We start from the raw sequence: 115,343 nt of genomic DNA on the forward strand, positions 1-115,343 counted from the left end.
TCGCTCTTTTTCAACATCTACAGAAGCTTGAGCGGTTTCGGTTTCGACGCGTTTGCTGATGACAGCTTCTCCCGTCCGCTGACGAGTTTTTCCGGCAATCAGTCTTTCTTCGTAGAGTTTCAGGTTGGGATGGCTCTCTTCCTTGATATCGTATAGGTCTGGGTCTCTATCATAAGAGTACGTATTGCGGTCGTAACCCGCATAGCCCGCTTCTAAATCCAAAATAGGTGCAGTATTTGCAGTGGAGGGGGCGCTTTCTGCACCCGCATACCCTACGCCGTAGGATGCCGGAGCGTCGTACGTACTGTCTCTCGAAGAACGATAAACGCCTCGTACCTCTTCTTCGCGCTCGTAATCGACTATCGTATCCTCAGTAAATTCTGGAAGGTTCTCTACCTGACTCCTAGTGAGGCTATCTGCATAAACGCGGCTGTCATTGTAATCAATGCGAGCGCGACCGATGGGTAGCAAGACCTTCTTGCCCAAGATCCAAAGTCCTGTATTGATAACCAAATATCTGAACTTACCCGAATCGTCTACGAGAATATCGTCCACCGAACCTATCTTTTCATTACCCGAGTAAAGATCTAATCCCTTAATATCCCGATCGTCGAGATGGCTTCGATAGTCAGGGTCGTACTCTTTAATCTTATATAAAGTCATATCGATTTCCTTGGTTTCCCTACATACAGCTGACTCCTTTAAGCGTATGTAATCTCTTAGCTTGGTTCCTCTCTAGATAGGCTGATTTAAGTGCTTTCAGAGGGAGGAGGTGTTTGAGTTGAATGGTGTCGCGACTCGATAACCTTAGGAGCCAGAGACTTAAAGCGACGGACACTAGTCCGAAAACACATTTAGAAGCATACAATCGCCCGAGATAATACTCTCTAGGTTTACAGACATTTTGATTTACGTAAAAATATACAAACCCTGACTTTAAATAAATCTTGAAAGAAACTATAGTATTTACTTCAGTCCTTTTGCGATTTATTTGGTGTCAATACCCAATAGGAAGGAACTCCTTATATTCCTTCGGACACTTCCAAAGTTTGCGATGAGCTATGTAATGTTGTTTTACCTTGGCAACGCGTGTTTTGGGCTGTATCGCAAAATAAGGAACTTTTTAATATGACATACTCTGATAGACCAGTAAGCCGTGGGACGGAACCATACGCCGTTAATCCTGTGATTGAATATCATGATCGCGTGCGTTGGGGACCCATCGTAGCAGGGCTAGTAGTCGCGCTCAGCACCCAACTAATATTGAGCGCTTTGGGAGCAGCAGTTGGCCTCACGAATATTTCAGATTCAGGTGCGCCACGTTCGAACGCAGATGAGGTAGGTACGGCAGTAGGTATTTGGGCAATTATTAGTCTATTCATTTCGCTGTTTGTTGGTGGATGGACCACCACTCGCGCGTGCGGTCCGATCAATCGTAAGACTGCTTTATTAAATGGAGCAATTCTTTGGGCATCAACATTGACGATTAGTGCTTGGCTGCTTTCTAGCGGTGTATCTGGAGCGTTTGGTATTGTCGCTTCTAATGCAGGAGAAGTCATCAACCAAGCTCAGCAAAGTGGTGTTAATCCTCCGGCAAATGCGCCAAATGTAGCGCCGACAGCGCAGCAAGCAAGGGATATTGCAGGTAATGCAGCTAAGGTTGGTTGGTCGTTTGCCCTAGGATCTCTTTTAGGTCTAGCCGCTTCCTTGATCGGTGCGTCTGCAGGCGCTCGCAATCCCCACTCAGAGAGAAATCGCGAAGAAAGAAGCCGCGACCTGATTCACGAGTAAAACCGCTTAATTCTAGATTTCTTCTTTCCACGTTCTATTAATCCCATACCCTGCCTTGCTTGACCTACTCTAAGCAAGGCTTTTTGACGGGACAAAAAGGAAAAAAGCTAGGGCTGGATTTTAGCACTAGCTTTCTTTCTAAGGTTATTTAATCTCTTGTTTTAAGGCTATTTCCACCATAGAAACTACCAGCTGTTGTGTAGGGGTGCAAGGCCTTGCACCCCTACTACTCGGTATTCTCTTTTCTAGAAATTGCTTAACTACCTAATTGCCATTACCGATTGAATTCGAGTTTACTCCCATGTCAGCGACAAGGTCTCTTAAGGCTGTAATTTGCTCGGAATACTCTAATGATTGAAGCTGAGTCAAACATTGAGAAGCCTGAGGTTCGAGGTTGTAGTTCTCTGGCATTGGAATAATTTCAGACCGATCCATTCCTTGAGCGAGTAAATACCAGAACAGAAGTTTTGTAGTATCGCTCAAGGCACCATATTCTCGGCTTATGGTATTGTCTGTTCGCTCTACAAGATCGCGCTGAACTTGTAGTTGCTCTTCGTGACTCATGCCCAAGACTTGTTGAAACAAGCCTTCAGCAACTGCAGGAGATGCCGTGCTAGCTCCAGGTGCAGCAGGAGTAATGGATTTACCCACTTCTTTATAAATGAACCAAAGCAGTGCGAGTTTTTGATCGGTCGAGATAGAATTAAAGCTTGAAATGAGCTGGGGATTTAGATTGGAAGTAACGGACATAGAAGAATTACAAACTCATCCTCCTCAAGCTACCGATTATTGCGTTTTGATAACATTGACTTTAGAGAGAGATTGATGGATGACAAAAGACAGATCGAAACTAAGACAGAAAGTGGTTAAATAGTAACAATCTTTTGAATGCGCGCTAATCGCTCACTTTGAAATGGATAATACTTTGGAGAGACGATCTCAAGCTCATATAAGGGGCATTAACGAACCAGTTATCGATCGATACTTCACAGAGTTAAATAAAGGCGATTTCATTTCTGTTTCTGAAATGTTTTCGCCAGAAGGTTTGCTTTATCCACCCTTTGAAAAGGAGATCTGCGGTAGAGATTTAATTGCTAGTTATTTGCAATCCGAAGCAAAAGGAATAAAGGTGCTTCCTGAATTCGGTATGCTGAAAGATAGCGGAGATGGCTTTAATACCTATCAAGTAATGGGCATTGTTAAGACGAGTTTTTTTTGCAGTCAATGTCTATTGGCTCATCCAACTCAATCTTCAAAAGGAAATTATGTCGGTTGAGGTAAAGCTTTTAGCAGAATTGCAAGATCTGCTATCCTTCAAGCGCGGGTGACCGTTTATGATGCGCGTTGAAAGAGATCGAGACGGTACTTTGCCTTCCTTTTAGCTTGGAGATGTTGAAGGCGGTCTGGGATTAATTCTAAGAACGAATCATGTACCTCGTCTCCTGTAAGCGGATAATCAGGCGATCGCGGTAACCAATGAACTAAAAGCAGGTGTCCGTTTGGTTCTAAAAGTTCCAGTATTTGCTGTTGTGTGGTTTGAAGGTCTTGAGGGCACGAGTAATATCCGACTTCAGAAACCAAAATGAGATCGAACTTTTCCTGAGGGTGCTCTTGGGGAAAGTTTAAGATTTGAAAGCGAACTTGGGGAAGCTGTTGGCAGCGCTCAATAGCTTGTTGCTGCGCTAGTGGGGAGACATCTATAGATAAAACCGAGTCGCAGAATTGCGCGAGCTTCTCAGTGAGTACGCCGATAGAGCCGCCAATTTCAAATGCAGAGCGATACCGAGGCTGAGGCAATGCTGCAATTGTCGCAGCATATTTGTTTGCTTCGTATTCGCTGGTTGCAAACTTCCACGGATCTGGATCGGTTTGGTAGAGCGCTTCGAAGTATTCGGGAGGCAAAGACTGAGAATTATTCATGTATTGACGGACTCCCTTCTAGGTAGACTTCCCAAGGACGAGCGAAGTTGCTTAACATTTGAGGCGTCAGGCAAAAGCCAGCCGGATCGTCATCGATAAAAGACGTGGTTTGGGAACGGTAAGTGGCGATCGCCCGTTGTTTCAACTCAACGACCTCGGCAATGTCTAAGCGCCAAATCTTGTTTGGAGTTGAACGATAGGTTCCTCGCTGTTGTGGGTCCCAGTCCCATATCGGATATTCGAGCGTCCTAGGAAATAGTGTGGTTTGCGCTAGCGCGGCCTGAAGAAGCTGCCAAGTCGCGCGGTGATCGGGATGGGGGTCGCAGCGCCATGGCGCAAAAATAAGCGTTGGGGTGACTTTGGCAAGATAATCGCCACATCTAGTAGCGGCAGCCTCGAAGGTCGGCTAGTAACGTCGCCGCAAGGTGAATTACCCGACGTTCACCTGAGTACAGGTAGAACGCGGGCTTCCCAGCTCAACCGCAACAGCCTCGACAGTAGTGGATTTGCGTCCATACCGCTTTGGTCTTACATCGCGTCCTTGGGCAGTAGCGCTGATTCCCAACGCCAAGATCCGTAAGCCTTCATTTCTGATATTGATGGCTGCATTCACATCTCGGTCATGACGCTCATGACAATAAGGGCATTCAAACGACCGAACAGACAAATCCATCTTTGGAACTGGCAGCAACGTCAAATGACACAAGTGTGACGATGGGAAAAATCGCCCAATCTCTAGGTAGATTTTTCCGTCAAATTCAGCCTTGTATTTGAGCATGGTACAAAATGTCGCCCAACCTGCATCGCTGATTGCTTTAGCAAGATTGTGATTTTGGACCATATTTTTGACTGCCAGGTTTTCTACAACAATAACTTGGTTCTCGTTCACTGTCTTACGGGACAGCTTGTGTAGAAAATCAGCGCGCACTCTCGCAATTTTAGAATGCACTTTTGCCACTGCAAGTTTTGCTTTGCGCCGCTTGTTCGTGGTTTTATCCTTTTTACGGGATAGTTTGCGCTGTTTACGTTTTAAGTTGCGCTCATGTTTTTGCAGATGCCTGGGATTCTGATATTTTGAGCCGTCTGATGTGACAGCAAAATCAATTAACCCCAAATCAATCCCAATCGCCTTCCCTTCACTACTGGGTTCTGGCTTTTCAATGCCATCCTCAACCAATAGAGAAGCGTAATAGCGACCATCTGGCATTCTGGATATCGTCACCGTTCTCAGCTTCCCGGAAACATCGCGATGCACCTTAGCCTTTACAGTCCCTAGATTTCCAGGAAACTTAATTTCAGTTTGGCTGAGCACTTTGACATTTGCGGGATATTGCAGGGATTGACGATCAAACTTACTTTTGAAGGTTGGGTATTGGGCTCGACCATCAAAGAAGTTGATGAATGCCTGAGACAAATTCAAAACGGATTGCTGAAGACATTGAGAATAACAAGTTTTCAACCAATCATGCTCAGCCTTCCACAACGGAATTTGTTTCTTCATGTCAAAGGCAGAAACCCCTTTCCCCGTCTCTTTATAGGTCAAGGATATGACTGCAAGAGACTGGTTCCAGACCCAACGAACACACCCAAAGGCTTGAGCCAAATGAGCTTGCTGTGCATCTGTGGGATAAAGCCTGATCTTCACTGCTTTCAACATATTCACATATTATCACACTCATTAAATTGCGATAATATAAAAATAAGTGATTTTGCGAGACATTATTTGTTCGTCTCGGCACTGTTACCTTCTCTCGCCTCCGGCATTGCTCAGGCAACGTACCTCGACTCACGCGTCTCTCATCCCGTCGCTCGCCTGGATACAGGTAGAGCGCGGGGCTTCCCGCCTACAAGCTAAATGGGGGCAACCTGCGTATCTCCATCAGTAAATGTCGAGCAATTGCAACAGAATCATCGCTACAGTTGTTAGCTAATAAAATAACTTCATAACAGTTAGAGTCTAAAGCTTTCCCTTGAAAGTCGACTTGAAAAGCTAATGCGCTCAAGCACTTGTTCAGCAACTCTGCTTCATCCCTGATGGGAATTACAATGCATATTTGACACTACGGTGACGGACGAGACCGAACTAAAGGTTCGAATTCTTTATCTTGCAATAAGCAAACGTTAGTGGCTATGCTGCTCGCGCACCTAGAACTCATATAATTTAATATATTTAACTTTAGAAGAACTGATTTAAAGCGTTTCCTTCTACAACTAGCATATCGATTCATTAAGAATCGTAAATCCGCCTTTTGATATATTACTCATTGAGGAAAATTTAGTTTAATAAGTTTAACCTAAGGTTGTATTCTGTTGAGATTAATCCGATTAAAGCAATGCTAGTGCATTGCATGACATTAGGATTAGGACTGAAGTTGTTTTAAGGTGCAATCTATCGCCTTTAAAGGTATGACTTTAACTGTAAAAATTTTAATGAAAAGAATTTCAATTTTTGCAGAATTGAGTTTTAGTGGTAATGGGAAGGTTCGGCAATGATCGTCAATCCCTTGCCGGACGGCTGGCAAATTATCTACCATCGCGCTCATGCCATGTTAGCAGCACAAATTGCCGGGCAGTGGCGACGTAAAGATGCTCCTCCAAGGCTCTACGAAACAATTGCTGCCATTTCCCATCACGACGATTTAGAAAAAGAGTGGGAGGAAAACAACCTTACATCAGCTGGAGCGCCGAGAGACTTCACGATGGATGCAGAAACACCCTACGAGTTACTGCAAAAACATTTAGAAGGCGCGCTCTATCGGGGACGTTGGGTTGCTTTATTAAACTCCATGCATTTATGCCGATTGAACCAAAGTGCAAAAGGAAAATCGGCGGAAGCGGACGCATTCTTAAAACAGCAGTTAGAAAATCAAAAGCAATGCCGTAAAGAACTGAAGATAAGCAAGGCCGATGTCGATAAAGCCTATGCCTTTATGCAATGGTGCGATCGCCTATCACTCATCCTGTGCCAACAGCAGCTCCCCGATGACGAACGCGCGTTGGAAATCAGTAAGGGGCACGATGATAAACGCTATGACGTGGTTCGGTTTGCTAACGATTTAATAACCGTCACGCCTTGGTGTTTTGAAGACGATCGCTTTACGGTCAATGTAGAGGCATCGATCTTAAATGAAGTGAAATTTGCCGATAACGCGAGCCTTACTGAATCTCTCAAAAAGGCTCCGCGTACTATCCTAGAGTGGACTTTTGTAAAAGATGAAAAGCTGTCTATGAAAGAAAATTCCTTGGGGTAAACGCATTAAGTTTCAGGAAAACAATGAGTCAAGAACTTCCTCGCTCGCTCGCTCGAATTTTTGAAATGTCTCAGGTGCCTGAAGTTCTTTTCTCGGAACTGATGCCTGCCTTAGGGCGTTTCTTGGACTGCGATCGCTGCTTTTTGTACTTGCGAAATCCTGAAACTGCCGTTGGCCGAGTAGAATTTTGCTGGGTGCGCGATGCTACTATCCCTGAAATCTACGACAAGGAATGGAAGAAGGAGTCAAAGTTTCTAGCGAGCCAAGATCCTATGTTTGCTGCCGCTTTGAGCGCTAAGCCTTCTATTTTTGTCGAAGATATTAGAACAACTAGTCCCGAGATTTTAAACCGAGAGTTCGAAGAGAAAAATTTCGGCCATCGCGCGCTCATCCACGCTCATTTATGCCAGCAAGGTCAATTGTGGGGGGTTTTGCAACTTTGCAGTTTTAAGAACCCCAAAACTTGGACTGAGGTAGATCGACAAGCTATCAAACGAGTTGTTTTAGCGATTACGCCTATTGCTGTTGGCTATGTTACGTCGGTAATGTAGCGAAATTAAGCTGTTTCTGACTAAAATTAACTAAAAAGGCCCATAGGCTTTAATACAACCTACAGGCTCTATATTGGGAGCATCCCGCTTTCGCAAACGCTGCCACGATTTCAATCGCTAAATTTCAATATGGGACGATCTCCTCTATCCTTCTTTCTTAATAACTTGTTCTTGAGCTTTTTCTTCCTCATTCTGCGCCTTAATTAATTCCTTAGGATGTTCTACTAGTTCGGCAGCTTGCTCGTAGGCTTCTTCGCGAGTTTCAGCAGGTTTGGTCAGCTCGAAAGGCTGGACGACTTCTTCAGAATTCCTATCAATTCCAGGCTCGGCGTATCCGTTCAAAGGCATCAGCAAGCTGGTAGCACAGATTAACCCTAGCAAACTAAGCGTCCAAACGCACTTTATGACAAGGTTTCTTATAGAGTTCAAAATTATCACGGTATATTATCTCCACGTATGTATGACGAAATTTCAGCTTTAAAGCTTCGAAATTGAAACTGAAAGTGTTTTTAGTTGCTGACCTTTAAAGCCACGTTATCAGTTATCGCTTTGTCAATCTTCTTCCCAAAGATGGATTCAACTCGCAGGTTGAGAACGGGGACTTAATACCAGTTCTGCGTTACTACAAGTCCTCTACTTGCAAGCATTTTCTCGAAATCAGCAGTGGTAACAGCAGCTTCAACAGGCCACACCCCTGGCTTCTGGATCTGCTGCGACAACATAAATTGGCCGATGCTACCCGTGCCCAAGCCCGTAGCTATTGCCGCGCTGTCGTGAACGAATGTGGAATAATAGCGAGCTGGCATACCGTTTTTTTGCCCCAGAACGTCCACGCGAATAGCAACACCCGTACCGCTAAATCGATCTGTCACGCTTGTCATTCGATGGCTGATATGGGCTAGAGCTTCTATAAAGCTAGGATGTTGCATTAACTTTTGGGGAAATAAGTGCGCTGTCATCCAGGTAAGGTGATTGTAAAAATCTGGCAACGTACCAAATTTAGTCGTAACCGTCTTTACAGGAAAGTTTTTCGCTAAGGTAAAAGACTCTGGCATATCAAACCAGTAAACACTCGCCTTTCCAAAAGGGTCTGGAAAATTCACCGTTTCCCGGTCCGTATAAGGGCTAATTTTTTGCCAACGGCCGTCTACCCAAGCATCAAAAGCGTGTTGGATATTGAGGAATGTAGTGCGCATTACCGTCACGCCCGCACCTCCCGACCCGGCGACCACGTATTTAATTTGGATCTCCTCAGGTGCCTCTAATTGCTCGATACCTTGACGTACCATGCTATTTGAAATACCAGGAAAGACTCCCGTGTTGATAATGGCCGTAACCCCGGCAGCTTCAGCAGACGAAGCATTCTCTAGCGCCGCTTGCGTAAAAACGCGATCGTCGCTGACGTCAACGTAATTCACTCCTTCCGCAATGCAGGTTTTCAGTGCCGCAGTCGTTCGCTGGCGGAACGGCCCCGCACAATGGACGACTAAGTCAACCGGGGAGATCGCCGCAGACAAACTGGACTCGTCTGCTAAATCTAGGGGCAGATACTGGAGTCGATCGCTGAATTGTTCTAGTAAAGGAGAAGTGGCAGTAGCCGTCGAACGTCCTGTAACAACAACTTGGGCTTGCGTATGCGTGAGGAGATCTAGGGCGACGCTAGTCCCAATTCTGCCACGACCTCCTAGAATTAAAACCTTGCTTTGCATGACAGTTTTTCTTGTAGGGCAATCTTAATGACAAACCTAAATGGTTCCCAAAACAGATTGAACGGTGGATTGAATGGAGTCTTTTGCATCTTTTATAGCTTGCACCATAGAGTTCTGGTTTTGCAAAAATGCACGGGCGCAGTTACGACCTGGCATGCCTGAAATCGAACCACCGGGATGGGTACCCGCCCCGCTTAAAAATAGACCTTCAACGGGCGTTTTGTAGTTGGCCAGCTCGGGCAGAGGGCGGAAAAATATCATTTGCTCTAAGCTCATATCAATGTGATAGTAATTTCCCTTGAGGACGCCCAGCCGCTCCCCTAATTCAGCAGGGCTCTCCACCCGACGCGCTATGATGGCGTTTTTTAAGTTGGGCGCGTAATCGGCTAGCTTGTCGATGACGCGATCGGCTACTTTATTCTTTAATTCGTCGGTCCATCCCGTTCCATGCAGCCCGGTACCTTCTGCATTCTCAACTTGGTAAGGTGCAAAAAACTCGATCCAGAGCGTGTGTTTGCCCTCAGGAGCCATTGTAGGATCGAGCATTGTGGGCATAACGACATACATTGACGGATCGGAATCTGGAATTTTCCCGATGCTCGGATCGCTGTGAGCTGTTTCTACTTGCTTGACTGAATCTGCAATTAAAACCGAGCCAATCAAATATTCATCTTGGTGCTCGTGATGCTCGAAGCGTAAAGGTTCCGATAACGCGCAGTCGATTTTGAGGATTGTTTCGTTGTTGTTGGCAATTCGACGCTCGAGACGCTCGCGAAGTGCAGAATCTGCGTTATCTACATCGCCACTATCTACTAGGTGTAGAAACAAACGTTGGGCGTCAATATTGGAAATCACTCCGCATTTAGCTCGGTACTCGGATCCGCCCTTAACGCGAACCCCTACAGCTCGACCATCATCGATTAAGACCTTTTCGACTGCTCGGTCGGTCAATACTTCGCCTCCTAAGCTGGAGATTAAGTTGAGCAGAGCCGATACTAAAGCACCAGTTCCTCCGACTGGTCTAGCCATGCCGGGGTGGTGACGCATTGCCATCATAATTGCACCAATCGCTAGTGTTTTTTGACTGGGCGGCGCGCCTAGCTCGGAGGCAAGTCTGGCAAGTGGAGCTTTTAAGAATTCCGAGTCGAACCACTCGTTAACGTTATCTTCCGCACTACTTAAAAGCGTGCGAAATAAATCCAATGTTTTGTTGGGTGGTCCTAAAACTGAAAGTAAATCCTTCAGCTTTTGAAGATCGTAATTACCCGCAATATCAATAATAGATTTAGGAGGTGCATTAAAAATGGGAATGATGCCTTGCAGGAGGCGCTGCCAAAAATCTACAAACTCTTTGTACCGCTTGGCATCGCGACTGCTGTAGCGACTAATTTCAGCGCAAGTCGCTTCTACGGACTTGCGTCCTAGAAAATATTTTCCGTCGGGATGGGGGCAAAACACGACCGGATCGCAAAAAAGATACTTTAACCCATGTTTTTCGAGTTCTAACTCTTCAACAACAGGTCCTAAATGAATAAACTCATGATCGATCGCGCAAAGATTAAACTTGAATCCGGGGGCCTCCTCAGGCATTACTTCTTCCGTCGTGGCGCCTCCACCAGGGACAGATCTTTTTTCCAAAACCAAGACGCTATAACCTGCTTTCAATAAGTAGGAGGCGCAAACAAGCCCATTGTGACCTGCTCCAATAATAATCACATCGTATTCTTGCATCTAATTTTTTATCCTACCGAGTATAAATCCGAAAAGATTGCCTAGAGCAGTCAATACCAAACTTTGTTTTTTGGGGGGATGACTTTCGGTCTTTTGCGCGCACGATATTGGTCTTTCAGTCTTTATGACAACGTCACAGTCAAATCTTTGTGACGCTACTTAAAACTATATTCTTCGAAAAATGTGAAAATAATAGAGCACAGATTATTTGGAGATAGGTAAAATACCTATCTCCAAATAAACAACGAGATTTGAGGATGCTATTTTGCTCGTTTGAGTTGCCCAAAAGCGAAATCTCAAGACGTTGTAAGATCGGTTAACCTAGCCTCTAGTACTTTTAACTAGTTAGAGTAAGTAGACCAATGAAAAAGGTCGCGAATTACGCTATATCCTTTCAAGTCCCACAAAAGATAAGCCAGAAAACCTATCATTGCAAATCTTCCATTCCATAGTTCTGCTTGGGGGGTAAATCCAAATAGAAACGTATTACGGTTCTTGCCGTTATAAGCGTTGGCGTCTGCTGCGTTGGTAGTAGTGGTATTGGACTGCATGGTAACCTCTCTTAAGTAAAAGTTATGATGGCTAGCGTGAATTCGAGCATTTTCATCGTATCGATCTCGTCAAGTCGCGGAATCTATCTTTGGTTGTAAATTAACATTAAGATACTGTTGCTTGATTTGGAAGTTGGCCTGGTTTTAGCCTTGTAGCTAGAAGATAGACATGTTAGATCGCTCATTGGAAAGATGGGCTCTGCTCTCCGAAAAGTTAGCCTTTGAGAAGGATCGTTCAGCTTAGAAACGAACGTACATAAGGAGAACACAAATGTCTATTTCATTAGATGACTCAAAGCGTACGGCGATCGCGTGTCAGCTTGCAGGCATTAAAGAAGTGCAAAATCTGCTGATTGCAAACGAAGAGAAGCTGATCTCAGCCTGTAGTGACTCGGAAGTCTGCGATCGCTTTAATAAAATGTTAGAAGACGACCGCAAGAACTTGGGAGTGCTAGATACCGTAATCGTCCAATATGGCGTGCAAGGTGAGCCAAAAGAGACGATTACTCAAATGGTAGAAGAAGTTCGAGACCTGATGGAAGGTTCTGAGCTATCTCTGTATGAAAAGGTTTCTCAGCACGAGTTGTTAAAACACCAGCAGGTAATGTCTGGTTTGCTCGTTCATAAAGCAGCTCAGGTCGTAGGAGCAGACGTTGAAGCTGCTATTACGCCCCTCAATACCGTAAACTTTGAAAATCGCGCCCATCAAGAGCAGCTCAAGGGCATATTAGAAATTTTGGGCGTTCGCGAGCTAACAGGTCAAGAGGCAAAACAAGGATTGTGGGCGCGCGTTCAAGACGCTGTGGCTGCAATTTCGGGCGTTGCAGGTAGTGCTGTTACGCAAGCCAGCGACAAGTCTGACATGAACATCGAAGATATCATCCGAATGGATCACAGTAAAGTTAACACGCTGTTCATGCAAATTGACAATACTAACGATCCTCAAAAGATTCAGGAGTACTTCGGTCAGATTTATAAAGATTTGTCCGTCCATGCAGAAGCTGAAGAGCAGGTCGTGTATCCAGGCGTTCGTCCTTTCTACGGCGAAACCCAAGAGCTATACGACGAGCAAGCTGAAATGAAGGTCATGTTAGAGGAGTTGAAGTCTGCAGATCTTTCCTCTGGCGATACTGTCAACTCATTTAAGGCTCGAATCGAGCAGCTTAAGAGTGCAGTCATGGATCACGTCCGTCAGGAAGAAAGTACTATGTTTGCTGCCATTCGCAACAACTGTAGCGACGAGCAACGGGAGCAAATGGCTACGCAGTTTAAACAAGCAAAAAGCCAGCTTCAAGAGCAACTAATGGCACATGCGAGGTAGGAATTAAATCTCATAAGACGAATTTTATGAGATAAATCAAGCGATCTCAATTTGCTCATAGGTTTCCTAGCAGAGCTTGGAAGCCTATGAACTTTTGGGCTCTAAAGCTTTTGATATTCAGCTTTAAAAACTGAAAGCAGATTAGACAATTATTCCTGCCAGCGAAGTACGCAAGGCGATCTCCGATAGGTCGTTAGCCGCTTGATGTCATCAGCGCGTGCCGCTCGTTCTCAGGCTGCAAGCACTATGACCGCGCGATCGCCGCGAGAGCAATGGAATTGTTCGATCAGCCATTTCTAGCTATCCAATTACTCGACCCGCGCTTGAGTAGAAGTCTGAGCGGGTCTACAAAGAGCGTTGCAGTTTCCAGGATATCTACCCGGCGCTTGCGAGGATTGGTGCTATTTAGCCGTGAAGTTCCGTGTCGATAGATCTGGAACCGATAGATATCACCCTGTAGTGTTACCCCGGCTTGCGTCTGGGCCTGCTGCAGTTCCACATCCGCCGCCAAAGCTTTTCGGAAAGAAACTACGCTCCAAGCCCCCTTTTGAGGAATGGTATTTAAGCCCAAGGCTCGATAAACCCGCGCCATCGCCAAAACCCTAGCTTTATAAAGCTGCACGTCTACCTGCCCCGTCAGCGAAATCGAAAACTTGTTTTGCAGCGCGCTTTCGACATAATCTGCGTGGTCGAAGTCCGGGTATTCAACCACTGTACGGTTGCTTGCAGTGATGACCTGCGGCCCTGCAATACCGTCCCAAGGCAGCGTTCCAGCCTGACCGATCTCCTCCTCTGTCATCGGACTGACCGTAGGCCAGATCGCATTGGGTTCGAAGGTTCGGGCGGCATCGGGGGCCACAGCAGGCCAAAAGGTACTCAGGGCGGCGCAGAGTTTGGCATCCTCTGGAAAGGGACTTCCCAATCCGTAGGCGGCTAAATGCGGTGTTGGAGGCTGAGCGCGTGTTTGGCTGAGGCTGACATCCCACCCCGGTGCGAAGACGCCCGCTGCCGCATCGGGAAGATAGGCGTGGCGCTGGGTTGTAGGCGTATCGAGCTGCGTAAGCTGCACCGGGCCGACTTGAGGTAAAGAAACGATCGCTGTTACGGTCTTGTCCTCGGGTCGGAAATTTGCCCCGGCCAATTGTAGATTTGGCGCAATTCGCTCGTCGGATAGGGTTAACGGCGGTATCCGCCAGAGGTTCTCGCGCAGCGCTGTAGGGACTTCTGTCTCCGTCCATTCCAAAAGCTCTCGCTGATCGCAATTCGGGAAAAAATCTGGAGCCGTTACTAAAGAGTAAGCGGGTACCCGACGGTTCAGATCGGTGGCGAGTTGGGTACATTCCGCGTCAATCCAGCCATCTCCCGTGAAGTCAAGGTAGTGACGGGCGCGATAATTTCCCTGCACGACGGCTGCTTCCACGTCTCGTCGGTCGTTTAGATTTTCTTCCGTGCCGTTTTGCCGCACGATATGGCGCGCGTGGACGTACTCCGGCGCTTGGCGAAAATCGCCTTCAGCTTCAATGAGGAGGCTAGAAGAGAGGGTAGAGCTGTTGGGCGCGACTCGATAGGTGAGAGGCTTCCCTTGATAGGTGGCAGCTTCAATTAATTTAGGGTGCACTGTCGGAACCAATAAACCCGTCCCCAAAGCCGCGTCCGCAGCCCAGTCTGCAATGCCGTCGCGAAAGATAAAGGGAGACTGACTGATATCCGGTTCGCGCCAGCCGCCATCAATGCCCTTTCTGCCAAATTCCAGGTGAATGCGCCGCAGTTTCTCGTTGAGGTGTTGGGCTTTCAGCGTGACTTGCAAATCCAAGCCGCGAATGCATTCATTGCCGTCGAACAACTTATGGAGCGGCACCCAAAAATCTAAAGTCCGGTCGTTCTTCTCAGCCGTATTCTGGAATCGCATCGGGCCAAAGGAATTGGGGTCGCCCTTGCGCTGTACTGCAACGTAGGCCGCGTATCGTGCGGGCAATACTCTCAAGCCGTGGACATCGCCTTCTACAAACGGTAGAAACCCTCTGTGTTTGGGCAAATATGCGGCTGGGGCCGTTCCCACTCGGGAAACGCCGGTCCGGGAGAAGCAATAGTCCGCGTGCTTGAAGTGGACGGTTTCGGCGGCGGGTCGATATTCGCAGGCAAACACGACAATGGCCAGGTTAGTACCCTGCGATCGCGCTCTCAATTCCAGCAGCGAGGGCGGATTGACCCCAAATACATAGTTTTCGACAGCTTCCAATTCGGCTAAGGTGGGGAACGCCTTCAGATCGGCACCGTTGGCTCCCTTGACGACGTTGGGAGAGGCAAGGCCGTGAAACAGCAGGCTGCGGGCGGGTTGACCCGGCGTAATGCCGCGATCGCCTTCTCGGGCAAAGTCCTCAAATCCCGGCAGGCTGCGATCGATGCCGATCAGGGGCCGACCCAGTTCGGCCTTCAGATCCGCTGCCGTAATATCCAGGCCGTGGCGGGCAAACAGCGCTTGCCATCCCTGGGGTGCAAGACGACCCAGCACCGTTCTGACGCGATCGATTAAAGCCATCGCAATGAGGTTCCTTTTCAAGCTGAATTGACGTTGGCCGAGCCTGTGCCTAGGGATTGAATCCGCCCTAGGCACAGGAGCGAATCAAAGATTCTTGAAAAAGCTGATGCAGGGCGAAAAGAAATACTCGCCGCCCTTCATCGTGACAAACCCGTGGAAATCGATCGGCTTTTTGGAATTCGCGTCGCCCCATACTGCAGGCTGTTGTTGAGGCGTTGAAGACCCTGCCCCCTGCCCGATGACCGGATCGAGCCCCGCATCGCCCTTTACAAAGCCAGGGTTGTTGGCCCAACTGGCTTGGGTAAATTCGAACTGATTTTCGAAGTTGCTTTGGTAGGCCATAAATAAGAGACCCACGCCGCCCACGGGCTTATCCTTCAGTTCGATAATTTTGCCTTCCGCATCGAGTTCGGCATTGCGCGTGCCGTAGGTGATCCCGCGTCGCGCCATAATGTGCGATCGCTCCTCTTCCAAGGGCACTCCGAATTCCCGGACGCTATCGCCGCGCGGGTTTGTTTTACGAATATGACCGTGAAACGGACATTTGCCGCCTGCCGTATCCTGACTGAAATCGAAGTTGTTTTTAACTGGGTTAACTAATCCATCCGTATTCTTTAGAACGACAGGCGTTCCGTCTTCAAAGCGGCCCACGAGCATTGCTCCAGCAAGTTCTGGGTCTTGCCCCGTCTCTGCTAGCTTGAGCTCTTCGGCAATTGCTTCTTCTCTTTCCTTGAAGCCTTTGACATTTTGCTCCAATTTGCGAAAGACAAAATAGCTGCCAAAACTCAAGTCCTTGGAAGCCCCGCCAGGGCAAGGTACCAGCACCTGCTTCAGCGGAAAGGTCGGATCCCAAATGTCGATGCCATCTTTTTGGGTTTTCTCAATCTCGATATCTTCTTGGAGCAGCAAGGGCTGACTTCTGCCATCTACGTAGCCGAAATGCTCGATGCCATCGCCGTTTTTGTTGCGCATGGCGAGACCGTACTCGGTTCCGATGATTTTGACAGAAGCGGGTTTTTGCTGCTGGATTCTACGATGCACCTGCCGAACTTGAGCTTCATCGGAACCGCCAATTAGGATCATCCCATGAATGGGTTCTTGGAAAGCCGGATCCCACTCTTCGGGATCGGGGTCGCTCAAAATATCTTTACGCTGCTTGAGACCGCTCCGAAAGGCCGGATCTGCGGGAATGCTATCCTCGGCAATCCCGAGCGCGCCATACCCGCTTGCCGACAAGACGACGGTGATAAAAACGCCCGCATCTTTTTTACTGATTCGATATTCTTTTGCTTCTTGGAGCTGCTGGCGAGCCGATTTAATACTTTGAGCCAAAACTTTGAGAAAGCCTCTGCCCTCTTGAGGTTTTTGGGGGTCCAAGACAAAGAAAAGATTTTGCGTGTGATTCCGTCCGTGACCCTTAAGAATGTTGCCTTGCAAATCGTCTAACATGGCAAGTTCATCTGCATTCGCGCGTTCCCACGCAAGGGGTGCATCAAGGTTGATTGGCATATTTTCTCTCCCTAGGATATTATCTAGCGATCGCCGTTAGGCTGCGATCTTGCCTGTTTGTTATATAGAGGCTCAAACGAAAGTTGTTGGCTGTAATGCAGCACCACTCAATGAATTAAAGGTTGGGGAACATCAAGAGGGCTTAAAATCTATGAAGCCCTTATGGTTTAGAGCTGAAGGGGGAATCCGCAACGTATGAAGGCTTTTTGGTTTGTATTCTCCGATTCCAAATAAACCCTAATTGAAACAATACTGTATTGATTCAGACTGTGTAAATACAGAGAATCGGTAGCTTATTATTCTGTAATCAACCGCAAAATTTCTGAAGAAATGTAGTTGTTTTGGCACTGATTTGAAGGCAGCGTGCTCTGGGCAAACCTGTGTCGGGCTAGCGCCGGACGCTGGGACTCTGTGGATCGAGCGTTAACTCGTTTTAGGCGCAACCTTTGTCAAAATAGAAGAGGACCTATAGAACTGAGCCTGTGAGTGTTGTAATTCGATTTTTACCCGATGAGGTTGAGGTTGAGGCTGAGGTGGGCGAGTCTTTTTTGGCCGTGGCGGCAAGGGCTGGCATCGACATCCCCACTGGGTGCCTGATGGGATCCTGTCATGCCTGCGAGGTGGAAATTGAAGAGGTAGGCGATGTCTGTACCTGCATCACAGCTATTCCGCCGGGGTTTGGCACCCTGACGGTGAATTTGTTCTCTGACCCCACTTGGTAGTAGATGCGGTCTAAACAGCGCTTCAATGCTGGAATCATGTCATGGCACTTTTCCACCAACTTTGTAGTGGGTGGTCTTTGTCTGGGATGTATCGCCCTTTGATCCGAATAGCGTCCAATACGCTCCGTAGTTCTGATGCTTTGAGACTGGATTGCTCTGACCAATATTTGACCGCTTCCAAGGTTGAGATGATTTTTGACTGAGGGACTTCTTGCCGAAAGAATGCAATTGCCTTTTTATCGTCAGTGGCGATCGCCCAGCCTCGGTGAACGGCGATCGCCTTACAAGGTCTAAGCTTGGGCTAGAGGGGCGATCGCAGCCAAAGCAGAAACCTAAGGAAAGGCGATCGCCCCAAATCTTCGATATTCTACTTCTTCTTTTTCTGAGGAGTAGATTTCTGGGCAGTAGACTTTTCAACCTCAACCTCTCCAAACCCCGATAATTCAATCGGCGGATAGTCTGGGAACTCAACAATCAGGCGTAACTCCCCACCCATAGAACTCACATAATCCCTCAACGTCGAGATTAATAGATCCGCTCGCTTCTCAATCCGAGACACATTTTCCTGACGAATATCCAACAATTCAGCAACCTTCTCCTGAGTGAGCAGTCTCGCCTTCCGTAGCGATTGCAAAGACATTTCTTCCGCAATCAGCTGCTGTGCCTTAGCTTCAATCTTTTCGCGGCGTTCGATCGGCAAACTGGCTAATTTTTCTCTAAGTGTCGTCGCCACTATTTTTACGCTTCCTTAAACGAGTTAAATGAGACTCAAAACGTCGATCTGCCTTCTCAATCAATTGCTTATAAAAACGCTTTTGACTCCCCCCAGACTTATCGCCAGCTACCAATAAAATTGCACATCTTTCTGGGTCAAAGGCAAAAGCAACCCGCCATACCCCATCCCCCGCCGTAAAGAACCCGCTCAAACTTTCGTGTATTGCGTGTTATAAGTGTTAGGCGATCGGGCAAGGCGTTCTTAGACTTTCTTAATGCTTGCTATCAAAATATCTCGACCGAGTGGAAATGCCTACTCAGCAGCGTGGGATAAATCTGGGATCAACCCAGGAATCGGCAGCAGCTCGATCTGCCGGGTCTGAAGATTGAGAGATTTCACAAATGCTTTGACCATGGGCACCAAAATTTTCTGACCTGGTGCGTTCTGCGGCTCAATCTCTAGCAGATCGTTGCCTGCATTGGCAATCCCGACAACGGTACCGATGGTTTCTTGAGTATTGCCATCGATGACCGTCATGCCGACCAAATCCATGACGTGGAATTCACCCGCTTTTAGGGGAGGGCGATCGCCCACGGGCACCATCAGCTTGGCCCCGCGCAGTAGCTCTGCTTGGTCGATACTCGAAAATTCTGCAAAACGCAGGACATAGAGTCCTTTCCCGTCCAAAAAGCGTCCGGTCTGGAGAGTGACAGACTCTAGCTCTTTTGCTCCAGCCCGGAGCATCCATCGCTCCCCTGGCTTGACGAACCGTTCTGGAAAATCCGAATCGGGATACACGCGCACTTCCCCATGGAGCCCCTGGGGGGAAACAATGCGGCCAATTTCAATCCACTCGCTGAGATCCGTAGGCATAGGTAAAACGCTGATTAGCGAGTAATGGCGGGTTCTAAATGGGCTGAGTATACGCGCTGCACCACTTCTGCCAAGCGCTTCATGCCTTGGACAATTTCTTCGTCCGTGGCGGTGAGGCTGAGGCGCAAGCACTGGTGTTTGTGGGGCCAATCTTCGCGCAGTCCGGGGAAGAAAGTGCTGCCAGGGACTGCGATGACACCCGCTACTTTAAGGTGCTGGTATAATTCCCAGTCGGTTACGGGCAGGTCGCGGAACCAGACCCAGCCAAAGATGGCCCCTTCCCCGCGATGGAGAAACCAGGGCAAATCGGGGGGCATAAATTCGCTCAAGGCTGCTTCGAGAATGGCGAATTTTTTCTGATAGAACGGTCGGATGATACTTTCCGAAATCTGGGCTAGGGCACCAGAGCGAATGGCTTGGGCGGCGATCGCCTGGCCGTAGCGCCCGGAATGAATGCAGATATTGGTCTGGAAAGCCTCTAAAACCTGAATAATCCGCTCATCGCCAATGGCAATCCCGATCCGCTCGCCTGGCAAGCCTGCCTTCGACAAACTCATGCAGTGAACTACGTTGCCGCCAATGTAGGGCTTCAGCTCGGTGAAGTTGAGGCTAGGAAAGGGAGGGCCGTAGGCCGAGTCAATAAATACGGGTACGTCGAAAGGTTGGGCTAGGGCTGCAATTTTTTCGACTTCTAGATCCGTCAACACGTTTCCCGTAGGATTGCAGGGGCGCGAGAAGATAATGCATCCAGTCGTCTTATCAATCCGAAGCTGGCTGAAGTCGGGGCGATACTTAAAGCGATGGCCCGCCTCGTCAATATCCAGCGTCGGCTTATAGGCCACCAACGCCTGAGAGTCTAGGCTCACACCGCCGTAGCCCGTGTAGTCTGGGCTGAGCGGCAAAACGATGCGCTTGAGGTTCCCTTCGGCATTGACCCCGCCAAAGGCATTGGCTGCCAGAAAATAAAGCGACTGGCTCCCTGGCGTAATCAGCACCTGTTTGGAGATTAGCGCCAGTCCGTAGCGCTGATTGAAATCCTCAATAATGGCGTCTACAAGGGGGGCGTAACCTTGGCTAGCTCCATAACGGCAGACCACCTCGCCGTACTCGGGGCTGCCGAGCAATTCCATCGTGCTGTTGCGCCACAACTGCTCGACTTCGGGCAAAATGACGGGATTCCCGGCGCTGAGGTTAATGAAGGTTTTGCCCTGACTTTCTCGGAGCGTCTCGATAATATCTTTCATGATGGCTCGAACGCCAGTCAGTGCCGACATTTGAGTTCCGATGCGCGTTAGAGCAGGCTCCATTGCTTTTAATCTCTTTCGGTAAGGCAAGTTTCCCTATCCTATTAAACTCTCCGATCGTTTGGCAAACGACTAGAGTTGAGGCATCCAGCCTCAGAGCGGCTGCGGTAGAACCGAGCGTCTAATTTTCAGCGGAATAAGTATTCTGGGGTGGAGTGGTGAATACTAAAGCTGAAGTATTGATATAGGCATCTATGGCATCCCTGAAATCATTGGCCGTTCGGGGAACGGTGTGGACCCTGATTGGCTACGGCTCCAGTCAGGGCCTTCGGTTTGCCAGTAATTTGATCCTGACGCGCCTCCTGTTGCCTGACCTGTTCGGCCTCATGGCGCTGCTCAATACCTTCATTATGGGGCTGCACTTCTTTTCAGATTTGGGCGTTCGTCCCAGCATCATTCAAAACCCGCGCGGAGACGACCCAGCATTTCTCAATACGGCCTGGACGCTTCAAATTATTCGGGGGGTGGGGTTATGGGTCTGCTGTTTGGCTATAACTTGGCCCTTAGCAGCAATTTACCGCAATCCAGATTTTCTATGGCTCATTCCTGTTACCGGGCTGACCACCATTTTTGATGGGCTGATATCGACCTCGCTGTCTTCGCTCAGCCGCAGCTTGAACGTGGGCAAAATCACCCGATTTGAGTTCATTATTCAGCTAGTCTCTACCCTCATCATGCTGGTATGGGCTTACCTCAGCCCTACCATTTGGGCTTTGGTCGGCAGCACGTTAGTCTCAACCGTGCTTAAGATGCTTTGGAGTCACCGCTTGGGGTATATCAATCGACTGGCCTGGGACAAAGACGCACTCGAGGATCTGATCAATTTCGGACGATGGGTTTTTCTGTCCACTGCCATGACGTTTCTCGCAGGTCAAGCCGATCGCCTCATTTTGGGACGCTTGTTCCCGCTGGAACTGCTGGGCATTTACACGATTGCGTTTACGCTCTCAGACTTACCCCTATCTGTGATTCAGGCCGTTGGCAGTAACGTCATTCTGCCCGTTATTTCGCAGCAAAACCATTTACCCAGATCGGAACTGCGTCGCAAAATTCTAGAGAAACGCAATCTCTTATTGGTGGGAACGGCTGTCGGCCTGACCGGGCTGATTTGCTTCGGCGATTTTCTCATTCTGGGTCTATACCCTCCTACCTTCGAGCGAGCGGCTTGGATGCTGCCCATTCTGGCCTTGGGCAACTGGCCTCGGATCCTTCCCATGACGACAGCTCCGGCGCTCATCGCCGTGGGAACGCCCCTCTACGGGGCCGTGGGAAATTGTCTGAAATTTGCTTACATGTTAGTGGCACTGCCTTTAGGGTTTGCGGTGCTGGGACCCCTGGGTGCCGTAATTGCGATCGCCCTCAATGATGTCCCTTTTTACCTTGCCGTCAGTTACGGTCTCTGGAAAGAAGGGTTTTCTGGCCTGATGCAGGACTTGAAGACGACCTGCCTTCTCATCGTTTGCGTGGCCATTACGCTGGCAATTCGGTATTGGGTGGGTTTGGGGCTACCGCTCGATCGCCTTTGGTCGTGAACGCTGAAGCGGGCTTGTGGGTGAGTTTGTCGTACTCTAGTTGCCCGCAATCGAGCGAGATCGTGCGATCGGCTAGATGAGTGCCTTGTCAGTGCAGTCGTGCAGCGTCGTTCACTGTTTCACGATAATTTGACTCGCATTTATCGTCCCGGCCTTACTGCGAATCATAATGCCGTGTAGCCCTTCTCCCAGCGATACCCGGACGTCTGGCGTTTTCCCAGCGCTAGGGATCCAGCCCGACTTGGGCAGACTCACCACGCCGACCAGGGTTCCATCGACCCAAATCTCGACTTTACTATTCGCGTCAGCAGCGTTGCCTTTGAGTTCGATCTTAAAATCGCCCGCTCGATCGACCCGAACCGTATAGCTCAACCACTGTCCGGGCTGGAGCCGATCGGGACGATAATTCAGGCTCTTTGGCGGCGCGTCGTACTGGGCTGCCTCTAAAACAGTTGGAAGCGCGACTCCGTAGGTGACTTTCGCTCGCGGTCGAGTGTTGAGCGCATCCATCGCTTGGAACTTCAGGTTTTTCTGGGGATTGGTGATATCCCAAATATCGGGCACAAAGCCCCAAGGTGACTCTCCGGTAAGGGTGAAGTAGGCGAGCAGATCGCCGCCGTTGGCACTCCAAACATCGTGGGCTTGCACCATAGCCGATTTAATGCGCGGGTCGTTGCGATAGGTCGGGCGGTTTTGGTCTGTAATACTGCCGCCTTCCAGGCTGGGTCCACCCTCATAGGCAATGCGCTTGAGTCCAAAGGCCGCTGCATAGTTGGCATCCTGCCGGAGTGCCTTCACCCATTCCGCTTGGTTGCTGAGGTCGGCAAAAACGGCATCGGGCGAAGATGGGGTTTTGGGATTGTAGTAGGCGCTGCCGCCCAACCCGTAGAAATAGTATTTGGGAGGCTTTGGTGCAGAGACTAGGGCGGGATTGTTGGAGTAGTTCTGCAAAAAATAAATGGCTTGGAACAGAGGACCGTCGGTAAAGCCAAGCTGGGCCATCAGCAAAGGTCGCACGCGGGTCATCATGGCGGCATCGCCAAAGATCTGACGGAAGATCGAAGAAATTTCAGCACCGCGTTTGGCGACGCGCCGCCAAGCCCAATACCCGCTGTTTTTCTCGCCATCAAAGTTCAAGGGCGAGCCAGCTGCTACCTCGGTTTTGGCTAGGGCTAGATTGTGATTGGCTTGCTGAAACGCGGGCGCAAAGTTCCATAGCTCGTTGGAATATTCCACGTACAGCTTTAGCTTCGGGTTAAGTTGCGCTTTGACCAGTGCCGCAAGCTGACGCACGTAGTCATCGTCCGCCTGGGCCGGAACGGTCAGCCAGCAATCGGCGCTCAGTTCGTTACAGAGTGCGATGGCGTACTCGTAAGCACCTCCACGCCCCTGCCAGCCATAACCCGCTTTAGATTGATGCATCGAATACCAGCTCGGCGTCAGCCGCTCCGACCAGCGTTTTTGACCGTTGCTGTTGGTAGCCAGAAAGTCCATAAACCGCAAGACCTGAAACCGCTTCAGACTTTCTTTGTAATGCGTTGTAAAGAGGGTGGACGGCGGATAGGTTTCGGTTCCCCCTTCAGTGATGGGACGCATTAATTTAACGTTGGTAATGCCAGAGCCGCTGGGACTGGTAGCGGTGCGTTTGGTGTTATTAAACTCTAGAAAAAGTCCCGCGCCATCGGTGGCGGGATAGATGAGATCGGCAGTGGTGGTATTGGTGCTCGGACTGTAGACCTGATTTTGAATCGTTCCCGAACAGCAGCCTACTTTGGCATCGGCCCGTCCCGTAAAGGAGAGGCGATATCGACCGTTCATTCGCGCAATGCCGTGCCAAACGGTAAGCTGTGCGTCTCTTAAGGGCCAGCCGTTAGCATCCACGGGTGCGAGGGTTTCGGTATTGGGGATGCGCCATTCTCGACTTTGCTTGATGGCGTCCGCAAACATGCGGGTGCCGCTGTAGTCCGTCGGCGAATCGACGTTGATGCCTAGGAGGTTGGCTTGGGGGGCCGCTGGTTTAGACGGCGATCGCTTCACAGGGGCGGCGGCGATGGGAGTGGGCGCTACGCTCAGGTCCGAAGCAAGGGGCGTCTGGGCGGTAGAATTTCCCGGACTGGTACAGGCAACCAGCGCAAACGTAAGCCCACAGAATATCGTGGCCGGAAAGCAAGGGTTCATAGCGTCAACAAATGCGTTAGGTTGTCTCAATACAAAGATACCGAATGCAATTGCTTAAATGGCCAGCCCTACTTCTAAAGATGTAGCATCTCAATCCGATGCGCCCGCCTCGATTGTTTGTTGTACGGTCTCCAGAGAAGATCGGACTGAGTGGTATTCAAACCATTTTTCAGAATACCGGGTCGATTGGTACCTGACCCAATACCCAAACTTAGGCATTCTTCAAAAGCTGGTCAAACGTCCCGACTTGGGCAAGATTTATGGAAGTTTCAAAGCAGTCCGGTTAGCAAAGCAACTGAATGCCAAGCTTTTGATCAGCCAAGAAGCCGAGCTAACGTTTTGGTGCGCCTTCTTTAGCAAAATTCTGGGAAACCCCACAGAGCACGTTGCGGTCGCCTTTAACTATCCGTTTCTGCCAAACGCGTTGAGGCGGATTGCAATGACCGCTTGCTTCGATGCAGTCAGTCATTTTGTCGTATCTTCCACAGTAGAGAAGCAGCTTTATCGCGAGTATTTCAAGATTCCCCCCGCGCGAATAGAAGTTCAGCTATGGAAAATGGGAGAGATTTATTACGAACCCCAAGCCGCCCTAGAAACAGAAGACTATATTTGTGCCATCGGTCGGTTTGGGCGAGACTACAAACTTTTAATAGCGGCGATGCACCAGTTGCCTCACTTGAGGCTAGTTTTAGTCGTTGGCGCTAATAGCTTGAATGGCCTTGAGATTCCACCTAACGTGAAGGTGATGACCGATATTTCCCCAGGACACGCAGCCAATATCTTGAAGTTTTCTCGTTTTATGGTGCTCCCTCTCATTAATGCAAAAGTTCCGACCGGGCACATTACTTTAGTGACTGCGATGAAGCTGGCAAAGGGATCTATCGTCACAAACTCTAGCGGTATTCAAGACTATATTCAGAACGGACGTACCGCGCTAACCTATGAGGCTGGCAACCTAGACTCCCTAACGCAGTCCATAGCGCATCTCTGGCAGCATCCCGAGCAATGTCGAACGCTAGGAGCCAATGCAGCGGCGTTTGCGGCAAAACACTGCTCGGAACCCCTGGTCGTGCAACATCTCAGCCGCTTGCTCGCCGAGCGGGGACTTTTGAATCGACGCTAATGAGTCTCGAGCGAGTAAAGTGGGCGGAGATTGGTTAGGACTCTAAGACTTGAGGACTATAGATATCAGGCTTAGGAATGTTAAAAACCCAATGCCGTCTAGCATTGTGGTCAGCAAGGGGCCGCTAATGAGCGCGGGGTCTAAGTTAATCCGCTTAAAGCCCATGGGCAGCAGGGTGCCGAGGCTCGCAGCGACAATGACGTTGAGCGCCATGACAACCCCTGCAACTAAACCCACCCAGCGCTCGCCTGCCGTCGCCCAAATCATGGACAGCAGGGTAACGGTCAGCCCTAGGGCCAAGGCCGTTCCAATCCCTGCCAGCAGCTCTTTGCGCAAAACCAAGAGCGTCTCTTTGGGGGTCACTTCGCCTACGCCCAATCCCCGTACGGTCACGGAGAGGGCCTGAATGGCGACGGTGCCGCTGGCGTTGGACATGATGGGCATAATAACGGCAAGGACGGGGACCACGGCAATCAGGTATTGAAACGGGGCGATCGCGCTGGCCGCTCCAATATAGAGCGCCAAATTCCCCAACAGCCACGGCAGTCGTTTTTGCAGGGTCGTGAGCGGTGCGGACAACGCTTCTTCATCCCCGCTAATCCCCGCCAATTTTTGGATGTCTTCGGTCGCCTCTTCTTCGATGACATCGACGATGTCGTCGATGGTCACGATACCCACCAGCCGATCCTCTCGATCGACCACGGGAAGCGCCAAAAGGTCGTAGCGCTTCATGAGCTGGGCGACTTCTTCTTGGGGCGTATCGGTATGGACGTTAAGGACGCGATCGCTCGCGATATCTTTGACCAAGACATCCTGAATCGAAAACAAGAGCTGTCGCAGGGACACCACCTGCTTGAGGCGGCGGGAGTCGTCGGTGACGTAGGCGTAGTAGACCGTTTCTTTATCTTGGTCGGTCAGCCGAATTTTCTGGATGGCCTCGCTCACCTTCAGGCCCTGACGGATTTGCACGTATTCCGTCGTCATCAGACGGCCTGCCGTGCCTTCTGCGTAACCCAGAATCGTAGAAGTGGCTTGGCGTTCGTTGGGGCTGAGTTCTCTGAGGAGTCGTTTGACCACCCGCGCTGGCAGCTCGTCGAACAGCTCGGCCCGATCGTCGGGACTCATGGACTCGATCACCTGTTGGATTTGGGCGTCGTGGAGGGATCCGATCAGCTCCGCTTGCACCTCCGGCGGGAGATATTCGAAGACTTCCGTGGCCTGATTTTTGTTGAGCAGGCGAAAGGCGATCGCCCGTCGGTCCGAGCTGAGTTCCCCGATGTAGTCGCCTACGTCGATTGGTGGAAGCTCGTTGAGCTCGGATTTGAGTTGGTTTAAATCTGTGATGTCTTGAAGCGATTGAACTAAATCTAAATTGAGCATCGCAACATCTCGGCGGGGGAGGAGAGGGTAAAATTAGCCGATCGAATCCGAGGACAGCGGCGTATTCTAGTATGCCCTTCCTTGGCTCGCGGTGCGGGTATGAGCGACTCTCAACCGTATTTTACAAAAATTCTCTAAAATTCTTCCACCATCCATTCCGCAGCGCGCGCGCCTAACTCGATGGGAATGCTCACCGCTTTCCCCAAGCGAGGCCGCTCTCGCGTCGACCGAATCGCTTCCATAACCTGCTGAAAAGCTCCCCAACCCTGAAGATAGGTTACAACTGCCTCGAGGTGCTCTTGGTATTCTTGGGGCGTCATCGGGAAAGAAGCCTGCTCCAAATACCGCCACATCACTTGGACAAAAATCTTGCCGCGAGTGCGACGGAATTGAACGTCGTAGGACTTGCCCCACTTTGCAATCAGTGCGTTTTGAAGCTGCGCGCCAGTCATAAATTGCTGCCAAACACCAAAATAGCCAACTTCAGGATACGCGATCCCTCAGAAGGGATGCATCTCTCAGAAGGGATGCAGGCGTCGAGAGAAGCTTAAGGTTGTTTACATTTCGTATGCAAATGCAGGGCAACTAGTGGGATAATACGTCAAGAAATGTAATGATGCCCGGCATGCATAGGTTCGCTTCCGTTGTTCGAGCTTTCACGATTCGCGCCAGCGAGTCGTGAAAGCCTCAGATCGAACGAGCAGTGCGAAGTCAGCTAAGGGCGGTTTAGGGTTGTCCATTCATAAAAAAATCACTAGAAGCGACGTATACCATGGCTCAAGTCTCTGGAACCCCTGACGTGCCCGATATGGGGCGTCGTCAATTTATGAACTTTTTGACCTTTGGCGCAATTACGGGTACGGCCCTGGGCGGTCTGTATCCAGTTGTGAAATTTTTTATTCCGCCTTCCAGCGGGGGAGCCGGGGGCGGACTCATTGCCAAGGATGCCTTGGGAAATGACATTGTGGTCAGCGAGTACCTCAAGAGTCACGCTGCGGGCGATCGCTCTTTGGCCCAAGGCTTCAAGGGAGACCCCACCTACGTGGTCGTTCAGGACGACAGTACCATTGCCAACTACGGCATCAGTGCCGTTTGCACGCACTTGGGCTGCGTGGTTCCTTGGAATGCCGGACAAAACAAATTTATTTGCCCCTGCCACGGATCGCAATACGACGAGACGGGTAAAGTCGTGCGGGGTCCAGCGCCCCTCTCCTTGGCCTTGGCTCACGCTGGTGTGAGCGAAGACGACAAACTGGTGTTTACGCCTTGGGTCGAAACCGACTTCCGCACCGATAAAGCGCCTTGGTGGAGCTAGTCCGATCGCTCGCCTTTATGCCCTAATTCTTTCACTGTCTCGCATTGCACCCTCGAACTACAATGAAGCGAACTTTATTTTCAAGATTTACATTGCTGTCTGGCATCGCCAAGAAATCAGCTCAACTGTTGGCCGTGCTGGGCCTTCTCTTGGTTGGAACCTTAGCGCTGCCCTCCGTCGCCCAAGCCTATCCGGTTTTTGCCCAGCAGGCGTACGAAAATCCGCGGGAAGCAACGGGTCGCATTGTCTGCGCGAACTGTCACCTCGCTCAAAAACCTACGGAAATTGAGGTCCCTCAGTCCGTACTGCCCAACACGGTGTTTGAAGCCGTCGTCAAAATTCCCTACGATCCTGACGTAAAGCAGGTGCTCGGTAACGGTGACAAGGGAGATCTAAATGTAGGTGCGTTGCTAGATTTGCCCGCAGGCTTCACGCTGGCCCCTCCCGAGCGGCTTTCTGAGGAGTTAAAAGAGAAAACCAGCGGCGTTTATTTCCAACCCTATAGTGCCGAACGGAACAATATCTTAGTCGTGGGTCCCCTGCCTGGTGCAGATCACCAAGAAATCGTCTTCCCCATTCTGTCTCCCGACCCAGCCACCGATAAGAACATCCACTTTGGCAAGTCTTTGATTCACGTTGGCGGTAATCGCGGTCGCGGTCAGGTGTACCCGACGGGCGACAAATCCAACAACAACGTCTTTACCGCTTCTGTTTCAGGCGTCATCACCGACATTGCCGATGGCGATGCCGGTGCTCGCACGGTCACGATCGCCGCTGCTGACGGCAAAAAGGTTACGGAGTCTGTTCCGGCAGGGCCTAGCTTGATCGTTACCAAAGGCCAGCAAATTAAGGAAGGGGAAGCCCTTACGGACAACCCCAACGTAGGCGGATTCGGGCAGCACGACATTGAAATCGTGCTCCAAAACCCAACGCGGGTGAAGTGGCTGATGGCATTCTTTGCCGCAATTATGCTGTCCCAGATCATGCTGGTTCTCAAGAAAAAGCAGGTCGAGAAGGTTCAAGCTGCAGAAATGAATTTCTAGGGTCATTTGCACTAGAGTCCTTCTAATCGTTCTAATACTTGGAGCCTCGCCCCAGCTGGGGCGAGGCTCCTTTTTTCTGGGCTTTGACGCATCGTCGGTGCATCTATCAATGAAAAATTATAGGTTTCTTCTATGGGTAGATTCCTGTACGATCCAGAGCGTTTCCCCTTTTGATGCGCGAAAGTTATGAGTGGGTGGTGTCAGGACAAACGCGGCGGACGGTCGTGCCAAGTTTTAGGGCTAGCGGCGATCGCCGCTGGATGGTCGGGCAGCGCTGCTGTCGCGCAGGTCCCCCCCAATCCCGTTCCGGCAATCCCGCCTGTCCCTCTCCCCTCCGAACTGCTGCCCCCGCCAGAGGATTTTCTCCGGCTGCCCCCATCGCCTGCAACACCGCCGTCTATCGACGGGACCCCTGCTGAGAAAACGATTACGGTTCGGCGGTTTGAGATCCTGGGCAGCACTTTATTCTCCCAAGAGCAGCTCCGAGCTGCAACGGCACCCTTCCTCAACCGCCCGTTGGCGTTTGCCGATTTACTCAAGGCGCGCGCTGCGGTCACTCAGCTTTATTTAGATCGGGGGTATTTGACCTCGGGAGCCTATTTGCCAGCCGACCGCGAGGTGGTCGGGGGCACGGTCACCATCCAAATTGTGGAAGGCTCCATTGAAGAAATTCGCGTAACGGGGACAAAATCCCTTCGCCCCAGGTATATTCGCGATCGCCTCCGGTCCGCAACCCGGACGCCCCTCAACGTCAATCGCCTCACCGCAGCGCTGCAGCTCCTCAAACAAGAGCCGCTAATCGAGCGAATTTCTGCCGAGCTATTGCCGGGCACCCAGCCAGGGACAAACTTACTGGCGCTCAGTATCGTCCCCGCCCCCAGTCGGAGCGTTCGCATCGGACTCAACAACTATCGCTCGGCCATCAGCGGCGAGCTGGCCCGACAGGTTCGCTTTACCCAGACCAACCTGACAGGCTTTGGCGATCGCTTTAGTGCCAGCTATACCAATACCGATGGCAGCCATGAATTTGGATTGAGCTATACCCTGCCCGTCAACGCCAAGGACGGCACTGTCAGCGTGAGCTACGGACAGTCCAACAGCAGCGTCATTCAGCAACCCTTCAAAATCGCCGATATCGACAGCGTCTCTCGCAACTTGACCGTCGCCTACCGCCAGCCGATCGTCCACACGCCGAAGCACCAACTGGCAGTCGGCCTGTCCCTGTCCCGTCAAGAAAGCGAACTCACATTTCTCGACGGTCTGCCGCTGTCTCTGCCAGAGTCCGGCTCCGATGCCCGAGGTCGCATTCGCATCACAGAGCTCGATCTTTTTCAGGAATGGATCCAACGCCACAGCCGATCCTTACTCGTGCTGCGCTCGGACTTCGGGATTGGGCTAGACCTAGGCGCAACCCAAAATCTATCCGCCCCCGACGGGCGTTTTTTCCGATGGCAAGGACAAGCGCAATGGCTCTACGCCCTGCGACCGGATACCATCCTCACCTTGCGTTCGGCCATTCAGCTTGCGGATCGGGCCTTACCCAACCCGTCTCTGCTGGGGTTAGGCGGCAATCGGGCTTTGCGGGGTTACCCGGAGGGGTTTTATTTATTCGATCGAGCAGTTGTGAGCACCGCAGAACTTTCCATCCCCATCTTTCGGAGCGAAGGACGCACCCACGCGCTATACGTCAATCCCTTCATCGATATTGGCTATGGCTGGAATGACCGTAAAGCCTCGTCCACCGAAGGACGATTGCTCGTTTCGCCTGGTCTGGGGCTGCGTTACGAATGGAGGGACAGGGTTGGACTCCAGGTGAACTGGGGCATCCCTTTGGTGGGAATCTCCAGGGATGACATCGACCCAGGCCTAGGCGATAGCCGAATCCTGTTCGCCTTGGACTTGAAGTTGTTCTAGCCGATCGTACGCTAGACCTAAAGTCGAGAATCTAGCGTTAAGATTAAAACTCCCCAGGCAAGATTCGAACTTGCGACCAATCGGTTAACAGCCGACCGCTCTACCACTGAGCTACTGAGGATTGCAGCAAGTACAATATTAACGAGAACGGTGGGGATTTGGCAAGCGCATTTTGAAGTTTGCCGATTCTCAGCGGGTCCGATCTAGAAAATTACAGGGCCAGCGGCGTAAAAATAGACTCTTAATTGTCGTTATCGCTCCGAGATTTCAAAGCTAAAGCTTATAATCTTGTAAAGGTATTTTTTAGAGATCGATTTAAGTTTTTATCGCCAAACGCTTTAGTTCGTCCTCGTTTGTCTTAAGACAGCATTATTCTCTTCTCGTTGAGTATATAAATGAAGCCTCGGATACTGGTTATTGACGACGATCCGGCGATCGCAGAGTTGGTTGCCATCAATTTAGAAATGGCTGGGTACGACGTCACCCAAGTCACGGACGGCATGAAGGGACAGGCACTGGCCGTTCAGATGGTGCCCGATCTGATCATGCTGGATCTGATGTTACCGAAGGTGGACGGGTTTACGATTTGCCAGCGGCTGCGCCGGGACGAGCGAACTGCGAACGTTTTGGTATTAATGCTGACGGCATTGGGCCAAACCCAGGACAAAGTTGAAGGCTTCAATGCGGGAGCGGACGACTACCTGACTAAACCCTTCGAACTCGAAGAAATGCTGGCGCGGGTGCGGGCGCTGTTGCGCCGCACGGATCGGATCCCCCAAGCCGCAAAGCACACTGAAATTTTGAGCTATGGCCCGCTGACGCTTGTGCCAGAGCGGTTTGAGATTCTTTGGGACCAGAAGGTCATCAAACTGACGCGATTGGAGTTCGAACTATTGCATTGTTTGTTGCAGCGTCACGGCCAAACGGTATCTCCCAGCGAAATTTTGCAGGAGGTTTGGGGCTACGACCCCAACGACGATATTGAGACCATTCGAGTCCACGTTCGCCATTTGCGCACGAAGCTAGAACCGGACCCGCGCCATCCAAAGTATATAAAAACAGTCTATGGGGCAGGCTACTGCTTGGAGCTACCCCAGGACCAGCCGGAAGACAATGCCCTAGAGTCTCTTAACGCCAGCAACGATATTTAGCCCAATGCGGCCCCGAAACAAAGGCGAGTTGAGGTATTCAACGCCTTGCGCCCTTACAAGGTGGGTTGGATGATAATCAAGGATTGCTGTCTTGCCCCATGCATTCGCCCTCAAAGCATCGTCCCTCTGCACGTTCCTATGCGGCGCTATCTATCATGGCCGCCCTGCTGACCATTGCCCTTAAGTTTGGGGCCTACCTATACACGGGTTCCGTAGGGCTACTGTCCGATGCCATTGAGTCCATTGTTAACTTAGTGGCAGCGGGAGCTGCGTTTTGGGCCTTGTCCTACGCCGCAAAGCCGCCCGACGCAGAGCATACCTTCGGCCATTCCAAGGCAGAATATTTTTCAAGTGCCCTTGAAGGAATTTTGATTTTAGTCGCCGCCGTAAGCATCGCGATCGCCGCCGTGGATCGCATCCTCCATCCGCAACCGATCGCGCAGGTGGGTGTCGGTCTAGGGCTGGCGTTGATTGCGACGTTTTTAAATGGTGCTGTAGCCTCGATTTTGCTGCAGGCTGGTCGTCGGCTGCGCTCCATTACGCTGCGGGCGGATGCCCATCACTTGCTGACGGATGTATGGACGTCCGTGGGCGTGGTGGTGGGGATTGGGTTGGTCAGCATCACTCACTGGACTATCCTCGATCCCATCGTAGCCCTGCTGGTGGCGGCCAATATTGTCTGGACGGGACTCAGGCTTTTGAGAGAGACCGGATCCGGTTTGCTGGATTCCGCTATTTCAAATGAGGACCAACAGGCGATCGCCCTCATCCTGAGCGAGCACCAAGCTCAGGGGGTGCGGTTCCACGCGCTGCGCACTCGCGTCGCGGGTTCTCGCTGTTTTGTCTCGTTTCACGTGCTGGTACCAGGGGCCTGGACCGTTCAGCGGGGGCACGATCTGTGCGAAGCTATCGAACAAGCGATCGCCTTAGCCTTACCGGGAACGGACGTGACCACCCACCTCGAACCCATTGAAGATCCAATCTCCTGGGACGATGAAATGCACAGCAGTTAGACAAATTTATCTTCTGATTTGTCTTCTGATTTATCTTCGGCGTCGATCGGTGCTCAATTCTGCTTCCCATGACTTAGGATGACCGATAATAGTCAACGATCGTTTATTTATTACACAGGGGAACCATGGGGCGTGCCAAAAAGGTTGTATTGGCCTATTCGGGAGGGGTTGATACCTCTGTTTGTATTCCTTACCTCAAGCAGGAGTGGGGGGTTGAGTCGGTAATTACCCTCGCCGCCGATCTAGGGCAGGGCGACGAACTGGGACCCATCCAAAAAAAAGCGCTGGATGCTGGTGCTGAGGAATCGCTGGTGGCGGATGCAACGCAAAGTTTTATTGAAGATTATGCGTTCCCAGCTATCCAGGCCAACGCGCTCTACGAAAATCGCTACCCGCTTTCGACGGCGCTGGCTCGTCCCCTAATTGCCAAGCTATTGGTAGAGGCCGCCGAACGCTACGACGCGGATGCGGTCGCCCACGGCTGTACGGGTAAGGGGAACGACCAGGTGCGCTTCGACGTGTCCATTACCGCACTGAACCCCAGCCTTAAGGTGCTCGCTCCCGCCCGCGAGTGGGGCATGAGCCGGGAAGAAACGATCGCCTACGGAGAGCGCTACGGCATCCCGTCTCCCGTCAAAAAATCATCCCCCTACAGCATCGATACCAATTTGTTGGGCCGCAGTATCGAAGCCGGACCGCTGGAAGACCCTTGGAACGAGCCATTGGAGGAAGTGTATGCCTTGACGGCGGCGATCGCCAAGACCCCCAACGAGCCAGAATACGTAGAGATTGGCTTTGAGAAAGGGTTGCCCACCGCCCTAAACGGGAAGACCCTTGCGCCTGTCGAGCTCGTGCGCCAGCTCAATCAAACGGCAGGTCGCCACGGTGTCGGTCGCATCGATATGATTGAAAATCGACTGGTGGGTATTAAATCTCGCGAAATCTACGAAGCCCCCGCACTGATCGCGCTGATCGCGGCCCATCGCGACTTAGAAAGCCTGACGCTCACCGCCGATGTCAGCCATTACAAGCGCGGCATCGAAGAAAGCTACAGCCAGCTCGTCTACAACGGCCTTTGGTACAGCCCTCTCAAGCAGGCGCTCGATGCCTTTATCGGACAAACCCAACAGCGGGTTACGGGCGTCGTCCGCATGAAATTCTTTAAGGGAATCGCCGCCCCTGTAGGACGAAAGTCTGAATTCTCCCTATACGCGTCCGACCTTGCCACCTACGGCAGCGAGGATGCCTTTGACCACAAAGCCGCAGAAGGGTTCATTTACGTGTGGGGACTGCCAACCAGGGTTTGGTCTCAAAAGTTGCGGGAATAGGGTTGCGGTTCGGATTCATTGTGTTTTGTAACGGCTGTGGGGCCTCGCAGCCGTTACAAAAATAAACCTGCCATAATTCCAGTCAGACCAAATTAGGGGAATTTGAGGGTACCTCGTACGATCTATGGTCAAACCCCGGAATCGATCGCTGTTTGAATGGACGGGCTTTAATACTTGGAGCCGGAGGCTGCTATCCGCCGCTTTATTGGGCGGGCAGGTTCTGGTGCATCTCCTTCGGGGCAAAATTCATCGACGTAATACCCTAGAGCAAATGGCGATCGTCGGACCTGAGTCGATGCTGGTGGCGTTGCTGACGGCCACCTTTGTCGGGATGGTATTTACGATTCAGGTCGCGCGGGAATTTCTTAATTTTGGCTTGGGCAATACGGTTGGAGGCGTTTTAGCCTTAGCCCTGACCCGCGAACTCGGTCCCGTTTTGACTGCCGTCATCTTGACGGGACGGGTTTGTTCGGCCTTTGCGGCGGAAATTGGCACCATGCGGGTGACCGAACAAATCGACGCGCTGCAAATGCTCAGTACCGATCCGGTCGATTATTTGGTCGTCCCCAGGCTGATTGCCTGCTGCGTCATGCTGCCCGTCCTGACCATTTGTTGCCTTATCGCTGGAATTGCAGGGGGGATGGGGATTGCCGCTACGATGTATGGCATTCCAGCCGGAGCATTTTTGGACTCGGTGCAGTCTTTTGTTGCGCTTTGGGATATTTGGAGCGCGATGTTGAAGGCGATGGTATTTGGAGCCATTATTGCGGTGATTGGTTCTAGCTGGGGGCTAACGACGACAGGCGGCGCAAAGGGTGTGGGGCAGTCTACAACGGCAGCAGTGGTCACGACGCTACTGTTTATTTTTATCAGTAACTTTGTGATGTCGTGGCTGATGTTTCAGGGTATGGGCGGCTCGGCACTCCAAAGTCTTTAGATTTGTTGTAACGGTGCTGGGCTAGAGAACCACGCGCTGCGAGCCAGCACGGGTCGGGCGATCGCAAAGGTTGAAGACCTGAAGTTCTAGTTTGGCAAGACTTTCAGAATGGCCTACCAAGATGTACCTGGGGAAATGTCTGAAAAATTCAGTACTTTAGTGCGTACAGCTAGAGCTTGATGGAATGGATATAGAATACAGGCAACGAGTTCTGTATAGGACCACCTGTGTTCGATCTAACGCGAGCGCGAACCCATTCTTCCCCATCTTGCTGTCAGGTTCTCGAAGACCTCTATCGAGATCGCAACGCCATGGGCTTTAAAAAAGGTCAATTTATCCCGATGGAGAGAGAGACGATTCTCGTCGTGTATCGCGGGTTAGTAAAATTGAACATGCTCTATTCCAGCGGAGATGAAAGCATTCTGGGACTGCTGCACCCATCCATGCCCTTTGGCTTGCCACTCTCTCAACTCACCTCTTACGAGGCAGTCGCGCTCACGGATGTGTTAGTGATGCGAGTAGACCAAGTGCAGATCGATCGAACGCCCCGATTGGCGCAAAGTTTGTACCCAGAAATGACTCGCCGACTCCAGCAAACGGAAGCGCTACTGGCCATTACTGGAGAGCGTCGCATTGAGAATCGCCTGCGGGCGCTGCTTCAGTTTCTGTGCCAAGAAATGGGACAGGAGACGCCTCAAGGGATGCGTCTAAACGTACGCTTAACCCACCAGCAAATCTCGGAGATGATCGGTACGACGAGGGTTTCAGTGACCCGGATGTTAAAAGATTTTCAAAAAGCCGGATGGTTGAATGTCGATTCAAAACGGCATCTATTAATTAACGGCTCTTGGGACGATCGCCTATCGGCGGCTTAGCGGCAGGGGATTTAAGGCGATCGTTACAGTGCCTTGGAAGTTTTCCCTCCAGTTTATTTTCGAACGGGATTTATAAATTGAAGAGGTTCTCGGCAAGCAGAGACGTTTGTAGGGCATTCTTTGTAGGGCATTCAAGGATCGAGCGCCCGCATATCGACGATTGTTTGCGATTCAGGTCGGATAGCCACTTCGCTCATACACGTACAGAATAGTCTGTGAATAGCCCTGTCAGCCTGTCTCGTAACGCGAAAATTCGGACTGCGCGTTGAGGCAATTTCAAAATATAAAGAAATATTTTGCTGACTTGTGAATTTCCCTTAAAGATGTATGTACGATCTTCTGCACCCAAAAAGAAACAGAATCGCTCGTCATTCTTGAAAATGTAAAAAAGCTTAAACAAAGTTTATAGATCGAAGAAACTTTTAACGAAATAGCCGTTAAAAACCCAAAAGATCCGGGAAATCTATGAGGACAGAATCAGAGTTTCGGGGGAATTATGCAGAGAAACAATCTAGGCAGTCTGGAACAACAAGTGCATGAACAGAGCTTCGATCTGTACGAGAAGGCCGAGCACGATCGCATTTTTGCAATGACTACTCTTAAGATTTGTCGGTCTTTGGATGTAGAAGAAATTCTAGAAACAACCGTTAGCGAAGTCCGCCAGTTGCTTGCTGTAGAGCGAGTCGCGATCTATCAATTCGAGCCTGACGATCGCGGCTCGGTCGTGATAGAGTCTGCGGCTGAAGCAATTCCATCAATGTTAGGTCAAACCATTTACGATCCGTGTCTCAGCCAACATTACTTAGATGCCTTCAGCAACGATCGATTTCAAAGTACAGAAGATATCTATGCCAGCGAACTCAGTCCCTGTCATGTCGATTTTCTCGCTCGTTTTGGTATCCGAGCAAATCTGGTATTTCCGATTATGCAAACACCAGGTCTGACCTTTGAAAAAGGAGTATCTGTAAAATCGTCAAAAATCTGGGGGCTGCTTTCGATTCAACAATGTTCCGCGCCAAGACAATGGAAGCCATCGGAAGTTGATTTTCTCCAAAAACTCGCGATCTACGTGGAACTCGCAATTCACCAAGCCGAACTATTAGATGCTGCCAAAAGTGCGTGGCTAGCTCGGCAGCAGGCAGAATCGGAAGTTCTTCGCATCAATGCAGAATTTGAAGGTTGTATGAGCCATCGGGCGGCCCAATTGGAGCGCATTAATCAAAATCTCAGGCAAGAAATCTTAGAACATAAATCTATCGAACGAAAGCTTTTTGCGGAAAAAGAGCTGGCTCAAATTACGCTAGAGGCAATTGGCGATGCCGTGATCACGACGGATGCTAAAGGAGATATTCAGTATTTTAACGCGGTAGCAGAGCAACTCACGGGCTGGAAGACCCATGAAGTCAAAGGTTTGCCTCTGACAGACGTTTTTAATATTGTCAACGAAATTACGCGTCGAACGGTAGAAAACCCGCTCCACCAAGTATTAAGGTCCGGTCAAATTGCGAATTTGGCCCAAAACACGATTTTGATTGCAAGGGATGGAACCGAGTATCCGATCGAAGACTCGGCAGCTCCCATTAGAGCCAGTAATGGTGAAATTATAGGTGTAGTTCTTGTTTTTCACGATGTGACTCAATCCCGCTACTTGGCTCGGCAATTATCGTGGCAAGCAAACCACGACGATTTGACGGGATTGTTTAATCGCAGAACGTTCGAGCGCCAACTGACCGATGCAATTGTGGGGGCGCGGTCTCAGAAACAAAATCACGTTCTATGTTTTCTAGATCTGGACCAGTTCAAGGCCGTCAACGATACTTGCGGTCATGCTGCTGGGGATGAATTATTGTGTCAGGTCACGAGGCTTTTCCAAGAAAGAGTGAGACTGACGGATACGCTTGCGCGTTTGGGCGGCGACGAATTTGGGCTTTTGCTCCATCAATGCTCCCTTGCCCAAGCCGAACAGGTTGCTGAATCCCTGAGGCAGCGCATCCAAGAGTTTGAATTCATCTGGCAGGGAAAGGTTTTTACCATTGGTGTCAGCATTGGCTTGGCAGAAATTAATGCCGACAGTCAAAACTTAAATACGGTGTTGAGTGCCGCAGATGCTGCTTGTTATGCTGCAAAGGAGAGGGGCCGAAACTGCATCTACGTCTATCACAGCAACGACCTCAAGCTCGTCCAACATCGCAATGAAATCCAGTGGATCTCAAAAATCGATCGGGCTTTGAGAGAAGATAGATTTCAGTTGTATTTTCAAAAGATCGCACCAGTGATGAAGGGTACCGAAACCGATCGTTATGAGATACTGCTGCGATTGGTGGACGAATTTGGCGAGTTGGTCCTCCCGATGGCATTTATCCCTGCGGCGGAGCGCTACCATCTCATCCCGGCGATCGATCGGTGGGTCATTCGTAGTTTCTTTTCTCAATATGGCAAATACCGCCAAGAATTTATCGATCGCGGTTGTGCGGAGCGCAATGGACTGTATACTATCAATCTTTCTGGCGGTAGCGTGAACAGCGGAGAGTTTCTAGAATTTTTGGAAGATCAGTTTGCGGAGTACAATATCCCACCTCAGAATATCTGTTTTGAGATTACGGAAACCACTGCAATCGCCAATCTCGACCAAGCTGCCCTCCTCATTCATTCCTTGAAAAAGCTAGGGTGTCGGTTTGCCCTGGATGATTTTGGGAGCGGCATGAGTTCTCTGGCGTATCTCAAAAAACTTCCAGTGGATTACTTGAAAATCGATGGTGGTTTTATTAAAGATATCGATAACGATCGCATCGATTATGCAATGGTGGATAGTTTCAACCGCTTGAGCCATCTGATGGGCATTCAGACGATCGCGGAATGCGTCGAGCGCGAATCCGTTCTCAAGCAATTGCGCGAGATCGGGGTCGATTACGCGCAAGGGTTCTGCATTGATAAACCCAGTCCGCTCGCGTTTGCTTGAAGTTAGCGCTCTCCGTGGAAGGGGCTACGGTGTACACGCAAGTCTCAAATACCCTGCGCTAGCCCCCCCGACCCCCCCAATTCTGGGGGGAGAAATCCGAAAACTAGGGTTAGTTCCTCCCAAATTGGGGGGCTAGGGGGGCGAATGTAGGGTTCATAGGTTTTATGCAAGATGTGTGTACGCGGTCGCCTGGAAGGGGGGAGTTTACGGAAGCCAGTAGGGTTGCGTGCCGGACAAGGATAATGCCGAGGGTTGCGCTATGGCTTGAGATGCTTTAGGTCGCGATCGCGAATCTAAGGGCAAAATCCATAGGGTGCTTTTGGCGATCGCTTGTCCGGTTGCATCTTTCAAAAGGGAAGTGGTCGGCTGCTCTGAGACCTCTACCGCATCGAATAAAAGCTGAGAACCATCGGGCGCGAGGCTCATGTGACCGCTAGCCTGGCCGGGAAGCCGTACCAAGTCCTCGCGCGCTCGGGTGTTGAGTTCGATGGCGCTGAGGTGCAACGTTGGGCGCAGATCTCGGCCCCTGGCGAGTTGGGTGTAAAGACAAAAGACTTTTTGATGGGTGGGATCGAACTGCGCCTTTAGAATGTAGCCATTGGTTTGGAGCAATTCTTTCTGAACGCCTCGATCGGTCACGAGAAATAAAGACCGCGTGCCGTTGGGATTGAATTTCATCATGGCGGCTGAGGATGCATCTCGCGAAAAGCCGATGGTCGTGCCGAGTTGGGGCAGATACTCAATGCGATTGAGGTCGGCTTCTGGGGCAATGGGCACGATGGCGATGCCTTTGTTTTGGGCGATCGCCACCGCCGATCCATCGGGCACGACCAGAAATTCTCCGGCAGCGGCAGTCTCGAGCGATCGCAGGGTTCCGTTTGGCGCTAGCGTCCACAGGCTCACAGGCTCTCGCTTACTGCGTCCGTAGCGCTGTAAGACAATGGCGCTGCCGTTGGCGGAGAGATCGAATTTCAAAATTTGGGCGTCCGCATTATCCAGCAATAGCTTGGTTTGTCCGGCGGTCTCTGCACCCAGGCCCGTTGAAACTGCGTACAGTTTTTGCTCGAAGGCTCCTGCGGGCGCCGCGCCGCGCTCCACTGCCCCCACGAGAATGCGATCGCCTTCTGGGTAAGGCTTAAAGGTTGTCACGACCCAGTTTTTTGGGGTCAGAACGGTCGTTTGTTGCTGGGTGAGGTTGCGCAACACGAGACGACCATCCTCTGCACCGCCCACGCCGAGGTAGACAAACGCGCGATCGCGGCTGCGAAATTGGCTCGCAAAGGGCTGCATCGCGCGCTGCGAAGTTTTTTGACCCACCGCACCGTCCGTTGCACCCCGTACCGCCAGCCGAAAGGTCTGACCGTAGGGAATGGGCTGATGGAGCGTGTACGCAAACCGCCGTCCAGAGGCGCTAAATTTGCCCGGTAGCGGCGGCACAATGCTTAAGTTTGCCGCGACGCTATCCCAGTTCATCGGGCGGTTGAACGTCAGGATAAACGCGATGTCTTCTGCCCCAACGGAACGATCTTGCCAGCTAAAGGCACGCACCTTGGGATAGGTCGCATCGCCCGCGTACAGGAGCAGCGCCAGGGGAATTCCCAATAACAAAATAATAGAGGTGGCTGCTCTGTCTAACCGCTGCGAAAACTGCTTTACCACCGCGCCGATCGTCCCTAAAGGTGTTGGGTGCTTTTCTGCTTGTAAGGCAGGGAAGATCCTATAATACCCCCAGCTTATTCGCGGATGAAAACCCTGTGAAACCCGCTCAATCTTGGCGAATATCGAGTGTTTTAGGGGCGATCGCCCTAGCTGCTTTCACCTGTCTGGTGTTGCAGTGGAGCCAACCCATACTGGCGCAAAGCAACAAGCTGCCGCGCCAGCGCGTGGAATGGGCATATCCCACCAATTATGGCGAGCGCGTCAGTCAAGATGCCTACGGAACCCCGCTCCATAACCCCCTCATCGTCGTCATTCACGAAACCGTCGGTTCGGCAGAGAGTGCTGTCAACACCTTTAAAGTGCCCAACTACAGCGGAGAAGGAAATCAGGTCAGCTATCACGCCCTGATTGCTTTGGACGGTACCGTTATTCATACAGTGCCCTTTAAGTATCGCGCCTTTGGGGCAGGCAACTCAGTCTTTACGGGCGGGAGTGGGCCAGAAACCGTGCAAACCAATGCCAAGGTTCCAGCCTCCGTCAATAACTTTGCCTATCACTTTTCCCTAGAGACCCCCGCAGATGGCCGTAACAATGCAGACAGACACAGTGGATATACGGTCGCGCAATATCAGTCTTTAGCCTGGCTCGTGCGCTATACCAAAGTGCCTGAAGCCAGAATTACCTACCACAAAACCGTCGATCGCACGGGTACCCGGAGAGACCCAAGAAGCTTCAACCGCGAGCGTTTTCTTCAATCTCTTCGCGCCCAGCAGGCCGCCCGGCAACCCAGTATCGACAAGTTAGCCTACTCGGATAAGGTGCAGTTTGGCAGTCATCCCCCTACCTGACCTTAATAAAGTCTTCAGGATTTATGCATACAAAAATCGGTATTTTTGCGGTGTTGCTGCAGAGACGTCTCCCTGAAGATAGAGAGAGGTCCAGAAATTCAGCATTTGAACAGGAGCTCGACGGTGGGGAATCATCTTCTTTCAGAAATACTCGAAACGGTATCTCACAATCTTTGTGTTGGTGCGACGCTACTGGAATGTTTGGAAACCGAAGCTCAGCATCTCCAGCCCGATGTGCGCAACAAACTGGCTTTAATTCATGTGGGCTTGGCGCTGGCGTTGGATGCACTTCAAAGCACCGAACTCCAAGCCTGCCTGGACTGCGAAAGCTAGGCTGGCTGCGCGGTCGTCGGTATTTCAAAACTTTTGCGGCAGGGATGCAGCGCTTTAAAGGCTTTCTGGGTTCTCTTTTGGATTTGTTCAGACTCGATATCCTAAAATCATCCCAGCCAGCAAAATAAAGCCAATCCAGACATTTTCGCGAAAGAGTTTGCCATACATTGGGGTTGGAAGTCGATCGGAGCGCTGCAATATCAATACCTCTCGGCCCCATAGCAGCGCGCCGACTCCAAGTGCTGTCCAGTAGCCCCAACGCAACTGCAAGACAAAACCGAGCGCTGTCATGAGCGCTACGGTTGCTGTCAAGAAAACGGCGATCGCCTTCTCGACATACCTGCCAAAAAATAAAGCGCTGGAATTAATGCCCAATCGTCGGTCATCGGGTCGGTCGGGCATTGCATAAATAGTGTCGAACCCTAGGGTCCAGCACACCGTTGCGCCCCACAGGAGCCAAGTTCCTCGGGTCAAGTTTCCCGTGACGGCACTCCAGCTAATCAACACGGCAAAACCCCAAGCGAGGGACAAGACCAACTGCGGAACTGGAAACACGCGCTTGGCACCGGGATACAGCACGATCGCGGGCACTGCCGCCACGCAGAGCCAAAAACTGAGGGGATTGAGATAGAGCGACAGGCCAAAGGCGCAGATAAATCCGACGATCGCCACCATAGCGCCCACTCGTAGCGTCAAGGTCCGCGCGGCGAGGGGACGCGATTTCGTGCGCTCGACCTTAGGGTCGATGTTACGGTCCCAGAGATCGTTGACGACGCAGCCCGCCGCACTAGTGGCGATAGTTCCTGCAATAATGACCAATACCAAAATCGCAGGCGGCTTGCCAGAGCTGGCGAGGACCACCGCCCATAAAGCCGGAATCATCAAAATCAGACGGCCTTCGGGCTTATCCCAGCGCAGAAGGCGCGCGATTTCGATCCAGATATTGCCAGAGGGTTTGTAATCGGGCTGGGTTGGTGTCATCTTTAGGGACAGTACATTCCCCTCTCATCATGCCAAAGGATTGCCGGTATGTGGATTGATGTGGAGGCCATTATCGATGGCTACCGTCAGGGCTATTTTCTGATGGCGGAAGACGATCGGTCGGATTTGACTTGGTATACCAGTCAAGAGCGCACGCTAATCCCACTGGACGAGCGCTTCCACGTCCCGCGATCGCTGCGACGGGCGCTGAATCAAACTCGCTTCGACGTGGCAATTAACCGAGACTTTGAGGGCGTGGTGGAGGGTTGTGCGAATCGCGCGACAACCTGGATTTCTGAAGAATTGATGCAAATTTATGCGGCCTTGCACCGTGCCGGCTGGGCGCACAGTTTTGAAACCTGGTCCGAAGGTCAGCTTGCGGGCGGCATTTTGGGAATTAGCATTGGCGGGATGTTTATCGGCGAGTCGATGTTTTACGCGCTACCGGAGGGGTCTAAGGTCGCGATGGTGAAGCTGGTGGAGCACCTGCGATCGCGCGGCTACCTGATGTTCGACGCTCAACTGATGAATCCCCATCTGGCTCGGTTTGGAGCCTATACCCTCGGGGGCAGAGCCTATCAAAAGCTATTAATTCAGGCCCTACGGCAGTCCTGTCTTTTTGTTTGAGGCGGGGTTTGAGGTGAGGTGTGAGGTGGGGTCAGTTCCAATTTTTCCCTAACCTTTGCCACCTGTCGGGGCGCGCCGATCGATTCAAACAGAGCGATCGCCTGTTTGAGCGCCGCACTGCCTTCAGGATTGGCTGCGGCTTGATAGGCAATCCCGAGCTGGTAGTAGACTTCGGCTAAGTCGCATTTAGCGCCCAGGTTTTCTAAAAGTTGGATGGCTTGGTGGAGAGTGGCGATCGCTGTGGGTAGATCTCCGGCTTGACGCTGCACGATCGCAAGGCCCGTCAGGCTTTTGCCCTGAATTTGGGTGTAGTGACTGGATTCGGAAAAAGACAGCGCCTTCTCAAACAAGGTCTGCGCGATTTCAAACTGTCCCAAGTTCGCGTAAGTTTGGCCCAGAAGCTGGATGAAATAGGCCGCACTGCCGCGATTTTCCAGAGGACGTTCGAAAAAGAGAGTGCGATAAATGGCATCGGCCTTTTGGTGAGCCGCCTGGGATTGACCTAACAGAGAGTGAGCGAGCGCCAAACAGACCGATGCTTTTTCCGCCCAGCGATCGTACTGAGTGCCGCGAACTTGGACGATGACCTGCTCGAAACAGGTCGCAGCGCGTTCTAGCTCCCGCAGATCCAGGCAGTACAGCCCGATACTGAGGCGGGAATCGATGCCCAGCATCGTGTAGTAATACCGCGCTTTTTGGTGTTCTGGCGTTTCGGGGTAGCGATCGAGGGCCGTGGCGGAAAGCTGAAGGGCCGCCTCTTGAGCGCGGATCGCATCCCATAACCGTCCCGAGATCCAGTAGACATCCCCGAGAATATTGTGGAGTTCGCTGAGGGTGTAGTCGTCCTGACATTGCGCGAGGACGGTGGGAATGGCGTCGAGCAGCGGTTGCAGCAATCCCATGCGGTAGAGCGTGCTGCCGAGGGGGAGGTGCTGATTCCATTGATTGAGGCGGCTTTTGAGGATGACCCGTCCCGCTTTGGCGTAGTCCTGAATGGCTAGGTAGTGGTAGTAGGCTTCTAGGGCATAGAGGGCATCTTGCGTCGTTTGAATGGAAACGACCCGATCTTGCCAGAAGGCTGCTGCTCGAGTATGAGCTGTCACCCAGTCCGGGGAAGGCTTGAGACGGGCGATCGCCGCTTCCCGTAGGGCCGGATGCAGGCTGTAGGAGCCTTTGCGAGACTCGATCGAGGATCGGTTTTGGAGGATGACGAGGGCCGTTCGGCGTTCCGGCTCGGGAATGTCCCACAACAGGGCCAATACGCCGCCTAGGGGCACGGTCGGAACGTCCTGGTATCGGTAACAGCCTAGCCGACAGAAGAGCTGATAGGCAGCGGGCGCGTGCTGCTGCAAGCGGGACAGTTGGCTGTCGATGAGATTTTTAAGATCCGTGGGGGCCAGCAGGGCATCTTGGCTTTGCTGCCAGTAGCTTGCCATATCGCCATCGTACTCGAATTGAATGGCTCCGGCTAAAATCCCCATGGCTTTGGCATTGCCGCCGTAGGCACGGTGCATGGCCTGGAGGGTAGTTTCGCACACGGGCATTTGCGAGGCAAAAAACTGCTGCCAAGGGCCGAGGGCTAGCCCCGGCAAGCGATAGTGGTGGACGGTAACGGATGGTTCGCAGAGGCGATCGCGGCTGGTCAGGAGGGTGACGCTTTGACCTTGGGGGCTGGCCAGCACGCTCAGCAGATCGACGTAATGACGGTGGTGGGGCAAAAATTGACCCTGCGCGTCTAGGGCGGGCTCTAGATTATCAATTAAAATCCCAACGCGGCGCTGGCGGAGGTGGCGTTTGAGCCGTTCTAGGGCAATCCCGAATCCTAATCCCGTTTCGTCTTGAAAGTCCTGCTTCAACCATTCTTCGACAACCCGTTCGACGGGGGCGATGTTTTGGGATTCTTTGGCCATCAGCAACTCTAAGACCATCTCAAAACCCTTGGCTTGGAGGTAGTGCTGGGCCAGGGTCGTTTTGCCGAGCCCCCCTTCCCCTTGGATTGCGATGACCTTGGCTTTTTGGGCCACGAGGGCGTCGAGATGGGCGATCGCCGCCGCCCGTCCCACAAACGCCGAAGTTTCCGCCAGCATTTCAACTGCAAGGGCGTTGGGGTGGGCTGGCCAGTGGCGCAGAAGCGCGATGCGAAGGTTTTTCTTGGTGATGCGATCGCCCAGGATCTCCGAGAGCAGTTTCCACAGGTCCGATCCAACATCCTTGGCGTGGCCTTCGGTACAGCCATACCGATCTGCAATTTCTGGATAGGTGCGCCCTTGCCAAACTTGCTCTATGAGGGTGCGCTGGAGTTCGGAAAGGCGATCGCCCGTCTGGTTCAAAATCAGACAGTCTAGCCACGCTAGCGCTTCTAAATCGATCGCGTTATCAGAGGCAGGCATGATTTCGCAGACATTTTTCTCAGTCTACCCTCTGCCGTTCAGGGGATACACAAAATTTGGTAATGCCGTAGCTTAGAGCGTAAGCGCTGCAGGACATCCGGCTCTTCGCGATCCATCCATGTCAGCAAAAGTGGTTCGAGCTGGGAACCTTCTAGAGGTTGTAATGCTTCTTTACTGGGGAACCCTAAAAAGTCAGCACTTGCAAAATACAGTTTATTTTAAGATAAGGCTTCGTTATGAATAATCCTTTAAAACCTAAATCAGACTCGCTTTCTTCTGCTGCCACCATCGATCCAGAAACCTTAAAGCTTTGGCTTTGCGAGTTGACGCATCTATCTCCGCAGCAAATCGACCGAGTGTTAGACCAGAGAGAACCGCAGCAGGCGTCCCTCTTGTCGCCGCAAACCGAGTCCGCTCGAGGGACTTGAGGTATTGCGTTCCGGGTATGATGATTTAGGCGACTGCGGCGCACTTGAGGCAACGTTTGATATGCGATAGTGGAACAGCAGGGCATCGGCTCTGCGCGCGCAAACGACTGTTTCTCAAGGCTGTATGGGTAATACATTTGGGCATTTGTTTCGGCTGACAACCTTTGGGGAATCCCATGGCGGCGGCGTTGGGGTTGTGATTGACGGGTGCCCGCCATTGCTGGAGCTATCCGAGGCGGACATTCAGTTCGAACTCGACCGTCGGCGTCCGGGGCAGAGCCGCGTGACCACGCCGCGGGATGAGTCCGATACCTGCGAGATTCTCTCGGGGGTGTTTCAAGGCAAAACCCTCGGGACGCCCATTGCCATCTTGGTCCGCAATAAAAATACCCGGCCTCAAGACTATGACGAGATGGCGACGGTCTATCGTCCTTCCCATGCCGATGCGACCTACGATGCCAAGTACGGCATCCGCAATTGGCAGGGCGGCGGTCGTTCTTCGGCGCGGGAGACCATTGGCCGGGTTGCGGCAGGGGCGATCGCCAAAAAGATCCTTCAGCAGGTCGCTGGCGTCGAGGCGATCGGCTACGTGCGCCGGATTAAAGACTTAGAAGCCCCCATCGACCCAAATACCGTTACGCTGGAGCAGGTGGAAAGCAATATCGTGCGCTGCCCCCATCCGGTGTATGCCGAAAAAATGATCGCGCTCATCGATGAAACCCGCCGCAATGCAGACTCCATTGGCGGCGTAGTGGAATGCGTGGCCCGTAACGTACCGATGGGATTGGGATCCCCGGTTTTTGACAAGCTCGAAGCCGACCTTGCTAAAGGCGTCATGTCTCTCCCTGCCAGTAAAGGCTTTGAAATTGGATCGGGCTTTGCCGGGACGCACCTGACGGGCAAAGAACACAACGATGAGTTTTATACCGACGAGGCCGGACGCATTCGCACGGTCACTAATCGTTCTGGGGGGATCCAGGGGGGGATTTCCAATGGCGAAAATATTATTTTGAGGGTGGCCTTCAAACCGACTGCCACCATCGGTAAAGCCCAGAATACGGTCAACCAGGCCGGAGAAGAAACGGTCTTGGCCGCAAAGGGCCGTCACGATCCCTGCGTGTTGCCCCGCGCCGTGCCGATGGTGGAAGCCATGGTGGCCCTAGTCCTGTGCGATCACTTGTTGCGCCATCAGGCCCAGTGCAAGCTCCTCTAGTTCGCTGGCGCGGCAGGACGGCTCAATCGTCGTCTTCGACAACTTGAGACATCACTTCGACAGCCGTTACGTCGATCGTTCCGGGCTGGGAAAATCGCTCGAAACCTCTATCCCCAGGCATCAGGGCTTCGCCACAACTGGGACAAGTCATTTGAGACCGCTTCAGCGCGGTGAGGTTCTCCTGGCATACGGGACAGGCGCCTTGGACTAAATTGCGGGTCAACCACCACTGCAGCCCCACAAACGCCACGATCGGCACGAGGGTAAAAAAGGCGATTAGAAACAAGAACGATTTAACGAGCCAGCCCAGCCCAACAAAGCCTAGCAACCAAATGATGGCAATCGTCGCGAGCCATGGCTTTAGCGCTTGCCAGCGCACTGGAAAGACTTGAGATGAACTTTGATTCATGGAGCGCTCCTAAACTTGCGCGCGCTGCGCGCCTCTTCTAATCGCAGACCTGATTCAGTATAGCGAGTCCTGGGTTGGGATCGCCTGCTCTGCAGCCTGCGATCGCCCCATCCCGCGCTAGCAGCATAAAGCAAAATTGCAATGGCGATCGGCGCGATCGCCCGAACCCGATCGAACTTTATCTGGTCCGACCTCGTAAAAAGCGGAAGCATCTCGATAGAATTGGCAAAGGTTCGCTTTGTGGGAAAACGCCGTGACCATGACCCCCTTCTCTCTGTCCGAAACATCCGAGACCGCTCAAACCGTTCAATTCCCAGACGCCTTCGGTCGGTTTGGTATCTTTGGCGGCAAGTACGTCCCCGAAACGCTGATGCCCGCCCTCAGCGAACTCGAAGCAGCCTACTATCAATACCGCAAAGACCCAGACTTCCAATCCGAACTCGATCGGCTTCTGCGCGACTACGTGGGTCGCCCCAGCCCGCTCTACTTTGCCGAGCGCCTCACCCAACATTACGCGCGTCCCGACGGCTCCGGCCCGCAAATTTATCTCAAACGCGAAGACCTCAACCATACCGGTGCCCACAAAATTAACAACGCCTTAGCCCAGGCCCTCCTGGCGAAACGCATGGGCAAACAGCGCGTCATTGCCGAAACCGGAGCGGGGCAACACGGCGTGGCCACCGCTACGGTCTGCGCCCGCTTTGGCCTCCAGTGCGTCGTTTATATGGGCGTTCAAGACATGGCGCGCCAATCCCTCAACGTGTTTCGAATGCGGCTGATGGGTGCGGAAGTCCGTCCGGTGGAAGCGGGGACGGGTACCCTCAAAGACGCTACCTCCGAAGCCATCCGCGACTGGGTTACGAATGTCGAAACCACCCACTACATTTTGGGTTCCGTGGCAGGCCCGCATCCCTACCCCATGATGGTTCGCGACTTCCACGCCATTATTGGCGAAGAAACGCGGCGGCAGTGTCAGGAAAAATGGAGTGGCTTGCCGGATATTCTGATCGCCTGCGTGGGCGGCGGCTCTAACGCCATGGGCCTATTTCACGATTTTGTTAAAGAACCTTCCGTGCGGCTGATCGGCATTGAAGCCGCAGGGGAGGGCGTCCAAACGGGACGCCATGCGGCTACGCTCACCCACGGTCAAGTCGGCGTCCTGCACGGCGCGATGAGCTATCTGCTCCAAGATGACGACGGCCAAGTCCAAGAAGCCCATTCCATCAGCGCGGGGTTAGATTATCCCGGTGTAGGGCCAGAACACAGCTACTTCAAAGATTCAGGCCGCGCCGAGTACTACAGCGTGACGGATGCCGAGGCGATCGCCGCCCTACAGCGCCTCTCTCAACTGGAGGGGATCGTTCCTGCCCTGGAAACCAGCCACGCGATCGCCTATTTTGAAACCCTTTGCCCCCAACTCGAAGGTAGCCCCCGCATCGTGCTGAACTGCTCCGGTCGGGGCGACAAAGACGTACAAACCGTCGCGGCCTATCTAGAACAGCATCCCTCTTCATAGTCCTTTGGAGCGCTGAACAACGCTGAAGAGGGGTGTTGCAACAGTTTTGTTTAGTTGTTATCCTACGGAGGAAGTAAATTGCCTCTCAGCTTCAGGCAAGCTTTCGAATCATCGCCATCGGCCTCGCAAGGGTTGGATGATTTGGGTTAAAGGGGGGTTCAAGACCAATTGAGATATTGAACCTGAAACCATGCGTTGTTTTGCGAAAAGTTTGGCATTTGCTCTAGCGCTTTTAGTCGGGATTGAGGTAGGCAATACCTACAGCATCCAGTTGGCCGATAACCTGCCCGATCGAGAGATGTTCGACAGTTACTTTGGCGTTCTGAGTCCCTTGGCGATGAAGTTCTATCTCTATCAGTACAAGCACGTCAAAATTGACTCTATTTCCTAGGGGTGTAAGGCCTTACACCCCAATAACACGGTATCCGCTTTTCTGGCGATCGCCTTATTCCTCTTCTTCGAAATCGCTGTTGCTTTCTTCGTAGGGCACGGTATAGCCCTCGGACCACTCCGCTCCCTCGCTTTGGATGTCTTCGTCAGAGGCTTCCGAGCCGCCGCCCACCACCGCTAAGTCGATTTGCTGGCGGTAGTAGTCCACGCTCTTGATTTCTACCTCCACGCGATCGCCGAGACGATACTGCTGGCGATTTTTGCGCCCGATGAGCGTCTGCTGGCGCGCGCGATATTCGTACCAGTCGTCTTTGAGGGAGCTGACGTGGACTAACCCTTCCACCAACAGCGTTTCTAAGCGTACGAAGAACCCGTAGGACTGAATCCCCGTAATGACGCCCTGGTAAATTTCGCCCGTGCGTTGCTGCATCTGCTTGGTTTTTTTGAGTCCTAAGAAGTCTTGCTCTGCTTGGCGGATGAGCTGCATTTGTTCGTTGAGGGGCGATACTACCTCCGCTAGGGCGCTTTCAATCTCGCGCTGTTGCTCTGGAGGCAATACGTTCCAGCTAATTTGGCCGTGACAGGCACTGTGGCGCAAATTGACCTGTTCTTTAGAACGGGCGCTCTTGCGATCGCGACCGTGGGTCAATGCCGTACTCAAAATCCGCAGGTTCAGCAGGTCGGCGTAGCGATTGAGGGGCGAGGTAAACTGTCCGTAGTCGCGGACGTAGGCCAGCCCAAAGTGAGGTCCGGATTGGAGGCTGTAGTCCACTGGCTCTAGGGTTTCGGCCAGCAGCTCGAATAAAATAGGAGCTGTGTCGAGGGGCAATATTTTTTCGGCAAACTTTTGAAAATCCTGAGGGAGAACGGTATTTTCTTGGGTCAGAGTCATGGCCAAGCCGGAATTTTCCAGCAACTTCAGAAAATCCTGAAGCTTTTGAGCGTCCGGGGAGGCTTGCACCTGAAACAACGCCGGAACGCCTAACGCCTGAAGGTGAGTGGTGAGTAAATAGTTCGCTAAAATTAACGCTTCTGCAACCGTCTGTCGCCCTGTGGCAGGCAGCGCGTCGGCAATGACGCCAAAGCGACCGTCATCGCCAAACATGCGGGGGTGAACTTCTGGCATCATGACTAACTCGAAGTCGCCGCGCTCGTGACGTCGAGCGCGCAGTTGTTGGGCAACCTCCTGAAATCGATCGACCCAGTCGTAGAGGTCTGTGAGGTCTGCAATATTAGAATTTGGGGTGGGGTCGTGGTGTCGCTGGGCGATCGCCTGAAGCTGTTCGTAGCTAATTTGGCGATCGACCTGCACTACGCTAGGCTGCACTTCAAACGCCATCACATCGCCCGTCGGACTGAGGGTAATGAGGACGGATAAGGCCAGACGCTCTTGCTCGGTCACTAAAGCACCCACTCGTTCTGCAACAGCGGCTGGAAAAATGGGAACCAGGGTATCGGCCAGCCCAATGGTGGTCCCCCGTCGCTTGGCCTCTTGGTCTAGGGGGGAGTCTGTGCTGACAAAGGACTGGATGTCGGCGATGTGAACGCCCAACCGCCAAGTCCCGTCTTTGTTGGTTTCTAAAGACAGAGCATGGTCGAGACTGGCCAGACCGATGCTGGCATCGCCCACGGCCACTGTAAACAGCTTCTGAAAAGCTGCTCGACTTTTTTGATCGGCCTTGCGGAGCTTGACGGGTAAGGCTTGGGCTGCCTGCTCGACCGACTCGCTAAAACGGCGCGGCAGGTCGTATTTGCAAAAGACCAGTTCCGTATCGGCGGCGGATTGAGCATCGCTGCCCAATACTTGGTTAATGCGGCCCAAGGGCAACTGCGCGCCTAAGGGATAGCGCAACACCTCGACGTGGACCAAATGATCTGCGGCTTCCTCTAGGGAAGGGCTGGAATCTTGCTGGAGTAGCTCGATTTCAAACAGCAACCGATCGTCTAGGGGCACGGCACGGTAGCTCCCTGCATCAGTGCGCCGCACGTGGGCGATCACCGAGGGATTGGATCGCTCTAAAATCAGCCGCACTTCCCCTTCCGGGCTGCGCCGTCGCCGTCCTTCCTTCGTCACCTTCACGAGGACGCGATCGCCATTCCAAGCGGAATGCAACTGGCTCTCGCGAATATAGATATCCTCTGTTTCCTCTCCTTCCTGGATGGCAAAGCAAAATCCCTTGCTCGAGCAGCGCAGCTTCCCCTCGACCACCCCCTCTTCAGCCACGCGCCGATACTTCCCGCGCTCCTTTGCCAAAATCCCGATTTTCTCTAAAGCATTTAGTGCAATTTCTAGCTGCTGAAGACCTTCCGGGCGATCGCACTCTAGCTTTTTCTCCAAGGCCTTAGGCGCAACTAACTTGTCTTCTGCAAAGCTCGACAGTAGGGCACTAATTGAAAATTCCATGTATCGTTAGATCCTTAAAAATGTCTTGCAGGGGCAATAGGCCATCTTTTTCCCAAGCAGCGTTATGGGAGATCGAACCCTATAGCGGGTATGAAGCCTATCTCTGACTGGATTTCCCATGCGAAAAGATGGGAAGAAACGAAAAGTCTGTCGGAGATAGCCGCTGAGTCGAGCATTGTCGCAGCACTCTGAATCTAAAACTGTTAGCCGTGAGCGACGGGTACGGCAAAAGTCGTTCCAATTGACGGGCCAGTTACCAGAACAGGGGCCGTCAGCGAAATAATGGGCGCAAGAGCGACATTGACTTGGCAAATCCCGTCGTACAAGGGGCTTTGCGGCGTTACGGCCTCTCTTTTGACCCTAGAATCCAGAGTGCGAGGCGCTTCACAACCCTCGCGACCCAATACCCCTATAGTTCCCTACAGCGGCTCAACTGTCAAATATTTGAGGTTGAAAAGGACGCTCTACCGCTTTCCCGTCACGATGTAAGAGGTCCGTCTGCCAATATTGGTGGAATGATCGGCCATGCGCTCTAGGGCGCGAATGGCTAGGGTTAGCAATAACATCGGCTCGACCGAACCTCGGACGTTGGTTTCCTGGGCCAGGGTTTCGTAAACCTTCGCGTAGCAGGCATCTACTTCATCGTCTTTCAGTTTCAGCCGTTCGCCAGATTCTGCATCTAGCTCGGTGAGGGCGCTGAGGCTCATAGAAAGCATCGTCCGACAGATGTTAGACATGTTTTCGATTTCGCCGATGTAGGGCAGCGGGGGATAGGGCAGTAACTTGAGGGCCACTTCCCCTAATTCTTCAGCGTAGTCGCCGATGCGCTCTAGGTCTCGGACCAACTGCATAATAGCGCCAATGAGCCGGAGGTCGTTGGCCACTGGAGACTGAAGTGCCAAGAGTTTGAGTCCGTTGGTTTCGATCTGGTGATAGTAAAAATCGACTTGGCGATCGTGCTGCTTGAGCGCGTCGACAGCAGACAAGTCTCGATGAAACAGTGCCTGATGGGACAGCCAGCAGGAATGTTCGACTAAGGCACCCATGCGCAATACGTCGTCTTGAATTTCTTGAAGCTGTCGCTCGAATTGAACGCGAATCGATTTTGTCACTGTTTGATTCATGAAGATTTAAAGGTTTATAAGTATAATTTCGTTTGAAAAAGAAAATTAAAAAAAGGTCGATTTATTGGTGATTTTATTGCATTGAAGTAGGAAAGAAAGAGTTGGGCAGGCTCTGCGATAGGTTTCGGAATACAGTTTAAGTAAGGTTTAATGCGAGGTTATGCATGTACGGCGGCGGTTAAATCGACCCATTTAAACTGTAGGCTATGTCAAAAACTTTGGCGGAGTAGTGCGCGATAATACTAAAGTCTTCATCCATTTAGGATAGCAATTCCTTCGCTTGTCTAATTCCTTCCCTTGCCTGAGCCGATGTCCAATTATATGGGTTAATAGCAGGTGAGCTTTTTGTAGAATCGCTTTATCGACACGCCATGCCATCACCGATCGCGACAGACCTTGTTAATATGGCTCCGGATCCTCTTTCTCTAGTGATTTTAGGCGGAGGAGTATGGGGTTCGACCCTCGCATCTTTGGGGCGCGCGAAAGGTCATCGAGTTCGGGTCTGGTCCCGCCGGGGAGAGCTTGCTCTGGAGGATGCGATCGCCCCGCATCAAGGGTCTGTCCCTGCGATCGTTATCGCGATCGCCATGCAGGGAGTGCAGGACCTGGCGACTCGCCTCCAGGCGCTGCCGCTGTCTCCCGCAACCATCTTGGTCAGCGCGACCAAAGGGTTAGATCCTCAAACGTGGCAAACCCCTTCCCAAATCTGGCATGCCGCGTTTCCACACAATCCAATGGTCGTGCTGTCTGGGCCAAACCTTTCCAAGGAAATCGATCGCGGGTTGCCCACCGCGACGGTCGCGGCCAGCGAAGATGGATCTGCCGCTACTGCGGTGCAAAATCTGTTTGCCTCGGAAAACTTTCGGGTATATACCAACACGGATCGGCTGGGAACAGAACTGGGCGGGACGCTCAAGAACGTAGTGGCGATCGCCGTGGGGGTTTGCGACGGGCTCCAACTGGGGCAAAATGCGCGAGCGGCGTTAATTACGCGAGCGTTGCCGGAAATCGTTCAGGTGGGGACGCTCCTGGGCGGGCGAGTGGAGACGTTTTACGGGTTATCGGGGCTGGGGGATTTACTGGCCACCTGCACCAGCCCCCTGAGTCGCAACTATCAGGTAGGCTACCAGTTGGCTCAGGGCAAAGCCCTCGACGAGATTTTAGCCCACCTCCAAGGCACTGCCGAGGGGGTCAATACGGCCCACGTGCTGATCCAACTGGCCGAGCAGCGACAAATTTCGGTGCCCATCGCGCAGCAGGTGCATCGCTTGCTCAACGGACAAATTACGCCCCAAGAAGCCGTCGAAGCGCTGATGGAGCGTCGCCTCAAGTCGGAAGTGCCCCGCGCCTGATGCCCGTGCCTTTTGCCGCTAGGTTGAGATTGCGGAAAAGTTGCGATCGCGAAGTCTCCAATCCGCTTCTGTCAACTTTGCTGACGGTTTGCTGACGCTGTCAAGCTCGACCCCTATACTAAAAAGGTGAAGCAAGAAAGCTTCCCTGGCAGATCGAACAGCCAAATACCAACTCAAGTTCAAAGAGGATACGTGCTGTTGATAATTCCATCTGTCTCGTTCTCGAAGAGTAGCGTTCGGCAACCTGGCAATCTTACCCTTACTGCACCCATGGGAGTCTCTTTCAGGTAGCTCTAAGGTGACCTGAAATCTCCAATTAGTTGAGAAAGATTAAGGGGTGAAGGTTTAGCCGATCTGGCCGAGCGCTATTCTAATTGAATCCTTTTAGCCGATTTAGGCAAAAGCTCTGGGAGAGGCCGCGACCTTTCTCGGAGCTTTGAATTTTAAAAACTCGTCCCCGATCGCGCAGCACCTGACGTTTTCGCAGCCATTTTTGCCCATAATGAGTTCGGTAAGCGTTTGACGGGAGGGAAAGAATGGCAAGAACACCGAGCGAATTTGCGGTACACGTTCTCATGGAAGGGGGCCACCGCGAAGAGGTTCGCTTTGCGACGATTCAGGAGTTTCAGCATTGGTACAGCAACGAACTGGTGCCGAGAACGGACTCTAAGGAGTTTATCAATCTACCGATGAAGACCGTGCAAGGCGAATACATGGTGATTCGTCCTTCTAGCATTTTGGCCCTGCGAGTGGAACCCGTCTTTACGTCCAGCGTCGAACACTATTAAGATGAGTTCGGTCTGGGCTGCCGAGCGCGGCAGTAGGGCCGATGAGTTGTGTTTGGCGTGTGAGGCGCGTAATGGCGAAGCGGATTTCTAGAATTGCACTGACGGCAGCATTATGGGGACAGGCTGCGGTTGCGATGCCCTTGCTGGCAGCGCCAGTCCCTCTCCGCCCGCTCAGTTCCGCGCAGATGCCGTTTCAGCTGGGGCCGGACACACAGCTTTGGCAGCATCCATCTGGGGGGAAGGGCGATCGCCAAAATCTCCTCAAGGCGGTGGATCGCAGCCTGCGCTATATCGATACTGGTGCAGCTCGGGCGGCCTATCGAAACTATGCCGTGCCCGGCATTACGCAGGATCGAGTTCGCAGAAGTTTGCTCCGATTCCGGCAGTTGTTGCAAACTTCCGCCTCAGCCAAGGCCCTCTCTGAAGCGGTCCAACGAGAGTTTGCAATTTATCAATCCATCGGCAAAGATGGCAACGGTACCGTCGATTTTACGGGCTATTACGAGGCCACCTACCGGGCCAGTACCGTTCCGACCGCAGAATATCGCTACCCCATCTATCGACAGCCCCAAGATTTTGCCAGTTGGCCCCAGCCCCATCCCACCCGGCTCCAACTGGAGGGAGCTGACGGACTTCAAGGGCATCGCGGGCGACTGCGAGGACAGGAACTGGCTTGGCTGCGCGATCGCCTGGAGGCTTATCTCGTCCAAGTTCAAGGTTCGGCAAGGCTGACCTTAACCAATGGCAAAATAATGACCGTCGGTGTTGCTAGCAAGACGAACTACCCCTACGTCAGCATTGGCAAAGAACTCGTCAAGGCGGGAAAAGTGAAACAGGAAGACTTGTCCTTGCCCTTTCTCCGCCAATATTTTCAGACCCATCCCAACGAGCTGGACGCGTACATTCCGCGCAACAATCGGTTTATTTTCTTTTCCCAAACCTATGGCGCACCTGCAATGGGGAGCTTAGGCGTCCCCGTAACTCCCGAGCGCTCCATTGCCACCGATAAAGCCCTGATGCCGCCAGGCGCGTTAGCCGTTCTTCAAACTCGCCTGCCGTACTACAACGGACAGAAAACCCTCGAATTTCGCGACGCAACCCACTTTGCCTTAGATCAGGACACCGGGGGCGCAATCAAAACTCCGGGGCGAGTCGATATATTTATGGGGACGGGTGCCAAAGCCAAAGAAAAAGCAGGCGTAGTTAATACACCCGGTCAACTCTATTACTTACTGCTGAAACGCTGAGGAAACGCTCACATCCGCAGGCCAGCTGGAGAGCGTTGAGGGAAATAACCGTAAGCCCTAGGTTCTTCCTCTATCTCTAAAGCTTGAAATTGCTCGTACAGTGCTTGAGCTGCCACATTTTCTTCGTCGCAGGGGTCTTCATCGATAATCTCTTGGCGAATCCACCCCTGAATGTTAGTTTGGAGCAGCTGTATCCATGTAGATGTCTGGTTTTGGTGCGGCTTAAAGGGTTGGTTTGAAAGCATGGCTAGTCACTAAAGGGAAGAGGGGAACAGCAGGCCACCGTGACAGCTTAGAGTAAGCAACGTAAAACCTGTGACGGAAACAGAAATGGAGGTGTATGCATCTTGGATATCTAAAGTTCAATCGGTACCCATCAATTCATCCCCATCGAATACATTGAAGAATGTATTGATAGATGTGTTTAGAAATACATGCTTTAGATACTTATATAGTGCCTGCTTTTCTCTTGCCTGTTCCCTGAATTTCACGAAGATGAACATTGCTTTATATATCTTCATGAAGAGTAAGTCAACGTTACCCCTTTAAAAGGGATTGTGTGCTCGATCTAGAGCAACCGATCGCCTGTTCGGGTATCGAAGGCGATCGCTTGTTCTAAATCGGGTCTGATGGCGAGACGCTCGCCGGGAGCGGGGGAAAGGTTGCCCTGGGTGACTAGATTGAGCGTCTGACTGGGTTCTGAGGTTAAAAAAGCTCGGATGAGGGTTTCTCGGCCCAAGGGTTCGACGACTTCAACGGTTACGGAAAGGGTTCCTTCGCTTAGGTCTGGCTCGACTTGTATAAATTCGGGACGGATGCCGATATCGACAGTTTGATTTTGAGTGCTGTTGAGAGCGGTTTGAAGGCGAGGGGGGCAAGGAATGCTGCGATCTTTTAAGTGAAACATGCCGTTTTGATAGGTGGCATGCAATAGATTCATGGCTGGATTGCCCAAGAAGGTGGCGACCATCCGGTTGGCGGGCGTTTGATAAATTTGCTGGGGGGTGCCAATTTGCTGAATCCGACCTTGCGACAGCACGACGATGCGGTCGGCAAGGGTCATGGCTTCGGTTTGGTCGTGGGTGACGTAGAGGGTGGTGATGCCGACTTGCTGGTGCAGGCGCTTGAGTTCGACGCGGGTATCGTCTCGCAGTTGGGCATCTAGGTTGGATAGGGGTTCGTCTAACAGAAACACCTGCGGCTGTCGGGCGATCGCCCGGCCTAGGGCCACCCGCTGCTGTTGCCCGCCGGAGAGTTGTTTGGGTTTGCGCGCGAGCAAATGGGAGAGTTCCAGCGCTTCGGCGACAGTGGCTACTCGCTGTTGAACTTTGGCGGCTTCGACGCGGCGCATTTTGAGGCCGAAGGCCAAGTTTTCGGCGACGGTCATGTGGGGGTAGAGGGCATAGTTCTGGAAAACCATGGCCACATCGCGATCGCGGGCGGGGCGATCGTTGACGTTTTGGTCGGCGATGTAGATTTCGCCGGAGGTGGGAAAGTCAAGTCCTGCGACCATGCGTAAAATGGTGGATTTACCGCAGCCCGACGGCCCAACCAGCACCCAAAATTCGCCATCGGGTACTTCAAAGCTGATATTTTCAACGGCGGCAACTGCGCTGAATCGACGGGCGATTTGGTGGAGGCGGACTTTTGCCATTGAATTTTGTCCGAGAAACGAATCCTGTCAAAACTTTACCGCAGTGGACTCAGCTTTTTTGTCCCCGCAGGTAATCGATAAACTGGCGAGCGGTACGCCCAGACCGCACGTTATGGCGAACGGTCCACTGGAGGGCTTGGTGGGTCAAGGTTTCGTCTGGCAAATCGATTCGAGCTCGTTGGGCGAGATGGCGCACGATTTTGAGGTAGGTGTTTTGGTCGGCGGGTTCGAAGGTGAGGGTGAGGCCAAAGCGATCGCTCAGGGAAAGCTTTTCCTGTACGGTGTCCCAGGCGTGAACTTCGTCGGCGCTGCTGGGTCGCGGGCGATCGTCAAAAAATTCGCGAATCAGGTGGCGGCGGTTGGAGGTGGCGTAGACGGCGACGTTGGCGGGGCGGGCTGTGAGATTGCCTTCTAAGACGACTTTGAGGGCTTTATAGCTGTTTTCTTCGTCTTCAAAGGACAGGTCGTCAATAAAGATAATAAATTTCAGGACGGAGGAGCGGATTTGCTCGATGACGTCTGGCAAGTGCATCATATCGGCTTTATTGAGCTCGATCAGTCGCAAGCCGCGATCGCCGTACTCGGTCATGAGCGCTTTGATGAGGGCGGATTTGCCGGAGCCGCGACTGCCGTAGAGCAGGACGTTGAGGGCCGTGTGGCCTGCCAAGAGCGCTTCGGTATTTTGCTTGAGGGCGGTTTGCTGCCAGTCGTAGCCAACGAGGTCGGTTAACTGAATCTGTTCTGGGTTGCCGATGCCTTCTAGTGTGCCGTTGCGCCACCGCAGGGCTTTAGCGGTGGCAAAGCGTCCGATGCCGTATTGTTGGTAGTGTTTGGCGAGGGCGGGTAGGGTTTCAGCCCATGTTAGGGTCGCAAAGAAGGGCGATCGCTCTAAGTCTTTGGGTTCTAGAGTTTGTACCATCGGCAGTTCGGGCATTGCCAAGGTAGAGAGGGCGGCTTGAATGAGGCTAGGACCTGCGATCGCCCAGCGCTGGAGCAGATTGAGGTCGTGACTGGCAGCCTGAGTTAGCCCCGGCGGCAATTCTGCTAGGGGTCGAAGCTGTGCTTGTCGTGCAAACGGATTGTCGGCACTCAGGATTTTGGCTTCGATCCAATCCAGCCAACCGGAGGCGGTTTTAGAAACGGCATAAAACCAACGGCTATAGGCCTGTAGAATTGCTGCTTTGCTAGTTTCTGGCTGTGCCAATAGAGCTAGAAGGTTGAGGTAAGTCTGGCTGAGGTCGTCGTCTATGAGGTCTCGATACACTAAAAGCGCAGCAGCTTGAGTGGAGAGTTGCTGGAGTTTGATCGCTGCTGCTTCAGTGTTGGACAAACCGCTCACCTTGATGTTAGAAAACTTTTCCTTTTCTTAGGATAAGTGCTTCTCGTTGCTTGACGTAGCGTCCCAAAAATTGCTGAATGTGCTAGGGGGTGTTACGGTTATTGCGCTTAGCCTTTGTAGGGCGATCGCGGGTACAATCGTAGAGGTGGGTGACGGCGAGTTTCAGTCCCTGTAAGGGGTTTAGCTTTTTTGAGACATCCTTCGCCTTCGGCGCAATCCTCTCCGTCAGCTCAGCCCCAACCCTGACCTACCGAGTCCAGACGATAGCTCTGTCCAAAGCCCAAGCGATCGCCACAAGCGCGATGCAGTTGCTGGGCAAAACGCTTGGGCTTTGGACAGAGCAACGGCCAGATGCCGCCCTGAAGGTAGGTTAATCAGCTCATATTGCGAATAATTTGATTGTTCGTTTGCGAAGTTTTGAACATAATGTTGGACAACATATCCATCTGCAAGTTTCGCTGGTTCATCTTATTCTGCAAGCTCAACATGTCGAGCGTATTACCGCCAACCACGCAATCAAGCTGATCGTCGCTAAGCTCATCAGAAATAGATTCAAGGTCTTGATGCTGTAGTACTTTCTCTGAACGAGAGGTTGAATTTTGGTCTTGTCGAAACATGATGTAAGCCTCAATTTAAGATGGGGTGAAACCAACAAAACAATTATGATTCTCTGCCCCAAATCTCTCTGTGATCTCACGCACTTCTAATCGGTAATTCTTTATATTTTATTTTGATGAGCAATGACCAGTTGTAGCGTGACCCAACAAAGACTCTACATGTCTCAGGGTTTTTGCTAGGGGAATGGTTATTTGTTGAGTACGTTGGTCACAAAATTTCAACCTCTATAAGGGTTTTAGCCTTTTTGAGACGGCCTCCTCCCCTACCTCTGTTTCCGCAGCCTTTCGGTTTCAATCCCTGTAAGGTTTTATCCTTTTTGAGACTGTAGCGAACTTCAGCGGTCAAAAGCATCCTTGCCAAAAATCCACCTCCACAGTCGCGCGCGACACCAAGAAAATAGGATTTCCCCGCACTTGCGCTTCCCTTAAAAATAACGCGCGATCGCCACCCAAGCATTCAAAACCTCCGCCACCGTCCAAGCCTGAGCAATACAACCGCGCGGCATCATCGGCGCATCTCCATCAAAAATCTCGCTGAGGCTACCCACTCCGCAGGCGACGAGATGATTCGCCATCGGTTCTAGCAACTCAAGCGCCTGCGTCGGATTCCTATAGACGCGCAAGTGAGCCTGCACAAATGGACCCAACAACCACCCCCAGACCGTCCCCTGATGGTAAGCACCATCGCGCTGAAGGGGGTTGCCGCCGTAGTGCCCCTGGTATTGGGGGCTATCGGGAGACAGCGATCGCAGTCCGTGACTCGTCAGCAATTTCCGCCCGCACGCCTCCACGATCGCGCGCTGCTGTTCTGCGGTCAACAGCGGGGAAGAAGTAGCCTTCGGTAAGATGACCGCAAAGAGTTGGTTGGGGCGGAGCGAATCATCATCGCCCTCAGGCCCGTCTAGCACGTCGCAGCAATAGCCGAGCGCCGGGTTCCAGAACCGACTGAAATGGGTTTGGGTCCGGTTGGCGATCGCCTCATAGTCCCCGTAGGGTTGGCCCACTCGACGCGCAAAAGTTGCCATTACGCGCAGAGCATTGTACCAGAGGACATTCACTTCAACAGGCTTGCCAATTCGCGGCGTAACCACCCAATCGCCGACCTTGGCATCCATCCAGGTCAACTGCACGCCTGATTCGCCCGCATAGAGCAGACCGTCATTGGCATCGAGATGGATATTGTAGCGAGTACCGCGTCGATGCCAGTCAATAATGTCGGCCAAAATTGGAAACAGCTCGCGCAGCAAGTCATCATCTTCCGTCGCGGCGTAATAGGCGCGGATCGCCTCAAAATACCAAAGCGTCGCATCGACCGTATTGTATTCAGGAATCTCCCCCGTATCGGGGAAGCGATTGGGCAACATTCCCCGATCGACATACCGGGCAAACGTTCGCAGAATAGAACGAGCAATTTCCGGTCGCCCGGTGGCCAGCGTCAAACCGGGCAGGGCGATCGCCGTATCCCGCCCCCAGTCTCCAAACCAGTGATAGCCAGCAACGATCGTTTTACCCTCAGGGTCGTCGGCAACCGTCCGATCGACGATAAAACAATCCGCTGCCAGAACCAAGCGATCGATCCAATCGGGCGCAGTGCCGTCCGCGGGCGGACGATTTGCGTTCCAAAGCCCGAGCAACAGTCGTTCGCGATCGTGTTTGGCTTCGAGCGCCCCTGTTCCGTTGAGGCTGGCGTTGGCGTCAGTACTGGCCACCAAAGTCAGCGATTCTCCTGGCGTCAGAATCGTATCAAAAGTGGCGGCATGGAAATGGTCCTCGCGATCGGTCAACCCCCGATACCGCTCTACTGCTAAATCGAATCCTCTGTACCAATCGCGGGCAGGCGAGATCCGCTCGGCATTGCTGAGGAGATAGAACGGGACTGCGCCTGGAAAGGCAGTCATGCAAAGACCTTCCTCAATCGGCTCGACGCTCATCTGCCAAGCGTCTGCGCGAGTGTCTCCATGATAGTCGCGGTAGTTGACCAATGCTTTGAGGGAGAGCGTTAGGGGCTGCGTGGCGCGCAGGAGCGCGTACTGGACGTAGGTAGTATTGCTTCCCTGTCGCATCCATACCCGTTTTTCTAAGAGGGCATCGGCACAGGCGAACCGCCAGACGGGCACCGTTCCTTCCAGGTAAAAGCGCTCCATCTGTCGATATCCCTGCGGTTCGACGAGCCCACTGGCCCAGCGATTGGCAGACAGGGGGTAGCGTCGCTCGTCGTACAGTGCGGTTTCGTCCAGCTTGGCCAGCAGCAAGGTACGGCCTAAAGGCGGATTGAGCGCTGCTACTAGCAAGCCGTGGTAGCGACGGGTCAGTAAACCAGAAATTGTGCCCGAAGCGTAACCGCCAATTCCGTTGGTCACCAACCATTCTCTGGCTTCAGCGCTGCTGAGTTCTCCGCAAATGTCTCGCCCAAATTCAATAGCCATAGCGCGTTACCTGTATGAGCGATCGCTGAGGCTCGTCCGCAAGGTCCAACGTAATGCAAACGAACGTTAAAACTTTGCATGGTCGTCCGATCTGACGGTCAATATGCCGATTTTTAGCAGTAGACCGTAATATCCTCTCCACAGCGATCGACGAGATAAGATAAAGACTTAAATCGAAGCCCGACGATCTGCTCGTAGAGTGGATTCAGTTTGCACAATGGCGGGATATGGAGAACTGTATGCCCCAATATTTTAATATCTCGCGCAAAGGGACAGTAGGCAGGAATGATTTTGCATAAAAATCTAGCGATATTAGGATTTTGAATTTCAATCGATTCTAGTCGCTGGCGAATTGAATCGAGTAAACTCGCGTTCGTTTGACCTCGATCTAAGCGTTGCATGACCACACCCTCCCTGACGATTGACCTAATTTAAGAATGTTCTAAACTTTAAATATTGAGTGCTTTTATAAACGTATTTCTGTATGTTTTTACTGTAGTGAAAACAACCTACAAAAGAATGAGTATTGTCTGAGTGAAGGGATAGCTTTTGCTTAAAAAAGACCCGAGCCAGAATCGGTCGACCGAAAAGACCGGACATTGTTGCCCTCAAAGGGTGAATGCTAGCTCGATGGCCCTGAAATAAGCGGCAAAAAAAATCTGCAAGGCTCGATTCACGCTCATCGCAGCCTTGCAGAATAGTTGTATGGCTTTTGTAAGGTCGTTCGAAGTCAGGCAAGAGTCTTGAAACGGTTCCTCCAAATAGCCGTCGAAGGTCACCCCAGCCGAGCTCGATCGGGCTGGGATGGGGTCTATAGTTTGGGCGTTGCAGCAGATGGAACGATCCCTAACGAAGCCGATGGCTTTGCTCCAATGGTTTTGGCTTTCGTTGCTGCCGTCTGGAGCTTGGGCACATCCGCGACCGAGTGATTCACAATCGTAAACAGGGGATTGGACAGAATGCCCGACAGAGAAGTCGTAATCAGCGCAAAAATAATGCCCACTTGCAATGGCCGCATTCCAAAAGGTTGCCAGTTGATGACCGGATAGTTCTCGATCGATTCCGACATTTCGTTGGATTCCTTCACGACCATCATCTTGACAACGCGGATGTAGTAGTAAATGGACACCACGCTCGTCACTAGACCTAACAAAACCAGACCGTAGGCTCCCGCCTGCCAACCAGCCCAGAAAATGTAAAGTTTGCCAAAGAATCCAGCAAGAGGCGGGATGCCCCCCAAGGACAGCAGGCAAATGCTTAAAGCCAGGGTCAGCAACGGATCTTTTTGGTAGAGACCCGCATATTCGCTAATGCGATCGGTCCCCGTTCGCAGTGCAAATAGAATGACGCAGGCAAAGGCCCCCAGGTTCATAAACAGATAAATCAACAGGTAAAATACCATGCTGGAATAACCCGCTTCCGTGCCGACCACCATCCCAATCATGATGAACCCGGCTTGGCCGATGGAAGAATAGGCCAACATCCGTTTCATGCTGGTTTGGGCGATCGCCACTACGTTCCCCAGCACCATGCTGAGAATGGCTAAGGCCGTAAAGATAAAGCGCCACTCCTCTACCACCGCTGGAAAGGCATCCGTCAACAGCCGAATCGCAAGGGCAAAGCCTGCTGCTTTAGAGCCGACGGATAAAAAGGCTACGACAGGAGTGGGGGATCCTTCATAGACATCTGGCGTCCATTGGTGAAAGGGCACTGCCGCAATCTTGAAGCTGACACCGGCAATGACAAACACGAGGGAAATGAGCAGTCCCAAGGAATTTTCGGTCCCGTTTCCCAGGGCTACCGCGATCCCCGACAAGTGGGTTTGACCGCCGGATAGCCCGTAGAGTAGGGAGAGCCCGTACAAAAAGATGGCCGAGCTAGAAGCTCCAATCAGCAGGTATTTTAGCGCCGCCTCGTTAGAGCGCGGGTCTCGCTTCATGTAGCCCGTCATCAGGTAAGAAGCAATACTGAGCGTCTCTAGAGATACAAAAATCATGACCAGCTCTTCCGCACCGGAGAGGAACATGCCCCCCACCGTTGCCGCTAGCAGGATACTCATGAACTCGCCGAGGTCGCTGCCCGCTTGGTCTACATAGCGGATCGACATTAAAATCGTAACGGCAGCCGACAGTGCAATGATGCCGCGAAAGACAATGCTGAGATTGTCGGCATTGAAGCTTCCTAAAAAGGCGATGGTATCGGGCCGATCCCACTGCATGTAGAGCAGACCCACCGCAGTGAGGAGTCCGGCGATCGCCACGTAGGGGGTCCATTTTGCCGAAGCGCGCCCTAAAATTAAATCGCCGATCAGAACGACCAGCAGCGTAATTGTAACGACGCTCTCAGGCAGAATTGCGAAAGCATTGAGCTGACTTCCGAGGTTGGCAAAGTCCATAAGGGTGCCGTAAATAACGTTCTAAGCTTTACATCGTACCCAAGCAGATCTCGATCTGCTTGGGTACGATGGATTACATCAGAGAATTTTAACCCGCATTGCTGCTCGAGCACGATAGCAGGATTCAATATAGATTATAGAAGCGCTATGATTTCTGCACGAGACGCTTGACGGCAGCGCCAATCCCAATTCTCAGATCTCTTTAATTCATTCTTGAATTCGCCTAAATCAGACTAAAGAGCGGCATATCCATCCATTTAGGGACGATCTTTACCAGGAAATTGCTCATATTAGTCGATCGAAGCTATTTAAGACCGTCTGCTCCTGTTTTTTACTCTTCTTAGTCGATCCTGTCCTATGTCCACGCTGGTTATTGTTGAGTCGCCGACCAAAGCCCGAACCATTCGAAACTTTTTACCCTCGGGGTATCAGGTCGAAGCTTCGATGGGTCACGTTCGAGACCTACCGAGGGATGCGAGCGAAATCCCAGCCGCTGTGAAGGCTGAAAAATGGTCTTCCTTGGGGGTCAATGTCAATGCTGACTTTGAGCCGCTCTACGTCGTACCCAAGGACAAAAAGAAAATTGTCAAGGAACTCAAAGAGGCCCTGGCCAATGCCGACGAGCTCCTCCTGGCAACTGACGAAGACCGAGAAGGGGAGAGTATTAGCTGGCATTTAATTCAGATTTTGCAGCCCAAGGTGCCCATCAAGCGGATGGTGTTCCACGAAATTACGGACGAGGCGATTAAAGCTTCGCTCCAGCAGTGTCGAGAGGTGGATCAGCGTCTGGTTCGCGCCCAGGAAACCCGTCGGATTTTAGATCGGCTAGTGGGCTACACGCTGTCGCCGCTGCTGTGGAAAAAAATAGCGCCCAGCCTCTCCGCAGGCCGAGTGCAGTCTGTGGCGGTAAGGGTGCTGGTGCAGCGGGAGCGGGAGCGCAGAGCTTTCCGTCAAGGCAGCTACTGGGATCTCAAAGCGAGCCTAGAAAAGGATAAAACCCCTTTTACGGCAAAGCTCGTCACCCTCAAAGGTCAGCGCCTCGCGACGGGCAGCGACTTTGACGAAAATACAGGCCAAATCATTGCTGGCCGCCAAGTTGTTTTGCTGAACGAAGCCGAAGCCAGAGCGCTTCAGCAGCGTCTCGATCGCAAAGAGTGGCAGGTCAGCGGTCTGGAGGAACGCCCGGTCACGCGCAAGCCCGCGCCGCCCTTTACCACTTCTACGCTTCAGCAAGAAGCGAACCGGAAGCTCCGCCTGTCTGCCCGCGAAACGATGCGGATCGCGCAAAGCCTCTACGAGCAGGGCTATATCACCTACATGCGGACGGACTCCGTGCATTTGTCAGAACAGGCGATCGCCGCTGCCCGCGCTTCTGTCGAAACCCTCTACGGCCAGTCCTACCTCAGCCCCGAACCCCGCCAATACACGACCAAATCCAAAGGCGCCCAAGAAGCCCACGAGGCCATTCGTCCGGCAGGTAGTCCTTTCCGCACGCCGAAGGAAACTGGGCTAAAGGCTCAGGAAATGGCCCTCTACGAAATGATTTGGAAGCGTACGGTCGCGACCCAAATGGCGGAAGCGCGCCAAACCCTGATTACAGTTCAGCTTGCGGTTGAAGACGCGGGCTTTAGAGCCAGCGGCAAGCGCATTGACTTTCCCGGCTTCTTCCGGGCCTACGTGGAAGGCTCCGACGATCCCGACGCTGCCTTAGACGACCAAGAAGTGATTTTGCCGAACCTCCGCCAGGGCGATCGCCCTACTTGCAATGCTTTGGAGGCGATCGGTCACGAAACCCAGCCTCCCGCCCGGTATACTGATGCATCCCTCGTTAAAACGTTAGAAAGCGAAGGAATTGGCCGACCCAGCACCTACGCCTCGGTCATTGGCACCATTATCGACCGAGGCTACGTTCAGCGGCAGGGCAACACGACCCTCGTGCCCACCTTCACTGCTTTTGCCGTCACTGCCCTGTTGGAGAAATACTTTCCCGATCTCGTGGATATCGGTTTTACCGCGCGGATGGAGCAGACCTTAGACGATATTTCCACTGGGGAAGCGGAGTGGCTCCCCTACCTCAAATCTTTTTACTTGGGCGAAGCAGGTTTGGAACATCAGGTCAAAGATCGCGAAACCGCCATCGATGCCCTGGAAGCCCGCACCATCGATCTGTCTAACCTAGGTGCGAAGGTTCGAATTGGCCGTTTTGGACCCTACGTCGAAGCCGAACGGGAGGGCGCTGCCGTGACGGCTTCGCTCCCCAAGGACATGACCCCCGCCGATCTGAACCCGGATCAAGTGGAGCTGATCCTCAAGCAAAAAATTGAAGGTCCCGACAAATTGGGCTTCCATCCCGAGACGGGGGAACCCATTTATTTGCTATTGGGCACCTACGGTCCCTACGTCCAACTGGGGGACGCGCCCCAACCGGGCCAGAAAAACCCCAAACGGACCTCTCTTCCCAAGGGTGTCACGATGGAAACTGTAACCCTGGAAATGGCGCTCCAGCTTTTAGCCTTGCCGCGCAATTTGGGCACTCATCCCGAGACCGAGCGACCTGTAAAGGTAGGATTGGGGCGGTTTGGCCCTTATGTGGTCCACGACCAAGGTAAAGACGGTCAAGATTTTCGCTCTCTAAAGGCAGAAGACAGCCTATTTACGATTTCCCTGGAGCGGGCTTTGGAGTTGTTAGCGATCCCCAAAACGGGGCGCGGGCGACGCGCTTCTGCCAAACAGGCGCTGCGGGAGTTGGGCAAGCATCCTGAGGACGGGGAGCCGATCAATATTTACGATGGTCCTTACGGGCCATATATTAAGTACGGCAAAACCAATGCCAGCTTGCCGGAGGATACGACGGTGGAAAATATCTCCTTGGAGGAAGCGCTCAAGCTGGTGACAGAAAAGGCCGGAACCAAGAAGGGCGGGAAGAAGGCGGCGATCGCCAAAACTTCCGCTAAAGCGGCCACCACCAAGGCCAAAGGTGCGAAAAAGACCGCTCGCGCAACAACTAAGAAAAAAGCGGAGGCCGGTTCTGCCTAAGGTTAAAGGCCAAATCCCAGACGCTGAGGTTTTTGGGGCAGCGGCGGTCGTCAGCGATCGCAAACACAGTACCGCGGTGATCTTTGATACAGACGGTCGAAAAAATCCAAACTATATTGAAAAAATGCAATATACAGAAATAAATCTTTAGCTTCCTGGCTAAACACTATATCTAATCGCAGCGCCGTTTGAGGCAATGCACTTATGACTAACTTATCTTCAAAGCGCGCCTTTCATTCAGGGCGCGCTTTGCTTTTAAAGGTTGTTACTTGGGAATAAAGGGGGTGCTTAGGTCGATGGTAGGAAACTCAATGACTTGCTGACACAGCCTCGATCGATGGGTTTCCTGTCTCAACTTATCTGACGGGACTCTGTCATTGAAGCGCACGGGATGGCGCGAGAGCATTGGCGATCGAGAAATCATAACGGGTACTGTCGCAAAACGTCTCTAATTAGGAGTGTTATGCGACAGTTTGTCGCAATGCCTGCCTATTGGAGGATGTTAGAGACACCTGTCATATAATGTCCCTCAACAGGGTATTAGGCGACATTGTGTCATTTAAATAGCTCATGGAGGATGTTAGACGACAATTTGTCGTTTAAACAGTAGTTGGGCGGTAAGGTTGATGATGCAACCAGAAAGCAGATGAACACGGAGCGAAAGTAGATGAACACGGAGCGGTGGAACCATAACATTCACTATCACCCTCTCGTCTTGGGAAGAACACCATTAGGTTGCTCTCGTGCGCTTGATATTGGATGCGGTGAAGGAATGCTCGCGCGCAAACTGAGTGCCGTTTCAGAGTTTGTTGTTGGCATCGATCTAGATCGCCCTTCAATAGAAATAGCTAGCGCCGTGGGAGGCGAACGTATTCAGTACGTGGTCGGCGACTTTCTCGAACATGCATTCGAGCCTGCAAGTTTTGATTTGGTCGCATCCGTAGCCACTCTCCACCATTTGGATGCGGAGGCTGGACTCGCACGCATGGCTTCACTTGTGCGACTAGGCGGTACGCTCGTGGTGGTCGGTCTGGCTCGATCGCGCGGTTTTACAGACTACGCATTCGATATTGCCGGTGCTGTTTCGACGCGTGTTCACAAGTACGTGCTCGGAAAGCGCTACTGGGAGCACAGCGCACCGAAGGTCTGGCCGCCGCCTCTGAGTTACACAGAAGTAAGCCGTACCGCAAAACGTTTGCTTCCGGGCGTTGAGTACCGACGGCATGTTCTTTGGCGCTATTCACTGACTTGGACACGACCGCATGAGCGTAGCTAGCGATCGCCCGCCCAACAACCCGGCTGGAGCGGACTGTTGGGAGATCTTGGTGGTGGTGCAAAGGTTACTTGCAGCCGCTCAGCCGGAACGTTAGCCGTCACAAAGCTTATAGGCGTTTGCTGAAGTAAGAAGCGAACTGGAAATAGAAGTAATTAGTCAAACTTATCGTGAAGTCCTTGTAACCCACATTCCGCTAGTCCAGAGGGCCAAAAAATAATTAGAACGAAGCAATCAGGATCGTAGCCATCCGTACTCACTTAATTCTCAATAAAGCAAGACTATTAGGAATAGTAAACTGCTCGCCGAAAAAAACAAATCGCTAGAACCTCTGCTATGAAGGGATTTCATATTTAATCATTTTTAGCTGCTCGAAACAGCGCAATGTGGTTTGTAAACGAGTATTAAGGTTATATTGAACCTAAGTAGCTAAGATCGAAATCATGACTGTACGAGCATTTTTCCGAGTTGCTACAGTTGATGCTGCAGCCTCTCCTTACAACAGCATTCAACTGAAGGTTTTCTACCCCGCCCAGTTGACAGGCAGTGACCAAGAGCAGGACATGGGCATTGTTCCTGCCGATTCTCAACAATCCCCCTTTAAGGTCGTCATTTTTTTCAACGGTATCAATTGCGGTCCTGAACTGTATCAGTGGTTGGCTGTTAAGTTGGCAAAGCGTGGATTAGTGGTCATTACATTTTCCTGGGTTGCCGAAAATCTACCTGGGATGGTGGCACTCACTCCCGGAGTTGCTATTAATATGCTGACTCCAGCTATGTATGGTAAGGGTCCGACGGCTTCTGCTTTACCAACCTTGCTCAAGGAGCTAGACAGTCTCCAGAGTGAAGGGGTGCTAGCTGGTCTACTTGACTTAAATGGTGTCGTTCTAGGGGGGCATTCTGCTGGAGGTAGGGTTGCAATCGAAAGTGCAGATTCACGATTTTTCCCATCTGTTGTCGCTGCTTTCGCCTATGGTGCTCATACAGCAGCAATTACCCAATTAGGGTATGCAGCGGGTACAATCCTATCATTACCAGATACTTTGCCCGTCCTATTGATTGGTGGAACCCGCGATGGAGTTATTGCCAATAGTAGCCACCGCTATGGAGTGACTTGGGAAGAGGCTACAACACCAGTTAAGCGCACCTTTCAAGAGGCTATCGTGGGTGGTAGAAATGATAGTTATTTGCTGCTTCTAGAAGGAGCCAACCACTTTTCTATTGCCGATTCGTTCGACTTCACAACAGGCACACCATTTCTAGACTTTCCAGCTACCCAACCAGAAGAACAACTACGAAATTTAATGGCGGAAGCGATTGGTGTGTTTATTGATGCTCATGTTCGTTATGAGGCAACAAGCCTCGAATCTCTCAGTCAACTAGTGTCTGATAATCCTTTGATTGCATTATTCGATCGTAAGTAATTTGTGGTTTTAAGTCTGGGAACCTTGGTGGTGCAGAAAACTCGTGAAACCCTTATAGGGCAATGATTGTCAAAAGATTGCCGTTGTTGAGAACATGGCTGATCGACAACGCAAAATCAAGGTTTCAGGGCTTGATTTAGAGCCAAATGCTCGACTCAATCGAAGCTCAAAAAGTTTTCTGCACCACTAAGGTCTGGGAACTTGAGAGTTGGCATCAATTTGATTGTATGTATGGCTAACACTGCGCTGCAACGGACGGCATAGAGATCCTGGTGGTGGCTCAGAGGTTATTTGCCGCTGTTGCGCTTCACGATAGGCTGCTTCATTCAGTTGGTTAGGATCGTGGATTAAATAACCTCCAGAATTAAGCTTTTTGAGGCTTGGCGGTGTAATTCCATTTTGGCAGGTAAGCATCAAAAACGATTTCCATTGATTCCTTAAACGCCTGGGTGACTTTTCGCCCCGTTTGATACACCTTATCTAATACCGTCGCCAAGACCTTCAGACCCGTTTTCGTCTTGGCTTTACCCATCAAATCTTTAACAGTTTCCACCGACTCAAAAATGACACCTTCACACACCCGTGTCAGATGAGGGAACAGACGATGCTCAATGGGATTGTGTTTTGAGGTATACGGTGGATAGTGGGCAATGCGAATCTCAATCCCCAATTCATTGACCAATGTCTGTAAATCTTGCTTAAACAGATAGTGGCGTGAACTGTTAGACCCGCCTCCATCACAGAGGATCAAAATAGAACTGGCCTTCGGATACTCCATGGAACCGTAATGATTCCACCAGTAGCGAATCGAGTCACAGGCAAACTCTCCCGTGTCATGACTGACCCCAATCTGCACATAGCCGATGTTCAGGTCTAAGTCGTATAGTCCATGGGGAATGGCAACCCCCTCTGCCAGGGATGGCCAATCATGGTCAAGCACCTGAATCTCTTGTTGGGTATACAAACGACCCTCTCGATACAGGAGTCCAATCAACTCTTTTTTTTAGTGTCCATGCTTAAAACCGGATGACCTGAGTCTTGATAGGTTTTTCTAAGATTCCTGATGTTTTCAAACTGTTCGTTACGATGGGCGGTTTCTCCTGTAGACAGTCGTTTCTGAGCTTTGCGTTTGCGATAATGATGCTTTTTAAGCAATTGGTCAACGAGGGTAACGCTGATGGCTTTTCCGTCAACTTCGATCAACTGAGCAATCTCTTGACGCTTGAGATTTGTCCATTTCTGCCCCTCATCCATCGGCGACCCTGCGGTGTGCGCCTCTAGCACCTCAATAAAGACTTCATCCAGTCCCTCGACGGTCTCAAAGGCTGATTTGCGTCCCCCGCCTTTTGCCCGAATCCCCGCCTGATTCATGGCCACTAAATCATCCAACTCTGATAGCCCCAATCGAATCGTGTAATAATCACACCCAAACAGAGCGCTAATGTACGATATTCCACCCCATCCCAGTTTCGCAGCTTCGATGGCCCCATAACGACGACGATCCTTTTCATTTAAGGACTTGTAAAGCCGTTGCATTTGCTGCTCAATAGCGAAGGGGTAGGGATTCATCTAAAAACAGATAAGGAAAGGATCTTCAAGCTATCACGCTTCCTATATTCTGGAGGTTATTTAATCCTCGATCCTTAGCGTGTAGCTTAAAGATTGTTCGGTGAGAGGCGATCGACTAGCAATTCTGTCCAGCAGTGTTCATTCTCGATTCAGAGATACTAATGAGGCAAAATAGGAACGTCGTTGCTGCGATGGAGAAGATGCAGAATGCCCAGAACCATGATTAGCAACATTGAGATGTACTATGAGGTTCATGGCAGCGGTGAGCCTGTAGTTTTGATCCATGGCTTGAGCATGGACAGCAGCACATGGTTTAATCAAGTTCCTGTTCTCTCTCAGAATTATAAAGTAGTCGTGTTCGATAATCGCGGTGTTGGGCAAACTGATGCTCCCAACAAGGACTACTCAACCGAAATGATGGCGGATGATGCTGTCGCCTTGTTAAAGTTTTTGAATGTGGACAACGCACATATTTTGGGCTTCTCAATGGGTGGCATGATTGCCCAGATCATTGCCCTGAAATATCCGGAGTTAGTGAAAAGTCTGCTACTCAATGCAACCGCCACTCAATTTCCCGCTAAAGCAAAACATTTAATTCAGACCTGGCTGAGAATGCTTAACGAAAATGTATCTTTGGAAACCCGTATAAGAGAAGGTTTTTTGTGGGGTTACACAAATGAATTTTTTGAAGATGACGAAAGGGTGACAGCTTCAGTCAATCTTGCGATCGATCGTCCTCATCTGCTATCCACTCGTGGTTTTGCCGGACAAGTTGCTGCGCTAATGAAGCATGACACGCGATCGCAAATCAGCCACATCTCAGTTCCGACTCTAGTGCTGATTGGTGAAGATGATACCTTCATTCCTAGAAAGTTTTCAGAAGAACTGGCTGCTAGGATTCCAAAAGCTGAGTTAGTCGTATTAGAGCGTGGCGGACACAACTGTTGGATAGAATTTCCTGGGCTATTTAATCAAGCTGTGATGCAGTTTTTAGAAGGGGTGACATCGATTTGAGGAGCGGAAAGGGTACAGGTTCTAGCAGTCGAATAACCGCGCTGCACCGGAACGTAAAAATAAGATCGGTTGAGACGCAAAGGCTATCTGCGTCCGGTGAGCGCGACCGTTATGCGGAAAATAGTTTAGAGAAGAATGGAAATTACCAAAACTATAAAGCTGCAAGATAGATCTGCGTGGCGAGATTGGTTGGATAAAAACCATCAAGCTCTTACAGAAATTTGGCTGTTATTCGATAGCCGCCTCGAACATCCAACCGTCAACTATCTGGATGCTGTAGAAGAGGCGATTTGCTTTGGGTGGATTGATGGCATTCAGAAACGACTCTCAGCCCACGAACTCGCTCAAAGATTTACCCCGCGAAAGCAGCGAAGCAACTGGACAGAGTTAAATAAAGAACGCGCTCGCCGCCTAATTCGTTTGGGACTGATGACCGATGCTGGAAGCAGAGTACTTCCAGACCTAAATGCTGAGTTTACCGTTGCTGAAGATATTATAGAAAGACTGAAGGTAGAACCTGATACCTGGTCTAACTTCCTGGAACTTCCCGATCTGTATCGTCGGGTGAGAATTGGGTATATCGAAGAAGTGCGTAAAAATCGAACTGAGTTCGAGCGGCGACTTCAGAACTTCGCGCGTAACACTGCAAGCAATAAAATGTTTGGAAATTGGAACGATCGAGGCAGGCTTTCATGAATTGGAAGAGAGCCAGATTTTGCGCTCCCCAACCCTTAGGATAACGAGATATGCTGAGGGTTTAGCGATCCATGAATCAATATTTTGCAACAGTAGCGCGGGGGCTAGAAGCACTGGCAGCGCAAGAGCTAGAACAACTGGGCGCTCGTGCGGTAACTCCAGGCTTTTGCGGTGTGGCCTTTGAAGGCGATCGCCCTCTCCTCTACCGCATCAACCTGTGGGCGAGACTACCGTTCCGCATATTGGTCAAGCTCAAAGAGTTTCCTTGCCGGGATTCTGAAGAGCTTTATCGCGGTATTCAGTCCCTAGATTGGTCGAATTACCTCACGCCAGATTTTACCCTGGCCGTCAACGCAACGGGTAAAAGCGATCGCCTCAACCACACCCACTTCACCGCACTCCAAGTCAAAAACGCCATTGTGGATTGGCAGCAGACCCAGCACGGCGATCGCTCGAACGTGGATGCCCAAACCCCCGACGTCCAGATCGGCGTCCATATCGACCGCGATCGCTGTACCGTCAGCCTCGATAGTTCTGGCAGTAGCTTGCATCGGCGCGGCTATCGACCGGCGGTAGGAGCAGCCCCGCTCAAAGAATCCTTAGCAGCGGCCTTAATCCAGCTTTCAGGATGGCAGCCAGAGCAGGCCTTCTACGATCCCCTCTGCGGTTCCGGGACGTTACCGCTAGAAGCCAGCCTCAAGGCCCTCAATATTGCCCCCGGATTATTCCGCGATCGATTTGGATTCGAAACTTGGCCCGACTTCGACCCAATCCTCTGGGACGCACTATTGCGCGAAGCGAAAGACAGCCAGCTCGATCGCTTCAGCGCTTCCATTGGCGGGAGCGATCGCAACGGGGAAGTCATCGAACAGGCGATCTCTAACGCTCGGTCCTGCGGTGTAGGCGATCGCGTCTGGTTTGCTGAAATGGATTTGGCCGAGGTTTCCGCCCCTGCCGCGAGCGGCATTTTGTTGTGCAACCCGCCCTACGGCGAACGGCTAGGTCAGGATAGCGACTTGGGAGCGTTTTATAAACTGCTGGGGAACGTGCTGAAGCAGCGCTTCAAAGGTTGGACCGCCTTCGTGTTGAGCGGCAATAAAGAACTCTCCCAGTTTATTGGATTGAAATCGTCTCAGCGGACGCAGGTTTATAACGGAGCTTTGCCCTGTCAGCTCATGAAATACGAGCTGTATTAGCTGAAGTTACGAGATCGCTCGCTTTGCTTGGACGATCTGATTCTGCACTTTATGCATAATGCGACTGCGGAGGGTGCACAGGGTTTGGAATTCTCCACACAGCTCCGTCCTATGGGACCAGACTGGCTCTAGGGGCGCTTTTAACACCCACGAGGCCGAATGGCTGTTTGAAAGGTTAATCCCCAACAAGGTTTTGAGAAGATAGACGCCGTACATTGCGCCGATCGTTACCAGAAGTATCTTAGGCGACTGATTGAGCCATTGCTTCATAAAAGTACATTTAATTCGGTCCTAAGAGTCTAGCGCTTATCAGCGAAAGTGGCACTCTTATGGCATTGGCCTTGGGAACTCAATTGCTGCCATCTGCTGCTAAGACGCCAGAACTCAGTTTCAGTTAGGAATTGCGATCGCAGATCGTTACAAGTCGGTTTCATCGCGGATAAGATATTCTTCAAGGCGTTTGACGGTGATGAGAATAAATAACACCAGCAACGTTCCAATTAAGCTGGTCGGCCAGAGACCGCAACCGCTGACCATGCCCAACGCTGCTGTAGTCCAGAGCGCGGCGGCAGAAGTCAGTCCCTTTACCGTCTTGCGATCGCCTCGCGCGGACTGCCGCTGCAAAATTTCCCCCGCGCCTAAGAAGCCGATGCCAGTCGCAACGCCCTGAACGGCACGACTTAAGCCCTCTGCACTGCGATCGGGGTTGACTTGCAAGGGAATGAGGACGATTAAAGCAGCGCCCAAACTTACCAGCATGTGGGTTCTAAGGCCAGCAGGCTTGCCTGCAATTTGGCGATTCCAGCCAATCAGCCCGCCGACAATTACGGCAACCAAAAGGCGAATTCCAGTATCCCAAAACTCGTGGAAACCCATCTCAATCGCGCTCGTTACAAAACAATACGGTCAATCTAAAGCGGTTGCGCTAGCTCGGTATTGCTAATACAAAGGAATTGGTCGAGACAATCTATTATTTCACGCACAGGACGCTCGAATCGTGCTGCCTGCTTCGGCAGAGCAACTCAAAGCATGTATCCTGATGCTCGTTATATCCGCTAACCGACGGAAGGTCGCGCGCCCCACTGGGAAAATGCGGGACAATTCGATCGGGAATGACTCAATTTTGCAAGTCAAATTTCCTTGCGGGTGCTGTCTCGATCGCATCTTGTCTGACCAGGATTGAGGTCAAGTTCGAGTTAAGCAAGTCAAATGTTTTTTACAGTCTGCGATAAAAGCGTCAAAACGATGGCTGTAAGGTTCAGGATAGAGAGCAGACCGCAACATGGAGGCGAGCGTTATGTCTGACCTTGGGCTGACTCATATTGCTTTACCAGTCTGTCAGGTGGATCGAAGCATTGCTTTTTACGCCAAGTACGCGCGGATGCAGGTCATTCATCGTCGGACCGATCGCACCATTCAATCCGATGTGGTTTGGCTGAGCGATCTGACTCGACCGTTCATTATCGTTTTGATTGAAATGCCTCAGGTCGATGCTCCGCTCTTGCCGATCGCCCATCTAGGCGTTGGCATAGAATCCCGCGAAGCCGTCGATCGCCTCTGCCAAGACGCCCGACTAGACGGCGTTCCGACCGAAGGCCCAAATGACGGGGACGCTACCGTAGGGTATTGGGCGTTCCTGCAAGATCCAGACGGACATACCCTTGAAATTTCTTACGGTCAGGAGGTCGGTTTTGCAGTTCGGCAAGCGACTGCAGAAAAACAGCCGCCAGACCTGCACGTGAGTTCTCCAGAGGTATTGCTCGTCCGACAAGCTGCCGATGCCTGGATGACGGGGGACGCGGACGCTTTTGCAGACCTATTCCTGCCGGATGGAGAATTCATCGTGCCGGGGAAGCGCTGGGTGGGACGGGCCGCGATCCGCAAAGCTGCTGCGGACTTTTTTGCTGCCGGCACCGATGTGAAAATCGATATTCGCCGGGTCATCGTCGAGGCCGATCGGGCTTGCGTGGAGTGGCACTGGCAAGAAACCGAGTGCGCTGCAAACAAACGTGGGTCTGCGGATGATGCCATTGCGATCGACTTTCGGGATGGGAAAATCAGCCGTTGGCGAGAGTATATCGATACCCAAAGCTGCATAGAAACGGAAGTTTAATCTCGATCGACCCAAGTTCTTTCAAGAGAACCCTAACCGTATCGTTCTCACCTAGCATTAATGCAGCACTCAGAGCAACTTCAGAGCCTTGATGTAGCCTTATTTCATACATAGAAAACTCATACATTCAGGACGATCGTGAAAAGGCGATATTTGTTACAAGCCAGTGCGGCAATGGTGGGTGCGGCAGGTCTATCTCGGTATTTGTCGGGTTGCGCCAAAGAACGGGCAGTTGCCACCCCACCCTTTGAAGTTGTCAAAACTGAAACGGAGTGGCGCAAAATTCTGACCCCAGCGCAATTTTACGTGTTGCGGCAACACGGCACAGAACAAGCTGGCACCAGCCCCTTAGATCGTCAGTATGGAAAAGGCAACTATCGCTGCGTAGGATGCGATTTGCCCCTATTTGCTTCAAACGCGAAATTCAACAGCGGCACGGGATGGCCGAGCTTCTACGCGCCTATCGAAAAGGCTATTGGAACCTCTGAAGATAAGATGTTCGGCATGACTCGTACTGAAGTTCACTGTCGCCGCTGCGGCGGACATCTCGGTCATGTTTTCCTCGATGGTCCGCCGCCGACAGGTCAGCGGTACTGTATAAATGGCGTAGCGCTAAAATTTGTGCCCGCTTAAAAGCTCACTTATAGCTGAATATAGGGCTACCATTTTTTATAGGGGAGGAACTTCCCATTCATGATGACCTTGACGCGATCGCCTTTGGGATCTTCTACTTTCTCGATATCCAGGGTGAAATCGATCGCACTCATGATGCCATCGCCAAATTTCTCTTGGATGATATCTTTCATCGGCATCCCATAGACTTGCATGATTTCGTAAAAACGATAGACCAAGGGATCGGTCGGAACGACAGGCCCTAATCCTTTGGTGGGGTAAGCCGTGAGTTCTGAGGCAAGTTCCTGCGGCAAATCGAGGGCTTGGAGAATTTTGCTCGCTTCCTCAGCAGAGGCGGTGGACTGACGATAGAATACCGAGGCAATCCAAACTTCGTCCTGACCGAGGAGTTGTTCGAGGTCGGCAAAGGTGATTCCCTTGATTTTCTTGGCTGCTAGTAGCTTCTCGGTAATCGCGGGTAGTTCTGGGCTGGACATACTGACTCCTTAAAAATTAAAAATTGTAGTAGCAAAAAAGAGCAAACGGTTAAGCCGCCGCACGCCGAATGCGAGCTTCCTCAACGGCACGGGTTTCGCGAGATAGATGTTCTTCCATCTGCACTTTGAGGGTATGGTATTCGGGATATTGGTCCAGATTCTCGCGTTTGCGGGGACGTGGGAAGGGCACATCCAGAATTTGGGCAATACTGGCTGCGGGTCCGCGAGTCATCATCACAATCTTGTCAGAAAGTAATAGGGCTTCTTCAATACTATGGGTGATCAGAATGACGGTCTTGCGATCTTGCTCCCAGATTCGCTCGACTTCCTCTTGGAGAAAACCGCGAGTGAGAGCATCCAGTGCGCCAAAGGGTTCGTCCATCAGCAAGATTTGGGGGTCGATCGCCAAGGCTCGAGCGAGGCCTACCCGTTGTTTCATCCCCCCAGAGAGTTCATGGGGGTGTTTGCGTTCCGCACCCTTCAGCCCGACCAAATCAATGTACTCGCGGACGATGCGATTTAGCTCAGCACGGGAACGTTGGGGAAAGACCGTCTCTAGGGCGAAGTAGATATTTTCGGCGACGGTCATCCAGGGCATGATCGCATAGTTCTGGAAGACAACCCCGCGATCCGGTCCAGGCCCCGTTATGGGCAGATCGCCCAAAATGATGGACCCCGTGGAGGGTTCGGATAGGCCTGCAATGATATTGAGCAGGGTGGATTTGCCGCACCCGGAGGGGCCAATGATGGAAACAAAGGTGTTGGATTCTACTTCTAGATCGATTTCGGCGATCGCTAAGTAATCCTGGGAGGTGCGTTTGAGAACGCGATCCACGATCGTTTGTCTGCCCTGGTAAACCTTGGAAACCCCTCGAATTGAAAGGTGCGCCGCAGTGTCTACCAGATTTATTTTGCTAGATTCCATCATGATGACCTTTGTCCAAATGAGACCCACTGTTGGAGCAGACCGAATAACCAATCCAATACTAATCCAACCAACCCAATCAAGAAAATGGCGGTAATAATACTGGTGATTTTAAGGTTATTCCATTCATTCCAAATAAAATAACCCACACCTCCGCTCAGTAAGATTTCAGCAGCCACAATGACCAACCAAGAAATGGCAAAACTAATTCTGAGCCCCGCCACAATATTTGGGGCAGCAGCAGGCAGAATGACTTTATAAATAGTGCGCCAAGAAGATGCACCCAGGGTCCGCGCCACATTCAGGTAAGCAGGGTCGACGTTACTGACGCCAAATTTGGTATTGGCTAAAGTAGGCCAGATGCTGGAGATCGCAATCACAAAGAGCGCTGTTTTTTCAGAGCTTTTCATTAAGGCTAGCCCCAGCGGCAACCAGGCCAGCGGCGAGACTGGACGCAGAATCTGAATAAAGGGGTCGACGGCTTTAGACACCACGGGGGACAGTCCGGTTAGGACCCCCAAGGGAATTGCGATCGCCGACCCGATTGAAAAACCCGTCAAGACCCGCTGGATACTGGTCAACAGGAGCCATCCAATTCCTCGATCGTTGGGACCATAATCGAAAAAGGGATTGGACACCCAAAACCAAAAGTCCTTTAGCGTTTGGCTGGCAGACGGCATAATGGGCAGAAAGAGTTTGAGATTTGCCCCTACCTCCCATACGATTAAAAAGACCGACAAAATTGCTAAAAATAGCAAAAATGCCTTTTGGTTGACGTTCAGGAGGGGCAATTTTTGTCCATCTGCCCCCATGGATTGTCCTTTGCGTCTGGCCATTCTTCAGCTATACCTTGAACTTCTTGATTTGCTCGTCCACGTAGGATGCGGGATTTTTGGGATCGAAGCGATCGTACTTCAGGGTTTCTTCACGTTCCAGGGTTGCGGGTGGCGTCTGGCCAATTTCTTTCTGTAACTCAGCCGCCACGTTGGTCATGAAAATATCGTTGGCAATTTTTTCGTAGTCAGCTTTTTCCTTAGGCATCAACTCCCACCGTACCAATTGGGACGAAATCCATTTGGCGAAGCTCTTCCAGGGATAGGGGTCAAACCCAACCCGATCCGGCACGTTCAAGGTATTGCCTAAGCCATCCTCAAACTTACCCGTTAACACGGCTTCTACCACCGGTAACGGTTGATTGAGGTATTTTCGTTCGATCAACGCCGCAGCCACTTTAGTGCGATTGGTCGGATTGTTGGCATAACTTGCCGCATCCACGATGGCCTTATTGACGGCTCTAAAGGTGTTGGGATTGGTGTCAATCCAGGATTGACTGGCCGCAAACGCGCAGCAGGGGTGACCCGCCCACAAATCCTTTGACAACATGTGGATAAAGCCGACCTTTTCGTATACCGCGCGTTGATTGAAGGGGTCGGGCATGAGCATAGCGTCCAAGTCCCCAGCACTCATTTTGGCAACGCTGTCTGGGGGCGGAACGGGAAAGATTTGGACGTCTTTGTCGGGGTTCAGTCCGCCTGCGGCCAGGTAATATCGGATCAGCAGGTTATGCATGGAGAAGGGAAACGGCACTCCGATCTTGAAGCCTTTGAAGTCTTTGGCTTCTTTGACTTTGCCTTTATGTTTGAGGGAAACGGTAATGGCTTGACCGTTAATGTTCTCGATGCTGGCTAGTTTGATCGGGAATGCTGCTGACCCAAGGCCCAAGGTGATGGAAATGGGCATGGGCGACAGCATGTGGTAAGCGTCCAGTTCTCCGGCGATCGCAGAATCCCTCACCGCTGCCCAGTTCGGCATTTTTTTGACCGTGACCTTTAAGCCGTGTTTTTCGTAAAACCCAAGCGGTTCAGACATTACGATGGGGGTGGCACAGGTGATGGGGATAAACCCAATCGATAATTGCGGTTTTTCAAGCTTGCCCGTTGCTGAACCTGTGGAGGATTTTTCATCCGTAGGTTTGGTCGCATCTTGAGCGCAACTGCCGATCGCAATTAAGGATGCCGCGACCACCACCCGCTTCATGAATTCCCGACGGCTGTAATCGCCGCTGCGGATGGTATTGCTAAAAAATTCTGTGGCATGAACCCCAAAGGCAGCAGCCATGGCTTGGTCTAGACCGCCCGCTTCTTGGAGTAACTCTCGGCAAAATGCCTCTCGGGCGGGGTTTCCACCGCCGAGTTCGCGTAAGAGGAGGGCCTCCCGCATCTCAACCTGCGTCAGGGTATTGGCCAGATCCAAAACATCGGATTTGTAGATGCCCATCTTAATCAGGTCATCCACCATGTCTGTAGGCTGCTGGGGCATACTTTCTAGAAATTCCCAGTGATCTTGCGGCAAGTGATTTCCGCCGCAGTCGCACTGGACATCGGGAGGAACCACGACAGAGGATTGACTTAAAATTGCCATAGAAAAACCTCACACGAATAAATGTGTTGGACTCAACCAAAAACAACGCGAGCGTGTGCTTCTGCCAGTATTGCAAGCTAATATTGGCACCCAGGATTACAATGTCAAGAATTTAGAGAATGATTATTCTCGTAGCAGAAGGGTCCATAAATCCCCCTCAAAGAAGGATACAACAGACTCAGTAGATCTCAAACCTCGTGATTTAGCAGGTAAAAGAATCGCCCCTGTCAACGGAAAAAGCCTTTCAACCGTCTGAGCGAGGAACTCCAGGATGTTTGCCTGAAAAGGTGCGTCGCATCAAAGAACTCGCGAAGAAATTGCGCGATCGCCTACCCTGGATAATTCATGAGAGATAGGAAAACACAAGAAAAGAGAGCCTGAAACGGTTTAGAATCAGGCTCTCTAGAGTTTTTAGTATCTCCATTGTGCCATGACAGAGTGTCATTCGGACCTGCCCTACAATTTCCCCACGCCACGCCCTTTAGTCGTTCGATTTTCAGATCTAGAATTAAGCTCAGATGCCGGGATCTTGCTGGCTCGACAAGCAGAAGAGCAGGTTCAAGTGTGTCGAGGATTGTCAGCGTGTATCCAGGACTGGCGCGACCCGAGCAAAATCACCCATAACCTGCATCAGTTGGTCAGTCAACGCGTATATCAAATGGTGGGAGGGTACGAAGATGCCAATGACAGTAACGTGCTGCGCCACGACCCCATCTTCAAGGTTGCCTGCGGACGATCGCCGAGTGTCGGAACAGATTTACTGGCAAGCCAACCCACCATCACTCGACTTGAGAACCACATTGGCAAAGCAGAAGTCGCTGCCATGCGCAGCCGAATGGTGGATGGATTCATCCAACGCTACAAGAGCGCACCCGACGAAATCGTGTTGGATATCGATGGCTGGGACGACCCAACCCATGGGAATCAACAATTGAGCTGTTTCCATGGATACTACGGTCATCATATGTACTTTCCAGTGCTCATCAACGAGGCCAGTACAGGGTATCCGTTGATTTTGCAGTTACGCGCGGGCAATAGTCATTCAGGCAAAGGCGTCGCAGGCATTTTACGCTGGCTATTTTGGCGACTCAAACGCGTTTGGCCGTCTGTGAGACTGATTCTGCGAGGCGATGCGGGATTCTCCTTACCCGAAATCATGCAGGTTTGCGAACGCTCCAAGGTGGGCTATGCCCTTGGCTTTATCCGCAATGCGGTATTGGAGCGTAAAATTGCCGATTTGCTCGAACGGGCAAGATTGCAACACATCCAAACCCAGCAAAAGGCTCGCTTGTTTGACGATGTCTATTACGCGGCACGGACGTGGGATGAACCCAGACGATTAGTCATGAAGGCAGAATGGCTCGACCAAGGCCCCAATCCTCGATTTGTGGTGACCAATCTGGAGCAACCGCCTCAAGAATTGTACGACCACTTCTACGTTCAACGCGGCGGCGACAGCGAGCATCGCATTAAAGAACTCAAACTCGGCATCAAAGCAGATCGTCTCAGTTGCAGCACTTTTATTGCCAATCAGTTTCGTCTGCTCTTGGCTCAAGCTGCTTACATTTTGATGATTGCAATTCGCCAAGCGGCCCATGGAACACAACTGGCAACGGCTCAGGTGGAACGCCTACGGTTGTTGCTCATTAAAGGAGCTGCCAAGGTAACGGTTTCTACCCGACGGATTCTGGTGGAGTTGGCTGCGTTTTGCCCTTATGCCCAGGAGATGCGTCAAATTTCTCGGAACTTATCCCAGTCCCAGTCCCTCAAATTTGAGTAGGCCAAGCCCGTCATAGGATTCTTGTCTCTATTTGTCGGAAATATAGGTGTTTTTAGCCTTTTTGAGCCGATTTGTATCGCTTTTTTGCCTACTTTTACTTTTCATCTCATCCTATAGCTCTAATTTTGGTGAAACTTACAACTCCTCATACACCTCGTGAATAATGCAGGCTACGCTATCGCTTCACCCATAAAGCCATAGCAATACCAAGCAATTCATTTACCCTAAGCACTGGGATACGTGAGTTTGGACTAATGCGATCGAGAAAGGCAGTCAACGATCGACACCGACTACTGGAAGGTCAATGAATGCGTCCCAAACATTGACCTCACGAGCTTCGAACAAATGCAAATGCAAACCGATGCAGGTTGGACTCAGCCTAAACCGGGTCGTCGGGCAGCACTGGCTCTCGGATCGCATCCATTTCATTGATTGGAAAGCGATCGATGACCTGCACGGCCCGCCGCGCATTCTGGCGCAATTCCGTGGAAAAGTAGGGCACGTTAGGGATTTGGGAGAGCACGTCTACCGTGCGCCGCAAAATCCGCACGATATCGCCTTCGTCTAGGCTGGTATGAGCGCAAAGTTCCGTCCAAGTTGCACCGCAGGCCCACTGCTCGATCGTCCCGATCAGATCCGTTTCCAGCCAGACGGGAAGCGTCACTCCTTCGCGATGTTGGGATTGAATGAGCTCGCGCCTTAGCGGGCGTAAGGATTCTAGAGCATTTTGCACCGGAACGCCGGGACTGTAGCGCACCCAGCTATCCGCTCGGTTGTTTTCTGCAACAAGGGCCGCACAGGCCGCAGCCAGGTGATGGGGGGCAAGGGCCTCAAATTTTCCAGAGCGCAACGCCAAGGCCAACCACAATTCATTTTCCCCTCGCAGCAACGCAGCGGTCTTGCCCAGTTCGGTGGGCTGCAGGTTGTCGAGGGCTTCAAATTGGCGCAGAAGTTTGACCAAGCACAAAAAGTCTTGCCAGCGCTGCTGAGACTGATGCCGAAGTTTCGTTTGGCGATCGCGCAGTTGGGTTTGCAGCCGTTCGATACGCTGCTCTAGTCGCAGAAAAATGGCGTGCTGCTTGTGGGTGGGGTGGGCCGGATGGGCCGCAATCTGAGCCTGTACTGCATCCACCCGCGCCTCCTGGTCCAGGATCTCTGGCGGTACGATCGAACTCAACGAGGGAATGCTCTGGGCAATCTCGAGCGTTTGAGCATCTCCAGGATGCGTATGTCCCGGTTTAAACGACCAATCCTTGGGTGCAGAAAGAGCTTCCAGCCCTTTCATCCCAGCCAGTCGAACGCCCAGCACGTCCCGGCAAGTGGCAACGCACCAAACATTGTCTTGGCGCAGACAGAGAAAATGGGGGAATTGACCGTTGCTTGGAATTTGCTCGATCGCCACGGCCTTCACCGGGCGCTCGCTTGCAAATGCAGCGCTCCCTTTACCTGAAGGTTTGAGCAAAAGAACGGTCCCTAGCGAGAACTGCGGCAGTGCCTGAAGGGTTTCCTGGAAGGCAACCTCCTCCGCTTGATGTTCCAGTAGCTTCAGCAAGCGCTGTTCTTCCTTGAGACGACCCTTGAGTTTGCTGTATTGCTGAATGGCGTCCAGATCGACCGTAGCGGCTTTGCGCTGCAGTTCTGCAATTTCTCGTTCTAGATCGGCGATCGCCTGTTGTTGGGGAGCCAACTGCTGCATGGCGATGTACTGCCCGAAGCTTTTCTCGATCAGCGCCCTCGATTCCTCAAGCGTGCGGGTTTGGAGCAGATTCAGCACCATCCCATAACTGGGGGTAAACTGGCTCACCAGCGGATCTGCGCCCATCGTGGCCAAGTAGGCCGCTTCGTTGGCTCCTTCAAAGGCCGTTTGGAGGGTAACGACATGGCCCAACGTATCCATGCCCCGTCGTCCTGCCCGACCCGACATCTGCAAAAATTCTGAAGCGTTGAGCAGGCGATGGCCGAGGTCCGTGCGCTTGGAGAGGCTGGAGATGATGGTGGTGCGGGCGGGCATGTTGATGCCCGCCGCTAAGGTTTCGGTTGCAAAAATAACTTTAATAAACCCCTGCTGGAATAGATCTTCCACCAGAGCCTTCCAAGCAGGCAGCAGTCCCGCATGGTGGGGGGCCACACCTCGCCGGATGCCATCCAAGATCGGAGATTGGGCTAGTTCTGGATATAACCCGGCGAACTGAGCGAGGCGGATTTGAAGTTGGGTAGATTCTTCGGCGCTCAGTAACGTTTTGAGTTCCCGCGTCGCGAGGACGGCCTGGTCGCAGCCGCGCCGACTGAAGATGAAATAAATAGCGGGCAGCATTTGCCGCTCCTGAAGCGCTGCAATGACCGAGTAGGGGTCCGGCGTGGCGCCGCGGGAATTGCGCGATCGCCCGGCACGTTTCTTGGACGGCAGGGCCTTGAGTTTGGGATTGAGCTTAGTGCGCTGTTGGTTCAGCAGCGGAAACAGCCCTTGATGATTGCCAAAGTGAAACTGAAGCGGCACCGGACGCCAGTCGGATTGGATCAGCTGGGTGGGGCCGTGAACCCACTCGATCCAATCGGTTAACTGCCTGGCATTGGCAATCGTCGCCGAAAGGGCAATGAGCTGGATATCGGGCGGACAGTAGATAATCGACTCTTCCCACACCGTTCCGCGCTGGCGATCGTTCATGTAGTGGCATTCGTCTAGCACCACCGCTTCCACGTCCGTCAGGGCGGTCTCGATGACCTCTGTGAACGTGCCGTAGAGAATATTGCGGAAAATCTCGGTTGTCATGACCAGGATGGGCGCATCTCGGTTGATGCAGAGATCCCCCGTTACCAGCCCGACTTTATCGATGCCAAACTGTTCGCGAAAGTCCCGCAGCTTTTGGTTGGATAGGGCCTTCAAGGGGGTTGTATAGAGCACGCGTTTTCCGCGCGCGATCGCCCTTGCAATGGCATATTCCCCGATCAGCGTTTTGCCGGAACCCGTTGGAGCCACCACGACCACGGACTTGCCCGCATCGAGAGCGGCGATCGCCTCGGTTTGAAACGCGTCTAACTCAAAGGGATACAGCGTTGATAAATCTAGACTGAGGGCTGAAGCGTTTTTCTGCACGGGTACACCGACGCCATGAATGGGATCTGAGCTCGTGCGGCAAAACCCGCCAATCCCGATGGCTTATCCTTTCGTTTATTCTATTCGTTTTATTCTAAAGTCCTTTTTTCGATCGAAACGGAAACTGCTCGGAGAACGGTAAAGTTCCCCGAGCAGGCATGGATGGAAATGGTGCTGCTTTATCGTAGTAGGGGCGCAAGGCCTTGTGCCCCTAACGTTCGGTATGGATGCATCACTTAATCAGCACTTCGCCATTAATCATGCGTTGGGCTGCATCGAGCAGAACTTCTTCGAGGTAAGGCTTTGTGAAATAGCCCTTCGCTCCTAAGTCAACGGCCATTTTCTTGTGCTTGGACGCGCCGCGAGAGGTGAGCATCGCGATGGGGAGATCCTGGAGATCTTCATCTTGTTGGAGGCGAGACAGCAGTTCGAGACCGTCCATCCGAGGCATTTCAACGTCGCAGAAGATCAAGTCGCAGGGAAGCCCAGAGCGCAGTTTTTCCCAGGCTTCTAGACCGTCTCGGGCCTGCTCGACCCGATAGCCCGCTTTGCTAAAGGTCATGGACAGCAGCTCCCGTACGGTAATGGAGTCATCCACGATCAGCACCATGGGGTCGGTTTCCACCTCGATAACGGACGTATCGGCCATTCCCTGCCAGAACTGATGGTTGCGCTCGACGCGGTCTAAAGACAGATCCACGAGCTCCAGCACATCGGCGATCGCCATAACTCGGCCATCCCCTTGCACCGTCACCCCAGAGATTCCCAGGGGCTTGGGTACCGGACCGGACAACTGTTTGATCACGATTTCTTGCTCGCCCATGACCTCATCGACCTGAAGCCCGATAAAGTCGTCGCCGCTCCGCAGGATCACGACGGCAACCTTGCCGGCACTGTCGGGATTGCTATAGCGCCCGCTCCGCTTCAGCGTGCGGTTGTAGGTGAGCAACTGGGCCAGGGGCTTGCAGGGCAAACGGCGATCGCGCCAGACAATAAACGACGACTCCCCGTCTTCTCCCTGAATGAGTTGTTCCGTTGCTAAATCTAGGACATCCTCGACCCCGTCAATGGGGAAAGCAATACTGTAGTTTTGGTGCAAACAGCAGAGCGCCTTCGTGATGCTCAGGGTAAGGGGGAGACGAATCGTAAACGTCGTCCCTTTGTTCGGCGTAGAGTCTGTGTTGATGACCCCGCGCAGATCGGTAATGGAACTGCGCACTACATCCATGCCAACCCCTCGTCCGGCTAGCTGGTCGGCCTGATCGTTGGTCGAAAATCCAGACTGAAAGAGGAAAGAATAGATTTCTTGTTTCGACATCCCGGCAACCTCTTCTGGAGTTGCCAATCCTTTGGAAATCGCTTTGGCCTTGACTCGCTCGACGTCAATTCCACCCCCATCGTCCGCGATGGAAATAATGGTCTGATTCCCTTGATAAAAGACCCGAATCTTGATGACCCCCTCTGGATTTTTACCCAGGCGCTGGCGAACCTCAGGGGTTTCAAGACCGTGATAAATCGCGTTGTTGACCAAGTGGGTCAGCGGATCGTAAATGCGCTCTAGAATCCCCTTATCGATCAGCGTGTCGCGTCCTTCTAGCTCTAACCGCGCCTGCTTGCCGCACTTGAGCGAAACATCTCGAATGGCACGGGGTAAGCGCTCTGCCATTTGAGAAAACGGAACCATTCGCGAGGTGGTCAGACCTTCTTGAACCTGCGTCGTCACCTGACGGAAGGTCCGAGTGACCTGCTCGTTAGAGTCCACCACAAACTCAATGTCTGAGGCCGCTTCGCGAACGCGTACGATGCGCTCGATGATTTCCTGTGACAGGCTGTGGAAGCCCGTGAAGTTGTCCATCTCCAAGGCATCGAAGCTAAAACCCGAGGCATGGGCAGGCGACTGCTCCGCCATCCCTTGGCCGAAGAAGGTGCCGCTATTTGACCCTGAAGACGAAGCCCTCGCGCGCTGGGATGCCAACAAAGAACCCTCTAGTAGGGAGCGTTCGTACAGATCCTGCATTTGCTGGCCCAATTCTCCCAGCTGCTGCACCTGAAACAATAAATTGTCTAAGAACTGGTGCAGGCGGTCTTGGTTGTCTTCAAGGGTGTTGCGGTTGATAACCAGCTCCCCGATCAGATTGCTGAGGTTGTCGAGCTGCTTCACGCCCACTTTCATGGTTTGAGCGGCGCCAGGTCGTCGATTGGAACGCAGGGTGGTCGCAGACCGTCCCCCAGCTGTTGCGCCCGACCCGGCGGTACTGCGCTGGGGATCGTCTAGCAAACGCTCGAGATCGCTAAACTCTGTATCGAGAGAGACTTTAGATTCCTCAAGTTCTTCAGATGCCGCATCTAGAACAAAATCTGGTTCCTCAGCGAGCAGGTCTGCCAGTTTAGCAAAGTCAACGGGCATTCTAACCGTCTGAGGCGCTACCTCAACAGGGGCGGTTTCCGGTTCTTGCAGAAGGTCGTCCAGGAAGGATTCGACCGATTCGGCGGCAGTGGTCGCGGTGGTCGCGGGCGTGCTAAACACGCTAAACCAATCGATGGCTTCTGGCGCCGAAGCCACTGGAACGAGCGCTAACAAGGTTTCTGAAGGTTTGATTTTGGAAGCTTGTCCGTCTAAGACGGCATTTCGAGCATCCTTGAGGGCTGGAAGCGTGACGGCGGCTAGCGTATCTAGCGCATTTTTAGACTCGGCGATCGCATCGCTAACGGTCACGACCAAGTTTTGCCAGGTTGTCAGTCCAGCTTGAGCGCCCAATTGACTCAAAGTGGCGCAAATGGCTTGCAACCCTTGACGCGCAGAGACGGTATCGTTGGATTGGAACAGCTGGAGCATTTGCCGCAGTTGTACCATCACCTCAGACTCAAACGCCACCATCGTCTGCTCTTGAGACATTGTGGGCGCAGCAGCAATCCCAGCGGCAGCCAGATTCTCATCGGATTCGAATTCTGCCCCCGTGAGCTGGGCTAAGTGGGCCTGCAATTCATCAAAAACCGGTTCCACCGACTGAAGCGTCTGGTGAGATAGCTCTTCCGAGAGCGACAGCGAGCTTTGCAATTCTTCCGTGAGAACATTGAGGCCATCGAAGACTTTTAAAAAAAGCGATTCAATCTTGGCATCGACCCGAACGGGATGCTCCTTAAGGATCTTGAAATAATCCTCCAGACGGTGGGAAATGTGCTGCATGCTATGAATGCCCAGCATTGCCGCTCCCCCCTTCACAGAGTGAGCTGCCCGGAACACCTCATTCATCATTTCCGTGTCGTCGACCACGGTCTGGAGATTTAGCAACCCGTGTTCGATGGTGGCTAAATGCTCTTTTGCTTCTTCAATAAAGTAGCCAAGTATCCGCTGTTGTTCAGGCTGCATGGGCACCCCCTCGTAAGATCTCCGTTAAATAGGCCAATGCTTGCATCATGGATCCGCTGAATCGCTTAGCTAAACTCCGTTCCTTCAACTTTGAAGCGCTCCACAGAAGACTGTAGATCGCGTGCCACACCCACCAGATTGCGCAGCGAGTCGGACACGCGTTGGGCCTCTTGGGAGGTTTCCTGAGCGGTTAACTCGACGGATTGCATCACCTGTCCTACATAGCGCGAAGTCTCTGTTTGTTCGGAGGTCGCCTTGGTAATGGAGCCGACCAGCTGCTTGATCTGCTCGGACACCTGAATGATGTCTTTGAGAGAATCCTTTGCCTGCTCCGCCCGCTGTGTCCCTTCAATAACTTGCTGAGTACCCTCTTCCATGGCCGTCATCACGGAGCTGGTTTCTCCCTGAATTTGAAGCACGATCTGCTCGATTTCCTTAGAAGATTTAGCAGCTCGGTCGGCTAGCTGCCGCACTTCGTCGGCCACCACTGCAAACCCCCGACCTGACTCGCCGGCCCGTGCGGCCTCGATACTGGCGTTGAGGGCCAGCAGGTTGGTTCGAGACGCAATTTGCGAAATCAAACCCACAATCTTAGAAATTTCTTGGGAAGACTCCGCTAACCGCTTCACCTTGCGCGTGGTTTCAGCCACGGTTTCTCGAATCTGCATAATCCCGGCCACGGTACTTTCTACCGATTCGCCGCCTCGCAGTGCCGCTTCAGACGCCCGTTGCGCCACTTGATCGGCAGAGCGGGCGCTGTCGGCTACTTCCTGGATGGAGGTCGTCATCATCTGTACTGAATTCAAGGTGGCCGCTAGTTCCTCGGCTTGCCGCAGCGCGTCGGAAGACAGTCCCCTCGCAAATTCTTCGTTTTCGGCTGCACCTTTGTTGACCTCTTGGGCAGCAACCTTCACCTGTTTCACAATTTTTTGGAGGTTGTAAATGGTGAGGTTAAACGAATCCGCAACGGCTCCCAAAATGTCGGCGGTCACTTCAGCTTGAACGGTTAAATCTCCTCTAGCCGCTCCTTCCACGTCGTCCAACAACCGAATCACCTGACGCTGAAGGTCTTCCTTGGCTTTTTCTTGGTCGTCGGCCTTGCGTTTGGAATCTCTGGTTGAAGCTTCAATAAAGTGGGTCATTTTATTAAAGCTTTTGGCCAGTTGACCGAATTCGTCATCGGAAAACTCGATCGCCTTAACCCCCCAATCGCCTTGCGCCACTGCCGACAGCTTTGCTTGTAAATCGCTGGTTGAGGCCTTAAACTGACGCGTCACGGTTTGGCTCAATGCCAGGGTTGTAATGCCTCCAGTGATGCCTGCAGCGAGCGCGCCCAGCCCGATTTTAGTCATAGGGTTTCCTCCGGGCAAGCTGCCCACCACAAGGGCCGTGACGCCTGCCACAATGCCCGTCGATGCTGCCATGATCGCTGGTTTCTTGTTGAGCGGCGCATTCTCAAACGGAGCCAACACGGGCAGACGTCGCGAAACCATATTCAGCGCCGCTGCTTTATCGGAATTGCCCTTGAGCGATGCATCTCCAGCCGAATTCGGGGACAGCTCGGCTGCCCGAGCGGGCATGGCACCCACAAGCTGCTCTTCTGGCTGCACGGCAGTCATTTGCGTTGCGCTATCGTCCCATTCCGGGCCAGAAAACGTGCCGTCATTTTGATAAGATTCATCCTCGAAGTCCACTCCTAGGTGAGGATCTGATTCTGCATGCAGAGGAGCAGACATATCCAGATTGTCTAGCGTTTCGCGATCGTTCATTTCGCCCCGATCGATGTGATTGAGAAAATTGCCGAACGCTTCTCCGTATTCTTGACTGCGAGATGGCAGAGCAGCCTCGTGAGACGAAGAGCCATCGAACAGATTCGAGTCTCCATCTACAGGATTGGCCGCATTAGGCGCGGCATTAGAATTGGCTTGCTCTCCAGAAAACTGATCGTCTGACATCGAACCCTCTGGTTTTTGTGAACCTTTTTTACCCATCAAAAGCGTAATCTCTTCATCATCATCAAATATTTCTGATGCCCGATCTGAGTCGGCGTCTTCCGAGAGACCCTCTTCAAAATTCTCTTCTTGAAACAGTAAGCTTTGCCAACCTGCTTGAGGCTCAGATACTGAAGATGCATTTATAGCACTGTGCGCCGCTAATTTAAAGTCGGGGGCTAGCGCTTCTATTTGCCGCTTTGAGGCAGCTACCCCCATTTGAATTTGGGTCGCATCTTCTTCTTCATAAGATGACGCATCTGGCCAAAATTCTGCAGGCCCGGTCGTATCCTCCAAAGAATTATCTCCTAAAATTTGGGCGACATCCGACAGGCTGTTGTGCGCGTAGGCCAGCAACTCAGCATCGTTAGTAACGCGTAAAACTTGTTGGTAGTGGCGTTGTGCCATATCGTATTGTCTCAAGCAACTGTAAATATGACCGCACAGCAATTGCAGGTTTGGATCGTCAGGATACTGTGACACGAGGGCGCTGCTGAGTGATGCCGCGTCCTCATAGTGCTCTTGCATGTATGCACTCACTGCCTGTTGATACTGCTGTGCATGTTGAGTACTGAATGCCATTGAAAAGCTCCTGACGGTTGTTCTAAGGGAATCTAAATTTCAAAACGCACTGCTGGCAGAGAAACCCAAACTTTTTTCTGGTGTGGCGCTCAAAGGCGCGCTAGCGAAAATAGAAGCCGAACTGAATCATGGGTTAGGCGGCCCACCGTGCCGATCTGAGGATGGATGCTGGATCTAAAAGCCGTAAAGCCGTTTCCGATATCCCTTGCCACTCTCCTTTGAGAAAAGGGGACATGCTATCGGTTGCTTGGCTGGAGGGGGGCAGCAATTTATCTAAGCTCAGCCATTCCATCCCTCTCACGCGCTCGACGGCCAGCCCTACCATGATCTCTTGAGATTCAATGACGATGATAGAGATTTCCGTTCGCTCGGTATTCAGCAAACGAGTTCCGCCCAAAAATTGGCCTACATCAGAAACCCAAATCACTTGCCCTCGGAAATTCAAAACGCCCATGAGCAGCGGCGAGACATTGGGAACTGGTGTAATTTGATCTGGGGTCAGGGACAAAACCTCGCGGATGCCCATGGCGGCCAATGCAAATTCATCTCCAGATTCGACAAAAAAACGGAGGTATAAATCTCCTTCTGGATTCTGTTGCGATGGAAAGCTAGATAAGGTCTCTTGTGCTGTATCGCGACTGGATACTTCGGGAGTAGAGAGATAGGTTTCGGGTAAATCAGGCCCATCGAACATAGCGACTAACCTTTGAGTAGTTTTTGGATCGTAGACAAAAGCTCTTTAGGCTGAAAGGGTTTTGCTAGATATGCATCTGCACCCTGCTTCATCCCCCAATAGCGATCGAATTCTTCTGTTTTTGAAGAGCATAGGACGACAGGAAGGTGATGGATAGTAGGGTCTGTCTTGATTTTGCGGCAAACTTCGTATCCATTCATGCGAGGCATGATGATATCTAATACAACGATATCTGGCTGTATCTGCTGGATTTGCTCCCAGGCTTCGACGCCATCTGTTGCGATTAAAACCGTCAGCCCAATTTGTTCTAGTACGCTACTCATCAGTTGACGCTGAGTCATACTATCATCAACAATCAACACCTTAACCATTCGCTAATACCTGGTTGCTTTGCTCTTCACGCATGTAGTCAAAAAAGTTTCTTTGGTGTAGGATTTGACCAATGAAACAGTGTAAAACTGCCGGAGACAAAAACACAATCTTCATGCTTTAACTGTATAGCTTAGTGTCTAGACTAGCTATTGGGTCGGTCGATGAATTTTGTGGCTTTGGATCGCGTCAGTTGAAGGCTTTCCTTCTTCTCGATTGCACGGTTAACGGTCTTAAAGGTTAACGACGTACAGTATTGTGCAGCACAAATATGCTCGCTCACTTAGGGTACCCGCTCCCTAGGGTCAAATTACGCTGTGAGAGAGTAAGGGTACAAATAAGTTTGTTTGGCTTTGCCTGAGGCTGCGATCGCCCCTCTTGCCCCTTCTCCAGAGTGAGGTTGTCAGAGGGTCGTACAGGTATGAATGAATTTTGGCGTAAAGCTACGCCCGCTCGAATCGCCATTTCAAGATAAAATAGTGCGTGACATTGCTATAGGTTTCAACGCAAACTCGTATGGATATCCTGACATTAGGCTGGGTTTCTCTGCTAACGCTCTTTACGTTTTCCATTGCGATGGTCGTGTGGGGCCGTCACGGAATGTAATGCTTTGCTGGATTTAGATCGCTAGCTCACTTACCGTTTGCTCAACCAGAGAGAGTGTGGAAATTTCACCAGTCAGCTTACTGTCGGCGGCGGTGCTGGGCATGCTCGCCATTGTGACGGGGGGCGTCCTGTACCTCACGCTTGCCGAATGGCGCGATCGCCGTCGAATTGAACGAGAAAAACGAGAGTCGCGCCGTCGATAACCTATGGCTTCGATTCAAGAGACGTTAAGAACGCGATTCCAGGCGGCGATCGCCGCTGCCTTTGGGGACGCCTACAGCACGGTGGATCCCGTGCTTGGGGTCACGACCAATCCCAAGTTTGGCGATTATCAAGCCAATGTGGCGCTGCCCATGGCAAAGCAGGTGAGCTTGCCCCCTCGCGAGGTGGCGGGCCGAATTTTGGCGCAGCTTCAGGTGGACGACCTCTGTGAGGCTCCCGAGATTGCAGGGCCGGGGTTTATCAACCTGACGCTGAAGCGGGATTATTTGGAGCGCCAATTAAAGGCGATCGCCGCCGATCCGCGCTTGGGTATCCCGGTGGTGTCCCATCCAAAGCGGGTGGTGGTGGACTATCCCAGCCCCAATATTGCCAAGGAAATGCATGTGGGGCACTTGCGTCCGGCGGTGTTGGGCGAGTGTTTTGCGCGCGTGCTCGAATTTTTAGGCCACGATGTGCTTCGAGTCAGCCACGTAGGGGACTGGGGCACGCCCTTTGGAATGCTGATCGCCCATTTGCGGTCTACTTATCCCACGGCCTTGGATGCAGGCAACGCCCTCAGCTTGGGAGATTTATCCACGTTCTACCGGGAAGCAAAGCAGCGCTTCGATTCCGATACAGCGTTTCAAGAGGCCGCGCGATTGGCCGTGGTACAGCTCCAGGCAGGGGATCCTGAAACCCTCAAGGCTTGGAAGATCGTCTGCGAGCTGTCGAAGCGATCCTATCGGGCGATCTACGATCTGATGGGCGTTTCGCCGGAGATTTGCGATCGCGGCGAATCTTTCTACAATCCGTTGCTGCCGGATGTTGTTGCGGCCCTGGATGCAGCGGGGTTATTGGTCGAAGATCGAGGGGCCAAGTGCGTTTTTCTGGAGGGCTTTACCAACAAGGCCGGGGAACCGCTCCCTGCGATCGTGCAAAAGTCCGATGGCGGTTACAACTATGCCACCACGGATTTGGCTGCCATTCGCTACCGGATTCAAGAAGACAAGGCGGATCGGCTCGTCTATACGACGGATGTCGGGCAATCCAACCATTTTGCTCAGGTGTTTCAGGTGGTGCGGCGGGCGGGATGGGTCCCGGAGACGGTGGAGTTGTTTCACGCGCCCTTTGGGCTAGTGTTGGGAGAAGACGGCAAGCGCATTAAGACGCGCTCTGGCGATACAGTGCCGCTGAAGGATTTGCTGGACGAGGCGATCGCCCGTACTCGCGCCGATCTTCAGCAGCGGTTCCAAGCGGAAGGTCGCTCGGAAACCGACGCGTTTGTTGAAGACGCCGCGCGGACGATTGGAATCGGAGCCGTCAAGTATGCGGATTTGAGCCAAAATCGCACGAGCAACTATATTTTTAGCTACGACAAAATGCTTTCTCTCCAGGGCAATACGGCTCCCTATATGCTCTATGCCTACGTGCGGGTGCAGGGCATCAGCCGTAAAGGCAATATCGATTTCGATCGCCTGTCCTCAGACATTCCCCTTTCGCTTCAGGATGACGCGGAACTGGTCGTACTCAAACACATCCTGCAAATGGCGGACGTCATCGAGCAGGTGAGCCAAGACCTGATGCCGAACCGCTTATGTCAATACCTGTTTGAACTGAGTCAAAAATTCAATCAGTTTTACGATCGCTGCTCGGTCTTGGATGCTCCAGAACCGCAGCGCACGACAAGACTGCTGCTCTGTCACACCACAGCACGGACGTTGAAGCTGGGTCTCTCTCTTTTGGGAATTTCCGTCCTAGAACGGATGTAAAACCCTTGTTTTGTACGGCTGTAGGGGCGCAAGGCCTTGCGCCCTTGGATGTAGTTTTAAAGCCTAGAAACTGCTGCCGACCCCTTGAGGTACCAGCGCCAGGGAATTTCAGCACCCTGGGTCAGTCCGATGCGAGTGGTTTGGACGAGTTCAAAAGAGTGGGGCGAGATTGCCTGCTGCCCGTTCCGGTCGGGATGCTCGATCCAAAGCGGCTGGCCCCGCACGAGTTGGACCTGGCTCAAGCTGCGATCGATCTCGAGCCACCGACACAACTTTCCGGGACCTGCCGCAAGTCTCGCACGAGTTGTAGGAGACAGATCCGAGTGCGAGTCCGCATCCGGTAGCGCGAGCGCGCGAATCAGAACGGCGCTGGCCACCCCCTCTCGATCGGTCACCACGTTGAAGCAGTGGTACATCCCGTAGATTAAATAGACGTAGCTGTAGCCCGCAGGCCCAAACATGACGGCATTGCGAGTCGTGCGCTTGCGATAGGCATGACAGGCCGGATCGCCTGGACCATAAGCTTCCGTTTCCACGATCGTGCCCCGCAAAAGCTCGCCATTAGGGCAATGCCGTACCAGAACGCAGCCAATGAGATCGGGGGCCACGTCCGTTGCAGGACGGGCAAACCACTGCTGCTCGATAACATTAGGCTGTGCGAGGTTCAAGAATGGGTCTGGGGTTGTAGGGACGGTTCTGCTTGCAGATTGGGACAAATGGTTTGAGTCTCGTACTGCGTCGCAATCGGGTCTTGCCACCCGGACAAAACGCCCTTGACCTCTTTGCGAAGCAGTTCTAGGTGGCGAATTTGCGTTTCGATATCGGCTAACTTGCTTTCTAGGTAATGCTTGGCCTGCCCGCAGGGCAGCGTGCCTCGGTCGTGAATCTCTAAAATATCTCGAATTTCTGTGAGGCTGAGTCCTAAGGACTGGGTCCGGCGGATAAACGCAAGGCGGTTGATGACATCCGGCCCGTAGAGTCGGTAGCTGCTGCTGGGCGATCGCCGGACCTGCGGCTCCAGAAGACCGATATCGGTATAGTAGCGAATCGTCTTGACCGATAACCCGCTCCGTTTGGCAACCTCGCCGATTTGCAATGCGTTAGAAGCAATAGACGCAACCATAGGAACTCCCATGGGCCGTTAATTGGGCGGTCGTTTTTTAGTCATAGACAGCATCGGCAGTTCCTGAGAAAACTGGGACGGCAAATAGTGCTGCGCAATCGGTTCGGGAAGGGTATCCGTACGGCGCTGGCTTTGCACCCACTTCAACCCCAGGGCACCACCCAACAGAAAGACACCTAGAAACAAGAGACCGCCATGGCTGCTCGCTCCACCCAACGCAATATCCGCCGCCCCCATCGTCATGAGAAAGCTGGGAATGGGATCTTTGCGATAGGCGGACCGAAGAAAGCGAGGTAGAAGCATATTCATTGCTGCGTTGAAATGACCCGATATTGAGGAGATCTTTACTCTAAACTCACCGCACCGTCAACCTCAGCGCAATCCCAGCCAAGTTAAAACGCCTTCCCCTGTCAAGAGCTCAATTAAAACGGCCAGCACGAACCCCACCATGGCAGCTCGACCGTTCAAGCGCTCGACGTAATCGTTAAAACCGTACTTTGGGTTGGAAACCTTGGGGACTTGAGTGGGTTGAATCATAGATATACCGAATTTTCGCTGTCTAATCGTAGCTGCTTTTAGCCTTAATATTCCCCATTCTAACAAAGGACTTTATCCAATTCAGGGGCGCCAAATCGCATCCGCCACGCGACACACGTCCGCCATCTCAGAGCCATCGTGTATTCTCAGCAGATCTGCCCCGCCAGCGATCGCCCCGCAGCAGGCTGCTGCCGTTCCCCAAACCCTCTGTTTTGGATCGGGTCGGTCGAGAATGTGGCCGATAAAACTTTTGCGCGAAGGGCCGACCAGAATAGGACAGCCCAGACTTTGAAATGCCGATAGGTTTCTCAGCAGCTCGATATTCTGCGCTCCCGTCTTCGCAAAGCCAATGCCCGGATCGATTGCGATCCGGTGGTGGGGGATTCCCGCCGCCACGGCTGCTTCGACGCGCGATTCGAGCCAAGATGCGATCTCGCCCACCAAGTCTCGATAGTCGGTCATCTGCTGCATGGTTTTGGGAGTCCCCCGCAGATGCATGAGGACGATCGGTACGTCCAATTGCGCCGCCACAGCCAGCATCTCAGGGTCGTAGGTCGCTCCCGAAATATCGTTGACGAGGTCCGCCCCTGCGGCGATCGCCGCAGCCGCCACTCCTGCTTTGGTCGTATCCACCGAAATGGGCACCTCTGACACCCGGCGAATGGCTTCTACGATCGGAATCACCCGATCGAGCTCTGCTTGGAGCGATACATCTTTTGCATTGGGCCGGGTCGATTGTCCCCCGATATCGAGAATATCCATTCCCGCCGCTGCCAACCGTTGGGCTCGATCTACCGCCGCCTCGAGGGTATCGAACGAGCCGCCATCGCTGAAGCTGTCCGGCGTGACGTTGAGAATGCCCATCAAATAGGTGCGCCGCCCCCACTCAAAGGTGCGACCGCGCAGTTTCCACGGCGTCAAGGCATTGGCTTCTTGGTTTGGCAAACAATAGAGCGAGGTAGAATTTAGAGCGAACTCGAACCCTCATAGACCCGGAGCGGAAGACGTAGTGGAGCTGCTGAGGAAGATAGGGTTGGAGTATTTTCTACTACTATGCTAGACGAGTAATGTGCAGTAATGTACAGCGGTAGCGCTAAGGTTAACAACGCGATGAGGCTACTCAAGACAGTATGGGAGTTACTTTTGCTATCTTTTGGAGGCGCTTCGACGGTACTATGGGTTTCCATAAATCCTTTCAACTCTTGACGGTTGTGCACGCTTAACAGTGAACCAACCTCTCACCACAATAACACTTCGAACTTAATTCAACCTGCTCTTTTCGGCTGTATCTAGCGTCACACCTTATGACTCAAACGATTGATTTTGCCACTCAGAAAATTTTAGTGACGGGTGGTGCGGGTTTTCTTGGGAAACAAGTCATCGCACAGTTGCTCAAAGCAGGCGCGCGATCCGAAAATATTTCAGTTCCGCGCTCCAAGTCCTGCGACCTGCGATCGCTGGAGCACTGTCAGGCCGCCGTTGAGGGGCAGGATATTGCGATTCACCTTGCAGCCCACGTCGGCGGCATCGGACTCAATCGCGAGAAACCCGCAGAGCTGTTCTACGACAACCTAATGATGGGGACTCAGCTCATTCATGCGGCCTATCAAGCAGGGGTTAAAAAATTTGTTTGCGCGGGCACCATCTGTGCCTATCCCAAATTCACCCCCGTTCCCTTTAAAGAAGACGATCTCTGGAACGGCTATCCCGAAGAAACCAACGCGCCCTATGGCATTGCCAAGAAGGCGCTCTTGGTGCAGCTGCAATCTTACCGCCAACAGTATGGCTTTGACGGCATTTACCTGCTGCCCGTGAATCTGTACGGCCCCGAAGATAACTTCAACCCCGCCAGTTCCCACGTCATTCCCGCGCTGATTCGGAAGGTGTACGAAGCAAAACAGCAGGGCGCTCGCAAGCTTCCCGTCTGGGGGGATGGTAGCCCCACCCGAGAGTTTTTATATTCTGAAGATGCGGCGCGTGGCATTGTCATGGGCGCTCGAGCCTACGACGGTGCAGAACCAGTCAATTTAGGCACCAATTACGAAATTTCAATCCGCGATCTGGTGGCGCTCATCTGTCGCCTGATGGAGTTCGACGGCGAACTCGTTTGGGAAACCGACCAGCCTAACGGTCAGCCGCGTCGCTGCTTGGATACCACCCGCGCTAAGGAAGCGTTTGGATTTACAGCCCAAGTCAGTCTAGAGGAAGGGTTGCGCCGCACGATTGAATGGTACTTCCAACATCCCAGCTAGTCGTGAACCCATCGTCCCACAACCCCGAAGATTTAGTGCAGCAAATGACCGCAGCGGTAGCGGGATTGAGCTGGACGAGCGAAACCGACGCCCCTTTCGATGTCCTGCTATGGACGGGGATGGCGCGAGACGGCCCGACGGCGGCGGACGTGTTGCACCGAGCGCAGTTACCCCCTGAGACTCCCGCTGAGGCGATCGCCCTAGAGTCATTCCTCGCGCCTGCAACAGAAATTCAGGATTGGTACGGTCCTGACGAAATTCAGATGGCGGAACGATTTCAGGCTTTACAGGCGTTTTTAGAGCAAACGCTAACCCAGATTCGGGTGTATCGCTGCGGCACGATAGAGCGAGAGATTTATATCGTGGGACAAACCCAAGATTTAGATTGGCTGGCGCTCCATACGACTGCTGTTGAAACCTAGCCGACCCAAAGGAGATTTGGGCGGCAGGACGATCTCGACGGGCGAGGTCTAAGACACGAGCGCTGCTGACGCTAGGGCTTCGGGGATAGTTGCGGAGGGTGCTGCAAAGGAGCCGACGAGGACGTGCTCGAGCCGCAGCTTCAGCCATTGAATAAATTGCGGATTGGTGGAGATAATTGCGGCACAGGGTTGCGGGCAAGATGCCTTGACCTGGGCGAGTTCCGGTGCATCTAGGAAAGCGGGCTGCTTCACGAGCCAAAAATCGATTTCCTTTTGCTGCTCTTTGTAGTAGCGATGGCGCTCGTCGAAGACTTCGTGGAGGGGTTCTTCCTCAATGAGAAATTTTTGACTGGCAAGGATGTAGTGGTAGGTCTGCATAAAATCTCAGTAATAGCGACGCTGCGCGATGGCGTTTTTGAGGTCTGTAGATAGTTTTTATTATCTCAAGGTTTAGGGCTTTTAGCTCAAATTTATGGTTTGGAGGATGTTGTCGGTGGTTTGACTCTGAGCTGCTGCTCGGCTCGGGCGATCGCCTCTCGAGTTGCCGCGATCGCGCCTGCGTCCACAGAAATCCCGCCCAGTCCGGCCTCGATCAGCTCGCCGAGCCACTGGTAGTTGGGCTGCGAGTCTAGCAGCAAGTCGCCGCATAGAATGCTAGACAGCTCCAAGGCCGATGCCTCTCGAACCAACTGCCGCACGGCATCTTCCAGAACGGCCCGATTTTGATTCAAAATATCCATAAAGGCAGCGCGATCGCGATCGATTCCGAGCAGGAGCTGCGCTAGATCGTTGCTGCCAATGGCAATCCCCCGGACGCCCACCTGCCGATACTGTTTGAGGGAAAACAGCACGGACGGGACTTCTGCCATGATCCACAGCGGTAGGGTGTTGTCCGGATCGATTCCCGCCGCCCTCATTTTCTCCGTGCAGAAGGCAACCTCCTGGGGCGATCGCACGAAAGGCAGAATCAATCGCAGGTTCTCGATCCCTCGGTTTAGAAGCTCGGCCAGCATCGCGAGTTCCAGTTCAAACAGTTGAGGATCGTGCCGATAGCGCAACGTTCCCCGCAAGCCCAGGTTAGAATTTTGTTCGGTCCTGCGGGGAGAGGATTGCTTCCCCCAAGCGGAAGACCAGTCGATACTGCGGTAATAGATGGGGCGTGGCGAAACTGCCTGAGCCATTGCAGCTAACGTCGCTCCGATTTGCGATCCGAAATGCTCGCGGTCGAACTTCGTTAGGGAATTCAACGCGTCGACTGAGGTGATTTGACTCAGTAGCAGCCATTCTCCGCGAACGAGGCCAATTCCATCTATTTCTTGAGCCTGAGCCTTTTTGAGGTGGGTTAGCTGACTGACACTCGCGAGCAGTTGAATTGAAGTAGAAAGTCGTTTCGGAATGTTGTCGCCTTGCGAGTTCGACACTGACGGGGCTGGGTCGGGGTCCTCGACATCTAAGCCGTAGATCTTGCCCTCCTTCCCGTTAAAGGAAACCCGCTGTCCCGTTTGCAGTGCCTTGGTAATGTCAGACAGGCCGACGATGGCAGGGCAGCCCAGTTCGCGGGCAAGAATGGCTCCGTGGGACGCGATACCACCCGTTTCGCACAGCAAACCGACGGCCTCTTGCAGCCAAGGGAGATGGATGGGTTCCAAGTGCCGCACGACTAAAATTTTACCTCGACAGGCAGCGGGTGACAGGTCCTCAAATGACTGTACGACGATGACAGGAGCCGTAATACTCCCTGGGAAAGCCCCTAGGCCCATCCTAATCGGGACGGGCGCGCTGTCCCGATCGACAGAGCGCAATGATGCTATGTCAAACTCGTTCCGGCTGGGAGATTGCAAGCTTGGATGCAGCGGCAGCGGCAAATCTGGCACAAATCCTAGGATTTTGGGAGTGGCGCTGGCAAGGGTATCGGGTAAAACCCAAGTTAGGGTAAGGGGGGTTTCTGCATAAGTCTGAAGGGGAACGGATGCAGCCATTTCAACCAAGGCTTGAAGGGTATCTTCAGAGAGTAGATCGGGTTTGACTGCGGACGCACTGTTCGGGTACTGAATCGCGCGAGCGGGGGACGAGCAGGAGGTAAAACATTCGAGCCATTGAGCGCGGTGCCGATCGTAGAGATAGCAGTCTGGCCAACGTTCGCCTTGCCACGGTTCTAGGCTGACCTGCGATACTGCTTCGAGGGCGAGAGCGTCATGACCGATCTTGAGCCAGCCGAACGCTCGAGCCGTCCCGAGCGGCTGTACCAACACGCTGAGATGCAGTTGCTCGGGGCGCAACCCCAAATGCCCCAAAATATGCAGGCTGCGGGCTTGAAATAACTGCGCCCACTGTGCTTTAAGGCGCTCCCAGAAAGATGCCAGGTCGCTGTCGCAGAGGGACGGTTTTGAGAACAGCAGGCTGGATGCTTCCCCAGATCGTTCTTTTGGATCGGTCCAGAGATAGGGCGTCAGCATGAGTGGTGGTTTGGGCCAGCGATCGAGCCCTTGCTGCCATTCATCCGCCCAGGTTGGCGGCAAGCTCTGGGTCAGAATGCCTCGCTGAAGCGTTTGAGCGATGGACTGGACTTGAGCGGGTTGAGACAGCGAGACATTCAGATTTAAGTATGGAAAATCTTGTAGGATTTCGTTAGGCCAATCGATCTGCTGCCAGATCGCCTGCATGACTCCATCGGGAACGATCCACCCGTTCTCGCCAGGGCATGTTTGAAAGAGCTGGCTTAGGTTCGCGAGCTGCGTTCCCGCTTGAGTCTCGTCTGTTTCTTGCAATCGATCTAGCCAAAGCAGAGAATCCACTGTAGCTTCTGCACTCGCTGATAGTAGAGATCGCCAAAGGTATATCGCTGCATACCCTGACGACAAGTTCAGCTTCTATTATGGGGTATGGCTGCGATGGACAATCAACGATCGTTATGGGCCGCATGGGCTGAAAGGCTGAGGCAACGCTTTAGCTTCATCCTTCAAGGGCAATGTGCTTTGTGCGATCGCCCCACCAGCCAAGTCTTTTGTCAAGACTGCACGCGGCGGCTGCAGGCTTGCCGCGTGCAGTCCTCAGTCCTTCAGATCGCGGGCCTGCCGCCGCTCTACAGCTGGGGATACTATGAAGGAGCGCTGAAGCAAAGTCTTGCTCGTCTGAAATACGGTGGCCGCCCTCAGGTGGCAGAACCCCTAGGCCAATGGTTGGCGCAGGTTTGGTTGGATTCGGGGCTGCTGGAGCGCGGGTTAGTGGTCGTTCCCATCCCGCTCCACGGCGATCGCCAGCAACAGCGCGGCTACAACCAAGCCGAATTAATTGCCCGCAGCTTTTGCGAGGTTACAGGGATGCCGTTGCGCGCCCGCGGACTGATCCGAACCCAGCCCACAACTGCCCAATACGGACTGTTGCGCCTAGAGCGCTATCAAAACCTCAGCAATGTTTTTCAAGTGGGTGCAGCGCTACAAAAGTCTCCCAACCTAAAAGATATCGTGCTCGTGGACGATATCTTTACAACGGGCGCGACCCTAAAATCGGCCACAGAGACTCTGCAGCAGTCGGGTTTCAGAGTGGTCGCTCTTTTTACCGCGGCCCTCTCCGAACGCCAGATTGCCTAGTTCGTTACTCCGCCGCCGTTTCTGCTTCAGAAGAGGCTTCCGCGCCCTCACTTTCAGCTTGTTCGGCGTCGGGCGTTTCAGTCTCTTCTTCTAGAACCGGTTCGGGAGCTGGTTTGGGTGGAACGTACCGCGGGCCTCTTTGAAGCGCGGGGCTGACGCGGGGAGCCGCTTCTTGTTGTTCGTCCCGACCTTTGCGTTTCCCTCGGCCTCCCTTATCTCCCCCTCGATCTCGCTTCTCTCCGTCCTGCTTGGGGGCCTCGGCAGGCTTAGAGGGCAAGTCTGCGGCTTTGATGGGCTTGGGAATCACTCTTTTGGGTGCAGACTCAGATTCAGGCATTACAGGAAACTCAAAATAACGGCACTTAGGGCTTAATTAGTGTAATGAATCATCACGCCCTTAAGCAACTAAATCTGGAATTGAACGGCATGCATGCCCGGCTAAAATCTCGCGCTTTTGCCGATGGTGCCTCAATTAGTACGCTTCTCTTCCGCTATCGTCCCACTGTGCCGAAATACAATAGGCGGTCTCTTTTTCAAGAAACCGCCTATTGTCAACCCCAAAACATTGGACCGGAGTCGATCGCGCAATTAAAACCGTTTGTTAAAGTCGCAGTCAGTGGAGTGTGAAACTTGTCTGAACGTCAAAGCCTGCCTAGATTTGCTAGTAGGCTTGCCTCTCGGCCTTCCGCTAAAAATCAAGCATTGGTCTGGGCCAATAGCATTTCCTTGAGTTTTTCTAAATCCTGCGCCCAGCGAGGATCGGGCTGGAAGGTCTCGGATTGAACGCTGCCGTTATTCGCCGCACCTTGAGCTTGACGACCTTTCCCTTTATTGGTGCCCGTCCGCTTAGCGGCAGGGGTTGGAGACTCGACCGCGCTGCTAGCGGCTTCTTTCGCCTTGGGTAAGGCCTTCTCAATTTTGAGAACGCTTTCCTTGAGCGAGTAACCATTCAATTTTTCGATAATCACGTCGGCTTGTTCTTCCGTTTCGACCGTTACAAACCCAAAACCGCGGCATTTCCCGGTTTTTCGATCCGTTACGACTTTCGTAGAAGTTAACTCTCCTGCTGCCTGACTGAAGAGTTCTTCAAGCTCTGTACGCTCAATTTCCTTGGGTAGATTACCGACATAAAGACGAATAGACATTCAGACGAACCTCCAGATTGAAAACGAGAAACTTTAATACTTGAATTAAGCTCGCAACATCGCGCTCCTATCGGCCCGTGCATTTAAGGCGCAGTAATGATTTTGACTGACCTAGTCCAGCCTTCAATATTCAATAACCTTGCCCCAACAGAGGATAAACCCCACTACATTCTCTTAGGCGCAGACAGAGCCCAAATCGATCGTCCTTGAGCCACAATGGCAGCAAAACAGATAAGCCCGCTCAATTCTAAATCCCCCACTGCGGACAAGGCCGTTCTATAGAGCTAAGAGCGTTTCACCGAAAATACCTCGCTCAAGCACAATATCCTAGGAGTTGTACCAAGACGAGGCGTTGCAAAGAAATGGCCATGGTATGAAAAAAGAATTTACTAAACGTAATATCTCGTAGGCGTTGAGGTTGTTATACGCTTCTTACGGCACTCTCTAAAGTATCACGGTCTTTGACAACAAGATACCTTCAATCTCAGAATTCAACGATCGCTGGCGGTACTCTCCGCTAAAATTACCGGACCCGCACGCGCTCAAAAAAACAGCCGCTGTAAAACGGCTGAAAGAACTTGCTGTGTTGGGAGGAGGAAACCCTGAGCCAAAAACTCGAACAGCAGCTATGACGTCAGCTGTCTCCTACTTATTAAGAAATGTAACACAGTACCGCACGATTTGCAACTTTTCTTCACTATTTTATGGAGGAATCCCATCGGCGGCAAGGTCTGAGAGTCGGAACGATGTTTTGAGTCCCTCTCAAGAAAGGCCTGTTCTGAGAGGATTGACTGCTAAAGAAGCGGAAGTGAGGGCTTGTTGTTTGATAGAAATGATTCTGGTAGAGCAAATCGGCGATCGCCCGAGGCAAGTTGAGCGTTATTTTGGGTATGGGAGACTGGTAGGGTTGAGGATGACACTCATCAAGCATACGGACTGCATGGCCCATGGATGATCGACAAACCGTTCGCGACGCAAAACTGGATGAGCTAGTGCGCGGTATTCCCTTTTTTGAAGGTTTGCCCCTAGAGTCGGTTAAAGCATCGCTTTCTCACGTCGTCACGCGGGAGCACCCAGCCCATCGGGTTGTTTTGTTAGAAAACGATTGGGGGAGTTCGGTGTACTTTATTTTGAGCGGCTGGGTCAAGATTCGAACTTACAATATCGATGGGAAGGAAGTAACGCTGAATATTGTCGGGAAAGGCGAAGTTTTTGGCGAAATGGCTCCCCTCGACGAGGTGCCACGCTCGACAGATGTTCTTACGCTCACGCCCACAGTCGTTGCGAATATGCCGGCCAACGATTTCGTTCATTTTCTGAATACGGAGCCGCAGGGTGGTATTCGGCTGGCGAAATTGATGGCGCGACGACTGCGTCAGGTGAATCGGCGGTTGCGCTTGCGGGAATCCGACAGCACTTCTCGGATTGCGGATATTCTATTGTTTTTGGCGGAGGGGCAAGGGACGCAAAAGGGGACGAGCATTGAAATTCCTAATTTGCCCCATCGCGAGTTGAGCAGTCTGAGCGGCATGGCGCGGGAAACCGTAACTCGCGTTTTAGGGAAGCTCGAGAAAAAGGGGTTAATACACAGAACCCACGAGTCTTTTCAGATTGTCAATGTGGATGCGCTGGAAGATCTGCTGGTTTAGGATTAAGGGACTCTGCCGTTCGTCCGAGGGGCGGTTTGGTTCGTTCGATCTCCAACGCAACGCTTTTGAATCTGTACCCAACGTTCTATGGCAGATCCCGTCTTCAGGACATCCCAACCTAAATCTCCATCTCCAGGAGACGCTAGCATCGATCCGCGCCACCCTCGCGTGATGGTAGAAACTGCGTTTTTGGCTAGTACTAGCGCGCTCCTCTGGATTCTTAATTTTTACTTTCCGATTGGACCGCTGTTTCGGATGTTGTTTGCTTTGCCGACGGCGATCGCCTATCTGCGCTGGGGCAAGCGCGCCGCCTGGATGACGGCAATTGTGGCATCTCTGCTGCTGGGCGTATTGATGGGACCTCCTCGCAGCCTCCAATTTTTGATCCCTTTTGGGTTCTTAGGCGTGTTGTTGGGGGGGCTGTGGCGAGCCAAGGCAAGCTGGGCTGTTTCGCTGGGATGGGGAGTATTGCTGACCACCGTCGGGTTGTTTTTTCAAACGGCGTTGGTGTCGCTGTTGCTGGGAACCAATCTCTGGCTGTACCTCAACCAACAGGTGCGGGGGCTGCTGGGTTGGGTTTTTGAAAAACTTGGTATTTTACTGGATCCGACGTTGGAGGCGGTGCAGTTGGTTGCAGTGGTGCTGATTGCAGTGCAGGCGTTTCTCTATCTGCTGCTCGTCCATTTGGTGGCACTGCTGCTGATGGAACGTCTGGGACATCCCATTCCCGACCCGCCACCTTGGCTTCAGGCGCTGATCGATGAAGGTTGAATCGGGGGCTTTTGGATGCCGATGATTCAGATCTATACGCAAGCACCCCTGGCGGCAGCGTGGATGGCTCGCTATCGCGGCAAGCGTCCGGTCTATGCTTGCGTCTTGGGGTTTACCGAAACCGGTTTAATTCCCGGTATTTCCGCAGCGGGGGCTACGCCTGAATCGAGGCGGTTTACGGCGATCGCCGATGCTGAATTTTTGACCGACGGAACTGATGTTGCAGCTCAGTATCCCCTGCCGCCCCTCCAGCAGGGCGCGTCTCCGGTTTTTATTGCGCGGGCGGTCTTGCAAGGGCAAGATATTCCATTTTGGATTTTAGATGCGGGGGTGCCCGTTGCGCCTGTCGTTCCTAGCGTTAACCTAGGCGGAGACTTCGCGCGCTGCCTGAGTACGGGTGCGGCTCAAGAGGGTGCAACGGTCAAATATCTGTTTGAAGAAGGGTTGAGATGGGGGGAAACCTTAGCCGCTCAAGTTCAGGATGGATACCTCATTTTGGCAGAGTGCGTGGTTGGCGGTACTACGACGGCTTTAGCGGTATTGGCGGGGTTGGGATTCAATGCCCGAGGCAAGGTGAATAGCAGCCATCCGGTGTGCAATCACGATCAAAAATGGCAGTTGGTGCAGCAGGGGCTAGCCGCACTGCCCCTCAATCCCGATCCGTGGCAGGTGTTAGCGGCAGTGGGCGATCCGATGCAGGCGGCAGCGGTGGGACTCATGCTGGCGGCAAGTCGGAGGGCTGGCGTTCTGTTGGCAGGGGGGACGCAAATGCTGGCAGTTTATGCTTTGGCGCGGGCGATCGCCCTTCAAGAGCGCGTCCCTTGGGTTGCCGAACAGGTAGCGGTCGGTACGACGCGCTGGGTGGCGGAAGATCCGACGGGAGATACGGTTGGGTTGGCAGAAGAGATCGGTCAAGTACCGTTGTTGGCGACGCAGCTCAGTTTTGCAAGCTCCCGCTATCCTCAACTTCGCGCCTACGAGCAGGGATTTGTCAAAGAAGGAGTTGGCGCGGGTGGCTGTGCGATCGCCGCTCATCTCTACCGAGGATGGGAGCAGCCCCAACTTTTAAGCGCAATTGAACGGTTGCTGGATGCTTTTCAAAAACGTTCTTTTTGATAGAATTTTTTGCCTGCAAAGGTCTCGGCGGCCAAAGTATGCCGTTAAGACTCGGTTATTTTTCTTCCCATCGCAACAAATTGGTGTTTTAAGTTTAAGATGTCATATTAAATATCCAGGAAATTTAGTTCTCTGTTGATGCCATAGCATACCAGAGCAGTTTAACGCCTGTTCTACCCCCTCGCTTACTGCTGAACTACTTTCGCCACCCTGTACTAGGGGTTAGGGATAGGGATGAACTCAAAGTCGTATTTACAAGAGAAGAATTCAAATGTCCATACCAGGCAATTTTGGAGTTAAGGCATCGGGTAACCACTTCATCCAAGGATTGTTGGAGAAAAATGTACAGGTTTCGCAATACATGATGGGAATTGGATCTGGTGGCGGAGCTTCGTCTAGTGGCGAACAAGCTATATTTCATATTCTTAGGCAAAGGTTTAAACCACCGTATTGCATTTTTGATGTCGGTTCAAACAAGGGGCAATTCCTTCAGCTCATTATTGATAATATTGCGGTAGATGATTATTCAGTTCACTGTTTTGAACCTGGCTCTTCAACATTTAAGAATCTTGCTCAATTTTACGATAATGATAAGCGAATTAAGCTGAATAACATCGGCTTAGGCAAAGAGAAAAAAGAGGCAACGCTGCACTATGATACCATTGGCTCAGGACTCGCTTCTCTTACTAAAAGAAAGCTGGATCACTTTGGTATTGATTTTAATAAAACAGAAACGGTACAAATAGACACAATTGACAACTACTGCTCTGAAAATACGATAAACTGTATAGATTTATTAAAGATTGATATTGAAGGACACGAGCTTGATGCATTTGCGGGGGCAAAAAATATGTTCGCTAAAAACTCAGTCAAAATCGTGACTTTTGAATTTGGTGGCTGCAATATAGATACGCGAACATTTTTTCAAGATTTTTGGTATTTATTTAGCGAGCTTGAGTTTGCGATTTTCAGAATTACTCCATCAGGATACTTATATCCAATTAAGTCATATAAGGAAACCTACGAGCAATTTCGGACGACAAACTTTATCGCTGTATCCAATGGTTGATAATATTGCGGTGTAAATTCTGAGGTAAGTGCCCTTAGATTTCGGGCTGTAGTACGCCTTGAATCGGGGTTAGTTATTCATTTTCCTGTTGACCAAGCAGACGATCCAGGATGCGACGGTTTTCAGTTTGCAATCCTTTGATCTCGAGCTGAATGGCCTCTATGTTTGCCTGTGCCTGTTCCACACGCTGAAGGATCTGGATCTGCGTATGCGCTAGCGCTTCCATTGCTCTTTCCCTCCCAGTAGTGGCGCGATGTAGGTCAATAAGATTGCTTTCTACGGTAGAGGCAAACTTGTCCAGGCGTTCATCCGTCCATCGCTCTGTCATGACCCACCATCCTCCATTAGTTCCCGCTGGGCTGCTTCGGTGATGACCCGGCGCAGCCATGCCGAACGGTTTGGGAGCGATCGCACTGCTGCATCGATACGGACGGGCACTCTCGCGATAAGTCCCGCATGGGCCAAAGGTTCGGTGGTGTCGTCGCTTCGAGGGGTTGGCCTCAAGTTCTCAATTTTTGGGTTCGGATTCCCCATAGATATTAAGAGTAAATCTATAGTTACAAAGATACTCCACTTTTGATATCTTCAGTTTGTGCAACTGATGCACTTCAGATTTTTTGGTTGCCACTTTCATCGGGGTAAATTGAATGCCCCCTGAACGACCTAAATTCATCTGATTAACAATCAAAAAGACCTTCAAAAGTTATTTAGAACTTTTGAAGGTCTTTTCAGTGATGCATTTTCTCACCAATCGGAGCGACAGGATTTGAACCTGCGACCCCTACTACCCCAAAGTAGTGCGCTACCAAGCTGCGCTACGCCCCGATGTAATGCTTTACAAGCCTATCATAAAATCTTTTACAGGCTTCAAGAAAATTTTGCGTGCTCTCCCTAAAACACCTGCACCATCTGTACCACCCGCAACACCTCTTTGGTTGCTTCAATAGACCAGCACCCCTCCGCCCTCCGGCCTGTCAACACGATAAAGCTGAGCCGATAGGCATCGGGATAGCCGCGCACCTCCATCCAGAGCATGTCGCTAGAGGCTTCGCAGGCGATCGCCTCTTCCTCCATCAACTCCGATCTCATTTGCTCGATGGTCTCGCTGAGCTGGAGCGCAAAGCGGCAAAATTCATCAAACTCAGCCTGGGTTAGCTCTACAGCCCAGTCATCCGCTCCTACCAGCGCCTGAAACGATAGAGCCTCTGCATCCCAACCCACGCGCCAGCCGACGCCAGACCGCAGTTGACGCGCCATAGCTCCTATTTTAAAAACTGCGCCTCGCCACCGCCCGGCGTATAGGGTCTACCAATGGGAGCCGTTCTTAGCGAATCTACGCTTCCCGGTGCTGCCAGGGGATTTAAGGTGGGTCGGTAGGCTGGGGCTGGTTTAGATTTGGCCTGGGCGGGGACAGAGGGCGGTGCCGTTTTTGTCGTCTCCGAAGCAGCGGACTGCCTGCCTGTAGAAGCATCCACAAGGGCCTGAACCAAGGCATTGCGCTGAGCGGCATTGAGTTTTTGGATGACAGCGCGATCGCTCTCTAGTGGGTTTTTCTTCAGAAATGCGTAGCCGGAATAGGTTTCCGGTTGAATGACTTCATGAATGCCGAGGTAGTCCGCTAGGGTTGTTTTCCAATCCAGACGATAGAGGGGCGATCGCCCTTTAACGGAATTGTGGTAGTACACTAAGCGGCTGACGAGAGTACTATCAACCGCCTGCTTGTTATTGTCGGTACGAACGTACTGATTTTCCAATGCTAGGGTTGGGATCCGTTGATAGACAAACTTCGCTACATCCGGTGGCGAGCTGGACTGCGCGAAGGACGCGGGCGCAGAGAGGGCGATTAAACTGCCGATCGAGAACAGCAGTCCTTTGCCAGAGCGGGCGAAGGATTGGAGGCACCGCATGAGTTTTGAGTGGCTTTGTCTGCTAAAAATCGGATTCACGGACAACATCCTTTTCTGTGCTTGGGACCCATGTTGAGGGCGCAAGGATTCTAATCGCCAATGATCTCCGGCTGAGTCAACTCATCGGACATTTCCAGAATGGCCTGCATGACTGCTTTCATTGCGCCCTCATCGAAATCTTCCATATTTTCGCGGCGGCGGCGCTTTTTGGCGCGATTGGCAACCTGAACGGTAATGCGATATCGATTAGAGGATGCATTGATCAGCTCCTCAGCGCGGCGCATGATTTGGGTTGTATCGACAACGGAGCGCTTTTGCATGGTTTAGCTCGGTAGGACTACACCCCAGTGTAACAAGAACTCTCCCAACCCCAAAGTGCGGTCGGGAAAATAACCGATGGGAGTGATAAAGCTAAGGCGCAAGTGATGAGTTTGCCCAACCTCCGCAAGTTGCTAAAGCCTATACCCTAGTTGAGTGACTTGAGTCAACGATAGGGATGATGGGGCGATCGCCTTTACTAGGCTATCCAAAACCTCGGTGCTGGCGGTGCAGTATTTCTGTTCGAGTTGTCTTACTGTCCGTTTCTAATTATGGTTCGTCTCCCCATAAATTCATTGGAGCGGATAGACGGGACACACGAGTAAGAAGCTTATTTTTTGGCCACCGCTCAATTCTCGGCTGTTGGCTGCTCGACTATGCAAGATACGCAGAGAAATGCAAGGATATTGACAGTAACAGCAAGAAAAGTTAATGAATGCGACATCCGAAAAAACACTGAAATTATCCACCTATATAACCCAGATAGCGATATAGGCGGATGCTTATCCGTCTATATGCCGAGAATGAGGATATAGACGGATTCATCTGTCTATATGACCCAAAAGGCTATTTAGATGGATAGCATCCACCTAAATAGCTAAAACAGAGATATAGATGGACAACTATCCGTCTATATGACAAATTAGACGATATAGGTGGACTGTTATCCGTCTATATGCCGTGAGGGGCGATATAGGTGGATGTTATCCGTCTATTTAGAGTTAGACTAATCACTGGGGCGCTTAAATGTATGCAAAGTGGTATTTTTGACAGTCTTAATTCCTTGGAAGGGTGGGTTCCCGATCAAGAAGGAAATATTTCTGGTGAATATAATAAATCGGATAGTTTGTTAACTCTTTCTATTAACCCTAGTTCTAGCTTAGGAGTGTATAAAGTTTCAAAAAAATATTCTGCTAAGTTTGGATATGGCAAATGGTTTCATATTGCAGCTCGTGCTCGTGACCCTCGACTAGGAGGAAATCTGTATATTCATTTTATGATTGATAGAAATACAGATTCAGGCAAAATGCTTAGGCTATTTTCATTTCACCAAAATGGTGCCACAGCTTGGTCTAATAATTGTCAGATTAAGGGAAATATGGATGAATTTTCCTTTTCAGTCGGAGATCTGACTGTCTATCCTCAAGGAAGTCAGCAACGAAAATGGGCAATGGACTTCCGATCTGCTTTTCCTCCCGTCATAAGACCGTCACTTGGTCAATTGGTTGTATATTCATTTAAGTATGAAGAACCCAGTCAAGGCCAAGATCTTCCAAAAATTCGCATATTCATTAATGGATACGAAATTTCTTATGAAAACCTTGATGATTCGTCACCTCGTCCACATATAGATATGCGTACATATCACCAAATCTCTCCAAACATAGATCATGAAGTTGAGATTAGTCTACATGCAATGACTGACGGAGATGCTTACAAATATCCAAATAACTATCGTGATCTGGGCTGCTTTGCATCCGAAACCCCAGCAATACCATCGAGAGAAGATGGATATCCACATGGGCATCGTAATGGAATCCCAATTCCTAGTACGTTTGATTTTGACTTTATCATGATAGGTAATGGACGAGATGGTGATTTTGATCTAAATAGCGTGCGTCAACTAATTTATGCAGGTCGAGTAGGTGCATCATCAGCGATTTTCCTTGAAATGTTATCTTGGCAGGATGCCCAATTTGCATGTCCTTATATGTCAGAGGTAGAAAAGGAAGAAGTCCGTCACCATCCACTAGGAAGTCTCCAATTCTGTCATTAGATTATATAAATATTGATAATTAATCGAGATAACTGAAAATCAAGATACATTTACTAAATGACTACTTCCTCATTCTGTCTAACTACTGCATGCAATCGGAACGGAGAGTCACGCTATCTACACGCTTATTTTGCATCGCCGTCCGCTGATGCAGAGGCCGTTAGGTGCCCTAGATCGTCGAGTAAAGCAGTCTGCTCGGAAAGGGATTGAAAACCTGCATAGGATAAATAAGGAAACAGATTGAAAAATATAAATATCATGTCCTTGGTGCAAGCACATGATTCATTGAAGAAATCGAGCTTTGATTTTTACTTAAAGCACTATGGAATAGAAATCAGGTGTGCAGAGCTTGAAGACTTAAAAGGCCTGGTCGAGGCACTGTACGATTTAACAGAAAATAGAAATATAAGAATTTTCGATGGATTCTATTTGGGATATAAAATACCGCAGATAGGCAAAGAATTTGATTTGTTGCGATTTGGAAAGGAAAGCGTAATTAACGTAGAACTCAAGAGCACTAGCACGGAAGAAAAAATACAGAAACAATTAGTCAGAAATAAATACTACTTAAGCTACATCGAAAAAACAATATTCAACCTATGTTACGTGTCAGATACCAAAAGCATATACTTTCTTGAAGATGACGAATCCATAGATATTGTTGAAGTTGACGATTTGAGAAAATTGTTGATTGATCAAAAAATAGAAGGCATAGAAAGCATTGATAATTTATTCAACCCTTCAGACTATTTGGTATCACCTTTTAATTCCACTCAAAAGTTTCTTAGTGGTCAGTATTTTTTAACGAATCAGCAAGAAGATGTAAAAAAACAAATTCTGAACTCTTTGGGTATCGCTAAATCTGCTAACTTTATATCGGTTGTGGGTGGAGCAGGTACAGGCAAGACCTTGCTGGTATACGATTTAGTTAAAGAACTACGAGAAAACAGAAATAGACCGCTAGTTATTCACTGTGGCTATCTAAATGCAGGGCATGAAGAGTTGACGCGGAGAGGGTGGGAAATAACTCCGATCAAAGGTTATGCTGACTATGATTTAT

Annotated in this window: 106 protein-coding genes, 2 tRNA genes and 1 pseudogene (2 of these 109 running past the window's edge); 49 read left to right on the forward strand and 60 right to left on the reverse strand. The window is 51.8% G+C overall.

Annotation, left to right across the window (positions count from 1 at the left end; translation table 11 throughout):
• Positions 1-663, reverse strand: the 5' portion of a protein-coding gene (locus R6H26_RS01720) for a PRC and DUF2382 domain-containing protein (protein WP_404787791.1). Its footprint begins 255 nt before the window's first position; the window shows 663 of its 918 coding nt (coding positions 1-663); its start codon is at positions 661-663; the stop codon falls past the left edge of the window.
• Between the two features lie 426 nt (positions 664-1,089).
• Between R6H26_RS01720 and R6H26_RS01725 the strand changes: the two genes are divergently transcribed.
• A complete protein-coding gene (locus R6H26_RS01725; protein WP_404787793.1) occupies positions 1,090-1,791 on the forward strand; it encodes a hypothetical protein in 702 nt (233 codons plus the stop codon).
• A gap of 264 nt (positions 1,792-2,055) precedes the next feature.
• On the opposite strand, the gene R6H26_RS01730 is transcribed toward R6H26_RS01725, so the two are convergent.
• The gene (locus R6H26_RS01730; RefSeq protein WP_404787794.1) at positions 2,056-2,541 is read right to left on the reverse strand and encodes an orange carotenoid protein N-terminal domain-containing protein; all 486 of its coding nucleotides are present in this window, start codon (positions 2,539-2,541) and stop codon (positions 2,056-2,058) included.
• A gap of 163 nt (positions 2,542-2,704) precedes the next feature.
• Here R6H26_RS01730 and R6H26_RS01735 point away from each other — a divergent pair, with 163 nt between their 5' ends.
• Entirely contained in the window at positions 2,705-3,067 is a 363-nt protein-coding gene (locus R6H26_RS01735) for a hypothetical protein (RefSeq protein ID WP_404787796.1), read from the forward strand.
• Positions 3,068-3,123: 56 nt separating this feature from the next.
• Here R6H26_RS01735 and R6H26_RS01740 read toward each other — a convergent pair whose 3' ends face one another.
• The 3 genes from R6H26_RS01740 to R6H26_RS01750 form a co-directional block, all read right to left on the reverse strand.
• On the reverse strand, positions 3,124-3,711 hold the full coding sequence (locus R6H26_RS01740) for a class I SAM-dependent DNA methyltransferase (protein ID WP_404787797.1): 588 nt from the start codon (positions 3,709-3,711) through the stop codon (positions 3,124-3,126).
• Positions 3,704-3,856, reverse strand: coding sequence for a hypothetical protein (locus R6H26_RS01745; RefSeq protein WP_404787799.1), 153 nt, complete (start codon positions 3,854-3,856; stop codon positions 3,704-3,706). Before R6H26_RS01745 ends, R6H26_RS01740 begins: the two co-directional genes overlap by 8 nt.
• 285 nt (positions 3,857-4,141) lie before the next feature.
• Positions 4,142-5,368, reverse strand: a complete 1,227-nt coding sequence (locus tag R6H26_RS01750) for an RNA-guided endonuclease InsQ/TnpB family protein (protein ID WP_404783167.1) — start codon at positions 5,366-5,368, stop codon at positions 4,142-4,144.
• A gap of 832 nt (positions 5,369-6,200) precedes the next feature.
• On the opposite strand from R6H26_RS01750, the gene R6H26_RS01755 reads away from it, so the two are divergent.
• Together R6H26_RS01755 and R6H26_RS01760 are read left to right on the forward strand one after the other, a co-directional pair.
• Positions 6,201-6,962 (forward strand): DUF3891 family protein, encoded by a 762-nt coding sequence (locus R6H26_RS01755; protein ID WP_404787801.1) that lies wholly within the window; start codon positions 6,201-6,203, stop codon positions 6,960-6,962.
• A gap of 23 nt (positions 6,963-6,985) precedes the next feature.
• A complete protein-coding gene (locus R6H26_RS01760; RefSeq protein WP_404787802.1) occupies positions 6,986-7,513 on the forward strand; it encodes a GAF domain-containing protein in 528 nt (175 codons plus the stop codon).
• Between the two features lie 144 nt (positions 7,514-7,657).
• On the opposite strand, the gene R6H26_RS01765 is transcribed toward R6H26_RS01760, so the two are convergent.
• The 4 genes from R6H26_RS01765 to R6H26_RS01780 all read right to left on the reverse strand — a co-directional run bounded on the left by R6H26_RS01765 (position 7,658) and on the right by R6H26_RS01780 (position 11,504).
• Positions 7,658-7,861, reverse strand: a complete 204-nt coding sequence (locus R6H26_RS01765) for a hypothetical protein (protein ID WP_404787804.1) — start codon at positions 7,859-7,861, stop codon at positions 7,658-7,660.
• 254 nt (positions 7,862-8,115) lie between these two features.
• On the reverse strand, positions 8,116-9,222 hold the full coding sequence (locus R6H26_RS01770; protein ID WP_404787806.1) for a saccharopine dehydrogenase family protein: 1,107 nt from the start codon (positions 9,220-9,222) through the stop codon (positions 8,116-8,118).
• 36 nt (positions 9,223-9,258) lie between these two features.
• Complete coding sequence (gene crtO / locus R6H26_RS01775; protein ID WP_404787808.1) at positions 9,259-10,953, reverse strand: beta-carotene ketolase CrtO; 1,695 nt, start codon at positions 10,951-10,953, stop codon at positions 9,259-9,261.
• Between the two features lie 341 nt (positions 10,954-11,294).
• Positions 11,295-11,504, reverse strand: a complete 210-nt coding sequence (locus R6H26_RS01780) for a chlorophyll a/b-binding protein (RefSeq protein WP_404787810.1) — start codon at positions 11,502-11,504, stop codon at positions 11,295-11,297.
• A 271-nt stretch (positions 11,505-11,775) separates the two neighbouring features.
• On the opposite strand from R6H26_RS01780, the gene R6H26_RS01785 reads away from it, so the two are divergent.
• Complete coding sequence (locus tag R6H26_RS01785; RefSeq protein ID WP_404787811.1) at positions 11,776-12,825, forward strand: hemerythrin domain-containing protein; 1,050 nt, start codon at positions 11,776-11,778, stop codon at positions 12,823-12,825.
• A gap of 286 nt (positions 12,826-13,111) precedes the next feature.
• Here R6H26_RS01785 and R6H26_RS01790 read toward each other — a convergent pair whose 3' ends face one another.
• Complete coding sequence (locus R6H26_RS01790; protein WP_404787812.1) at positions 13,112-15,364, reverse strand: hypothetical protein; 2,253 nt, start codon at positions 15,362-15,364, stop codon at positions 13,112-13,114.
• 84 nt (positions 15,365-15,448) lie between these two features.
• Positions 15,449-16,873 carry a Dyp-type peroxidase gene (locus tag R6H26_RS01795; RefSeq protein WP_404787814.1) on the reverse strand — a complete coding sequence of 475 codons (1,425 nt, stop codon included), beginning with the start codon at positions 16,871-16,873 and terminating at the stop codon, positions 15,449-15,451.
• 482 nt (positions 16,874-17,355) lie between these two features.
• Between R6H26_RS01795 and R6H26_RS01800 the strand changes: the two genes are divergently transcribed.
• Positions 17,356-17,595, forward strand: coding sequence for a 2Fe-2S iron-sulfur cluster-binding protein (locus tag R6H26_RS01800; RefSeq protein ID WP_404787815.1), 240 nt, complete (start codon positions 17,356-17,358; stop codon positions 17,593-17,595).
• A 367-nt stretch (positions 17,596-17,962) separates the two neighbouring features.
• On the opposite strand, the gene R6H26_RS01805 is transcribed toward R6H26_RS01800, so the two are convergent.
• From R6H26_RS01805 to R6H26_RS01820, 4 genes are all read right to left on the reverse strand, one after another.
• Positions 17,963-18,328: a helix-turn-helix domain-containing protein gene (locus R6H26_RS01805; protein ID WP_404787817.1), complete on the reverse strand. Its 366-nt coding sequence runs from the start codon at positions 18,326-18,328 to the stop codon at positions 17,963-17,965.
• The gene (locus R6H26_RS01810; RefSeq protein WP_404787819.1) at positions 18,312-18,521 is read right to left on the reverse strand and encodes a type II toxin-antitoxin system RelE/ParE family toxin; all 210 of its coding nucleotides are present in this window, start codon (positions 18,519-18,521) and stop codon (positions 18,312-18,314) included. Before R6H26_RS01810 ends, R6H26_RS01805 begins: the two co-directional genes overlap by 17 nt.
• Before the next feature lie 101 nt (positions 18,522-18,622).
• Complete coding sequence (rimM, locus tag R6H26_RS01815) at positions 18,623-19,183, reverse strand: ribosome maturation factor RimM (RefSeq protein WP_404787821.1); 561 nt, start codon at positions 19,181-19,183, stop codon at positions 18,623-18,625.
• A gap of 14 nt (positions 19,184-19,197) precedes the next feature.
• Complete coding sequence (locus tag R6H26_RS01820) at positions 19,198-20,490, reverse strand: valine--pyruvate transaminase (RefSeq protein ID WP_404787822.1); 1,293 nt, start codon at positions 20,488-20,490, stop codon at positions 19,198-19,200.
• Positions 20,491-20,681: 191 nt separating this feature from the next.
• Between R6H26_RS01820 and R6H26_RS01825 the strand changes: the two genes are divergently transcribed.
• A complete protein-coding gene (locus R6H26_RS01825; protein ID WP_404787824.1) occupies positions 20,682-22,019 on the forward strand; it encodes an oligosaccharide flippase family protein in 1,338 nt (445 codons plus the stop codon).
• Positions 22,020-22,130: 111 nt separating this feature from the next.
• Here R6H26_RS01825 and R6H26_RS01830 read toward each other — a convergent pair whose 3' ends face one another.
• Positions 22,131-24,197: a carbohydrate-binding protein gene (locus R6H26_RS01830; protein ID WP_404787826.1), complete on the reverse strand. Its 2,067-nt coding sequence runs from the start codon at positions 24,195-24,197 to the stop codon at positions 22,131-22,133.
• Positions 24,198-24,255: 58 nt separating this feature from the next.
• Between R6H26_RS01830 and R6H26_RS01835 the strand changes: the two genes are divergently transcribed.
• Entirely contained in the window at positions 24,256-25,320 is a 1,065-nt protein-coding gene (locus tag R6H26_RS01835) for a glycosyltransferase (RefSeq protein WP_404787827.1), read from the forward strand.
• Between the two features lie 42 nt (positions 25,321-25,362).
• Here the strand turns inward: R6H26_RS01835 and mgtE are convergent, their stop codons facing one another.
• Both mgtE and R6H26_RS01845 read right to left on the reverse strand, forming a co-directional pair.
• Positions 25,363-26,700, reverse strand: a complete 1,338-nt coding sequence (gene mgtE / locus R6H26_RS01840; RefSeq protein ID WP_404787829.1) for a magnesium transporter — start codon at positions 26,698-26,700, stop codon at positions 25,363-25,365.
• Positions 26,701-26,834: 134 nt separating this feature from the next.
• Positions 26,835-27,152, reverse strand: a complete 318-nt coding sequence (locus tag R6H26_RS01845) for a DUF3067 family protein (protein ID WP_404787831.1) — start codon at positions 27,150-27,152, stop codon at positions 26,835-26,837.
• 320 nt (positions 27,153-27,472) lie between these two features.
• On the opposite strand from R6H26_RS01845, the gene petC reads away from it, so the two are divergent.
• From petC to R6H26_RS01860, 3 genes are all read left to right on the forward strand, one after another.
• Positions 27,473-28,015, forward strand: a complete 543-nt coding sequence (gene petC / locus R6H26_RS01850) for a cytochrome b6-f complex iron-sulfur subunit (protein ID WP_404787833.1) — start codon at positions 27,473-27,475, stop codon at positions 28,013-28,015.
• Between the two features lie 62 nt (positions 28,016-28,077).
• Positions 28,078-29,058, forward strand: a complete 981-nt coding sequence (gene petA / locus R6H26_RS01855) for a cytochrome f (RefSeq protein ID WP_404787834.1) — start codon at positions 28,078-28,080, stop codon at positions 29,056-29,058.
• A 186-nt stretch (positions 29,059-29,244) separates the two neighbouring features.
• Positions 29,245-30,972 (forward strand): ShlB/FhaC/HecB family hemolysin secretion/activation protein, encoded by a 1,728-nt coding sequence (locus R6H26_RS01860; protein WP_404787835.1) that lies wholly within the window; start codon positions 29,245-29,247, stop codon positions 30,970-30,972.
• A gap of 49 nt (positions 30,973-31,021) precedes the next feature.
• Here R6H26_RS01860 and R6H26_RS01865 read toward each other — a convergent pair.
• Positions 31,022-31,093, reverse strand: a tRNA-Asn gene (locus tag R6H26_RS01865).
• A 274-nt stretch (positions 31,094-31,367) separates the two neighbouring features.
• Here R6H26_RS01865 and R6H26_RS01870 point away from each other — a divergent pair.
• The 6 genes from R6H26_RS01870 (at position 31,368) to R6H26_RS01895 (ending at position 39,235) form a co-directional block, all read left to right on the forward strand.
• Positions 31,368-32,123, forward strand: a complete 756-nt coding sequence (locus R6H26_RS01870; protein ID WP_404787837.1) for a response regulator transcription factor — start codon at positions 31,368-31,370, stop codon at positions 32,121-32,123.
• A 98-nt stretch (positions 32,124-32,221) separates the two neighbouring features.
• Positions 32,222-33,136 carry a cation diffusion facilitator family transporter gene (locus tag R6H26_RS01875; protein WP_404787838.1) on the forward strand — a complete coding sequence of 305 codons (915 nt, stop codon included), beginning with the start codon at positions 32,222-32,224 and terminating at the stop codon, positions 33,134-33,136.
• Between the two features lie 125 nt (positions 33,137-33,261).
• Positions 33,262-34,464 (forward strand): argininosuccinate synthase, encoded by a 1,203-nt coding sequence (locus R6H26_RS01880; RefSeq protein ID WP_404787840.1) that lies wholly within the window; start codon positions 33,262-33,264, stop codon positions 34,462-34,464.
• A 124-nt stretch (positions 34,465-34,588) separates the two neighbouring features.
• Positions 34,589-35,401: an MlaE family lipid ABC transporter permease subunit gene (locus R6H26_RS01885; protein WP_404787842.1), complete on the forward strand. Its 813-nt coding sequence runs from the start codon at positions 34,589-34,591 to the stop codon at positions 35,399-35,401.
• Between the two features lie 227 nt (positions 35,402-35,628).
• Entirely contained in the window at positions 35,629-36,276 is a 648-nt protein-coding gene (locus R6H26_RS01890) for a Crp/Fnr family transcriptional regulator (RefSeq protein WP_404787844.1), read from the forward strand.
• A 589-nt stretch (positions 36,277-36,865) separates the two neighbouring features.
• Positions 36,866-39,235, forward strand: a complete 2,370-nt coding sequence (locus R6H26_RS01895) for an EAL domain-containing protein (RefSeq protein WP_404787846.1) — start codon at positions 36,866-36,868, stop codon at positions 39,233-39,235.
• Between the two features lie 204 nt (positions 39,236-39,439).
• On the opposite strand, the gene R6H26_RS01900 is transcribed toward R6H26_RS01895, so the two are convergent.
• Positions 39,440-40,894 (reverse strand): hypothetical protein, encoded by a 1,455-nt coding sequence (locus tag R6H26_RS01900; protein ID WP_404787847.1) that lies wholly within the window; start codon positions 40,892-40,894, stop codon positions 39,440-39,442.
• Positions 40,895-40,989: 95 nt separating this feature from the next.
• Between R6H26_RS01900 and R6H26_RS01905 the strand changes: the two genes are divergently transcribed.
• Both R6H26_RS01905 and R6H26_RS01910 read left to right on the forward strand, forming a co-directional pair.
• The gene (locus tag R6H26_RS01905; RefSeq protein ID WP_404787849.1) at positions 40,990-41,742 is read left to right on the forward strand and encodes an N-acetylmuramoyl-L-alanine amidase; all 753 of its coding nucleotides are present in this window, start codon (positions 40,990-40,992) and stop codon (positions 41,740-41,742) included.
• 123 nt (positions 41,743-41,865) lie between these two features.
• Positions 41,866-42,075: a hypothetical protein gene (locus R6H26_RS01910; RefSeq protein ID WP_404787851.1), complete on the forward strand. Its 210-nt coding sequence runs from the start codon at positions 41,866-41,868 to the stop codon at positions 42,073-42,075.
• Positions 42,076-42,162: 87 nt separating this feature from the next.
• Here the strand turns inward: R6H26_RS01910 and R6H26_RS01915 are convergent, their stop codons facing one another.
• Complete coding sequence (locus R6H26_RS01915; RefSeq protein WP_404787853.1) at positions 42,163-43,056, reverse strand: 4-hydroxybenzoate solanesyltransferase; 894 nt, start codon at positions 43,054-43,056, stop codon at positions 42,163-42,165.
• Positions 43,057-43,104: 48 nt separating this feature from the next.
• Here R6H26_RS01915 and aat point away from each other — a divergent pair, with 48 nt between their 5' ends.
• Positions 43,105-43,683 carry a leucyl/phenylalanyl-tRNA--protein transferase gene (aat, locus tag R6H26_RS01920; RefSeq protein ID WP_404787855.1) on the forward strand — a complete coding sequence of 193 codons (579 nt, stop codon included), beginning with the start codon at positions 43,105-43,107 and terminating at the stop codon, positions 43,681-43,683.
• On the opposite strand, the gene R6H26_RS01925 is transcribed toward aat, so the two are convergent.
• Positions 43,650-46,073 carry a tetratricopeptide repeat protein gene (locus R6H26_RS01925; RefSeq protein WP_404787857.1) on the reverse strand — a complete coding sequence of 808 codons (2,424 nt, stop codon included), beginning with the start codon at positions 46,071-46,073 and terminating at the stop codon, positions 43,650-43,652. The genes aat and R6H26_RS01925 overlap by 34 nt on opposite strands.
• 236 nt (positions 46,074-46,309) lie before the next feature.
• Between R6H26_RS01925 and R6H26_RS01930 the strand changes: the two genes are divergently transcribed.
• Complete coding sequence (locus tag R6H26_RS01930; RefSeq protein WP_404787858.1) at positions 46,310-46,501, forward strand: hypothetical protein; 192 nt, start codon at positions 46,310-46,312, stop codon at positions 46,499-46,501.
• 124 nt (positions 46,502-46,625) lie between these two features.
• Entirely contained in the window at positions 46,626-47,714 is a 1,089-nt protein-coding gene (gene aroC / locus R6H26_RS01935; protein WP_404787860.1) for a chorismate synthase, read from the forward strand.
• 22 nt (positions 47,715-47,736) lie between these two features.
• Here the strand turns inward: aroC and R6H26_RS01940 are convergent, their stop codons facing one another.
• Entirely contained in the window at positions 47,737-48,123 is a 387-nt protein-coding gene (locus R6H26_RS01940) for a hypothetical protein (protein ID WP_404787861.1), read from the reverse strand.
• 259 nt (positions 48,124-48,382) lie between these two features.
• On the opposite strand from R6H26_RS01940, the gene trpB reads away from it, so the two are divergent.
• Both trpB and R6H26_RS01950 read left to right on the forward strand, forming a co-directional pair.
• The gene (trpB, locus tag R6H26_RS01945; protein WP_404791177.1) at positions 48,383-49,639 is read left to right on the forward strand and encodes a tryptophan synthase subunit beta; all 1,257 of its coding nucleotides are present in this window, start codon (positions 48,383-48,385) and stop codon (positions 49,637-49,639) included.
• Positions 49,640-49,829: 190 nt separating this feature from the next.
• Positions 49,830-50,030 carry a hypothetical protein gene (locus R6H26_RS01950; protein ID WP_404787863.1) on the forward strand — a complete coding sequence of 67 codons (201 nt, stop codon included), beginning with the start codon at positions 49,830-49,832 and terminating at the stop codon, positions 50,028-50,030.
• A gap of 54 nt (positions 50,031-50,084) precedes the next feature.
• On the opposite strand, the gene R6H26_RS01955 is transcribed toward R6H26_RS01950, so the two are convergent.
• Both R6H26_RS01955 and phoU read right to left on the reverse strand, forming a co-directional pair.
• Complete coding sequence (locus tag R6H26_RS01955) at positions 50,085-52,433, reverse strand: ribonuclease R family protein (RefSeq protein WP_404787864.1); 2,349 nt, start codon at positions 52,431-52,433, stop codon at positions 50,085-50,087.
• A gap of 464 nt (positions 52,434-52,897) precedes the next feature.
• On the reverse strand, positions 52,898-53,557 hold the full coding sequence (phoU, locus tag R6H26_RS01960; RefSeq protein WP_404787866.1) for a phosphate signaling complex protein PhoU: 660 nt from the start codon (positions 53,555-53,557) through the stop codon (positions 52,898-52,900).
• 404 nt (positions 53,558-53,961) lie between these two features.
• On the opposite strand from phoU, the gene R6H26_RS01965 reads away from it, so the two are divergent.
• The 3 genes from R6H26_RS01965 to R6H26_RS01975 all read left to right on the forward strand — a co-directional run bounded on the left by R6H26_RS01965 (position 53,962) and on the right by R6H26_RS01975 (position 56,944).
• Positions 53,962-54,909, forward strand: a complete 948-nt coding sequence (locus R6H26_RS01965; RefSeq protein ID WP_404787868.1) for an NAD(P)H-dependent glycerol-3-phosphate dehydrogenase — start codon at positions 53,962-53,964, stop codon at positions 54,907-54,909.
• A gap of 536 nt (positions 54,910-55,445) precedes the next feature.
• The gene (locus tag R6H26_RS01970; RefSeq protein WP_404787870.1) at positions 55,446-55,697 is read left to right on the forward strand and encodes a hypothetical protein; all 252 of its coding nucleotides are present in this window, start codon (positions 55,446-55,448) and stop codon (positions 55,695-55,697) included.
• Between the two features lie 71 nt (positions 55,698-55,768).
• Complete coding sequence (locus tag R6H26_RS01975; RefSeq protein ID WP_404787872.1) at positions 55,769-56,944, forward strand: murein transglycosylase A; 1,176 nt, start codon at positions 55,769-55,771, stop codon at positions 56,942-56,944.
• A gap of 8 nt (positions 56,945-56,952) precedes the next feature.
• Here the strand turns inward: R6H26_RS01975 and R6H26_RS01980 are convergent, their stop codons facing one another.
• The 3 genes from R6H26_RS01980 to R6H26_RS01990 all read right to left on the reverse strand — a co-directional run bounded on the left by R6H26_RS01980 (position 56,953) and on the right by R6H26_RS01990 (position 59,937).
• On the reverse strand, positions 56,953-57,189 hold the full coding sequence (locus tag R6H26_RS01980; protein ID WP_404787873.1) for a hypothetical protein: 237 nt from the start codon (positions 57,187-57,189) through the stop codon (positions 56,953-56,955).
• 323 nt (positions 57,190-57,512) lie between these two features.
• Positions 57,513-58,598, reverse strand: a complete 1,086-nt coding sequence (locus R6H26_RS01985; protein WP_404787875.1) for an ABC transporter ATP-binding protein — start codon at positions 58,596-58,598, stop codon at positions 57,513-57,515.
• Positions 58,599-58,647: 49 nt separating this feature from the next.
• On the reverse strand, positions 58,648-59,937 hold the full coding sequence (locus R6H26_RS01990) for an ATP-binding protein (RefSeq protein ID WP_404787877.1): 1,290 nt from the start codon (positions 59,935-59,937) through the stop codon (positions 58,648-58,650).
• Positions 59,938-60,086: 149 nt separating this feature from the next.
• On the opposite strand from R6H26_RS01990, the gene R6H26_RS01995 reads away from it, so the two are divergent.
• A complete protein-coding gene (locus tag R6H26_RS01995; protein WP_404787878.1) occupies positions 60,087-60,311 on the forward strand; it encodes a hypothetical protein in 225 nt (74 codons plus the stop codon).
• Here R6H26_RS01995 and R6H26_RS02000 read toward each other — a convergent pair whose 3' ends face one another.
• The 4 genes from R6H26_RS02000 to R6H26_RS02015 form a co-directional block, all read right to left on the reverse strand.
• Positions 60,312-60,554, reverse strand: coding sequence for a hypothetical protein (locus R6H26_RS02000; RefSeq protein ID WP_404787880.1), 243 nt, complete (start codon positions 60,552-60,554; stop codon positions 60,312-60,314).
• Positions 60,555-60,979: 425 nt separating this feature from the next.
• On the reverse strand, positions 60,980-62,980 hold the full coding sequence (locus tag R6H26_RS02005; protein ID WP_404787882.1) for an amylo-alpha-1,6-glucosidase: 2,001 nt from the start codon (positions 62,978-62,980) through the stop codon (positions 60,980-60,982).
• A 113-nt stretch (positions 62,981-63,093) separates the two neighbouring features.
• Positions 63,094-63,381 (reverse strand): Mo-dependent nitrogenase C-terminal domain-containing protein, encoded by a 288-nt coding sequence (locus R6H26_RS02010; RefSeq protein WP_404787884.1) that lies wholly within the window; start codon positions 63,379-63,381, stop codon positions 63,094-63,096.
• Between the two features lie 410 nt (positions 63,382-63,791).
• On the reverse strand, positions 63,792-65,375 hold the full coding sequence (locus R6H26_RS02015; RefSeq protein WP_404787886.1) for an NAD(P)H-quinone oxidoreductase subunit N: 1,584 nt from the start codon (positions 65,373-65,375) through the stop codon (positions 63,792-63,794).
• Positions 65,376-65,732: 357 nt separating this feature from the next.
• Between R6H26_RS02015 and topA the strand changes: the two genes are divergently transcribed.
• From topA to R6H26_RS02030, 3 genes are all read left to right on the forward strand, one after another.
• Complete coding sequence (gene topA, locus R6H26_RS02020) at positions 65,733-68,411, forward strand: type I DNA topoisomerase (RefSeq protein ID WP_404787888.1); 2,679 nt, start codon at positions 65,733-65,735, stop codon at positions 68,409-68,411.
• A gap of 667 nt (positions 68,412-69,078) precedes the next feature.
• Positions 69,079-69,687 carry a class I SAM-dependent methyltransferase gene (locus tag R6H26_RS02025; protein WP_404787889.1) on the forward strand — a complete coding sequence of 203 codons (609 nt, stop codon included), beginning with the start codon at positions 69,079-69,081 and terminating at the stop codon, positions 69,685-69,687.
• A gap of 440 nt (positions 69,688-70,127) precedes the next feature.
• Complete coding sequence (locus tag R6H26_RS02030; RefSeq protein ID WP_404787891.1) at positions 70,128-71,108, forward strand: alpha/beta hydrolase family protein; 981 nt, start codon at positions 70,128-70,130, stop codon at positions 71,106-71,108.
• 364 nt (positions 71,109-71,472) lie between these two features.
• On the opposite strand, the pseudogene R6H26_RS02035 reads toward R6H26_RS02030, so the two are convergent.
• Positions 71,473-72,677 (reverse strand): annotated as a pseudogene (locus tag R6H26_RS02035) (ISAzo13 family transposase).
• A gap of 219 nt (positions 72,678-72,896) precedes the next feature.
• Here R6H26_RS02035 and R6H26_RS02040 point away from each other — a divergent pair.
• The 3 genes from R6H26_RS02040 to R6H26_RS02050 all read left to right on the forward strand — a co-directional run bounded on the left by R6H26_RS02040 (position 72,897) and on the right by R6H26_RS02050 (position 75,583).
• Entirely contained in the window at positions 72,897-73,691 is a 795-nt protein-coding gene (locus tag R6H26_RS02040; protein ID WP_404787893.1) for an alpha/beta fold hydrolase, read from the forward strand.
• A 135-nt stretch (positions 73,692-73,826) separates the two neighbouring features.
• Complete coding sequence (locus R6H26_RS02045; RefSeq protein ID WP_404787895.1) at positions 73,827-74,387, forward strand: YdeI family protein; 561 nt, start codon at positions 73,827-73,829, stop codon at positions 74,385-74,387.
• Positions 74,388-74,458: 71 nt separating this feature from the next.
• Positions 74,459-75,583: a class I SAM-dependent RNA methyltransferase gene (locus tag R6H26_RS02050; protein ID WP_404787896.1), complete on the forward strand. Its 1,125-nt coding sequence runs from the start codon at positions 74,459-74,461 to the stop codon at positions 75,581-75,583.
• 6 nt (positions 75,584-75,589) lie between these two features.
• Here the strand turns inward: R6H26_RS02050 and R6H26_RS02055 are convergent, their stop codons facing one another.
• A complete protein-coding gene (locus R6H26_RS02055) occupies positions 75,590-75,853 on the reverse strand; it encodes a hypothetical protein (protein WP_404787898.1) in 264 nt (87 codons plus the stop codon).
• 147 nt (positions 75,854-76,000) lie between these two features.
• A complete protein-coding gene (locus R6H26_RS02060; protein ID WP_404787900.1) occupies positions 76,001-76,459 on the reverse strand; it encodes an MgtC/SapB family protein in 459 nt (152 codons plus the stop codon).
• 421 nt (positions 76,460-76,880) lie between these two features.
• Between R6H26_RS02060 and R6H26_RS02065 the strand changes: the two genes are divergently transcribed.
• Entirely contained in the window at positions 76,881-77,696 is an 816-nt protein-coding gene (locus R6H26_RS02065; RefSeq protein WP_404787902.1) for an SgcJ/EcaC family oxidoreductase, read from the forward strand.
• 138 nt (positions 77,697-77,834) lie between these two features.
• Positions 77,835-78,329 (forward strand): peptide-methionine (R)-S-oxide reductase MsrB, encoded by a 495-nt coding sequence (gene msrB / locus R6H26_RS02070; RefSeq protein WP_404787904.1) that lies wholly within the window; start codon positions 77,835-77,837, stop codon positions 78,327-78,329.
• A 26-nt stretch (positions 78,330-78,355) separates the two neighbouring features.
• On the opposite strand, the gene cynS is transcribed toward msrB, so the two are convergent.
• Genes cynS through R6H26_RS02090 form a run of 4 tightly spaced genes read right to left on the reverse strand, consistent with a single transcriptional unit; the run spans position 78,356 to position 82,151 of the window.
• Positions 78,356-78,805: a cyanase gene (gene cynS / locus R6H26_RS02075; RefSeq protein ID WP_404787906.1), complete on the reverse strand. Its 450-nt coding sequence runs from the start codon at positions 78,803-78,805 to the stop codon at positions 78,356-78,358.
• Positions 78,806-78,854: 49 nt separating this feature from the next.
• Positions 78,855-79,730, reverse strand: coding sequence for an ABC transporter ATP-binding protein (locus R6H26_RS02080; RefSeq protein WP_404791179.1), 876 nt, complete (start codon positions 79,728-79,730; stop codon positions 78,855-78,857).
• The gene (locus tag R6H26_RS02085) at positions 79,730-80,566 is read right to left on the reverse strand and encodes an ABC transporter permease (RefSeq protein WP_404787908.1); all 837 of its coding nucleotides are present in this window, start codon (positions 80,564-80,566) and stop codon (positions 79,730-79,732) included. The genes R6H26_RS02080 and R6H26_RS02085 overlap by 1 nt, the downstream gene beginning before the upstream one ends.
• A gap of 7 nt (positions 80,567-80,573) precedes the next feature.
• The gene (locus R6H26_RS02090) at positions 80,574-82,151 is read right to left on the reverse strand and encodes an ABC transporter substrate-binding protein (protein ID WP_404787910.1); all 1,578 of its coding nucleotides are present in this window, start codon (positions 82,149-82,151) and stop codon (positions 80,574-80,576) included.
• Positions 82,152-82,581: 430 nt separating this feature from the next.
• On the opposite strand from R6H26_RS02090, the gene R6H26_RS02095 reads away from it, so the two are divergent.
• On the forward strand, positions 82,582-83,931 hold the full coding sequence (locus tag R6H26_RS02095) for an IS1380 family transposase (protein WP_404783571.1): 1,350 nt from the start codon (positions 82,582-82,584) through the stop codon (positions 83,929-83,931).
• A 379-nt stretch (positions 83,932-84,310) separates the two neighbouring features.
• On the opposite strand, the gene R6H26_RS02100 is transcribed toward R6H26_RS02095, so the two are convergent.
• The 5 genes from R6H26_RS02100 to R6H26_RS02120 all read right to left on the reverse strand — a co-directional run bounded on the left by R6H26_RS02100 (position 84,311) and on the right by R6H26_RS02120 (position 94,033).
• Positions 84,311-87,025: a DEAD/DEAH box helicase gene (locus R6H26_RS02100; RefSeq protein WP_404787911.1), complete on the reverse strand. Its 2,715-nt coding sequence runs from the start codon at positions 87,023-87,025 to the stop codon at positions 84,311-84,313.
• A gap of 232 nt (positions 87,026-87,257) precedes the next feature.
• A complete protein-coding gene (locus R6H26_RS02105) occupies positions 87,258-90,395 on the reverse strand; it encodes a response regulator (protein ID WP_404787913.1) in 3,138 nt (1,045 codons plus the stop codon).
• Between the two features lie 65 nt (positions 90,396-90,460).
• A complete protein-coding gene (locus tag R6H26_RS02110) occupies positions 90,461-92,968 on the reverse strand; it encodes a methyl-accepting chemotaxis protein (RefSeq protein WP_404787915.1) in 2,508 nt (835 codons plus the stop codon).
• Between the two features lie 133 nt (positions 92,969-93,101).
• The gene (locus R6H26_RS02115) at positions 93,102-93,662 is read right to left on the reverse strand and encodes a chemotaxis protein CheW (protein ID WP_404787916.1); all 561 of its coding nucleotides are present in this window, start codon (positions 93,660-93,662) and stop codon (positions 93,102-93,104) included.
• A 5-nt stretch (positions 93,663-93,667) separates the two neighbouring features.
• The gene (locus R6H26_RS02120) at positions 93,668-94,033 is read right to left on the reverse strand and encodes a PleD family two-component system response regulator (protein WP_404787918.1); all 366 of its coding nucleotides are present in this window, start codon (positions 94,031-94,033) and stop codon (positions 93,668-93,670) included.
• A 514-nt stretch (positions 94,034-94,547) separates the two neighbouring features.
• Here R6H26_RS02120 and petN point away from each other — a divergent pair.
• From petN to argS, 3 genes are read left to right on the forward strand one after another with little or no spacing between them, the layout of a single operon-like run.
• Positions 94,548-94,637 carry a cytochrome b6-f complex subunit PetN gene (petN, locus tag R6H26_RS02125; protein WP_404787919.1) on the forward strand — a complete coding sequence of 30 codons (90 nt, stop codon included), beginning with the start codon at positions 94,548-94,550 and terminating at the stop codon, positions 94,635-94,637.
• Positions 94,638-94,693: 56 nt separating this feature from the next.
• Positions 94,694-94,840, forward strand: a complete 147-nt coding sequence (locus tag R6H26_RS02130) for a hypothetical protein (RefSeq protein ID WP_404787921.1) — start codon at positions 94,694-94,696, stop codon at positions 94,838-94,840.
• A 3-nt stretch (positions 94,841-94,843) separates the two neighbouring features.
• Entirely contained in the window at positions 94,844-96,607 is a 1,764-nt protein-coding gene (argS, locus tag R6H26_RS02135; protein WP_404787923.1) for an arginine--tRNA ligase, read from the forward strand.
• Between the two features lie 56 nt (positions 96,608-96,663).
• On the opposite strand, the gene R6H26_RS02140 is transcribed toward argS, so the two are convergent.
• From R6H26_RS02140 to R6H26_RS02165, 6 genes are all read right to left on the reverse strand, one after another.
• On the reverse strand, positions 96,664-97,275 hold the full coding sequence (locus R6H26_RS02140) for a DNA-3-methyladenine glycosylase (protein ID WP_404787924.1): 612 nt from the start codon (positions 97,273-97,275) through the stop codon (positions 96,664-96,666).
• Positions 97,272-97,730 (reverse strand): heavy metal-responsive transcriptional regulator, encoded by a 459-nt coding sequence (locus R6H26_RS02145; protein WP_404787926.1) that lies wholly within the window; start codon positions 97,728-97,730, stop codon positions 97,272-97,274. The genes R6H26_RS02140 and R6H26_RS02145 overlap by 4 nt, the downstream gene beginning before the upstream one ends.
• Positions 97,731-97,748: 18 nt before the next feature.
• On the reverse strand, positions 97,749-98,039 hold the full coding sequence (locus R6H26_RS02150; RefSeq protein ID WP_404787927.1) for a hypothetical protein: 291 nt from the start codon (positions 98,037-98,039) through the stop codon (positions 97,749-97,751).
• 63 nt (positions 98,040-98,102) lie between these two features.
• The gene (locus R6H26_RS02155; RefSeq protein ID WP_404787929.1) at positions 98,103-98,267 is read right to left on the reverse strand and encodes a hypothetical protein; all 165 of its coding nucleotides are present in this window, start codon (positions 98,265-98,267) and stop codon (positions 98,103-98,105) included.
• An 81-nt stretch (positions 98,268-98,348) separates the two neighbouring features.
• Positions 98,349-99,131: a dihydropteroate synthase gene (folP, locus tag R6H26_RS02160; protein ID WP_404791181.1), complete on the reverse strand. Its 783-nt coding sequence runs from the start codon at positions 99,129-99,131 to the stop codon at positions 98,349-98,351.
• Positions 99,132-99,232: 101 nt separating this feature from the next.
• Positions 99,233-99,454 (reverse strand): hypothetical protein, encoded by a 222-nt coding sequence (locus R6H26_RS02165; protein WP_404787931.1) that lies wholly within the window; start codon positions 99,452-99,454, stop codon positions 99,233-99,235.
• Between the two features lie 117 nt (positions 99,455-99,571).
• Here R6H26_RS02165 and R6H26_RS02170 point away from each other — a divergent pair, with 117 nt between their 5' ends.
• Positions 99,572-100,519 (forward strand): GDP-L-fucose synthase family protein, encoded by a 948-nt coding sequence (locus R6H26_RS02170; protein WP_404787933.1) that lies wholly within the window; start codon positions 99,572-99,574, stop codon positions 100,517-100,519.
• Entirely contained in the window at positions 100,495-100,941 is a 447-nt protein-coding gene (locus R6H26_RS02175; protein WP_404787935.1) for a nuclease A inhibitor family protein, read from the forward strand. The genes R6H26_RS02170 and R6H26_RS02175 overlap by 25 nt, the downstream gene beginning before the upstream one ends.
• 48 nt (positions 100,942-100,989) lie before the next feature.
• On the opposite strand, the gene R6H26_RS02180 is transcribed toward R6H26_RS02175, so the two are convergent.
• Positions 100,990-101,319, reverse strand: a complete 330-nt coding sequence (locus tag R6H26_RS02180; RefSeq protein ID WP_404787936.1) for an MgPME-cyclase complex family protein — start codon at positions 101,317-101,319, stop codon at positions 100,990-100,992.
• 92 nt (positions 101,320-101,411) lie between these two features.
• Positions 101,412-103,736: a putative PEP-binding protein gene (locus tag R6H26_RS02185; protein WP_404787938.1), complete on the reverse strand. Its 2,325-nt coding sequence runs from the start codon at positions 103,734-103,736 to the stop codon at positions 101,412-101,414.
• A 96-nt stretch (positions 103,737-103,832) separates the two neighbouring features.
• On the opposite strand from R6H26_RS02185, the gene R6H26_RS02190 reads away from it, so the two are divergent.
• Positions 103,833-104,531 carry a ComF family protein gene (locus tag R6H26_RS02190; RefSeq protein ID WP_404787940.1) on the forward strand — a complete coding sequence of 233 codons (699 nt, stop codon included), beginning with the start codon at positions 103,833-103,835 and terminating at the stop codon, positions 104,529-104,531.
• Positions 104,532-104,535: 4 nt separating this feature from the next.
• Here the strand turns inward: R6H26_RS02190 and R6H26_RS02195 are convergent, their stop codons facing one another.
• Together R6H26_RS02195 and R6H26_RS02200 are read right to left on the reverse strand one after the other, a co-directional pair.
• Positions 104,536-104,868: a hypothetical protein gene (locus tag R6H26_RS02195; RefSeq protein ID WP_404787942.1), complete on the reverse strand. Its 333-nt coding sequence runs from the start codon at positions 104,866-104,868 to the stop codon at positions 104,536-104,538.
• A gap of 358 nt (positions 104,869-105,226) precedes the next feature.
• Positions 105,227-105,676, reverse strand: a complete 450-nt coding sequence (locus tag R6H26_RS02200) for an RNA recognition motif domain-containing protein (protein ID WP_404787944.1) — start codon at positions 105,674-105,676, stop codon at positions 105,227-105,229.
• A gap of 947 nt (positions 105,677-106,623) precedes the next feature.
• On the opposite strand from R6H26_RS02200, the gene R6H26_RS02205 reads away from it, so the two are divergent.
• The 4 genes from R6H26_RS02205 to R6H26_RS02220 all read left to right on the forward strand — a co-directional run bounded on the left by R6H26_RS02205 (position 106,624) and on the right by R6H26_RS02220 (position 110,281).
• Entirely contained in the window at positions 106,624-107,325 is a 702-nt protein-coding gene (locus R6H26_RS02205) for a Crp/Fnr family transcriptional regulator (protein WP_404787946.1), read from the forward strand.
• A gap of 87 nt (positions 107,326-107,412) precedes the next feature.
• The gene (locus tag R6H26_RS02210; protein ID WP_404787947.1) at positions 107,413-108,096 is read left to right on the forward strand and encodes a DUF2232 domain-containing protein; all 684 of its coding nucleotides are present in this window, start codon (positions 107,413-107,415) and stop codon (positions 108,094-108,096) included.
• Between the two features lie 21 nt (positions 108,097-108,117).
• Positions 108,118-109,212: a nicotinate mononucleotide-dependent phosphoribosyltransferase CobT gene (cobT, locus tag R6H26_RS02215; RefSeq protein ID WP_404791182.1), complete on the forward strand. Its 1,095-nt coding sequence runs from the start codon at positions 108,118-108,120 to the stop codon at positions 109,210-109,212.
• A 271-nt stretch (positions 109,213-109,483) separates the two neighbouring features.
• Positions 109,484-110,281 carry an FkbM family methyltransferase gene (locus R6H26_RS02220; protein ID WP_404787948.1) on the forward strand — a complete coding sequence of 266 codons (798 nt, stop codon included), beginning with the start codon at positions 109,484-109,486 and terminating at the stop codon, positions 110,279-110,281.
• A gap of 73 nt (positions 110,282-110,354) precedes the next feature.
• Here R6H26_RS02220 and R6H26_RS02225 read toward each other — a convergent pair whose 3' ends face one another.
• The 6 genes from R6H26_RS02225 to R6H26_RS02250 all read right to left on the reverse strand — a co-directional run bounded on the left by R6H26_RS02225 (position 110,355) and on the right by R6H26_RS02250 (position 112,508).
• Positions 110,355-110,609 (reverse strand): hypothetical protein, encoded by a 255-nt coding sequence (locus R6H26_RS02225; protein WP_404787951.1) that lies wholly within the window; start codon positions 110,607-110,609, stop codon positions 110,355-110,357.
• Entirely contained in the window at positions 110,606-110,815 is a 210-nt protein-coding gene (locus R6H26_RS02230; RefSeq protein WP_404787953.1) for a hypothetical protein, read from the reverse strand. Before R6H26_RS02230 ends, R6H26_RS02225 begins: the two co-directional genes overlap by 4 nt.
• A 217-nt stretch (positions 110,816-111,032) precedes the next feature.
• Positions 111,033-111,106, reverse strand: a tRNA-Pro gene (locus R6H26_RS02235).
• Between the two features lie 66 nt (positions 111,107-111,172).
• Positions 111,173-111,538, reverse strand: coding sequence for a DUF1818 family protein (locus R6H26_RS02240; protein WP_404787955.1), 366 nt, complete (start codon positions 111,536-111,538; stop codon positions 111,173-111,175).
• Between the two features lie 5 nt (positions 111,539-111,543).
• Entirely contained in the window at positions 111,544-112,236 is a 693-nt protein-coding gene (locus R6H26_RS02245; RefSeq protein WP_404787956.1) for a hypothetical protein, read from the reverse strand.
• Positions 112,237-112,277: 41 nt separating this feature from the next.
• Entirely contained in the window at positions 112,278-112,508 is a 231-nt protein-coding gene (locus tag R6H26_RS02250; RefSeq protein ID WP_404787958.1) for a DNA-directed RNA polymerase subunit omega, read from the reverse strand.
• 695 nt (positions 112,509-113,203) lie between these two features.
• On the opposite strand from R6H26_RS02250, the gene R6H26_RS02255 reads away from it, so the two are divergent.
• Together R6H26_RS02255 and R6H26_RS02260 are read left to right on the forward strand one after the other, a co-directional pair.
• Positions 113,204-114,283: a hypothetical protein gene (locus R6H26_RS02255; RefSeq protein ID WP_404787960.1), complete on the forward strand. Its 1,080-nt coding sequence runs from the start codon at positions 113,204-113,206 to the stop codon at positions 114,281-114,283.
• A gap of 240 nt (positions 114,284-114,523) precedes the next feature.
• Positions 114,524-115,343, forward strand: partial view of a DNA/RNA helicase domain-containing protein gene (locus tag R6H26_RS02260; protein ID WP_404787962.1) — the 5' portion only. Its footprint extends 719 nt past the window's final position; 820 of the gene's 1,539 nt are visible here — the first part of the coding sequence; its start codon is at positions 114,524-114,526; the stop codon falls past the right edge of the window.

This window comes from Altericista sp. CCNU0014 (assembly GCF_044923475.1).
GTDB lineage: Bacteria > Cyanobacteriota > Cyanobacteriia > Thermosynechococcales > Thermosynechococcaceae > JAAURS01.

Bases quoted from the DNA above. Each gene is read 5' to 3' on its own strand.
- R6H26_RS02200 (WP_404787944.1), bottom strand. From the start codon at position 105,676: ATGTCTATTCGTCTTTATGTCGGTAATCTACCCAAGGAAATTGAGCGT.
- R6H26_RS02155 (WP_404787929.1), bottom strand. From the start codon at position 98,267: ATGATTCAACCCACTCAAGTCCCCAAGGTTTCCAACCCAAAGTACGGT.
- R6H26_RS02110 (WP_404787915.1), bottom strand. From the start codon at position 92,968: ATGGCATTCAGTACTCAACATGCACAGCAGTATCAACAGGCAGTGAGT.
- R6H26_RS02010 (WP_404787884.1), bottom strand. From the start codon at position 63,381: ATGCAACGCTTAGATCGAGGTCAAACGAACGCGAGTTTACTCGATTCA.
- R6H26_RS01860 (WP_404787835.1), top strand. From the start codon at position 29,245: ATGAGTGGGTGGTGTCAGGACAAACGCGGCGGACGGTCGTGCCAAGTT.
- R6H26_RS02190 (WP_404787940.1), top strand. From the start codon at position 103,833: ATGGACAATCAACGATCGTTATGGGCCGCATGGGCTGAAAGGCTGAGG.
- mgtE (WP_404787829.1), bottom strand. From the start codon at position 26,700: ATGCTCAATTTAGATTTAGTTCAATCGCTTCAAGACATCACAGATTTA.
- R6H26_RS01780 (WP_404787810.1), bottom strand. From the start codon at position 11,504: ATGCAGTCCAATACCACTACTACCAACGCAGCAGACGCCAACGCTTAT.
- R6H26_RS01740 (WP_404787797.1), bottom strand. From the start codon at position 3,711: ATGAATAATTCTCAGTCTTTGCCTCCCGAATACTTCGAAGCGCTCTAC.
- R6H26_RS01970 (WP_404787870.1), top strand. From the start codon at position 55,446: ATGGCAAGAACACCGAGCGAATTTGCGGTACACGTTCTCATGGAAGGG.
- R6H26_RS02045 (WP_404787895.1), top strand. From the start codon at position 73,827: ATGGAAATTACCAAAACTATAAAGCTGCAAGATAGATCTGCGTGGCGA.
- R6H26_RS02195 (WP_404787942.1), bottom strand. From the start codon at position 104,868: ATGCCTGAATCTGAGTCTGCACCCAAAAGAGTGATTCCCAAGCCCATC.
- R6H26_RS01940 (WP_404787861.1), bottom strand. From the start codon at position 48,123: ATGAATCAAAGTTCATCTCAAGTCTTTCCAGTGCGCTGGCAAGCGCTA.
- R6H26_RS02115 (WP_404787916.1), bottom strand. From the start codon at position 93,662: ATGTTCGATGGGCCTGATTTACCCGAAACCTATCTCTCTACTCCCGAA.
- R6H26_RS01930 (WP_404787858.1), top strand. From the start codon at position 46,310: ATGAATAATCCTTTAAAACCTAAATCAGACTCGCTTTCTTCTGCTGCC.
- R6H26_RS02240 (WP_404787955.1), bottom strand. From the start codon at position 111,538: ATGGCGCGTCAACTGCGGTCTGGCGTCGGCTGGCGCGTGGGTTGGGAT.
- R6H26_RS01845 (WP_404787831.1), bottom strand. From the start codon at position 27,152: ATGACTGGCGCGCAGCTTCAAAACGCACTGATTGCAAAGTGGGGCAAG.
- R6H26_RS01885 (WP_404787842.1), top strand. From the start codon at position 34,589: ATGGTCAAACCCCGGAATCGATCGCTGTTTGAATGGACGGGCTTTAAT.
- R6H26_RS02000 (WP_404787880.1), bottom strand. From the start codon at position 60,554: ATGTTTCGACAAGACCAAAATTCAACCTCTCGTTCAGAGAAAGTACTA.
- R6H26_RS02170 (WP_404787933.1), top strand. From the start codon at position 99,572: ATGACTCAAACGATTGATTTTGCCACTCAGAAAATTTTAGTGACGGGT.
- R6H26_RS01825 (WP_404787824.1), top strand. From the start codon at position 20,682: ATGGCATCCCTGAAATCATTGGCCGTTCGGGGAACGGTGTGGACCCTG.
- R6H26_RS02055 (WP_404787898.1), bottom strand. From the start codon at position 75,853: ATGAAGCAATGGCTCAATCAGTCGCCTAAGATACTTCTGGTAACGATC.
- R6H26_RS01785 (WP_404787811.1), top strand. From the start codon at position 11,776: ATGTCTATTTCATTAGATGACTCAAAGCGTACGGCGATCGCGTGTCAG.
- R6H26_RS02175 (WP_404787935.1), top strand. From the start codon at position 100,495: ATGGTACTTCCAACATCCCAGCTAGTCGTGAACCCATCGTCCCACAAC.
- R6H26_RS01820 (WP_404787822.1), bottom strand. From the start codon at position 20,490: ATGGAGCCTGCTCTAACGCGCATCGGAACTCAAATGTCGGCACTGACT.
- R6H26_RS02230 (WP_404787953.1), bottom strand. From the start codon at position 110,815: ATGGGGAATCCGAACCCAAAAATTGAGAACTTGAGGCCAACCCCTCGA.
- R6H26_RS02085 (WP_404787908.1), bottom strand. From the start codon at position 80,566: ATGGCCAGACGCAAAGGACAATCCATGGGGGCAGATGGACAAAAATTG.
- R6H26_RS02065 (WP_404787902.1), top strand. From the start codon at position 76,881: ATGTCTGACCTTGGGCTGACTCATATTGCTTTACCAGTCTGTCAGGTG.
- R6H26_RS02040 (WP_404787893.1), top strand. From the start codon at position 72,897: ATGATTAGCAACATTGAGATGTACTATGAGGTTCATGGCAGCGGTGAG.
- R6H26_RS02015 (WP_404787886.1), bottom strand. From the start codon at position 65,375: ATGGACTTTGCCAACCTCGGAAGTCAGCTCAATGCTTTCGCAATTCTG.
- cobT (WP_404791182.1), top strand. From the start codon at position 108,118: ATGATTCAGATCTATACGCAAGCACCCCTGGCGGCAGCGTGGATGGCT.
- cynS (WP_404787906.1), bottom strand. From the start codon at position 78,805: ATGTCCAGCCCAGAACTACCCGCGATTACCGAGAAGCTACTAGCAGCC.
- R6H26_RS02025 (WP_404787889.1), top strand. From the start codon at position 69,079: ATGAACACGGAGCGGTGGAACCATAACATTCACTATCACCCTCTCGTC.
- argS (WP_404787923.1), top strand. From the start codon at position 94,844: ATGGCTTCGATTCAAGAGACGTTAAGAACGCGATTCCAGGCGGCGATC.
- topA (WP_404787888.1), top strand. From the start codon at position 65,733: ATGTCCACGCTGGTTATTGTTGAGTCGCCGACCAAAGCCCGAACCATT.
- R6H26_RS02105 (WP_404787913.1), bottom strand. From the start codon at position 90,395: ATGCAGCCTGAACAACAGCGGATACTTGGCTACTTTATTGAAGAAGCA.
- R6H26_RS01925 (WP_404787857.1), bottom strand. From the start codon at position 46,073: ATGCCTGCCTCTGATAACGCGATCGATTTAGAAGCGCTAGCGTGGCTA.
- crtO (WP_404787808.1), bottom strand. From the start codon at position 10,953: ATGCAAGAATACGATGTGATTATTATTGGAGCAGGTCACAATGGGCTT.
- R6H26_RS01750 (WP_404783167.1), bottom strand. From the start codon at position 5,368: ATGTTGAAAGCAGTGAAGATCAGGCTTTATCCCACAGATGCACAGCAA.
- R6H26_RS01735 (WP_404787796.1), top strand. From the start codon at position 2,705: ATGGATAATACTTTGGAGAGACGATCTCAAGCTCATATAAGGGGCATT.
- R6H26_RS02060 (WP_404787900.1), bottom strand. From the start codon at position 76,459: ATGGGTTTCCACGAGTTTTGGGATACTGGAATTCGCCTTTTGGTTGCC.
- R6H26_RS02005 (WP_404787882.1), bottom strand. From the start codon at position 62,980: ATGGCTATTGAATTTGGGCGAGACATTTGCGGAGAACTCAGCAGCGCT.
- R6H26_RS02150 (WP_404787927.1), bottom strand. From the start codon at position 98,039: ATGAATATGCTTCTACCTCGCTTTCTTCGGTCCGCCTATCGCAAAGAT.
- R6H26_RS02205 (WP_404787946.1), top strand. From the start codon at position 106,624: ATGGATGATCGACAAACCGTTCGCGACGCAAAACTGGATGAGCTAGTG.
- aroC (WP_404787860.1), top strand. From the start codon at position 46,626: ATGGGTAATACATTTGGGCATTTGTTTCGGCTGACAACCTTTGGGGAA.
- R6H26_RS01830 (WP_404787826.1), bottom strand. From the start codon at position 24,197: ATGAACCCTTGCTTTCCGGCCACGATATTCTGTGGGCTTACGTTTGCG.
- R6H26_RS02225 (WP_404787951.1), bottom strand. From the start codon at position 110,609: ATGACAGAGCGATGGACGGATGAACGCCTGGACAAGTTTGCCTCTACC.
- rimM (WP_404787821.1), bottom strand. From the start codon at position 19,183: ATGCCTACGGATCTCAGCGAGTGGATTGAAATTGGCCGCATTGTTTCC.
- R6H26_RS01790 (WP_404787812.1), bottom strand. From the start codon at position 15,364: ATGGCTTTAATCGATCGCGTCAGAACGGTGCTGGGTCGTCTTGCACCC.
- folP (WP_404791181.1), bottom strand. From the start codon at position 99,131: ATGGGCATTCTCAACGTCACGCCGGACAGCTTCAGCGATGGCGGCTCG.
- R6H26_RS01765 (WP_404787804.1), bottom strand. From the start codon at position 7,861: ATGCCTTTGAACGGATACGCCGAGCCTGGAATTGATAGGAATTCTGAA.
- aat (WP_404787855.1), top strand. From the start codon at position 43,105: ATGTGGATTGATGTGGAGGCCATTATCGATGGCTACCGTCAGGGCTAT.
- petC (WP_404787833.1), top strand. From the start codon at position 27,473: ATGGCTCAAGTCTCTGGAACCCCTGACGTGCCCGATATGGGGCGTCGT.
- R6H26_RS02095 (WP_404783571.1), top strand. From the start codon at position 82,582: ATGACAGAGTGTCATTCGGACCTGCCCTACAATTTCCCCACGCCACGC.
- R6H26_RS02145 (WP_404787926.1), bottom strand. From the start codon at position 97,730: ATGGTTGCGTCTATTGCTTCTAACGCATTGCAAATCGGCGAGGTTGCC.
- R6H26_RS01730 (WP_404787794.1), bottom strand. From the start codon at position 2,541: ATGTCCGTTACTTCCAATCTAAATCCCCAGCTCATTTCAAGCTTTAAT.
- R6H26_RS02220 (WP_404787948.1), top strand. From the start codon at position 109,484: ATGTCCATACCAGGCAATTTTGGAGTTAAGGCATCGGGTAACCACTTC.
- R6H26_RS01895 (WP_404787846.1), top strand. From the start codon at position 36,866: ATGACTACTCTTAAGATTTGTCGGTCTTTGGATGTAGAAGAAATTCTA.
- R6H26_RS02250 (WP_404787958.1), bottom strand. From the start codon at position 112,508: ATGCAAAAGCGCTCCGTTGTCGATACAACCCAAATCATGCGCCGCGCT.
- R6H26_RS01955 (WP_404787864.1), bottom strand. From the start codon at position 52,433: ATGGAATTTTCAATTAGTGCCCTACTGTCGAGCTTTGCAGAAGACAAG.
- R6H26_RS01985 (WP_404787875.1), bottom strand. From the start codon at position 58,598: ATGGCAAAAGTCCGCCTCCACCAAATCGCCCGTCGATTCAGCGCAGTT.
- R6H26_RS01875 (WP_404787838.1), top strand. From the start codon at position 32,222: ATGCATTCGCCCTCAAAGCATCGTCCCTCTGCACGTTCCTATGCGGCG.
- R6H26_RS01760 (WP_404787802.1), top strand. From the start codon at position 6,986: ATGAGTCAAGAACTTCCTCGCTCGCTCGCTCGAATTTTTGAAATGTCT.
- R6H26_RS02210 (WP_404787947.1), top strand. From the start codon at position 107,413: ATGGCAGATCCCGTCTTCAGGACATCCCAACCTAAATCTCCATCTCCA.
- R6H26_RS01870 (WP_404787837.1), top strand. From the start codon at position 31,368: ATGAAGCCTCGGATACTGGTTATTGACGACGATCCGGCGATCGCAGAG.
- R6H26_RS01755 (WP_404787801.1), top strand. From the start codon at position 6,201: ATGATCGTCAATCCCTTGCCGGACGGCTGGCAAATTATCTACCATCGC.
- R6H26_RS01770 (WP_404787806.1), bottom strand. From the start codon at position 9,222: ATGCAAAGCAAGGTTTTAATTCTAGGAGGTCGTGGCAGAATTGGGACT.
- R6H26_RS01975 (WP_404787872.1), top strand. From the start codon at position 55,769: ATGGCGAAGCGGATTTCTAGAATTGCACTGACGGCAGCATTATGGGGA.
- phoU (WP_404787866.1), bottom strand. From the start codon at position 53,557: ATGAATCAAACAGTGACAAAATCGATTCGCGTTCAATTCGAGCGACAG.
- R6H26_RS01915 (WP_404787853.1), bottom strand. From the start codon at position 43,056: ATGACACCAACCCAGCCCGATTACAAACCCTCTGGCAATATCTGGATC.
- R6H26_RS01880 (WP_404787840.1), top strand. From the start codon at position 33,262: ATGGGGCGTGCCAAAAAGGTTGTATTGGCCTATTCGGGAGGGGTTGAT.
- R6H26_RS01795 (WP_404787814.1), bottom strand. From the start codon at position 16,873: ATGCCAATCAACCTTGATGCACCCCTTGCGTGGGAACGCGCGAATGCA.
- R6H26_RS01980 (WP_404787873.1), bottom strand. From the start codon at position 57,189: ATGCTTTCAAACCAACCCTTTAAGCCGCACCAAAACCAGACATCTACA.
- R6H26_RS02180 (WP_404787936.1), bottom strand. From the start codon at position 101,319: ATGCAGACCTACCACTACATCCTTGCCAGTCAAAAATTTCTCATTGAG.
- R6H26_RS01965 (WP_404787868.1), top strand. From the start codon at position 53,962: ATGGCTCCGGATCCTCTTTCTCTAGTGATTTTAGGCGGAGGAGTATGG.
- R6H26_RS02030 (WP_404787891.1), top strand. From the start codon at position 70,128: ATGACTGTACGAGCATTTTTCCGAGTTGCTACAGTTGATGCTGCAGCC.
- R6H26_RS02080 (WP_404791179.1), bottom strand. From the start codon at position 79,730: ATGGAATCTAGCAAAATAAATCTGGTAGACACTGCGGCGCACCTTTCA.
- R6H26_RS01950 (WP_404787863.1), top strand. From the start codon at position 49,830: ATGCGTTGTTTTGCGAAAAGTTTGGCATTTGCTCTAGCGCTTTTAGTC.
- R6H26_RS02245 (WP_404787956.1), bottom strand. From the start codon at position 112,236: ATGTTGTCCGTGAATCCGATTTTTAGCAGACAAAGCCACTCAAAACTC.
- petN (WP_404787919.1), top strand. From the start codon at position 94,548: ATGGATATCCTGACATTAGGCTGGGTTTCTCTGCTAACGCTCTTTACG.
- trpB (WP_404791177.1), top strand. From the start codon at position 48,383: ATGACCCCCTTCTCTCTGTCCGAAACATCCGAGACCGCTCAAACCGTT.
- R6H26_RS02090 (WP_404787910.1), bottom strand. From the start codon at position 82,151: ATGGCAATTTTAAGTCAATCCTCTGTCGTGGTTCCTCCCGATGTCCAG.
- R6H26_RS02050 (WP_404787896.1), top strand. From the start codon at position 74,459: ATGAATCAATATTTTGCAACAGTAGCGCGGGGGCTAGAAGCACTGGCA.
- R6H26_RS02165 (WP_404787931.1), bottom strand. From the start codon at position 99,454: ATGGAAACCCATAGTACCGTCGAAGCGCCTCCAAAAGATAGCAAAAGT.
- petA (WP_404787834.1), top strand. From the start codon at position 28,078: ATGAAGCGAACTTTATTTTCAAGATTTACATTGCTGTCTGGCATCGCC.
- R6H26_RS02120 (WP_404787918.1), bottom strand. From the start codon at position 94,033: ATGGTTAAGGTGTTGATTGTTGATGATAGTATGACTCAGCGTCAACTG.
- R6H26_RS01835 (WP_404787827.1), top strand. From the start codon at position 24,256: ATGGCCAGCCCTACTTCTAAAGATGTAGCATCTCAATCCGATGCGCCC.